This window comes from Tepidicaulis marinus, assembly GCF_000739695.1.
In the GTDB taxonomy this organism is placed as follows: domain Bacteria; phylum Pseudomonadota; class Alphaproteobacteria; order Parvibaculales; family Parvibaculaceae; genus Tepidicaulis; species Tepidicaulis marinus.
On the sequence record NZ_BBIO01000009.1, the window covers coordinates 1 to 115,343 of the forward strand.

At 61.3% G+C, this 115,343-nt stretch carries 98 protein-coding genes, 1 tRNA gene and 1 rRNA gene (1 of these 100 running past the window's edge); 49 read left to right on the top strand and 51 right to left on the bottom strand.

Features of this window, described 5'->3' with window-relative positions; all coding sequences use genetic code 11:
- Positions 1-319 (bottom strand): 16S ribosomal RNA (locus M2A_RS09390); the annotation flags it as partial.
- A 288-nt stretch (positions 320-607) separates the two neighbouring features.
- Positions 608-1,183 (bottom strand): hypothetical protein, encoded by a 576-nt coding sequence (locus tag M2A_RS17995; protein ID WP_156101718.1) that lies wholly within the window; start codon positions 1,181-1,183, stop codon positions 608-610.
- Between the two features lie 270 nt (positions 1,184-1,453).
- On the opposite strand from M2A_RS17995, the gene M2A_RS09395 reads away from it, so the two are divergent.
- Positions 1,454-3,034, top strand: a complete 1,581-nt coding sequence (locus M2A_RS09395; RefSeq protein WP_052379365.1) for a M23 family metallopeptidase — start codon at positions 1,454-1,456, stop codon at positions 3,032-3,034.
- A 66-nt stretch (positions 3,035-3,100) separates the two neighbouring features.
- On the opposite strand, the gene M2A_RS09400 is transcribed toward M2A_RS09395, so the two are convergent.
- The 9 genes from M2A_RS09400 to M2A_RS09440 all read right to left on the bottom strand — a co-directional run bounded on the left by M2A_RS09400 (position 3,101) and on the right by M2A_RS09440 (position 16,588).
- Entirely contained in the window at positions 3,101-3,955 is an 855-nt protein-coding gene (locus M2A_RS09400) for an alpha/beta fold hydrolase (RefSeq protein WP_045446341.1), read from the bottom strand.
- 129 nt (positions 3,956-4,084) lie between these two features.
- Complete coding sequence (gene clpB / locus M2A_RS09405; protein ID WP_045446344.1) at positions 4,085-6,691, bottom strand: ATP-dependent chaperone ClpB; 2,607 nt, start codon at positions 6,689-6,691, stop codon at positions 4,085-4,087.
- A gap of 220 nt (positions 6,692-6,911) precedes the next feature.
- Positions 6,912-7,637 carry a DUF4167 domain-containing protein gene (locus M2A_RS09410; protein ID WP_081875531.1) on the bottom strand — a complete coding sequence of 242 codons (726 nt, stop codon included), beginning with the start codon at positions 7,635-7,637 and terminating at the stop codon, positions 6,912-6,914.
- Between the two features lie 439 nt (positions 7,638-8,076).
- Entirely contained in the window at positions 8,077-8,955 is an 879-nt protein-coding gene (prmC, locus tag M2A_RS09415; RefSeq protein WP_244444414.1) for a peptide chain release factor N(5)-glutamine methyltransferase, read from the bottom strand.
- A complete protein-coding gene (gene prfA / locus M2A_RS09420) occupies positions 8,952-10,019 on the bottom strand; it encodes a peptide chain release factor 1 (RefSeq protein WP_045446353.1) in 1,068 nt (355 codons plus the stop codon). The genes prmC and prfA overlap by 4 nt, the downstream gene beginning before the upstream one ends.
- 45 nt (positions 10,020-10,064) lie before the next feature.
- A complete protein-coding gene (ispG, locus tag M2A_RS09425) occupies positions 10,065-11,216 on the bottom strand; it encodes a flavodoxin-dependent (E)-4-hydroxy-3-methylbut-2-enyl-diphosphate synthase (protein ID WP_045446356.1) in 1,152 nt (383 codons plus the stop codon).
- Positions 11,217-11,401: 185 nt separating this feature from the next.
- Complete coding sequence (locus tag M2A_RS09430) at positions 11,402-12,601, bottom strand: helix-turn-helix domain-containing protein (RefSeq protein WP_045446361.1); 1,200 nt, start codon at positions 12,599-12,601, stop codon at positions 11,402-11,404.
- A 378-nt stretch (positions 12,602-12,979) separates the two neighbouring features.
- A complete protein-coding gene (gene ptsP / locus M2A_RS09435) occupies positions 12,980-15,247 on the bottom strand; it encodes a phosphoenolpyruvate--protein phosphotransferase (protein ID WP_045446364.1) in 2,268 nt (755 codons plus the stop codon).
- A 78-nt stretch (positions 15,248-15,325) separates the two neighbouring features.
- Complete coding sequence (locus M2A_RS09440) at positions 15,326-16,588, bottom strand: aspartate kinase (protein WP_045446595.1); 1,263 nt, start codon at positions 16,586-16,588, stop codon at positions 15,326-15,328.
- A gap of 347 nt (positions 16,589-16,935) precedes the next feature.
- Here M2A_RS09440 and ubiG point away from each other — a divergent pair, with 347 nt between their 5' ends.
- The 5 genes from ubiG (at position 16,936) to M2A_RS09465 (ending at position 21,601) form a co-directional block, all read left to right on the top strand.
- Positions 16,936-17,625 (top strand): bifunctional 2-polyprenyl-6-hydroxyphenol methylase/3-demethylubiquinol 3-O-methyltransferase UbiG, encoded by a 690-nt coding sequence (ubiG, locus tag M2A_RS09445; RefSeq protein ID WP_045446598.1) that lies wholly within the window; start codon positions 16,936-16,938, stop codon positions 17,623-17,625.
- A gap of 50 nt (positions 17,626-17,675) precedes the next feature.
- On the top strand, positions 17,676-18,329 hold the full coding sequence (locus tag M2A_RS09450; protein ID WP_045446367.1) for a TetR/AcrR family transcriptional regulator: 654 nt from the start codon (positions 17,676-17,678) through the stop codon (positions 18,327-18,329).
- A gap of 67 nt (positions 18,330-18,396) precedes the next feature.
- A complete protein-coding gene (locus M2A_RS09455) occupies positions 18,397-18,864 on the top strand; it encodes a c-type cytochrome (protein WP_197052894.1) in 468 nt (155 codons plus the stop codon).
- Positions 18,865-18,901: 37 nt separating this feature from the next.
- On the top strand, positions 18,902-20,284 hold the full coding sequence (locus tag M2A_RS09460) for a D-arabinono-1,4-lactone oxidase (protein ID WP_045446370.1): 1,383 nt from the start codon (positions 18,902-18,904) through the stop codon (positions 20,282-20,284).
- 3 nt (positions 20,285-20,287) lie between these two features.
- Positions 20,288-21,601 carry a DSD1 family PLP-dependent enzyme gene (locus M2A_RS09465; RefSeq protein ID WP_156101719.1) on the top strand — a complete coding sequence of 438 codons (1,314 nt, stop codon included), beginning with the start codon at positions 20,288-20,290 and terminating at the stop codon, positions 21,599-21,601.
- Between the two features lie 13 nt (positions 21,602-21,614).
- Here the strand turns inward: M2A_RS09465 and M2A_RS09470 are convergent, their stop codons facing one another.
- From M2A_RS09470 to M2A_RS09485, 4 genes are read right to left on the bottom strand one after another with little or no spacing between them, the layout of a single operon-like run.
- A complete protein-coding gene (locus tag M2A_RS09470; protein WP_045446372.1) occupies positions 21,615-22,055 on the bottom strand; it encodes a DUF1178 family protein in 441 nt (146 codons plus the stop codon).
- 2 nt (positions 22,056-22,057) lie between these two features.
- The gene (locus tag M2A_RS09475) at positions 22,058-22,915 is read right to left on the bottom strand and encodes a carbon-nitrogen hydrolase family protein (protein ID WP_045446608.1); all 858 of its coding nucleotides are present in this window, start codon (positions 22,913-22,915) and stop codon (positions 22,058-22,060) included.
- A gap of 23 nt (positions 22,916-22,938) precedes the next feature.
- Entirely contained in the window at positions 22,939-23,196 is a 258-nt protein-coding gene (gene grxC, locus M2A_RS09480; protein WP_156101720.1) for a glutaredoxin 3, read from the bottom strand.
- Between the two features lie 35 nt (positions 23,197-23,231).
- Positions 23,232-24,014 (bottom strand): ComF family protein, encoded by a 783-nt coding sequence (locus M2A_RS09485; protein WP_081875534.1) that lies wholly within the window; start codon positions 24,012-24,014, stop codon positions 23,232-23,234.
- A gap of 116 nt (positions 24,015-24,130) precedes the next feature.
- Here M2A_RS09485 and M2A_RS09490 point away from each other — a divergent pair, with 116 nt between their 5' ends.
- On the top strand, positions 24,131-25,057 hold the full coding sequence (locus tag M2A_RS09490) for a methyltransferase domain-containing protein (RefSeq protein WP_045446377.1): 927 nt from the start codon (positions 24,131-24,133) through the stop codon (positions 25,055-25,057).
- 7 nt (positions 25,058-25,064) lie between these two features.
- Here the strand turns inward: M2A_RS09490 and M2A_RS09495 are convergent, their stop codons facing one another.
- The 4 genes from M2A_RS09495 to M2A_RS09510 all read right to left on the bottom strand — a co-directional run bounded on the left by M2A_RS09495 (position 25,065) and on the right by M2A_RS09510 (position 28,097).
- A complete protein-coding gene (locus M2A_RS09495; protein WP_045446380.1) occupies positions 25,065-25,292 on the bottom strand; it encodes a Flp family type IVb pilin in 228 nt (75 codons plus the stop codon).
- Positions 25,292-25,699 carry an 8-oxo-dGTP diphosphatase MutT gene (mutT, locus tag M2A_RS09500; RefSeq protein WP_045446383.1) on the bottom strand — a complete coding sequence of 136 codons (408 nt, stop codon included), beginning with the start codon at positions 25,697-25,699 and terminating at the stop codon, positions 25,292-25,294. The genes M2A_RS09495 and mutT overlap by 1 nt, the downstream gene beginning before the upstream one ends.
- A 14-nt stretch (positions 25,700-25,713) precedes the next feature.
- The gene (gene argJ, locus M2A_RS09505; protein WP_045446612.1) at positions 25,714-26,931 is read right to left on the bottom strand and encodes a bifunctional glutamate N-acetyltransferase/amino-acid acetyltransferase ArgJ; all 1,218 of its coding nucleotides are present in this window, start codon (positions 26,929-26,931) and stop codon (positions 25,714-25,716) included.
- A gap of 290 nt (positions 26,932-27,221) precedes the next feature.
- Positions 27,222-28,097 (bottom strand): peptidylprolyl isomerase, encoded by an 876-nt coding sequence (locus tag M2A_RS09510; protein ID WP_081875537.1) that lies wholly within the window; start codon positions 28,095-28,097, stop codon positions 27,222-27,224.
- 269 nt (positions 28,098-28,366) lie between these two features.
- On the opposite strand from M2A_RS09510, the gene secA reads away from it, so the two are divergent.
- Positions 28,367-31,087, top strand: a complete 2,721-nt coding sequence (secA, locus tag M2A_RS09515) for a preprotein translocase subunit SecA (protein WP_045446390.1) — start codon at positions 28,367-28,369, stop codon at positions 31,085-31,087.
- Positions 31,088-31,098: 11 nt separating this feature from the next.
- On the opposite strand, the gene M2A_RS09520 is transcribed toward secA, so the two are convergent.
- Positions 31,099-31,752, bottom strand: coding sequence for a glutathione S-transferase family protein (locus tag M2A_RS09520; RefSeq protein ID WP_045446393.1), 654 nt, complete (start codon positions 31,750-31,752; stop codon positions 31,099-31,101).
- The gene (locus tag M2A_RS09525) at positions 31,749-33,104 is read right to left on the bottom strand and encodes a spinster family MFS transporter (RefSeq protein WP_045446396.1); all 1,356 of its coding nucleotides are present in this window, start codon (positions 33,102-33,104) and stop codon (positions 31,749-31,751) included. Before M2A_RS09525 ends, M2A_RS09520 begins: the two co-directional genes overlap by 4 nt.
- Before the next feature lie 192 nt (positions 33,105-33,296).
- Here M2A_RS09525 and M2A_RS09530 point away from each other — a divergent pair, with 192 nt between their 5' ends.
- From M2A_RS09530 to M2A_RS09540, 3 genes are read left to right on the top strand one after another with little or no spacing between them, the layout of a single operon-like run.
- On the top strand, positions 33,297-34,481 hold the full coding sequence (locus M2A_RS09530) for an epoxide hydrolase family protein (protein WP_045446399.1): 1,185 nt from the start codon (positions 33,297-33,299) through the stop codon (positions 34,479-34,481).
- A 59-nt stretch (positions 34,482-34,540) separates the two neighbouring features.
- Complete coding sequence (locus tag M2A_RS09535; RefSeq protein WP_045446401.1) at positions 34,541-35,734, top strand: epoxide hydrolase family protein; 1,194 nt, start codon at positions 34,541-34,543, stop codon at positions 35,732-35,734.
- 12 nt (positions 35,735-35,746) lie between these two features.
- Positions 35,747-37,534 carry an SLC13 family permease gene (locus tag M2A_RS09540; protein WP_045446403.1) on the top strand — a complete coding sequence of 596 codons (1,788 nt, stop codon included), beginning with the start codon at positions 35,747-35,749 and terminating at the stop codon, positions 37,532-37,534.
- 24 nt (positions 37,535-37,558) lie between these two features.
- Here the strand turns inward: M2A_RS09540 and M2A_RS09545 are convergent, their stop codons facing one another.
- The gene (locus tag M2A_RS09545; protein WP_045446405.1) at positions 37,559-38,518 is read right to left on the bottom strand and encodes an acetyl-CoA carboxylase carboxyltransferase subunit alpha; all 960 of its coding nucleotides are present in this window, start codon (positions 38,516-38,518) and stop codon (positions 37,559-37,561) included.
- A gap of 251 nt (positions 38,519-38,769) precedes the next feature.
- Here M2A_RS09545 and M2A_RS09550 point away from each other — a divergent pair, with 251 nt between their 5' ends.
- Complete coding sequence (locus M2A_RS09550) at positions 38,770-39,198, top strand: DUF4345 family protein (protein ID WP_052379368.1); 429 nt, start codon at positions 38,770-38,772, stop codon at positions 39,196-39,198.
- 4 nt (positions 39,199-39,202) lie between these two features.
- Entirely contained in the window at positions 39,203-40,186 is a 984-nt protein-coding gene (locus M2A_RS09555) for a sigma-70 family RNA polymerase sigma factor (protein WP_045446407.1), read from the top strand.
- A gap of 21 nt (positions 40,187-40,207) precedes the next feature.
- Here the strand turns inward: M2A_RS09555 and M2A_RS09560 are convergent, their stop codons facing one another.
- Genes M2A_RS09560 through M2A_RS18000 form a run of 3 tightly spaced genes read right to left on the bottom strand, consistent with a single transcriptional unit; the run spans position 40,208 to position 43,239 of the window.
- The gene (locus M2A_RS09560; RefSeq protein ID WP_439645669.1) at positions 40,208-41,158 is read right to left on the bottom strand and encodes a site-specific tyrosine recombinase XerD; all 951 of its coding nucleotides are present in this window, start codon (positions 41,156-41,158) and stop codon (positions 40,208-40,210) included.
- 46 nt (positions 41,159-41,204) lie between these two features.
- Positions 41,205-43,115, bottom strand: coding sequence for a hypothetical protein (locus tag M2A_RS09565; RefSeq protein ID WP_045446412.1), 1,911 nt, complete (start codon positions 43,113-43,115; stop codon positions 41,205-41,207).
- A complete protein-coding gene (locus M2A_RS18000; protein WP_156101721.1) occupies positions 43,096-43,239 on the bottom strand; it encodes a hypothetical protein in 144 nt (47 codons plus the stop codon). Before M2A_RS18000 ends, M2A_RS09565 begins: the two co-directional genes overlap by 20 nt.
- A 418-nt stretch (positions 43,240-43,657) precedes the next feature.
- Between M2A_RS18000 and M2A_RS09570 the strand changes: the two genes are divergently transcribed.
- The 3 genes from M2A_RS09570 to M2A_RS09580 are packed head-to-tail and all read left to right on the top strand — an operon-like array spanning position 43,658 to position 46,700.
- A complete protein-coding gene (locus tag M2A_RS09570) occupies positions 43,658-44,290 on the top strand; it encodes a shikimate kinase (RefSeq protein WP_081875540.1) in 633 nt (210 codons plus the stop codon).
- Positions 44,287-45,420 (top strand): 3-dehydroquinate synthase, encoded by a 1,134-nt coding sequence (gene aroB / locus M2A_RS09575; RefSeq protein ID WP_045446619.1) that lies wholly within the window; start codon positions 44,287-44,289, stop codon positions 45,418-45,420. The genes M2A_RS09570 and aroB overlap by 4 nt, the downstream gene beginning before the upstream one ends.
- Positions 45,420-46,700 carry an HlyC/CorC family transporter gene (locus tag M2A_RS09580; RefSeq protein ID WP_156101722.1) on the top strand — a complete coding sequence of 427 codons (1,281 nt, stop codon included), beginning with the start codon at positions 45,420-45,422 and terminating at the stop codon, positions 46,698-46,700. Before aroB ends, M2A_RS09580 begins: the two co-directional genes overlap by 1 nt.
- A gap of 22 nt (positions 46,701-46,722) precedes the next feature.
- Here M2A_RS09580 and M2A_RS09585 read toward each other — a convergent pair whose 3' ends face one another.
- Positions 46,723-47,001 (bottom strand): BolA family protein, encoded by a 279-nt coding sequence (locus M2A_RS09585; protein ID WP_045446415.1) that lies wholly within the window; start codon positions 46,999-47,001, stop codon positions 46,723-46,725.
- A gap of 194 nt (positions 47,002-47,195) precedes the next feature.
- On the opposite strand from M2A_RS09585, the gene M2A_RS09590 reads away from it, so the two are divergent.
- From M2A_RS09590 to cobT, 3 genes are all read left to right on the top strand, one after another.
- Positions 47,196-47,798, top strand: a complete 603-nt coding sequence (locus M2A_RS09590) for a J domain-containing protein (RefSeq protein WP_439645670.1) — start codon at positions 47,196-47,198, stop codon at positions 47,796-47,798.
- A 180-nt stretch (positions 47,799-47,978) separates the two neighbouring features.
- The gene (cobS, locus tag M2A_RS09595; RefSeq protein WP_045446625.1) at positions 47,979-48,938 is read left to right on the top strand and encodes a cobaltochelatase subunit CobS; all 960 of its coding nucleotides are present in this window, start codon (positions 47,979-47,981) and stop codon (positions 48,936-48,938) included.
- Positions 48,939-48,973: 35 nt separating this feature from the next.
- Positions 48,974-50,893, top strand: coding sequence for a cobaltochelatase subunit CobT (cobT, locus tag M2A_RS09600; RefSeq protein WP_045446421.1), 1,920 nt, complete (start codon positions 48,974-48,976; stop codon positions 50,891-50,893).
- 10 nt (positions 50,894-50,903) lie between these two features.
- Here the strand turns inward: cobT and M2A_RS09605 are convergent, their stop codons facing one another.
- Positions 50,904-51,527 carry a helix-turn-helix transcriptional regulator gene (locus tag M2A_RS09605; RefSeq protein WP_045446424.1) on the bottom strand — a complete coding sequence of 208 codons (624 nt, stop codon included), beginning with the start codon at positions 51,525-51,527 and terminating at the stop codon, positions 50,904-50,906.
- A 133-nt stretch (positions 51,528-51,660) separates the two neighbouring features.
- On the opposite strand from M2A_RS09605, the gene M2A_RS09610 reads away from it, so the two are divergent.
- Positions 51,661-52,905 (top strand): MFS transporter, encoded by a 1,245-nt coding sequence (locus tag M2A_RS09610; RefSeq protein ID WP_045446427.1) that lies wholly within the window; start codon positions 51,661-51,663, stop codon positions 52,903-52,905.
- A gap of 115 nt (positions 52,906-53,020) precedes the next feature.
- Positions 53,021-54,067: an esterase-like activity of phytase family protein gene (locus M2A_RS09615; RefSeq protein ID WP_052379369.1), complete on the top strand. Its 1,047-nt coding sequence runs from the start codon at positions 53,021-53,023 to the stop codon at positions 54,065-54,067.
- Positions 54,068-54,149: 82 nt separating this feature from the next.
- Here the strand turns inward: M2A_RS09615 and M2A_RS09620 are convergent, their stop codons facing one another.
- From M2A_RS09620 to ptcA, 7 genes are all read right to left on the bottom strand, one after another.
- Complete coding sequence (locus M2A_RS09620) at positions 54,150-55,265, bottom strand: ABC transporter permease (RefSeq protein WP_045446430.1); 1,116 nt, start codon at positions 55,263-55,265, stop codon at positions 54,150-54,152.
- Position 55,266: 1 nt separating this feature from the next.
- On the bottom strand, positions 55,267-58,002 hold the full coding sequence (rbbA, locus tag M2A_RS09625; RefSeq protein ID WP_045446434.1) for a ribosome-associated ATPase/putative transporter RbbA: 2,736 nt from the start codon (positions 58,000-58,002) through the stop codon (positions 55,267-55,269).
- A 13-nt stretch (positions 58,003-58,015) separates the two neighbouring features.
- Positions 58,016-59,014: an HlyD family secretion protein gene (locus M2A_RS09630; RefSeq protein ID WP_045446436.1), complete on the bottom strand. Its 999-nt coding sequence runs from the start codon at positions 59,012-59,014 to the stop codon at positions 58,016-58,018.
- A 27-nt stretch (positions 59,015-59,041) separates the two neighbouring features.
- Positions 59,042-59,944 carry a carbamate kinase gene (gene arcC, locus M2A_RS09635; RefSeq protein WP_045446439.1) on the bottom strand — a complete coding sequence of 301 codons (903 nt, stop codon included), beginning with the start codon at positions 59,942-59,944 and terminating at the stop codon, positions 59,042-59,044.
- Positions 59,941-61,041: an agmatine deiminase gene (gene aguA / locus M2A_RS09640; protein ID WP_045446442.1), complete on the bottom strand. Its 1,101-nt coding sequence runs from the start codon at positions 61,039-61,041 to the stop codon at positions 59,941-59,943. The genes arcC and aguA overlap by 4 nt, the downstream gene beginning before the upstream one ends.
- Positions 61,042-61,119: 78 nt before the next feature.
- Positions 61,120-62,532 (bottom strand): APC family permease, encoded by a 1,413-nt coding sequence (locus M2A_RS09645; protein WP_081875543.1) that lies wholly within the window; start codon positions 62,530-62,532, stop codon positions 61,120-61,122.
- Between the two features lie 60 nt (positions 62,533-62,592).
- On the bottom strand, positions 62,593-63,603 hold the full coding sequence (gene ptcA, locus M2A_RS09650) for a putrescine carbamoyltransferase (RefSeq protein WP_045446445.1): 1,011 nt from the start codon (positions 63,601-63,603) through the stop codon (positions 62,593-62,595).
- Positions 63,604-63,829: 226 nt separating this feature from the next.
- On the opposite strand from ptcA, the gene M2A_RS18005 reads away from it, so the two are divergent.
- Positions 63,830-64,000, top strand: coding sequence for a hypothetical protein (locus tag M2A_RS18005; RefSeq protein WP_156101723.1), 171 nt, complete (start codon positions 63,830-63,832; stop codon positions 63,998-64,000).
- Positions 64,001-64,091: 91 nt separating this feature from the next.
- Here M2A_RS18005 and M2A_RS17365 read toward each other — a convergent pair whose 3' ends face one another.
- The 3 genes from M2A_RS17365 to meaB all read right to left on the bottom strand — a co-directional run bounded on the left by M2A_RS17365 (position 64,092) and on the right by meaB (position 66,453).
- Positions 64,092-64,775 (bottom strand): hypothetical protein, encoded by a 684-nt coding sequence (locus M2A_RS17365; RefSeq protein ID WP_052379370.1) that lies wholly within the window; start codon positions 64,773-64,775, stop codon positions 64,092-64,094.
- A gap of 116 nt (positions 64,776-64,891) precedes the next feature.
- Positions 64,892-65,188, bottom strand: coding sequence for a 50S ribosomal protein L28 (gene rpmB / locus M2A_RS09660; RefSeq protein WP_045446448.1), 297 nt, complete (start codon positions 65,186-65,188; stop codon positions 64,892-64,894).
- A 248-nt stretch (positions 65,189-65,436) separates the two neighbouring features.
- Positions 65,437-66,453, bottom strand: a complete 1,017-nt coding sequence (meaB, locus tag M2A_RS09665) for a methylmalonyl Co-A mutase-associated GTPase MeaB (protein WP_244444415.1) — start codon at positions 66,451-66,453, stop codon at positions 65,437-65,439.
- Positions 66,454-66,821: 368 nt separating this feature from the next.
- Between meaB and M2A_RS09670 the strand changes: the two genes are divergently transcribed.
- Entirely contained in the window at positions 66,822-67,754 is a 933-nt protein-coding gene (locus tag M2A_RS09670) for a DUF3108 domain-containing protein (protein WP_197052895.1), read from the top strand.
- Between the two features lie 22 nt (positions 67,755-67,776).
- Here M2A_RS09670 and scpA read toward each other — a convergent pair whose 3' ends face one another.
- The gene (gene scpA, locus M2A_RS09675; RefSeq protein ID WP_045446454.1) at positions 67,777-69,933 is read right to left on the bottom strand and encodes a methylmalonyl-CoA mutase; all 2,157 of its coding nucleotides are present in this window, start codon (positions 69,931-69,933) and stop codon (positions 67,777-67,779) included.
- Between the two features lie 374 nt (positions 69,934-70,307).
- On the opposite strand from scpA, the gene M2A_RS17370 reads away from it, so the two are divergent.
- Positions 70,308-72,677 carry a sensor histidine kinase gene (locus M2A_RS17370; RefSeq protein ID WP_197052896.1) on the top strand — a complete coding sequence of 790 codons (2,370 nt, stop codon included), beginning with the start codon at positions 70,308-70,310 and terminating at the stop codon, positions 72,675-72,677.
- A 59-nt stretch (positions 72,678-72,736) separates the two neighbouring features.
- On the opposite strand, the gene M2A_RS09685 is transcribed toward M2A_RS17370, so the two are convergent.
- Positions 72,737-74,032: an acyl-CoA dehydrogenase family protein gene (locus M2A_RS09685; RefSeq protein ID WP_045446457.1), complete on the bottom strand. Its 1,296-nt coding sequence runs from the start codon at positions 74,030-74,032 to the stop codon at positions 72,737-72,739.
- Between the two features lie 424 nt (positions 74,033-74,456).
- Between M2A_RS09685 and M2A_RS09690 the strand changes: the two genes are divergently transcribed.
- From M2A_RS09690 to fdxA, 4 genes are all read left to right on the top strand, one after another.
- Positions 74,457-77,588: a helicase-related protein gene (locus tag M2A_RS09690; protein ID WP_369384780.1), complete on the top strand. Its 3,132-nt coding sequence runs from the start codon at positions 74,457-74,459 to the stop codon at positions 77,586-77,588.
- On the top strand, positions 77,585-77,998 hold the full coding sequence (locus M2A_RS09695) for an RNA-binding S4 domain-containing protein (RefSeq protein ID WP_045446460.1): 414 nt from the start codon (positions 77,585-77,587) through the stop codon (positions 77,996-77,998). The genes M2A_RS09690 and M2A_RS09695 overlap by 4 nt, the downstream gene beginning before the upstream one ends.
- Positions 77,999-78,098: 100 nt before the next feature.
- On the top strand, positions 78,099-78,560 hold the full coding sequence (locus M2A_RS09700) for a tellurite resistance TerB family protein (RefSeq protein WP_045446463.1): 462 nt from the start codon (positions 78,099-78,101) through the stop codon (positions 78,558-78,560).
- Positions 78,561-78,625: 65 nt separating this feature from the next.
- Positions 78,626-78,964, top strand: coding sequence for a ferredoxin FdxA (fdxA, locus tag M2A_RS09705; RefSeq protein WP_045446466.1), 339 nt, complete (start codon positions 78,626-78,628; stop codon positions 78,962-78,964).
- 525 nt (positions 78,965-79,489) lie between these two features.
- Here fdxA and M2A_RS18360 read toward each other — a convergent pair.
- Entirely contained in the window at positions 79,490-80,143 is a 654-nt protein-coding gene (locus tag M2A_RS18360; protein WP_244444416.1) for a hypothetical protein, read from the bottom strand.
- Between M2A_RS18360 and M2A_RS18365 the strand changes: the two genes are divergently transcribed.
- Positions 80,115-80,633 (top strand): CarD family transcriptional regulator, encoded by a 519-nt coding sequence (locus M2A_RS18365; RefSeq protein WP_244444417.1) that lies wholly within the window; start codon positions 80,115-80,117, stop codon positions 80,631-80,633. The two genes, M2A_RS18360 and M2A_RS18365, sit on opposite strands and share 29 nt — an antisense overlap.
- A 246-nt stretch (positions 80,634-80,879) precedes the next feature.
- Positions 80,880-81,776, top strand: coding sequence for an RNA polymerase factor sigma-32 (locus M2A_RS17775; RefSeq protein ID WP_045446469.1), 897 nt, complete (start codon positions 80,880-80,882; stop codon positions 81,774-81,776).
- Here the strand turns inward: M2A_RS17775 and M2A_RS09720 are convergent.
- Positions 81,669-83,309, bottom strand: a complete 1,641-nt coding sequence (locus M2A_RS09720; protein WP_197052897.1) for a M48 family metalloprotease — start codon at positions 83,307-83,309, stop codon at positions 81,669-81,671. The two genes, M2A_RS17775 and M2A_RS09720, sit on opposite strands and share 108 nt — an antisense overlap.
- Before the next feature lie 503 nt (positions 83,310-83,812).
- On the opposite strand from M2A_RS09720, the gene M2A_RS09730 reads away from it, so the two are divergent.
- Positions 83,813-84,544: a DUF6969 family protein gene (locus M2A_RS09730; RefSeq protein WP_156101725.1), complete on the top strand. Its 732-nt coding sequence runs from the start codon at positions 83,813-83,815 to the stop codon at positions 84,542-84,544.
- Between the two features lie 11 nt (positions 84,545-84,555).
- On the opposite strand, the gene M2A_RS09735 is transcribed toward M2A_RS09730, so the two are convergent.
- Together M2A_RS09735 and M2A_RS18190 are read right to left on the bottom strand one after the other, a co-directional pair.
- The gene (locus tag M2A_RS09735; protein ID WP_197052898.1) at positions 84,556-85,347 is read right to left on the bottom strand and encodes a thermonuclease family protein; all 792 of its coding nucleotides are present in this window, start codon (positions 85,345-85,347) and stop codon (positions 84,556-84,558) included.
- A gap of 226 nt (positions 85,348-85,573) precedes the next feature.
- Positions 85,574-86,302, bottom strand: coding sequence for a response regulator transcription factor (locus M2A_RS18190; RefSeq protein WP_197052899.1), 729 nt, complete (start codon positions 86,300-86,302; stop codon positions 85,574-85,576).
- A 576-nt stretch (positions 86,303-86,878) separates the two neighbouring features.
- On the opposite strand from M2A_RS18190, the gene M2A_RS17390 reads away from it, so the two are divergent.
- Positions 86,879-88,270 (top strand): methyl-accepting chemotaxis protein, encoded by a 1,392-nt coding sequence (locus M2A_RS17390; RefSeq protein WP_052379377.1) that lies wholly within the window; start codon positions 86,879-86,881, stop codon positions 88,268-88,270.
- 95 nt (positions 88,271-88,365) lie between these two features.
- Here the strand turns inward: M2A_RS17390 and M2A_RS09750 are convergent.
- Positions 88,366-88,442 (bottom strand) — tRNA-Arg (locus M2A_RS09750).
- Between the two features lie 98 nt (positions 88,443-88,540).
- A complete protein-coding gene (locus tag M2A_RS09755; protein WP_052379378.1) occupies positions 88,541-89,551 on the bottom strand; it encodes a GGDEF domain-containing protein in 1,011 nt (336 codons plus the stop codon).
- A 246-nt stretch (positions 89,552-89,797) separates the two neighbouring features.
- On the opposite strand from M2A_RS09755, the gene M2A_RS09760 reads away from it, so the two are divergent.
- The 6 genes from M2A_RS09760 to M2A_RS09785 all read left to right on the top strand — a co-directional run bounded on the left by M2A_RS09760 (position 89,798) and on the right by M2A_RS09785 (position 97,655).
- A complete protein-coding gene (locus M2A_RS09760) occupies positions 89,798-90,745 on the top strand; it encodes a hypothetical protein (RefSeq protein WP_045446481.1) in 948 nt (315 codons plus the stop codon).
- Positions 90,746-90,880: 135 nt separating this feature from the next.
- Entirely contained in the window at positions 90,881-92,110 is a 1,230-nt protein-coding gene (locus tag M2A_RS09765; RefSeq protein ID WP_045446484.1) for a GNAT family N-acetyltransferase, read from the top strand.
- 103 nt (positions 92,111-92,213) lie between these two features.
- Positions 92,214-94,277, top strand: coding sequence for a TonB-dependent receptor (locus M2A_RS09770; protein WP_052379379.1), 2,064 nt, complete (start codon positions 92,214-92,216; stop codon positions 94,275-94,277).
- Positions 94,278-94,414: 137 nt separating this feature from the next.
- Positions 94,415-95,668 (top strand): O-antigen ligase family protein, encoded by a 1,254-nt coding sequence (locus M2A_RS09775; protein WP_045446487.1) that lies wholly within the window; start codon positions 94,415-94,417, stop codon positions 95,666-95,668.
- Complete coding sequence (locus M2A_RS09780; RefSeq protein ID WP_045446490.1) at positions 95,665-96,696, top strand: glycosyltransferase; 1,032 nt, start codon at positions 95,665-95,667, stop codon at positions 96,694-96,696. Before M2A_RS09775 ends, M2A_RS09780 begins: the two co-directional genes overlap by 4 nt.
- Positions 96,697-96,707: 11 nt before the next feature.
- Entirely contained in the window at positions 96,708-97,655 is a 948-nt protein-coding gene (locus M2A_RS09785; RefSeq protein ID WP_045446493.1) for a glycosyltransferase family 9 protein, read from the top strand.
- A gap of 168 nt (positions 97,656-97,823) precedes the next feature.
- Here M2A_RS09785 and M2A_RS09790 read toward each other — a convergent pair whose 3' ends face one another.
- On the bottom strand, positions 97,824-98,237 hold the full coding sequence (locus M2A_RS09790; RefSeq protein ID WP_045446496.1) for a DUF6165 family protein: 414 nt from the start codon (positions 98,235-98,237) through the stop codon (positions 97,824-97,826).
- Between the two features lie 95 nt (positions 98,238-98,332).
- Between M2A_RS09790 and M2A_RS09795 the strand changes: the two genes are divergently transcribed.
- The 6 genes from M2A_RS09795 (at position 98,333) to M2A_RS09820 (ending at position 104,185) form a co-directional block, all read left to right on the top strand.
- A complete protein-coding gene (locus M2A_RS09795; RefSeq protein WP_045446499.1) occupies positions 98,333-98,713 on the top strand; it encodes a PilZ domain-containing protein in 381 nt (126 codons plus the stop codon).
- 122 nt (positions 98,714-98,835) lie between these two features.
- Positions 98,836-99,654 (top strand): enoyl-CoA hydratase/isomerase family protein, encoded by an 819-nt coding sequence (locus M2A_RS09800; RefSeq protein WP_045446502.1) that lies wholly within the window; start codon positions 98,836-98,838, stop codon positions 99,652-99,654.
- A gap of 176 nt (positions 99,655-99,830) precedes the next feature.
- On the top strand, positions 99,831-101,687 hold the full coding sequence (locus tag M2A_RS09805; protein ID WP_045446505.1) for an acyl-CoA dehydrogenase C-terminal domain-containing protein: 1,857 nt from the start codon (positions 99,831-99,833) through the stop codon (positions 101,685-101,687).
- Positions 101,688-101,842: 155 nt separating this feature from the next.
- Positions 101,843-102,811: an agmatinase gene (gene speB / locus M2A_RS09810; protein ID WP_045446508.1), complete on the top strand. Its 969-nt coding sequence runs from the start codon at positions 101,843-101,845 to the stop codon at positions 102,809-102,811.
- 18 nt (positions 102,812-102,829) lie between these two features.
- Complete coding sequence (locus M2A_RS09815; RefSeq protein ID WP_045446511.1) at positions 102,830-103,282, top strand: GNAT family N-acetyltransferase; 453 nt, start codon at positions 102,830-102,832, stop codon at positions 103,280-103,282.
- A 135-nt stretch (positions 103,283-103,417) separates the two neighbouring features.
- Complete coding sequence (locus M2A_RS09820) at positions 103,418-104,185, top strand: SDR family oxidoreductase (RefSeq protein WP_045446513.1); 768 nt, start codon at positions 103,418-103,420, stop codon at positions 104,183-104,185.
- A gap of 81 nt (positions 104,186-104,266) precedes the next feature.
- On the opposite strand, the gene M2A_RS09825 is transcribed toward M2A_RS09820, so the two are convergent.
- Positions 104,267-105,172, bottom strand: a complete 906-nt coding sequence (locus tag M2A_RS09825; protein ID WP_045446516.1) for an alpha/beta fold hydrolase — start codon at positions 105,170-105,172, stop codon at positions 104,267-104,269.
- Positions 105,173-105,177: 5 nt separating this feature from the next.
- Entirely contained in the window at positions 105,178-106,086 is a 909-nt protein-coding gene (locus tag M2A_RS09830) for an alpha/beta fold hydrolase (RefSeq protein WP_045446518.1), read from the bottom strand.
- 146 nt (positions 106,087-106,232) lie between these two features.
- On the opposite strand from M2A_RS09830, the gene M2A_RS09835 reads away from it, so the two are divergent.
- The 4 genes from M2A_RS09835 (at position 106,233) to M2A_RS09850 (ending at position 111,274) form a co-directional block, all read left to right on the top strand.
- Positions 106,233-106,883 (top strand): 2-hydroxychromene-2-carboxylate isomerase, encoded by a 651-nt coding sequence (locus M2A_RS09835; protein WP_045446522.1) that lies wholly within the window; start codon positions 106,233-106,235, stop codon positions 106,881-106,883.
- A 73-nt stretch (positions 106,884-106,956) separates the two neighbouring features.
- Positions 106,957-108,624: a glycerol-3-phosphate dehydrogenase/oxidase gene (locus M2A_RS09840; RefSeq protein ID WP_045446525.1), complete on the top strand. Its 1,668-nt coding sequence runs from the start codon at positions 106,957-106,959 to the stop codon at positions 108,622-108,624.
- Positions 108,621-109,574 (top strand): diacylglycerol/lipid kinase family protein, encoded by a 954-nt coding sequence (locus M2A_RS09845; RefSeq protein WP_045446528.1) that lies wholly within the window; start codon positions 108,621-108,623, stop codon positions 109,572-109,574. The genes M2A_RS09840 and M2A_RS09845 overlap by 4 nt, the downstream gene beginning before the upstream one ends.
- A gap of 32 nt (positions 109,575-109,606) precedes the next feature.
- Positions 109,607-111,274 (top strand): FAD-binding oxidoreductase, encoded by a 1,668-nt coding sequence (locus M2A_RS09850; protein WP_045446531.1) that lies wholly within the window; start codon positions 109,607-109,609, stop codon positions 111,272-111,274.
- An 8-nt stretch (positions 111,275-111,282) separates the two neighbouring features.
- Here M2A_RS09850 and M2A_RS09855 read toward each other — a convergent pair whose 3' ends face one another.
- From M2A_RS09855 to M2A_RS09865, 3 genes are all read right to left on the bottom strand, one after another.
- Positions 111,283-112,872 carry an AMP-binding protein gene (locus M2A_RS09855; RefSeq protein ID WP_045446534.1) on the bottom strand — a complete coding sequence of 530 codons (1,590 nt, stop codon included), beginning with the start codon at positions 112,870-112,872 and terminating at the stop codon, positions 111,283-111,285.
- Positions 112,873-112,921: 49 nt separating this feature from the next.
- On the bottom strand, positions 112,922-113,857 hold the full coding sequence (lipP1, locus tag M2A_RS09860) for a LipP1 family hormone-sensitive lipase (RefSeq protein ID WP_045446537.1): 936 nt from the start codon (positions 113,855-113,857) through the stop codon (positions 112,922-112,924).
- Between the two features lie 117 nt (positions 113,858-113,974).
- The gene (locus tag M2A_RS09865) at positions 113,975-114,181 is read right to left on the bottom strand and encodes a hypothetical protein (protein ID WP_147446365.1); all 207 of its coding nucleotides are present in this window, start codon (positions 114,179-114,181) and stop codon (positions 113,975-113,977) included.
- A gap of 267 nt (positions 114,182-114,448) precedes the next feature.
- On the opposite strand from M2A_RS09865, the gene M2A_RS09870 reads away from it, so the two are divergent.
- Positions 114,449-115,343: the 5' portion of a methyl-accepting chemotaxis protein gene (locus M2A_RS09870; protein WP_045446543.1), read on the top strand. Its footprint extends 1,250 nt past the window's final position; the window shows 895 of its 2,145 coding nt (coding positions 1-895); it begins with the start codon at positions 114,449-114,451; its stop codon lies off the right edge, out of view.

The following is a 115,343-nucleotide window of genomic DNA, read 5'->3' on the forward strand; positions in this document are numbered from 1 at the left end:
AGTCTGGGCCGTGTCTCAGTCCCAGTGTGGCTGATCATCCTCTCAGACCAGCTATGGATCGTAGCCTTGGTGAGCCATTACCTCACCAACAAGCTAATCCAACGCGGGCCCATCTAGGGGCGATAAATCTTTCTCCCGAAGGACGTATACGGTATTAGCACAAGTTTCCCTGCGTTATTCCGTACCCCTAGGTAGGTTCCCACGCGTTACTCACCCGTCTGCCACTCTACTAACACCCGAAGGTGCGTTCGCGTTCGACTTGCATGTGTTAAGCCTGCCGCCAGCGTTCGTTCTGAGCCAGGATCAAACTCTCAAATTGAGCTGATCCGACTGTTACCCCGGTGAAACTACCGAGGCCGACGCAAAACACTCAAAATTGTCTTTTGACCAAAAGGTCAAATGACAGGGTGTTTTGAAACGTCAGACAGTCAGTGTCTTGTGCGCTCAAGCGTTTCTCTCAAGTTGCCCCGAGAGACGTTCCTGAGCTCGCCAGGACCCGCCGTCCACGTTTCTCTTTCTCAAAACCACAATGTCAAAGAGCAAGTGTGCTTTAAGCCGCAAGGCGTCCCAAAACACGTCAGTCTGTTTCCAGACCGAAGAAGCTGATTCACCTCATTAACTTAACGAGGCGGCCAGCCTTTGTACGAAGCGTTGGATCTTCGATTTGGCCACAAAAACCGCTCAAACGCAAGACCTTGCGAAGGAACCGTCTTTCCACCGGGAAGTGGAGCGCCGAAGCGCCGTGGCCCGGTGAGCGCGGTTTATATGGGGACTCTCCGGGGGTGTCAAACACCTTTTTGAAGGATTTCTGAATTTTTTCACCGGCATACGCTAACCCCCTGAAAAATATGAAAATATTCTCCCGGATGAGGCGAAAAAACTTCCCCGGCCCACCACCTTCTTCCGCCAGAAACCAATTAAACCGGCTCCGGAATTGACTCAGTTTTCCGCCCTTGCCGGTACTTGGCCGGGAACCAAGCGGTGAATCGCCCGGCGATTCACGGTTTATTGGACCTTTTGTGACAAACTCAAAACCATGCTTGGGAAAAGACGAGCAATTGGAAGGCGTTAGCAGGCGATCTTCCTGTACGGTCGAACAAAAAGGGCTAACTTGCGGAAAACCGAGGGAAATATTGGCCCGAATACTGCGTGGCCAATTGACACTTGTTCCATAGCGGGTCATCGTTCGGATCACCGTTATGGGGATAGCGGAAACGGTCACTGTTTGAGCGAGGCAAGCTCCTTGCGTGAAGCAGGCGCCTCGCGTGAAGCAGGCAGGCTACCTGGGGAATTGGGGGTATCTTTGTTCGATTCGGGGACTCGCGTGGACGATTCATCGAGAAACGGCAACGCCGCGTATTGGCGGGCGGCAGAAGACACTGCTTGGCCGCAGCACACACCCAAATGGCAGCGATCTCTTAAAGAGCGCCTTCACACCTTCAAGGAACGTCTTATGGCATCGGCCGGGTATCTGGCCGTGCCCGGCACCGCCTCGGCCAGCGAGCGCAGCAGGTATCTGAAAGCTGCCGCCGGCATGGCGGGCTTGTCCCTTGCCCTGCTCGGCATCGGCCTTGGCGTCTTGCTCGCCCCGCATGCCGGCACCGAACCTGCCATTCTGGCGGCCGATGCCACGCCCAAGCTGCTGGTGGAAGATATGCGCCCGCATGAAGAAGGCCGCGCGCAGGTTGCCGCCTCTTCTGTCGCGCCGGTAACGCTGCGGCTGGAAGAGCCGCGGACAACCACACAGGAAGAACTTGGCGAGACGGCGGATGAAACCGAGCTGAGCGCCAAAGATCAGATTACGGAAGAACTTCTGAGCGCCGACGCGCCCGCCCAAAAGGCGCAAGCGGCAGCGCCGGTCACGCCGGAACGCATTACCCGCACGGTCTCCGTCGGCCGCGGCGACACGCTGATGGGCGTGCTTGTGGGCAAAGGCGCCGTGCGCGAGGACGCGCATATGGCGATCGCAGCCATGCGCTCTCATTATGACCCGCGCAAGCTGCGTGCCGGCCAGGAACTGGAACTGACTTTCGAGGAATGGCCGCGCGAGGCCGATGCGACAGCGAACGCGGATGAAGAGGCGCCCGCCAACACGCTGCTCTCCATGGCGATCAAGACCGATGTCGACCGCCAGGTTGCCGTGCACCGCATGGCCGACGGCACGTATAAAGGCGAGGAGATCGTCACGGAGCTGAAGACCGGCTACGTGCAAGCCAAAGCCACCATCGATTCCAGCCTTTTTCTCGCCGCCAATGATGCAGGCATTCCCCCTGCCATCACGGTCGAGCTGATCCGGATGTATTCCTACGACATCGACTTCCAGCGCGAGATCCGCGTCGGCGACAGTTTCGAGGTATTCTTCGCCCGCGATTATGACGAGAACGGCGTTGCGGTGCGCGAAGGCCAGGTTCTTTACGCGGCCATGACCGTCGGCGGCAAGAAACGCCAGCTTTGGCGCTTCGATCCGGGTGACGGCAATTGGGACTATTTCGACCAGAACGGCCAGAGCATGAAGAAATTCCTGATGAAGACGCCGATCGACGGCGCCCGCATCTCATCGAATTTCGGCCGCCGCAAGCACCCGATCCTGGGCTACACGAAACTTCATTCGGGTACGGACTTCGCCGCGCCCACCGGCACGCCGATTTATGCGGCAGGCGACGGCACGGTGGAAATGGCCCGCCGCTATGGCGGCTACGGCAACTATATCCGGCTGCGCCATGCCAATGGCTACAAGACGGCCTATGCGCATATGAACGGCTTCGCCCGCGGCATCAAGGAAGGCCGGCGCGTGCGCCAGGGCCAGGTGATCGGCTATGTCGGCACCACCGGCCGCTCCACGGGCCCGCACTTGCATTATGAAGTCATGGTCAATGGCAAGAAGACCAATCCGCTTAAAATCCGCGTGCCGACCGGGCGCAAACTGGCGAAAGCGGAGCTCAAAAAATTCGCCGCCATTCAACAAGACATCAATTTGAAGATGGCTGCCGCGCCCGAGCTGACGAAAGTCGCCAAGGCGGATATCACCGAATAAGCCGCGCAAGGCACACATAAAAAGGCCGGAGACTTCTCCGGCCTTTTCTTTGCGCAAGGCCCAAGCTTATTCCGCCAGGAACGCCAAAACAGCAGCGTTCACAGCCTCCGGTTTTTCCAGCGGGATGAAGTGGCTCCCGCCGGGCACGATATGGAGCTGGCCGTTCGGCAAAAGCGCCGCCATTTTTTCCGTATGTGCCGGTTTCGTGGAATCGAACTCCCCCGCCATAACAAGAACGGGCGCCGATACGCCTTGCAGTTCAGCCTCGGTGATGGAGGGCTCCGTCTGCCACATGGTCATGATCTTCCCAAAGAAGACAGGCCAGTGTGCAGGGTCCTCCGCCAGACGCTCATACATGCCGCGCGCCGCTGCAAAGGCCTCATCATCCGCACTGAGCGAAGAAAAATCCCCCTCGATTCCGCTGACATCGTAATTCGCACCGATCGCCACGACTTTGCCGACACGCTCCGGCGCATGGACGGCGAGCAGCAGGCCGATAATGCCGCCATCGCTCCAGCCCACGACATCGGCTTTGGCAATGCCCAGATGATCCATCAGCGCCGTGACATCGCCGGCCATGTCGCGGTAATGCAGCGCGCCTGCCGGCTCGCTCGAGCGGCCATGCCCGCGGCTGTCCACCGCGATAACCCGGTGCGCGTCGCTCAGGGCCCTGATCTGATAATGCATGCTTTCAATGAAGCCCGTGCCGCCATGCAGCACGATCACCGGCGGCCCCTCACCGTAAACCTCGTAGTAAAGCTCGATGCCGTTGACCGGCACCTTGTCAGCCGCATGAGGCGCGCCTGTCACCGCCTTCCAGGCATAAAAGCCCGGAATGCCGCTTGCCGACTGATTGATCCAGTAAGCCCCCGCTGCAGCTAGCAGCAAGAGGACGGCGAGTCCTGCCCAAACCTTCCTCATGAAATCTCTCCCCTGTTGCGCCCCAACTTAAAAGCAGGAGACGGCAAAAGAACAGAGGCAAGAGCGGGAAACAAGAACCAAAGAAAAGGCCGGGCAGGGCCCGGCCTTCTCAAACACGTTTCATCAGACTTATTCCGCCGCCGCCTGCTCGGCTGCCTTCTCATTGAAGAGCAACCCGTCTTCGCCCAGCGTCACCTTGACGGTTTCCCCGTCCTTGATTTCGCCTTCCAGCAAGAGCTCGGCAAGCGGGTCCTGCACATTGCGCTGAATGACCCGCTTCAAAGGCCGGGCGCCATAGACAGGGTCATAGCCTTTCTCGGCCAGCCAGTGCCGGGCCGCGCCGTCCAGTTCCAGCGTGATGTGCCGCCCTGCCAGAAGCTCCAGCAAACGGGCAAGCTGGATATCGACAATGGCGTCCATCTGGCTGCGGTCCAGCCGGTGGAAGAGCAGGATCTCATCGAGCCGGTTGAGGAATTCGGGCCGGAAGCGGGCACGGACCACATCCATCACCTGTTCGCGCACGGCCTCCGTGTCCTCGCCTTCGCTTTGTGCGGCCAGGAACTCGGCGCCCAAGTTCGATGTCATGATGATAATGACATTCTTGAAGTCGACCGTGCGGCCCTGTCCGTCCGTCAGGCGCCCGTCATCGAGCACCTGAAGAAGCACGTTGAAGACATCCGGATGGGCTTTTTCGATCTCGTCGAAAAGCACGACCTGATAGGGCCGCCGGCGCACCGCCTCGGTCAGCGCCCCGCCTTCTTCATAACCCACATAGCCGGGCGGCGCCCCGATCAGCCGGGCAACCGAATGTTTCTCCATATATTCGGACATATCGAGCCGGCAGATCGCCTGATCGTCATCGAAGAGGAACCCGGCGAGCGCCTTCGTCAGTTCCGTCTTACCGACGCCCGTCGGCCCGAGGAAGAGGAAGGAACCGATCGGCCGGTTGGGATCCTGCAAGCCCGCGCGCGCGCGGCGCACGGCGCGGGAGACGGCGGCAACCGCCTCTTCCTGCCCGATCACCCGTCCGCGCAGCGCCGTTTCCATTTGAAGGAGCTTTTCGCGCTCGCCCTCGAGCATCTTGTCGACGGGAATCCCCGTCCAGCGGGAGACGACCTGCGCCACATCTTCGTTCGTGACGGCCTCATCCACCAGCGTCTCGCTTTCTTCCTCGGCCTGCTCAAGTTCCTGCAACCGCTTTTCCAGCGCCGGAATGATGCCGTAGGAAAGCTCGCTGGCCCGCTCCAGATTGCCCTTGCGCTGCGCCTGCACGAGTTCGTTGCGCGCGCCGTCCAGCTCTTCCTTGAGCTTTTGCGCATCGCCCAGGCGCTGTTTTTCCGCTTGCCAGGCAGCAGTCAGCGCCGCCGACTTCGAATCGAGTTCGGCCAGTTCTTGCTCAATGCGATCGAGGCGCTCTTTGGAGGCGCTGTCGGTTTCCTTTTTCAGCGCTTCGCGTTCGATCTTGAGCTGAATGATCCGCCGGTCGAGCTCGTCCAGTTCTTCCGGCTTGGAATCGACCTGCATGCGCAGCCGGCTTGCCGCCTCATCCACAAGGTCAATAGCCTTGTCGGGCAAAAACCGGTCGGTGATATAGCGGTCCGACAGCGTCGCCGCCGAAACGATGGCACTGTCGGTAATCCGCACCCCGTGATGCAGCTCGTACTTCTCTTTCAGCCCGCGCAGGATCGAGATCGTGTCTTCCACCGTCGGCTCGGCAACGAAGACCGGCTGGAAGCGGCGGGCAAGAGCGGCATCCTTTTCCACATATTTGCGGTACTCGTTGAGCGTCGTTGCGCCCACACAGTGCAGTTCCCCGCGCGCCAGGGCGGGTTTGAGCAAGTTCGAGGCATCCATCGCCCCGTCCGTCTTGCCCGCGCCGACAAGCGTGTGCATTTCGTCGATGAAAAGAATGATCTGCCCGTCCGCCGAGCCGACTTCCGAGAGCACCGCTTTCAGCCGCTCCTCGAACTCGCCCCGGTATTTCGCCCCGGCGATGAGCGAGCCCATATCGAGCGAAAGCAGCGACTTGTTGCGAAGACTTTCGGGCACATCGCCATTGACGATGCGCAGCGCCAGCCCTTCCACGATGGCCGTCTTACCGACGCCGGGCTCGCCGATCAGCACCGGGTTGTTTTTCGTACGCCGCGAGAGCACCTGGATTGAGCGGCGGATTTCCTCGTCGCGCCCGATCACCGGGTCGAGTTTGCCGTTGCGCGCCTCTTCGGTCAGATCGCGCGCATATTTCTTCAAGGCGTCATAGGCCTCTTCCGCCGAGGCGCTGTCGGCGGTGCGCCCTTTACGTATTTCATTGATCGCGGCATTGAGATTTTGCGGATTGGCCCCGGCAGCCGAAAGCGCTTTTTGCGCGCCCGTGCCCGGCTCGATGGCCAGCGCCAAAAGCAGCCGTTCGACGGTGACGAAACTGTCGCCCGCCTTTTTCATCAATTGTTCGGCCTGCTCGAAAACTTTTGCGGTTTCAGGCGCGAGATAAAGCTGCCCGGCGCCGCCCCCTTCAACCTTGGGGATGGCGGCAAGCGCTGCTTCCACCGCGCTTAAAGCCGCGGCCGGATCGCCGCCTGCATTGCGGATGAGGCCGGCGGCAAGCCCTTCTTCATCGTCCAGAATGACTTTGAGCAGATGTTCCGGCGTCAGGCGCTGATGGCCTTCACGCAGCGCCAAACCCTGGGCGGATTGAATGAACCCGCGCGCACGGTCCGTATATTTTTCCAGATCCATGACGGTCCTCTTGTCAGCACATCAAGGTTACCCGATCAAATCAGCATAGCCCGAGATGTCTATTGTGGCATTGATCTGCCGCATGCCGCAGCTTCCCTTGAAGCCCAGACAAACAGCAGAAGATGACGCGGCCCTTAAAGGCGCCGCGCTTCATCTATATGGGTGTGCCCCATCTGCCACACAAGAAGAGTGGGATTGAAAATCTGCGCGCGGCAGCGCGTTACTGGGCCGCTTCCGCCGGCGTGCCGTCCGAACCGGTTCCCGACGGGCCTTCATCGCCGCCCTCACTGGAGGCATCGCTGCGCGGCGCGCGGCGCCGGCGTGTGGTGCGGCGCTTGGGCTGCGCCTCGGCGTCGCCGTTTTCTTCGGCTGCCGGCCCGTTGTCGCGGCCATTGCCTGAAGCCGTTTCCCCGGTGTCCTGCGCGCCGTTTGCCCGCTCATCGGACGGAGCTTGATCCTGCCCCGCCTGGTTCCGCTGGTCTTGGTCCCGTGACGGCTGACGGTTCTGAGTCCGGCCGCCGCGTGTGCGCGCTTGCCGGGGCTGGCCATCTGCCTGTGCTCCGGCCCCTTGTGCTCCGGCCCCTTGTGCTCCAGCCCCTTGCGCTGCAGCGCCGTCGCCGCCTTCCTCGTACTCGCCCTCCTCGCCATTATCCTGGCTCTCGGAGCGCCGGGCATCGCCGTTCTGGCGCGCCTCGTCGTTCGAATAGCTTTGATGCTGGAGAATCAGCCGGTAGTAATGCTCCGCATGCTGAAGATAGTTCTCCGCCGCAATCCGGTCGCCCGAAGATTGCGCGTCGCGGGCGAGCGCCTGATATTTCTCACAAATATGCTGAACGGTGCCGCGGATTTTTACATCCGGCCCGCTGCTGTCCATGGTCCGTCCAAGCGGATTTTGCGGACGGCGGCCACGGCCGCGGGCTCTTTTTGGGTTTTGACCCTGCCTCATTGTTTTTCGACTCTCGTAACAGTCCAAAAAAATGGATTTATCTACTGGCTATACGCCCATTCGATAATGTGATCGGCATATCTCGCCGCTAGAGCGGAGCGAAAGAACGTATTCTTTTTCCGCCGTGAAATTTCTGCTCATACGCTCATCGCACAATTCCGCCGGTAGAAGCCGTCAGGCGCGAACTGCTTAGGCAATGATGCGTAGAAGTTTGGCGAAGGTGCCCAATCACGGCACCCGTTACCATTATGCTTTGATTGCCTGAGATCAAGTTTGTCTGAAACCAAGCCTTGCCGCCCGTCGAAAAACTTCCTCCGAATGAAAGATCGAAGAAGGATCCATGGGCGGGACGGCAACTCAAAGCGCCAACCCTCACTCGCAACCTAGCCGCTGGGCCCGGTCTTTCCAAGTCTTTTTTACGCGGCTTTTTTGCCCGTTTTTATCGCCTGCGAACGGCCATAACGCGGGGTTTTCCGGCCAAATCCTCGGCCACTTCGATCACATCGAGCGCCGCGCGCTCGGCCAGATCGAGCAAGGCCGTTTCCTGCCCCGCACCGAACTCGAAAACGCCGATACCACCATCAAGCGCCAGCGCACCGAACTGCCGGAAAAGAACACGGTAAGGATCGAGCCCGTCCTCACCGCCATTAAGCGCGGCATGCGGATCGTAGTCTCTAACCTCGCGCTGCAAGGCGCCGATATCCGCATAAGGAATATAAGGCGGATTGCTTACCACAAGGTGAAAACGCCCGCAAAACGCCCCGCCCCAATCGGCACAGGCAAAGGCCGCGCGGCGCTCGAGGCCCAGCGCCGCTGCATTCTGCCGGGCCATGCGCAGCGCTTTTTCAGAGCGGTCGGTGCCGAGCCCCCAAGCACCGTCAAGCGCATGAAGCAGCGCCAGCAGCAGGCAGCCCGTGCCCGTTCCGAGATCGAGCACCCGCGGGCTTTCACCCTCCGGCGCGTTAAAATGACGGAGCGCCGTTTCCACCAATGTTTCGCTATCGGGGCGCGGGTCGAGCGTTGCGTCATTGAGGCCGAACGAAAGCCCCCAAAACTCCCGCCGCCCCAGAATGCGCGAGACGGGCTCACCCGCAAGCCGCCGCTCAAGAAAGGCCTGTGCGGCATCCCGCTCTTCAATGCTCAGTTTTTCTTCCGGGGCTAAGATCAGCGCGATCTCTTCCACGCCGAGCGCGGCGCATAGAAGAAGGCGCGCATCGAGCGCCGGAGTCTCGATACCGCTCCGGGTGAGCTCTACCGCCATCTGGCGGCGCATGTCTTCCCGGCTCGGCAAAGCTCCGGAGGGCGGCGCCTTACTCACGCGACATCGCCCATGGCGGCAAGCTGGGCGGCCTGGTCTTCGGCGATCAGCGCCGAGATAAGTTCCTCCAGCGCTTCGCCTTCCAGCACCTTGTCGAGCTTGTGCAAAGTCAAATTGATGCGGTGATCGGTCACGCGCCCTTGCGGGAAATTATAGGTACGGATGCGCTCCGAGCGGTCGCCGGAGCCCACTTGGCCCTTGCGCGTTGCCGCCCGCTCTTCCGCCTGGCGCTCGCGCTCGGCTTCAAAGAGCCTGGCCCGCAGCACCTGCAAAGCGCGGGCGCGGTTCTTGTGCTGGGATTTTTCATCCTGCTGCGTCACCACGATGCCCGTCGGAATATGCGTAATACGCACCGCGCTGTCGGTCGTGTTGACATGCTGGCCGCCCGCCCCGCTCGAGCGGTAAACGTCGATGCGCAAATCCTTGTCTTCGATCTTCACATCGACCTCCTCGGGCTGCGGCAAAACCGCAACCGTTGCAGCGGAGGTATGAATGCGCCCGCCCGATTCCGTTGCCGGCACGCGCTGCACCCGGTGAACCCCGCTTTCGAATTTCAGCCGCGCGAAAACCCCCTCGCCCGAAACGGCAAGAATGATTTCCTTATAGCCGCCCACCTCGCCTTCCGACACGGAGATGAGTTCGATCTTCCAGCCGCGCGCGGCGGCATAACGCTCATACATGCGGAAAAGATCGCCTGCGAAAAGCGCCGCTTCATCGCCGCCCGTCCCGGCGCGGATTTCCACGATAGCGTTGCAATTATCGGCAGCATCTTTCGGCAGCAGCATCAGCTCGACGCCGCGCTCAAGCTCGGGCAATCGCTCTTCCAGCTCTTCGGCTTCCTCGCGCGCCATCTCCGCCATTTCAGGATCGGCCTGCATTTCGCGGGCCTCCTTAAGCGCCGCCACGGCATCGCGGTACTCCATGACCGCTGCGGCAATGGGCTGGAGCTCGGAAAATTCCTTGGAGAGTTTGACGAAGCGGTCCGGCGCCAGATCGGAATTCATTTCCGATTGAATGGCATCGAACCGGTCGAGAACGCGCTGCAGCTTTTCCTGGGGTATCATGGGTCCGGTCTTGCAAAGAAAAAGGAAAGGGCGACGGACCCCGCGCTAATCGCCCGCCGCCGCATGGGGCAGCTCTTTCTTTGCCGCTTCTTCTTCGGCCCGTGCCTTATCGATTTCGGCGGCCTTTTCCTCAACCAGCGAGACAAGATGATCGATCATCTTGTCATTCGCCATTTTATGGTCCGGCAGCCCGGCAAGATAGACCATGCCCGAGCCCGCGCCGCCGCCGGTAAAACCGATATCGGTATGCGTCGCCTCGCCCGGCCCGTTCACCACGCAGCCGATGACGGAGAGCGTCATAGGCGTGGAGATATGCGCAAGCCTGTCTTCCAGCACCTTGACAGTCTCGATGACATTAAAGCCCTGACGCGCGCAGGAGGGACAGGAAATGATATTGACGCCCCGGTGCCGGAGGCCAAGCGATTTCAGGATATCGAAACCGACGCGGATCTCTTCCACGGGATCGGCGGAAAGGGAGACGCGGATCGTATCGCCGATGCCCGCCCAAAGCAGCGAGCCGAGACCGATGGAAGACTTCACCGTCCCGCTCATCAGCCCGCCCGCCTCCGTAATCCCAAGATGCAAGGGGCAATCCACCGCTTCGGCCAGCGCCTGATAAGCGGCAACGGTCAGGAAAATATCCGACGCCTTGACGGAAATCTTGTACTCGCGGAAATCGTTATCTTCGAGCACACGCACATGATCGAGCGCGCTTTCCACCATCGCTTCGGGGCAAGGCTCTCCGTATTTTTCCAGAAGATGTTTTTCCAGCGAGCCGGCATTCACGCCGATGCGGATCGAGCAGCCATGATCTTTCGCCGCCTGCACCACCTCGCGCACGCGCGCGGGTGAACCGATATTGCCCGGATTGATGCGCAGGCATGCCGCCCCCGCCTCCGCCGCTTCGATGGCACGCTTATAATGGAAGTGGATATCCGCCACGATGGGAACGGAAACCTCGGCGGTAATTTCTTTAAGCGCCCGCGCGGAAGGTTCATCCGGGCAGGAGACGCGCACGATATCGGCGCCAGCTTCCTCCAGCTGATGGATCTGCGCCACCGTCGCCGCCACGTCATGAGTGAGCGTATTGGTCATGGACTGCACGGTGATCGGCGCATCGCCGCCCACCGGCACGTTGCCGACAAAAATCTGGCGGCTTTTGCGCCGCTCGATATCGCGCCAAGGACGAATGCTCATGAACCAACTGCCTTCCGCAGGCTTGACCGGGCCAGCCGCAAGGGCCGCTGCCGTCTTTTAGAACCGTTTCGCGTTCTATAGCAAAATGGACGCGCGCTTGCAGCTATCAAGGCCGCGAGGCGTCCTGCCGGGCGAATTAAAGGCGCAAAAGGCGCAAAAGGCGCAAAAGCCGCATAAACCCCTGATCAGCGCAGATCGCCCGGATTGAGCGACTTGCCGGTCAGGACCAAACCCGCAGGGCCCGCATAGCCGACCGACTGATCGTCCACCAGAATTTCAAAGGCACCCGCGTCCCGGGCCACCAGAATAAGCCCGTCGATATTGGGCGTGCGGTAAACATCGCCGGATTTCAGCGTCTGATTGATCAGCACGTTGCCGGCCTGATCTTCCACCCGCATCCAGGCATCTTTAAGGGCGCGGATGATGACCCGGCCTGCGGCCGCCCCTTCCGCGCCATAAACGGCCCCGCCATCGAGCGGTGTGGCGGTCGCCTCGCCTCCATCCGGGGTTTCATAATCTTCCGGCCGCCCAGCGCGCGTGTCGAGCGTCTGGGCGGGGCTCGGCCCGGTCTCGCTGCCGGGCGCAGGGGTGAGCGCGGCCATCTGCTCTTCGCCCGCCGTTTCTTCACCCGCGCTGCCTTCAAGAGCGGGGGCGGCAGGCTCGGGAACCGAATTTTCAAGCGGCCCAGCTTCGAGCGGCAGCGCGTCATCGAGCAGCGCTTGGCGCTGCAAGGCAGGGCTCCGGCTCATCGGCGCCGCCGTTGCCCGGTCGCCCGCAAAAGAGCGGATTTCAGGCTCATCGCCGGAAGGGGCGGGCGCGGCACTGCTTTCCCCGCTCTGCGCGGGAAGCGGCGGCACACGCTCGCTCACCATCTTGTCGGCGGAAATCGACAGATACCAGCCGCCATAAATTGCGCCGGCCAAAAGGAAGAAAAGAATGATCAGCGAGCCGCGCGGCAGCCGCGCTTCCTCGATGACTTCAGGAAAGGAAAACGCATCGTTGCCGGCCTGCGGACCGCCTTGTCCGGCACGTTCGCCCGTTTCATCGGGCGGCGCGGTTTCCTGCTTATAGGCATCGGCCATCGCCGCCCCGTCGAGCCCCAGATAAGCGGCATAGGAGCGGATGAAACCCAGCGCGTAGGGCCGGCCGGGAAGCGCCGTATGACGCCCGTCTTCCAGCGCCTCAAGATAGGCGCGGCGGATGCGCAGGCTTTCGGAAATCTGCGCCAGATCCTCGCCGCGTTTCAGCCGGGCCGCGCGCAGCTTGTCGCCCACCCGCTCCACCGCGGGGCTGCCCGTCTCGGGCACATCGTCGCGAATGTCGCGAAGCTGGAGCCGGCGGCGGCCAGCTTCCTGCTCAGCATCTGAACCTTCTTGATCCACCATAAGTCCCGCTCGCGGAATCTCTCGTTTCGCCAAAACCCCAATTGGACCCTGCAGGCCGCTTCCCCGCGCCCGCCAGGCTCCCAGCGCCCTGCCTTCATCCCGCAAGGACCTGGCAAGGACCCGGCAAGGACAAAGGACCGCCTCTTGCCGTTTTCATCAACTCTTGCAGCCTAAACGCCCCAGCCCGCATCCCCAAATGCGAACCGGACGCAAGAACTGGACATCAAGGCCGTCCGCTACCCAAGCTGCCAGGATCGTAACGCTGTTTGGTTAACTAAATCAAAAGACGAAGCCCGGCGCAATGACCGATCTATCTGAAATCAAAGGCAAAATAGGTCAATGCGGAGTGCCGGTGCCCTGTGGATGCTTTCCTGCCCTCTAGAGCTGGATATCGTTTTCTTCGGCAAAACGCAAAAGGTCGCCCCGCACGCTGGCATCGGGACGTGCGTAAAGCGCCTCCATGAAAGCGGCCAATTTGCCGGTATCGAGCGACCGGACCATCATTTTCACCGGGCCGACGGCGGCCGGGGACATGGAAATCCGCCGGAAACCGATCCCTATCAGCGCCATGGCCTCCAAGGGCTTGCCCGCAACTTCCCCGCATAACGTCAGCGGCACGCCGTGCTTCTGGCAGGCAAGCACCACATGGCGCAGGAAATTCAGCGCGGAGGGCGATAGCAAATCATAGCGCTGGGCAACCCGTGCGTTGCCTCTGTCGCTAGCAAAGAAAAACTGCAAGAGATCGTTCGAGCCGACGGAGACGAAATCCACCAGCGGTAAAAGCGTATCGAACTGCCAGGCAAGCGAGGGCACTTCCAGCATCGTGCCCACTTGCAACCCGGTCGGGCGCGGCTTGTCGAATTTCTCGAGCCGCCGCAGCTCTTTATCGACGAGCGCGCGGGCACGCACGAATTCGGAAACTTCCGTCACCATCGGGAACATGAGCCTGAGCTCGCGCCCTGCCGCCGCCGCCAGAAGCGCGCGCAGCTGATGACGCAACAGCGCGGGCCGGTCGAGCGCGATGCGGATCGCGCGCCAGCCGAGCGCCGGGTTTTCTTCGTTCGCCACCTTCATGTAAGGCAGCACCTTGTCGCCGCCGATATCGAGCGTGCGGAAGACGACGGGCTTATCGCCCGCCGCATCGAGCACCGCCTGATAAAGTTCCTGCTGATCCTTCTGGCTCGGCAGCGTCGAGGCGATCATGAATTGCAGCTCGGTTCTGAAAAGACCGATCCCATCCGCCCCCGATTCTTCCATATGCGGCAGATCGACAAGCAGGCCCGCGTTCACATTGAGATCGACCCGCACGCCGTCCAGCGTCCGGGGTTCTTCATGGCGGATGGCTTTATATTGTTCCTGGCGCCGCGCCCGGAAGCGCGCTTTTTCCGAATAGGCTTCGACGACTTCCTGCGAGGGGCGGATGTAAAGCTCGCCCGTATCCCCGTCGACGATGATCGCATCGCCGTCTTCGATATGATCGAGCACGCCGTCCGCGCGCCCCACCGCCGAAAGTCCGAGCGCGCGCGCCACGATGGCGACATGAGCATTCGCCGCGCCTTCTTCGAGCACCAGCCCGCGCAATTTCGACTTGTCGTAATCGAGCAGTTCCGCCGGGCCCATATTGCGCGCAATGACGATCGCATCCTCCGGCAGCATGGCGCTGACGGAGGAAAGCCCGACCCCGGTCAGAACCCGCAAGAGCCGGTTGGCAAGATCGTCGAGATCGTGCAGCCGGTCGCGCAAATAAGGATCGGTCTGGCGCAGCATGCGCGCACGCGTGTCGTTCTGCACCCGCTCGACCGCCGCTTCTGCCGTGAGCCCCGTGCGCACCACATCGACCATGCGCTTCAGCCAGCCGCGGTCATTGGCGAACATGCGGTAGGCTTGCAGCACCTCGCGGTGCTCGCCCGCATGGGAGAGATCGGAGGTGGAAAGCATCCGGTCGATGGAAGAGCGAAGCTCATAGACCGAGCTTTCAAGCCGCGCGATTTCCTGATCCACATCTTCCGCGATGAGATGGGTGACATGAACGCGCGGCTCATGCAGCACCGCATGGCCAAGCGCAATGCCTTCGGAAAGCGAGGTGCCGGCAAGATAATGCGGCTGGCCGGGCTGGCTCGCCGCCACTTCGGAAAACTCGTCCGCATCGAGAAGATCCGCCGCACCGATCAGCTCGGCCAGCACCATGGCGACGGTTTCCAGCGCCTCGACTTCCTCTTCGGAATAGTGACGCATCGTGCGGTTCTGCACGACAAGCACGCCGATCACCCGCCCCCCGCGCAAGATGGGCACGCCCATCAGGGACTTGTAAATTTCTTCGCCTGTTTCCGGCCGGTAGGCGAAGGCGGGATGCGCCTGCGCATCCGTCAGATTGAGCGGGCGGGCATGCTGGGCGATGTCGCCGACAAGACCTTCGCCCACCCGCAGCCGTGTCTGGTGCACGGCGGAAGGGTTCAGACCTTGCGTGGCGAACAGCTCGAGCAGATTGCCTTTGCGCAAGAGGTAAAGCGAGCACACCTCTGTGACCATGTTCTGCGCGATCAGAACCACGGTCTTGTCGAGGCGTTTTTGCGGGCTGCCCGGTTCGGCCATCGCCTCCCGGAGCCGCCGCAGCAAAACGCGCGGATTGCCGACATCGCGCCGCATCAGCCCGTCACCTTTCCGGCTCAAATGAGAACGTTGACACCCGGTTTCCGCACAAAGCCGTTATGGGCCCGGTGCCGCTCACGCGGCATCGAGCTCATAGGCCGAATGCAGGGCACGCAGCGCAAGTTCGGTGTACTCAGCATCGATCAGAACGGAAACCTTGATTTCCGACGTAGAGATCACATGGATGTTGATGCCCTTGTCGGCAAGCGTCTGAAACATCTTTTGCGCGACACCGGCATGCGAGCGCATGCCCACGCCGATGATCGACAGTTTCACGACATCCGTATCGCTTTTCAGTTCCTCAAAACCGATATCGGCCTGCGCTTTGCGCAACACGTCTTCGGCGCGGGCCAGATCGCTCGCCGGCACCGTGAAGGTCACATCCGTGCGCTTGTCTTCTTCGGAGACGTCCTGAACGATCATATCCACATTGATCGAGGCATCGGCGAGCGGTCCGAAAATTTTCGCGGCGACGCCGGGCTGATCCTGGACTTTCTGGACCGTGATTTTCGCTTCGTCTTTCGTATAGGCAATACCGCTGACGACTTCCTGTTCCACAATCTCATCCTCACCGCAAACTAGGGTACCTGGGCCATTGTAATTTGCCCCCTCGCCGCCGCCTTGCGGCGCGTCGGGCGCATCGAAACTGGAACGCACCTGCAGGCGCACACCGTGCACCATGGCAAGTTCCACCGACCGCGTTTGAAGAACCTTGGCACCGAGCGATGCCATTTCCAGCATTTCTTCGTAACTGATCTTATCAAGGCGCCGGGCCTTCGCAACGATACGCGGATCTGTCGTGTAAACACCGTCCACATCCGTATAGATGTCGCAGCGCTCCGCCTTGATGGCGGCGGCAATGGCAACGGCGCTCGTATCCGAGCCGCCCCGGCCAAGGGTCGTGATTCGGTTGTCCGGGCCGATGCCCTGAAAACCGGCAATCACCGCCACTTGTCCCTGTTCGAGACGTTCGATCAGGTTGGTGCCGTCGATCTCCGTGATACGGGCGGTCGAGTGCGCGCCGTTCGTGCGGATCGGCACTTGCCAGCCGAGCCAGGAGCGGGCCGCAACGCCCATTTCCTGCAGCGCAATCGATAAAAGACCGACCGTTACCTGTTCGCCGGAGGCGACGACGGTGTCATATTCGCGCGCGTCATGCAGGCGCGCCGCTTCGTTCACCCAGCCGACGAGTTCGTTGGTTTTGCCCGACATGGCCGAGACCACCACCGCAACCTGGTTGCCGGCGTCCACCTCACGTTTCACGTGGGCAGCGACATTCTTGATACGCTCCACATCGGCTACCGATGTGCCGCCGAATTTCATGACCAAACGGGCCATCATTTCTCCTCTTTGATGCGGGCGTCTGGACCGCAGCCGCTCTTGGCTCATATACAAGGACTGGATGAAAGTGATGAAACATCCGAAACTTTACGGCCCCGCACCGGCGGGCTCATACATACTGGCTTGCCCGGCAAGTCGCAACCGCCCCTGAAAAGGCGCCCCCCACGGGCCCCGGAAGCCCCAGAAGGTCCTGAATGAACCCGAAACGCGAACCCCCTGCCTCTTCCCCCGCCTCTGCCAAGGCTCCGTCCGGGAAGCGCCCGCGCCCAAAAACCCCGCAAGACCCCTCCCAAGGGCCGCAAGGGGTCACGGTGGATGCCGGAGAAATCGCCCGTTTCAGCGCCATGGCCGCGGAATGGTGGGACCCGCGGGGGAAATTCCGCCCGCTCCATAAATTCAATCCCGTCCGCCTCGGCTATATCCGCAGCCAGGTCTGTGCCCATTTCGGCCTGGATGAGAGCGCACGCCAGCCGCTGAAAGGCCTGCGCCTGCTCGATATCGGCTGCGGCGGCGGGCTTTTGAGCGAGCCCATGACACGGCTGGGGGCTGAGGTCGTGGGCGCGGATGCGGGGGAGGCGAACATCAAGACCGCCAGCGTCCATGCCGCCGAGCAGGACCTTGCCATCGATTACCGCGCCACCACCGCCGAGGCGCTGGCGGAAGCGGGCGAAAAATTCGATGTCATTTTGAACATGGAAGTCATCGAGCATGTCGCCGATGTCGATGCGTTTTTGGCCGCCTGCGCCGCCATGCTGAAGCCGGAGGGTATGATGATCTGCGCCACACTCAACCGGACGTTGAAAGCGCTCGGCCTTGCCGTCATCGGCGCGGAATATGTGCTGGGCTGGCTGCCGCGAGGTACCCATGACTGGCGCAAATTCATTACCCCGCAGGAGTTTGAGAGGCATTTGCAGCGCCAGAAGCTGAAAGTGAACCACTTGACCGGTGTGTCGTATAATCCCTTGCAAGATAGGTGGTTTCTCAGCGGCGATAGAGACGTAAACTACATGCTCGTTGCCGTGCCTGTCCGTTAATTGACGGATAGGAAACCGGAGAGTCTCCGGAAAGGGGGAGGGCAACCGGTATGGATCATAGCGTAAACCTGGAACCGAAAATTCAGCCGCGCCAAAAACGGGCGAAAGCCACCTATGAGCGCCTGCTGGATGTTGCCGCCCGCCTTTTGGAAGAAGAAGGCGTGGAGCGTATCTCCACGAATATGATCGCCGAACATGCGGGCGTGACCGTGCCCGCGCTCTACCGCTACTTCCCGAATAAATATGCCGTACTGCGCGCGCTGGGCGACCGGCTGATGGAGCGCCAGAACGAAGTGGCGATGGCGTGGCTTTCCGAGCAAGGCGAGCCTGACCCGGTCGGCCTTTTCGAAAGCGCGGAAGATTTCATGCTGCGCACCATCACCGTTACGGTGGAACAGCCGGGAGGCCTTGCCATCATGCGCGCTCTGCGCGCCGTGCCCACATTGCAGGATGTGCGCCTTGCCTCCCACCGGCAGGTCACTGATCTCATCGTCGAATATCTGGCCACGATCACGCCGATGGAATCGCGCGAGAAAGCTTGGAAACAGGCGCGTTTTTCCGTCGAGATGGGCTATGCCGCGGTGGAAATGGCGCTGGAGGAAGACCGGCTCTCCTATGAGGACATCGTCAAGGAGGCCTCGCGTCAGCTCAGGGCCTATTGGGCGCCCTGGCTGGAGAAATTCCGCAAAGATAGCGATAACTAATTTATTGTTGATCGGCCCGGCCGTTTCCGCCATTGTCTTCAGAACAGCACATCAAGGGGGAATGATCGTGCCCGGTTCTGTAAACCCAAGCGCGGCATATGCCGCGGACCATTCTTCAAGAAAAACCGCGCCGCCGCTTAAACCGAGCCGGTCCGTTCTGGCGCTCGGCCTCGGCGCCGCGCTTATGGGCCTTGCCGCCTGCGCGCCCGATGAGCCGCAAGATACCCGCAGCCCGGAGGAAATCGCCGAGGACGCGCGCGCGCGGCTGCCGGATGATCCCGTTCTTGCCGAAAAATATGCCCGCTCCTGCAAGACCTGCCATGGCGACCCGATGAACGGCGCGCCGCTCTCGGGCGACATCAAAGCCTGGGCAAAGCGGCTGGAATGGCGCGGCAGGGACGGCCTGCTGCAAAGCACGTTGAACGGCTTCGGCGCCATGCCGCCGCTCGGCCTCTGCCCCGACTGCTCTGTGGAAGAGTTCGAAAAGCTCATCGCTTTTCTCGCCAATCAGCCCCAGCCTGAAGGCGCGCCTTAATCCCGTTTCAAATAAGCCGAAGCCCAGGAGCCGGACCATGGACCTTACCCGCCGCAAAATCTTGACCCTTGGGGCCAGTGCCGCCGTGAGCGCCGCCGCCCTTGCCGCCGGCACGCCGCTTAAAGCGCTGGCGCAGTCCGCTCGGCGCATCAAATGGCAGAACTGGTCGGGCGGGCAAAGCTGTCTGCCCGAAGCCCGCCTTGCGCCGGGCACGGCCGGCGAGCTCGCCGCGCTCCTTAAAGAAGCCCCGCGTCCCATCCGCCCGGTGGGGGCCGGCCATTCCTTCACCGCGCTCGTGCCGACAGAGGGCACAGTGCTCTCCCTCGACCGCCTCTCCGGTGTCCTCGATGCGGATGCTGAGAACATGACCGCCACTTTCGGCGCAGGCACAAGGCTCGGCAATATCGGCAAGGCACTCGAAGAAAAAGGCCAAGCGCTGATCAATATGCCCGACATCAACAAGCAGACCCTGGCCGGGTCCGTCTCCACCTCCACCCATGGGACGGGCGCAGAGTTCGGTTCGCTGTCGAGCTATATCACCCAGCTTGAACTCGTCACTGCGAGCGGCGAAGTGCTGACCTGCTCGCCGTCACAGAATACGGAAGTGTTCGAAGCGGCCCGCGTCTCGCTCGGCGCGCTCGGCGTTCTCACCAAAATCACGCTGCAAAACCGCACGCCCTACAAACTGACGCGGCGCATCTGGTCCCTGCCCTTCGATCAGATGATGGAGGAGGCCGAGAGCCTCGCCGCGCAGCACCGCAATTTCGAATTCTATTACATTCCCTATTCGGGTATGTGCCTTGCCATCACCCATGACGAGACGGATGAAGACATCCGTCCGCGCGTCAGCACCGATGACGATGATGCCGTGATGACCTTGAAGGCGCTGCAGGAGTGGCTGGGCTGGGCGCCGTCACTGCGCGAATATCTCATCCGCTCCGAGCTCGAAGACCTGCCCGAAGAAGTCTATGTCGATACCTCCTGGCGCATCTATCCGAGCGAGCGCGGCGTGCGCTTCAACGAGATGGAATATCACCTGCCGCGCGAAAAGGCGCTCGATGCCTTGAAGGAAGTGCGCCGCACGATCGAGGAAAACAATATCGAAGTGTTCTTCCCCATCGAGTTCCGCTTCGTGAAGGGCGATGATCTCTGGCTTTCGCCCTTTACGGGCCGCGAGAGCTGCTCCATCGCCGTCCACCGCTATCACGAAGAAGAATACGAACCTTACTTCCAGGCGATGGAACCGATTTTCCGCGCTCATGATGGCCGGCCCCATTGGGGCAAGCTTCACACGCTGGGCGCAGACGATTTCGCCGCGCTTTATCCGCGCTGGAACGATTTCCTGAAAGTGCGCCGCGCGCTCGACCCGGAAGGCATCTTCCTCAACGATCATTTGCGCCACGTTTTCGGAGAAGCCTGAGCCATGGCCGATTTCAAGAAACAGCTTGCCTCCATCGACCGGCGCCTTCTCATCGGCGGCGGCGCGGCGCTCGGGCTCACCGCCGGTTTCTTCGGCCTGCGCCCTTCGAATAACGGTGCGGAGGCTACCCCCTATTTCAATGCCATGACGGGCGCGCTCAAACGCGAAAAGCTGGAACGGCCCACCCTTGTCATCGACCGCGCCGCGCTCGACCGGAATATCGACCTGTTAAAAGCCGATCTTAGCCCCGGCATGGGCTACAGGATCGTGGCGAAATCCCTGCCCGCGCTCGGCCTTGTCAAACGCATCATGGAACGGGCGGGCACGGACAAGCTCATGGTCTTCCATCAGCCCTTCCTCAATTACGTCGCCGCCAATGTACCCGGCGCAAACGTCCTCCTCGGCAAACCGATGCCGGTGGCAGCGGCGGCGCGGTTCTACGATCATGCCGCCCCCGGCTCTTTCGATCCGGCCCGGCAAGTAGAATGGCTGATCGACACGCCCCAGCGCCTTGCGCAATACGCAGACCTTGCCAAGGCGCTGGGGGTTGCCATGCGCGTCAATATCGAAATCGATGTCGGCCTGCACAGGGGCGGCGTGCGCGACAAAGCCACACTCAAAACCATGCTGGAGGCGATCGATGCCGCGCCCGGGCTCAGCTTTTCCGGCTTCATGGGCTACGACCCGCACCTTGCCAGCGTGCCCGGCCTTCTCGGCTGGCAGGAAAGCGCCATCGAAAACTCGAAAGCCGTCTATCGGGGGTTCGTGGAGACCGCCCGCGCCCATTATGGCGAGGCCTGGAACAGAGACGCGCTGACGCTGAACACAGCAGGCAGCCCGACTTACCGCTTTCACACGGAAAGCAAAATCGCCAATGAAGTGGCGGTGGGTTCGGCCCTCGTCAAACCGACCGATTTCGACATTCCGACGCTGGAAGGCCATGAACCGGCGGCCTTCATCTCGACCCCGGTTCTCAAAACCGCCGAGCGCACGGAAATTCCGGGCCTCGAATTTCTCTACGGCCTCACCTCGGCCTGGGACCGCAACAGCGCCAAAACCGCCTTCATCTATGGCGGCAAATGGCTCGCCAAACCCGTCGCCCCGCAAGGCCTGCAGCTCAATTCCCTGTTCGGACGCTCGACCAATCAGGAAATGCTGAACCATTCGGACCACATCTCCTTGAAGCCGGGCGATCACGTTACCTTCCGCCCGACACAGAGCGAATTCGTTTTCCTCCAATTCGGGGATATTGCCGTTTACGACCCGGCGGAAGAGCGCATCGTGGAAAGCTGGCCGGTCTTCCAGCAAGGCGCATGAGGCGCGCGAAACGCTAATTCGTTTTGCGCTTTTCGAGGCCGGGCAGCGGCGCCACTTCCACACCCTCCTCGATCAGCTCGCACGCTTCGGCAAGTGTGGTCTCGCCGTAAATATCCCGGCGCGGGGTTTCTTCGTAATGCATGCGGCGGGCTTCTTCGGCAAACCTGTCGCCGACATAATCGTAATGCGTTTCCACATGGCGGCGCAGCTCGCTCATCATGAGCGTGACTTTCTCGGCGATCTCGGCGCCCGCGCGCGTCTTGCCGGGCGCCTCGGGCTTCGTGTTCCCCTTGCGCGGAATGGAGGGCGCCATCAGCCCTTTGCGCACCCTGGCGCTGGCGCATTGCGGGCAAATTACATCGCCCGCTGCCGCCTGTTCATCGAAATCAGATGAAGAGCGGAACCAGCCGTCGAATTCATGGTCCTTATCGCAGATCAGCCGGTAGCGGATCATGCCTATGCCTCTCCTGAAGCCTTAAAAGCGCCGGAAGGTGCCAAAACTGCCCTATCGTGGTCAAGCGCGGGAATGCGCGAGCGCGCCTCGGCAACCTTGGCCGGATCGATCTCTGCCAGGATAAATGTAGGCTCTTGCGCCGCTTCGGCCAGAATCTCGCCCCAAGGAGAGATGATGAGACTGTGGCCGTAGGTCTGGCGGCCGTTTTCATGGGTGCCCCCTTGCGCGGGCGCGATCACGAAACAGCCCGTCTCGATGGCCCGGGCACGTAAAAGCACATGCCAATGCGCCTCGCCCGTCTTCTGCGTAAAGGCGGAGGGCACGGTGAGGAAAGAGGCCCCGGTTTTTGCAAGCTGGCGGTAAAGATAAGGAAAGCGCAGATCGTAGCAAACGCTGAGCCCGAGGCGGCCCCAGGGCAGATCCGCTATCACCGCTTCCGTGCCCGCGCGGTAATTCTTCGATTCCCGGTAGCTCTCCCCGCCCGGCAGATCGACATCGAACATATGGATCTTGTCATAGCGGGCTTTGAGGCTTCCGTCCGGCCCGATCAGAAGCGAGCGGTTGACGACTTTATCGGGCGCAACACGCAGGGCGAGCGAGCCTACCAGCAGCCAGACGGAAAGCTCCTCCGCCAACTGCCGGAAAGCTAAAAGCGCGGGGTCTTTGGCTTCTTCCACGCAAGTGGCGAACAGCACATCCGCCTTCAATTCCATAAGCGAGGTGGTTTCAGGCGTCGCGATGAACTGCGCGCCCGCACCATGGGCCGCGCGGATGAGCGCGCTCGCCGCCTCTATATTCTCCTGGACATTGCGGCCCGTGCGCAATTGCACGCAGGCCGCTTTGAAAGGCGCCGCGGTCATCCCCATCCCGCTCCTTCTTGAAATCAGGCCGCGAGAAGCGGGTCGAGCTTGCCGGAGGCTTCCAGCGCATAAAGCTCGTCGCAGCCGCCGACATGCGTGTCACCGACGAAAATCTGCGGCACCGTATGCGCGCCGCCCGCCTTTTGCATCATCTGGCGGCGCACATCGGCATCCATGCCCACATCGATTTCGCGGAACGTAACGCCTTTCTTGTCGAGCAGCGCTTTGGCCCGGTAGCAATAGGGGCACATCATGGTGGTGTAGATGGTGACGTTGGCCAAAATAATCCTCAACTCTTCAACAAGGGTGAAGCTTATCATATAGGGGGCGCTTCCTCTCCCGCAACTCGCGCTATCGTGAGCACGCTGACCATTGCCGCGCCTTCCTTAAGGAGCACCCGGGTGCAGGCTTCCACCGTCGCCCCGGTGGTCAGCACATCATCCACCAGCAGCACATGCTTGCCCGCGATCTTGGCGCCTTTGCCCGCTTTCAGCGAAAAAGCCCCGGCGACATTGCGCCGCCGTGCCCCCGCGCTGAGGCCCACCTGCGCCTTTGTCGGGCGGTGGCGAAGGAGAATTTCAGGATCGGCAGGCTTGCCGGAAAGCCGTGCAAGAGCTCTGGAAAGCTCGGCCGCCTGATTGAAGCGCCGCCATAAAAGCCGCCGGGCATGAAGCGGCACCGGGCAAATCAGATCGGCCTCGGCAAGCAGCCCGGCGCCCGCCTGCGCCATCAGCCGGGCAAAGGTTGGGGCAAGCTCCAGCCTATCGCCATATTTCAGCCGGCTGATGAGCCGGGCCGCGGCATCATTGTAAAGCAGCGCCGCGCGCGCCCGCGTGAAAGCGGGAGGCCGGGCAAGGGCTGCCGCCGAAACCGCGCCCTCCCCCGGATCATAAGCAAAGGGCGCGCCGGTGATCCGGCAAAAAGGCTCGCCGATGAAATCGAAGGCGCTCCAGCAAGGCGCGCAAAAGGCATAGTGACGGTCTAGCCCCGCCCCGCAGGAAAGGCAGCGCGGCGGCAGAAGAAAATCCCCGGCCCGGCGCATGAGCGCGCGCAAGGCCGCGCCATCGCTCTTTCCCGCTTCCCCCGCCTCCGCCTGCATCTTGCCCCTCCCGGCTCACCTGAAACGCCCGGCAAATATCCTGCGCCCCTTCATCTTGCCAATAGACGATCCCGTGTCATAGTGCGCGCCTACCGCGCCGAGCGAGATGAGGGCTCATGCAACTTTTCGACCGCACGCTATTGCGCCGCCGCCGGGACCGCGCGGCCCCGGGCTTCAGCGCGCATGATTTTCTTATCCGCCATGCCAGCGAGGACCTCGCCGAACGGCTCATGGCCGTGAACCGCAGCTTCCCGCTGGCACTCGATCTCGGCGCCCATCAAGGCGCACTTTCCTATGCGCCGCTGCCCGAGGATAAGATCGGCGCCATTGTCGAAACCGACCTCTCCCCCGCCATGCTTTCCGGGCCTGAGCAAAAGGTACGGCAAAAGGCGCGGCCCTTGCGCCTGGCCGCGGATGAAGAGGCCTTGCCCTTCGCCGAGGAAAGCGCCGATCTCGTCACCTCGCTTCTCTCGCTGCACCTCGTCAACGATCTGCCGGGTGCGCTCATTCAAATCCGCCGCATCCTGAAACCGGACGGGCTCTTCATCGGCGCGCTTTTCGGCGGGGAAACTTTGTCCGAACTGCGCGAGGCGATGAGCCTTGCCGAAATCGAATGCGAAGGCGGGCTTTCCCCGCGCATCGCCCCTTTCACGGAAATCCGCGATCTCGGGGGCCTCATGCAGCGCGCGGGCTTTGCACTTCCCGTCACGGATGCGGACAAGCTCACCGTGCGCTATGCGACGCCGATGCATCTTTTGAACGAACTGCGCGGCATGGGCGAAACGAACATGCTGAGCGAGCGGCGCAAGACGCCGCTGCGCCGCGCCACGCTGATGCGCATGATGGAAATTTACCGGGAAAAGTTTTCGGACCCGGACGGGCGCATTCGCGCCACGTTCGACATTCATTACGTCACGGGCTGGGCGCCCCATGAAAGCCAGCAAAAGCCGCTGCGCCCCGGCAGCGCGAAAACGCGCCTCGCCGACGCGCTCGGCGTCAGCGAAAAGCCTGCCGGCGAAAAATCGGGGCCCAGCGAAGAATGAGAAAGAATTAGAACTCGAAAGAGCCGAGCTTGGCGGCAATGTCCTGGAAGATCTGGACCACCGCATCGCCCACAAGCGAGGTGGCGCCGAACATGGCAAGGCCGATACCGGCAACGATCAGGGAATATTCCAGCGCCGTCGCCCCGCTTTCATCGCAGAAAAAACGGCGGGTAAAGGACTGGCCATCCAAAATTTGGTGGATGTCACCGCTCACACATACTGCCCGGTCGATCATCACAACAAATCCCTCAACGTTGCCACGAGCGGCTCGTCGGCGGGCGGCATCGGATAGCTCTCCATCCGGTTCGGCGCGACCCATTTCAAGGTCTGCCCTTCCAGAGGCTGGGCAATCCCCTCCCACTTCCGGCAGATGTAAAGTGGCATCAGAAGGTGAAATTTTTCATAAGAGTGACTGGCAAAGGTCAGCGGCGCGAGGCAGGAGGCGCTGGCATCGATCCCCAGCTCTTCCTTCAGCTCGCGGATGAGCGAAACCTCAGGCGTTTCGCCGCTTTCCACCTTGCCGCCGGGAAACTCCCAAAGCCCGGCCATGGATTTGCCTTCCGGGCGCTGTGCCAAAAGGACACGCCCGTCCCCATCGGCAAGCGCGCAGGCAGCCACGAGTATGATCGGCTTGTCACTCATTGCCCGCCTCACGCCTAGCTGCGGTAATCGGCATTGATGGCGATATATTCATGGGTGAGATCGCAGGTCCACACCGTCGCAGAAGCGGTGCCGACACCGACATCCACCTCGATGTCGATCTCGTGCCCCTTCATATGCTTGGCGACCGGCGCTTCGTCATAGCCCGGTACGGCAACGCCGTTCTTGGCAATGTCGATACCGCCCATGCGCACGGCAAGCTTGTCCCTATCCGCTGCCTCGCCCGCCTTGCCGACGGCCATGACGACACGGCCCCAATTCGCGTCCTCGCCCGCGATCGCGGTTTTGACAAGCGGAGAATTGGCGATGGAAAGGGCAATGCGCCGCGCCGCCTGATGGCTGGCAGCGCCATTGACCGTGACGGAGATGAACTTCGTCGCCCCTTCCCCGTCGCGCACCACCTGATGGGCAAGCTCCTGCATGAGATCGTGCAAGGCGGCGCGGAATTCGCGCAGGCGCGGATCGCCCGCCCGCGTAATGGGCGGCCAATCCTGGCCCGTCTCCCTTTCCGCCTCGCGCATCGCCTCGCCCGTCGCGAAAAGCAGCACGCTGTCGGAGGTCGAGGTATCGCTGTCCACGGTAATGGCGTTGAAACTGTCGCGCGTTCCCAGCATCAGCAAGGTCTGCAGGATGGGCGCGGGGATCGCGGCATCGGTGAAAATGAAAACCAGCATGGTTGCCAGATCCGGCGCTATCATGCCCGAACCTTTGGCGATGCCGTTGATGCGCACCGGCACGCCGCCGATCATCACCTGGCGCGTCGTGTACTTGGGAAAGGTATCCGTGGTCATGATGGCCCCGGCCGCTGCTTCCCAATTGTCCCGGCGCAGCACTTTCATCGCCTTGCCGATGCCGTTTTCGATCGGCTCGGGCGGCAGGAACTGGCCGATCACCCCCGTCGAGGCAATGAAGACATCTTTCTGGCGGCAGCCGATTTCCTGCGCTGCCTTTGCAGCCGTCGCGCGCACAGTCGCCATCCCGGCCTTGCCGGTAAAGACGTTGGAATTGCCCGCATTGACGACGAGCGCGCGGGCCACGCCGTTTTCGATATTGGCGCGGCACCAGTCAACCGGCGCGCCCGGCATCTTGGAATTGGTGAAGACCCCGGCAACGCTCGTGCCTTCCGGGAAAACCGCAACCAGCATGTCGTCGCGGTTCTTATACTTGATACCGGCCTGCACGGCGGCAAATTCCACCCCGGCCACTTCGGGCATTCTGGGATAGCTCTTCGGCGCGAGCGGGGAAATTTTCGCGGCGGTCTTGCGCTTGCCGGCCACTTTCGTGCGGCTGGCGGCTTTGGCGACCGGTTTCTTGGCGGCAACTTTCTTGCGCGCGGCGCGTTTCGGTTTGACGGCCGTTTTCTTCTTGGCGATGAGCTGCCGTTTCTTCTTCGGCTTCGCCGCTTTGCTCTTGGCGCGCACGTTTGCCGGTTTTCTTTTCTTACCGCCCGTTTTCGTCATCGCTCGTCCCGTCTTTGCCGCTATCTGCCTCTCATGCGCCGTGCTTATTGCGGCGCGATCGCCGGGCGCGAGGAACCGCCATCCGCACCGACAATCTCGATTGTCGCATCGTTGCGCAACTTTTCTATGAGGGCTTTCCCCTCTTCCTGAAGGAACTGCGCCGTCAGCTCGTCCTTCACCTCTTCAAAGGTGGGCTTGGGCTGCGGACGGCGGTCTTCCAGCTTGATGACATGCCAGCCGAACTGCGTTTCCACCGGCTCGGAAATCTCGCCCGGCTTCAGCTTGAAGGCTGCCTCGGCAAAAGGCTCGACCATGTCGGCCTTGACGAAATAGCCGAGATCGCCGCCATTCTCGCCGCTTGGCCCGGTGGATTTTTCCGCCGCCACCTCTTCGAAGGCTTTGCCGCCTTCAATCTCGGCGATCACCTCGCGCGCTTGCCCCTCGCTTGCCACGAGAATGTGCCGGGCGCGCACTTCGTCTTCAGGTTCCCGGGCCGCGATCTCCTGCTGGTAATACTCTTTCAGCGCCGCGTCCGTCGCCTTGCCGGAAATCAGCTGCGTCCAGTAAACGTCCCGCAGGGCCTTTTCCTTGTAATAGTCCACGCGGCGCTGCACCGAGGGATCGTCCTCCAGGCCTTTTTCCTCGGCCTGTTGGGAGAGGATTTTCCGGTCGATCAGCATGCTCAGAAGATATTGAAAGCGCACATTCTGCGGCAGCTGGTCGAGCACCCCGCCCAGTTCCTCTTCGGCAAGGGCCAGATCGGAGAACATGATCGCCTCGCCGTTAACCTTGGCAACCGCCTGATCGGCGCTTTCCCCGGCTGGGGCGGGCTCCTGAGCCAGTGCCGGCGCGATGAGAGGGGCGTGAACCATGCCCGCCGTGATCCCCGCTGCCAGTGCCGATGCTAGTAAGAGCCGCATGCCGATCCTTCCCGGCGGAAAACCGCCAAAGCCGATAAACTGTTTGATACACCCTGTTACCAGCCTTTCGGGCCGCTGAGAAATGAATCTGCCGTAATTTTAGAGATTTAGAGCCCGAAAGCGCACCTCTGCGGCAGGCGGTGACATTGACAGGTTAAGCCCCCAGCCCTTACATGCTTGCCTACGTAATTCTGCCGTAAAGCGCCTTTAGAAACAGGCGCTCCGGCATCAGGGGGCGCCCGCCCCCGAGAGAATGAGGTTAATACCCAATGGCAAGCTTGGGCGCCCTGGCTCGGCGGTTTTTCGGCACGTCGAATGACCGCAAATTGAAGGCTTACACACGCAACGTAGAGGCGATTAACGCCTTGGAGCCCGCCGCCGAGGCGCTGTCCGATTTTGCCTTGCAGGAAAAAACCAACGAATTCCGCGACCGCCTGGCCGGCGGGGAAAGTCTCGATTCCCTGCTGCCGGAAGCTTTTGCCGTGGTGCGCGAGGCCGCCCGGCGCACCCTCGGCCAGCGCCATTACGATGTGCAGCTGATCGGCGGGATGGTGCTCCATGAAGGCAAAATCGCCGAAATGAAGACGGGTGAAGGCAAGACCCTTGTCTCCACCCTTGCTGCCTATCTCAACGCTCTGCCCGGCAAAGGCGTCCACATCGTTACGGTGAACGATTATCTGGCCAAGCGCGATGCCGCCTGGATGGGCGAGATTTACCGGTTCCTGGGCATGGATGTCGGCGTCATCCTGCACGGGATGAGCGATGAAGAACGGCGCGCCGCCTATGCCGCCGATATCACCTACGGCACGAATAACGAGCTCGGCTTCGATTATCTGCGCGACAACATGAAATACCAGCTGAGCGCCATGGTGCAGCGCGGGCACCATTTCGCCGTGGTCGACGAAGTGGACTCCATCCTGGTCGATGAAGCGCGCACGCCGCTTATCATCTCCGGCCCCGTGGAAGACAAGTCCGAGCTTTATACCAGTGTCGACAAGCTCATTCCCGATCTGCCGGAAGAAGCCTTCGAGCTCGATGAAAAGGCCCGCACCGTCAGCCTGACCGAAGAAGGCAACGAGATCGTCGAGACAATGCTGGCCGAGCGCGAGCTTTTGAACGAAGGCGGGCTTTACGATGTGGAGAACATCTCTCTCGTTCATCACGTCAACAATGCGCTGAAAGCGCACAAGCTCTTCCAGAAGGACAAAGACTACATCGTCAAGGGCGGCAAGGTCGTCATCATCGACGAGTTTACCGGCCGCATGATGGAAGGACGGCGTTATTCGGACGGGCTGCACCAGGCGCTCGAGGCCAAGGAAGAAGTGCAGATCCAGCCGGAAAACCAGACGCTTGCCTCCGTCACCTTCCAGAATTATTTCCGCCTCTATGAAAAGCTTGCCGGCATGACCGGCACAGCGCTCACCGAGGCCGAAGAATTCATGGATATTTACGGGCTCGAAGTGGTGGAGATTCCCACCAACTTGCCCATCTCCCGCAAGGACGAGGATGACGAGGTCTACCGTACCGCGCGCGAGAAATACGAAGCCATCGTGGAAGAGATCGCAGATTGCATGGAGCGGGGCCAGCCCGTTCTCGTCGGCACCACCTCGATCGAGAAATCCGAGCTTCTGTCCGAGTTTCTGAAGAAAAAGCGCATCAAGCACAATGTGCTCAATGCCCGCTACCACGAACAGGAAGCCCATATCATCGCCCAGGCAGGCGTGCCCGGCGGCGTCACCATCGCAACCAACATGGCCGGCCGCGGTACCGACATTCAGCTCGGCGGCAATATCGACATGCGCCTTGAAGAAGAAGCGGCAGGCCTTGAAGGCGAGGCGCTGGAGAAGAAAAAAGCCGAACTCATCAAAGACATCGAGGCAAAAAAGCAGATCGCCCTCGAAGCGGGCGGGCTTTACGTCATCGGCACGGAGCGCCATGAGAGCCGGCGCATCGACAATCAGCTGCGCGGGCGCTCGGGCCGTCAGGGCGATCCCGGCCGCTCGAAATTCTATCTCTCCCTCGAAGACGATCTGATGCGCATCTTCGGCACCGACCGCATGGACGGCATGCTGCAGAAGCTCGGCCTTCAGGAAGGCGAGGCGATCGTCCATCCCTGGATCAACAAGGCGCTGGAAAAAGCCCAGGCCAAGGTCGAGGCGCGCAACTTCGATATCCGTAAGAATCTCTTGAAGTTCGACAACGTCATGAACGATCAGCGCAAGGTGATCTTCGAGCAGCGCATCGAACTCATGCGCATGGACGACGTTTCCGAGACCATTGCCGATATGCGCCATGAAGTGATCGAAGACATGGTGAAGACGCATATCCCCGAGAAGGCCTATGCCGAGCAGTGGGACGTGGACGGGCTTCTGGAAGAAACGAAGAAGGTCCTCAGCCTCGATCTGCCGATCAAGGATTGGGCGGGCGAAGAAGGCATTGCGGATGAGGAAATCCGCGAGCGCATCACCCGCGCCGCCGATTCTCATATGGCCCAGAAAGTGGCGCAAGTCGGCCCGGAAATCATCCGCCAGGTGGAAAAAGCCGTTCTCCTGCAGCTCATCGACACGCGCTGGCGCGAGCATTTACAAATGCTCGACCATCTGCGCCAGGCTGTGGGCCTGCGCGGCTATGCCCAGCGCGATCCTTTGAACGAATACAAGACCGAAGCCTTCGAACTATTCGAAGCCCTTCTCATCCGGCTGCGCCGGGACGTGACCGAGCAGCTGATGAATGTGCAATTCGTTTCCGAAGCCGATGCGCCGAAGCTGGAAGAACAGCCTCTGCCGGAAATGCATGCCCACCATGTGGACCCGCTCACCGGGCGCGATGAAATGGAAGAGGCGGGCGATACCGCAACTTTGACACGCCCCCGCGCCGACGTTCCCATGAACCCGGACGATCCCTCGACCTGGGGCAAGATTTCCCGCAACGCGCCCTGCCCCTGCGGCTCGGGCAAGAAATACAAGCATTGCCACGGGGCCGTTGCCTAACGGCACAGACCTCACGCGCCGGACTTGGCGGCAAAAGGATAGGCTTCAAGAGAAAACGCGGTGGCCGCAAGGCTATCGCGTTTTTTCATGCGCGCCCACCAGGCGGCAAGCGCGCGCCGCTCTTCCATCAAGGCAAGGCCTTGGCGGGTCTGCATCAGATAATCCATCATCGGCGCGAAGTGGCAATCGGCGAGGCTGAAACGATCCCCCACAAGCCAATCACCGCCCCCATAATGGCCGGCAAAAGCGCTGAGCGATTTGGCAAGCCGCGCTTCCATGCGCTCGCTCAGCATGTCGTCCGGCCAGCCGCCCGCAAGCGGCGCGAAGACCTGCTGCGTCACAAGCTCACGGATATCGGGCCAGATGTAATGATCGAGCATGGCGATGGCAGCGCGCACCTGGGCGCGGCCCGCCGCATCGTCCGGCAGAAGCGCCGGCCCGCCCGCCGCCTCTTCAAGATAAAGGCAGATGGGCCCGGTCTCGAAAAACCGCTGGCCGTTATGGGCAAGCACCGGCACCTTGGCGAAAGGATGGGCGCTTTGGCCCATCCCCTCTGAGATAAAGTCGATCTCCTCGAACTCATAGGCGAGCGCCTTTTCCTCCAGCACCAGCCGCACGATCCGCGTATAGGCGCTATAGGCGGCGCCGTGCAGCGTCAGGCTCATGCGCCTGCCTGCTGCTCGAATTTCAGCCGCTGGCCCGCCGCCCAATAATGATAGGCCGCCCAGATGTTGAGCATCGCCGTGCCGAAAAGCGCCCAGCGCAACGAGTCCACGCCAAGGCCGTAATCGGCGCGCAACACATCGGAAATAATGCCCACAACCTGCGGCCCAAGGCCGAGGCCGATCAGATTGAGGATAAAGAGCATCACGGCGGAGGCGAGCGCGCGCTGGCGCAGCGGTGTCAGCGTTTGGATCATCGCGAAGGATGGGCCGAGATAGAAGGCGCCGAGCAGCGCGATCGGCACATAGAGCACCCAAAGAATGGAAACATCGATCCCGCCGATGCTGAAAGCGGCGAAATTGTCGATGAGATAGAAAACCGCGATGAAAGGCACGGCAGCAAGCTTGGCAATGGCCACGACCCAGGTGTTCCAGCGCACATCCTTCTTGGCAAGATGGTCGGTCAGCTTGCCGCCGATCAGCGCGCCGAGCCCGCCCACAACGCCGACAAGCGGGGCAAGCCAGGTGCCCACTTCCGCCGGTGACATGCCGTGCGTGCGGATCAGGAAGGCCGGCCCCCAGGCAATGCCGCCATAGCCGACGAACGAGGTGAGCGTGACCCCGATCACCACATGGCGCGCGGCAATCTTGCTCCAAAGATGATGAAAGCCCGCCTTGATCATGCCGGTGAAAAGAGTGAGCGTCATCGGCGGATGGGCTTCCTGCTCGCCCGCCCCTTCCGAATGGCCGCGCGGCGGCTCGACCAGCGTGTAGCGCACGAGCAGCGCGATAAGAACGCCGGGCAGGCCGACCACGAAGAACGCCATGCGCCAGCCGTAAAGCTCCGTCACCCAGCCGCCGACGAAAAGCCCGATCATCACGCCGAGATAAACCCCGAGCGAATAGATCGCCATGGCCCCCGCCCGTTCGGTAGGTCCGTAAAGATCGGCAATCATGGAATGGGAAGGCGGGCTCGAGCCTGCCTCGCCGATCCCAACCCCGATACGGGCAAGAGCGAGCGTCCAAAAATTATTGGCCAGGCCGCACAGCGCCGTCATCACAGACCAGATGGCAATGGCCCCGGAAATAATGTTGCGCCTGTTGCTGCGGTCCGCCCAGATGGCGATGGGAATACCGAGCGTGGCGTAGAAAAGCGCAAAGGCGATGCCGCTCAAAAACCCGATTTGCGTATCGGAGAGCAGGAGGTCCGCTTTCAGCGGCTCGACCAGGATGCCGACAATATTGCGGTCCACATGGCTCGATGTGTAGCCGAGCACCAGAATGCCGAGCGCATAAGACCGGTATCCCGGCGTAATCTTGTCGGCCGGTGACACCGGCGCCGTTTCTTGAGCCATCTCCTACCCCGCCTCGATTTTTCAAATTCTTGTTGCGGGCAATCTATCTGCTTGTTGCCGCGGCGACAATCGGCCATTCGCCTTTTGCCGGGCCGGACGATGCGGAAAACCGCTCTCTGGCTTTGTTTGCACCGCGCGGCACGGCTGTCATAATGCGCGCCAACAAACAATAAGGTCAGCAGGAGAGCGCTCATGACATCCCCCGTTCCCTTCAAGGTCGATATTCCGCAAAACGTCATTGACGGCATCCTGGCCAAGGTCCGCCAATATGAGTGGCATGAAATGCCAATTATCGAAGATGGCGGCGACCGCTGGGCCTATGGCACGGACATGGCCTATATGAAAGAGCTGTGCGAGTACTGGACGCACCGCTATGACTGGCGCGCCTTCGAAACGAAGCTCAATGCCTTTCCCCAGTTCAAAACCGAAATCGACGGCCAGGAAATTCACTTCCTGCATGTCAAAGGCTCGGGCGCCAATCCGCAGCCCGTTCTTCTCACCCATGGCTGGCCGGGCTCGGTGCTGGAATTTTACGATGTGATCGAACCTTTGGCGCATCCGGAAAAATTCGGCGGCAAGGCCGAAGAAGGGCTCACGCTGATCGTGCCGTCCCTTCCCGGCTACGGCTTTTCCGGCAAACCGAAAAAACCCGTCGGGCCGAAATTCACCGCCGCGCTCTGGGATAAGCTCATGCGCGATGTCTTGGGCTATGACACTTATATCGCCCAGGGCGGCGACTGGGGCTCTGTCGTCACCGGCTGGCTGGGCTATGAGCACGGGGTGAACAAAGGCGGCGGCTGCAAGGCCATTCACCTCAACATGTACGGCGTGCGCGCGCCCGCCTTGCCCGAAACGGACGAAGAAAAGAAATGGGCCGAAGGGGCGGCCTTCATGTTCGAAATGGAAGGGGCCTATTTGCGTTTGCAAATGACCAAACCCCAATCGCTTTCTTACGCGATGATGGACAGCCCCGTCGGGGCGGCCGCCTGGATCGTGGAAAAATTCGCGACCTGGGGCGACACGCGCGGACCGGACGGCACAGTCCATATCGAGCATGCTTTTTCAAAAGACACGCTCCTCACCAACATCATGATCTATCTCGTCACCCGCACCTTCAACACGGCAACCTGGTATTACCGCGGCATGTTCGAGGAAGGCGGCACGAACATGGCGCCGGGCACCTCTGTGGCCGTGCCCACCGGCATTGCCAATTACCCGAAGGAACTTTTCACCTTCCCGCCCCGTTCGATGGTGGAGAAGGGATATAATGTCGTTCACTGGTCCGAGTTCGAAAAAGGCGGCCACTTCGCGGCACTGGAGGAAGGCAAAACCTTCACCCAGGACTTGCAGGCATTCATCGCCAAGCTCGCAGACTGAGCCGCCGAGCCTGCGCCTATCTGATATGGAAACAGCTGGACCGCCAAAGGAAGAGCGTCATGACCCATCCCGTCATTCCCGCCGACCCCTTCACCATTCACGTCTCGGACGGGGAAATCGCGGACCTGAAAGCGCGGCTCGCCCAGACCCGCTTGCCGAACGAGCCGGATGGGAACGAGAATTGGGACTACGGCACCAATCTTAGCTACATGGAGCGGCTGCTGACCTATTGGCGCGATGACTTCGATTGGCGCAAACAGGAAGCCTGGCTCAATACCTTCAAGCAGTACCGCGCGACGATCACGGATGAGGACGGGGCCGATCATGAAATCCATTTCATCTATGAGCGTTCCTCGCAGCCGGGCGCCATTCCGCTGATCATGACCCATGGCTGGCCCTCCACCTTCCGCGAATTTCTGGATGTCGTGGACCGGCTTGCCCATCCGCAAACCTACGGTGCGGAGGGTCCCGCCTTCGACGTGATCGTGCCCTCGCTCATCGGCTACGGCTTTTCCTCAAAGCCGGCGCAGCCCATCGGCCCCGCCGCCATTGCCGAGCTTTGGCACAAGCTCATGACCGACGTGCTGGGTTATGACAAATATGCCGCCCAGGCCGGTGACTGGGGCAGCTTCGTCACCTCGCGCCTTGCCCTGCAACATGCCGAAAGCCTGCTCGCCATTCACCTGACCATGTTGCCGCTGCGCCCGGATGTGAAAGACAAACCCGTGACGGAAGAAGAAGCGGCCTGGATCAAGGAAATGCAGGCCTGGTGGCGCCAGGAGGAAGGTTACCGTTCCATCCAATCCACCAAACCCATGGCGCTTGCTTTCGGCCTCCACGATTCGCCCGCCGGTCTTGCCGGCTGGCTCGCGGATAAATATTACCGCCTCGGCGATATCGACAAATCCCACCCTTGGGAGGGTATGGAAGCACGCTTTCCCATGGACACGATCCTGACCCAGTTTTCCATCTACTGGTTCACCGGCACCATCAATTCCGCCAACACGCTTTATAAGGCGGGACCGGCGGAAAATTCCAACCGCTTGAAGCGGGGTGAAAAGGTCACCGTGCCCACCGCCTATAGCGAATATCCGATGGACACGCTCCCCCTTACCCCGCAAAGCTGGGCCGAGCGCGGCTATAATCTGAAGCGCTTTAAAATCATGGAGCGCGGCGGCCACTTTGCCGCGATGGAAGAACCGGAACTTTTTGCAGACGACGTGCGCGCTGCCTTCAAAGAATTACTCGGGTAGATCGGGGCACACATGACAATCGAGCAGATGATCGCGCTGGGGCTGCTCATTCTGGCGCTGACCCTCTTCATTTGGGGCAAGCTGCGCCATGATATCGTGGCGCTGATCGTCATGATCGGCACGGGCTTGAGCGGCCTTGTGCCGCCCGATGCGCTGGTGGAAGGCTTCGGCCATCCCGCCGTGATCACCGTCGCCGCCGTGCTTGTCGTCAGCCGGGCCCTCAAGAACGCAGGCACGGTCGACATCATCGCCCGCTATATCGGCCCTTTCACGAAAACCTCGTTCAGCCAAATGGCGGTGCTGACAGGGGTTTGCGCGCTGGCCTCGGCCTTCATGAACAATGTCGGCGCGCTCGCCGTCCTCTTGCCCGTCGCCCTTGCCAGCGCCGAGGAACGCGGCCGCCCGCCTGCCCTGCTGCTGATGCCGCTCGCCTTCGGCTCGATCTTAGGCGGCATGATGACGCTGATCGGCACGCCGCCCAATATCATCATCTCCTCCTTCCGCGCCGAGGCAATGGGCGCGCCATACACCATGTTCGATTTTTCTTACGTAGGCGCTCCCGTCGCATTGGTCGGCCTTTTCTTCATCACGCTGATCGGCTGGCGGCTTATTCCGAAGGAGCGCAAAGGCGGCGTCTTCGGCGATGCGCTGTTTCATATCGACGATTATGTCGTTGAAGCGCGCGTGCGCGAAAAAAGCAAGCTCATCGGCAAACGCATGGTGCATCTGGAAAGCATGACGGGCGAGGAAATTTCCGCCACCGGCAAGGTGGGCCCGGACGGGCAGATCGAAACGCCAGATCCCTGGCGCACCATCAATCACAACGACATTCTCATCCTGCGCGCCGACCCGAAGGATCTGGAACCCTGGATCGACGAGCTGGGCCTCGAGCTCATCACCGACCGCTCGAAAAGCGCCATCCAAAGCGAAAAGGAGCGGGGCGAAGCGCTGCATCTGAGCGAGGCGATCGTCTCACCCGATTCCATGCTGCTCGGGCGCAGCGCCGCCTCCATCGAACGGCGCTCCGGTTACCAGCTCTCGCTGATCGCGCTGGCGCGCAAAAGCGAGCCGGTGCGCCGGCGCCTGCATAATGTGCGCTTTCAGGCAGGTGACGTATTGCTGCTGCAGCAGCGCGGCGAACAGCAGCTCGATCTCATTCAGGAAATGGGCCTCTTGCCGCTGCCCGAACGCGGGCTGAGCCTCGGCCAGCCGCGCAAGGCGCTGACCGCCGTGCTGATTTTCGCCGGCTGCATCGCGCTTTCCATGCTCGGCATCCTGCCCATCGCCGTCGCCTTCATCACCGCCATCGTCGCCTATTTGCTGCTCGATATTCTCAATCTGCGCGAGCTTTATTCTTACATCGACTGGCCCGTCATCGTGCTTTTGGGCGGCATGATCCCGCTCGGCACGGCGCTGGAGGCCTCGGGCACCACCGCGCTTCTTGCCGGCAGCCTGCTCGAGCTGACGGGAAATCTGCCGGCCTGGTGCATCATCGCACTTTTGATGGTGGTGACGATGTTCCTCTCCGATTTGATGAACAACGCCGCCACCGCCCTGATCATGGCCCCGCTTGCCATCGCCATTGCCGGCGGCATGGGCGTCAATCCCGATCCCTTGTTGATGAGCGTCGCCATCGGCGCAAGCTGCGCGTTCCTGACGCCCATCGGCCACCAGTCCAACACGCTCGTCATGGCGCCGGGGGGATATCGCTTCGGGGATTATTGGCGGCTCGGCCTGCCGCTGGAGGTGCTGATCGTCGCCGTCGCCGTGCCGCTGCTCATGGTATTCTGGCCGCTTTAGGCAGCCCGTAAGGCGCGCATAAACTCAGGAAATGCCGAGCCGGCCCATGGCCATGAACTTCTCGCGGCGCTGGCGGCGGAGCGCGTCGGCATCGAGCCCGTCAAGGCCGCGCAGTTCTTCTTCGATGGCATCGCCCGTCTCGCGGATCATTTGCGCCCGCTCCCGGTGCGCCCCGCCCACGGGCTCGGGCAAGATGCGGTCGATGATACCAAGCTCCTCAAGGCTCTGGGCCGTCACCTTCATGGCGGTTGCCGCTTCCTTGGTCTTGTCGGAAGAGCGCCACAGGATGGAGCTGCATCCTTCCGGCGAGATCACCGCATAAATGGAATGTTCGAGCATCAGCACCCGGTTGCCCGCGGCGATCGCAATGGCGCCGCCCGACATGCCCTCGCCGATCACCACCGAGATCAGGGGCACGGAAAGGCCGAGGCAGCGGTCCATGGAGCGGGCAATGGCTTCGGCCACGCCGCGCTCCTCCGAGCCGATGCCGGGATAGGCACCCGCCGTATCCACCAGCGTGATCACCGGCATGTCGAAACGCTCGGCCATATCCAGGAGGCGGATGCCCTTGCGGTAGCCTTCCGGGCGCGCCATGCCGAAATTGTGGCGCATGCGCGTTTCCATATCCGAGCCTTTTTCATGGCCCATGACAACCACGGAGCGGCCGCGGAACCGGCCAAGCCCGCCGATGATCGCCGCGTCCTCCGCAAACAGGCGGTCGCCGGCAAGCGGGGTAAAGTCCTGGATGAGGTTTTTGACGTAATCGACGAAATGCGGGCGGTTCGGATGGCGGGCGACCTGGGTCTTCTGCCAGGGGTCGAGACGGCTATAAGTGTCTTTCAGCAGCTGCGCCGCTTTGGTTTCGAGCTTGGCCACTTCATCGGAAATGCTGACCGACGGGTCCTCCTGAGCCAGGGTTTTCAGCTCTTGAACCTTGCCTTCCAGTTCAGCAATCGGCTTTTCAAACTCAAGATAACTCAGCATCGCTCCCCGCTCGCGCCATCCCGTTCCAACTGTGACAAGAGAGCCACAAATTTGCGGCACACTGGCCCGGCTTCCCCCCCTTGTCAACTGCGTTGACGCGCCGCCCTGCCCCTGCCCGTTGCCGGATTGGCCCTGCCAAAAGCCGAGCGAATAGAAGACGTTAGGGAAGGGCGTCACAAACCTGGCAGACGCCCCGTCAACAGGAGTGCCGGCGGCTGGCGCTGGCCATGACCGATCTGGGGAGATGAGGAATGCAAGAGGCCGCAACAGGAGAGCGCAGCACGCTCATGAAACGGGGGCTGATCGCGCTTTTCGCACTCGCCGCCGCCGCAAACGGGATTTACATGCTCGCCGCCCCGCTTGCCTGGTACGGCGATATTGCCGGGGTGCCGAATACCGGCCCCTTCAACCCTCATTTTGTGCGCGATATCGGCGTTGCCTATCTCACTCAGGGCCTGCTGCTCTTCTGGGCGGCGCGCCGTCTTGCGCTTGCAACGCCTTTTCTCATCGCCGTTGCCATCTTCCTCGGCCTTCATGCCCTCCTGCATCTTTGGGATGTGGCAGCAGAGCGCCTGCCGATGGATCATCTGATCATCGACCTGCCCGGCGTCTTCCTGCCGGTCTTTATCGCCCTCGGCCTTGCCTATTGGTGCAGAGGCGAGCGCGCGGGAGTAAGCTAAGGAAATGAGCCCGGAGGAAACATTCGAAAACCTGCGCCCCCACGCCATGCGCGTCGCCTACCGCCTGCTCGGCACGCTGGCGGAAGCTGAAGACGTGGTGCAGGAGGCCTGGCTGCGCTGGTCGCGCGTGCAGGCAAGCGAAATCCGCTCGCCCAAAGCCTGGCTCACCACCACGGTCACGCGCCTTGCCATCGACCAATTGCGCGCGCAAAAGGCCCGCCGGGAAACCTATCCCGGCCCCTGGCTGCCCGCCCCGCTCATCGAATTCGACCTCGACCATCTGCCGGACGAAAAGACGCCTTCGCCTGAAGACAGGATCGCCCTTGCCGATGATGTCTCCCTGGCACTCATGATGGTGCTGGAACAGCTCGGGCCGGAAGAGCGCGCCGCCTTCATCCTGCGCGAGGCTTTCGACACGGAGTATGGCGAGATCGCCCGCATCCTCGGCAAGTCGGAGGCCGCCTGCCGCCAGATCGTCAGCCGCGCCCATAAACATATCCGCGCCGGCAAACCGCGTTTCGAGCAAACGAAAGACCAGCACAGCTCCCTGCACACGGCCTTCCTGCAAGCTCTGCAATCGGGCGATGTGGAAGCCTTCGGCAGGCTCTGCGCACAAGATGCGGTGCTGCTTTCGGATGGCGGGGGCAAGGTGCAGGCCGCGCTCAACCCGCTATACGGGCGCGACCGGGTGACCCGCTTCATCCTCGGTCTCGCGCGCAAATGGGTGCGCTGGGTGGAAAGCGGCCGGCTGCCCGGCCAGACGCTGGAATTTTACAGCGCCCGGATCAACGGCCTGCCCGGTTTCGTCACTTTTACCGGCGAAGAAATCTATATGAGCGTTGCCCTCGATACGGATGATGAAGGCCGCATCTCCCATGTCTATATGATGCGCAATCCCGACAAGCTGAAACATGTGCACCGCCCACCCGGCCCGCCCACGCTCAGCTTCGACTTGCGCGCGGGAACCATCCCCGGCGGCACCTCTTAGAACATCCTGCGAAAACGCCCTTCAGAAACGCTTGGCAAGCGGGTGATGGGTTTCCACCAGCGTGCGCAAGCGCTCTTCAAGCACATGGGTATAAATCTGCGTCGTGGAAATATCCGCATGGCCGAGCAATTTCTGCAAGGAACGCAGATCCGCGCCGTTCGCCAGCAAGTGGCTGGCAAATGCATGGCGCAGCACATGCGGGGAAACCTGGCGCGCATCGATGCCCGCCTCGCGGGCCACGTCTTTCAGGATTTGCGCAAAGCGGTGCCGGGTTAAATGCGGTTCCTTGCCGCGCGAGGGAAAGAGCCAGGGGTTGCCCTCACCCGCTTTCTCCGCCCGCAGCGGCAAATAAAGATAAACCGCATCGCGCGCCGCCTCGGTCAGCGGCACGGTGCGCTCTTTATTGCCCTTGCCTTTAACGAGGATCAGCCGCGCCTCTCCCGTCACCGCCCGCAAGGGAAGGCTCACAAGCTCGCTGACGCGCAGGCCCGTTGCATAAAGAAGCTCGAGCAGACAGACCGTGCGCGCATTCTTATAGGCAAGGCGCAGCTCCGCCTCCGCCGCGCCGCTTGCGCTTCTGCCCGCGCAGAGCCGGGCCGCTTCCAAAAGCCGGTCCACTTCTTCCACGCTTAACGTGCGCGGCAAGCTGCGCGGGCGTTTCGGCCCTTCGATCGCCGCGCTCGGATCATCGGGGCGCAGCCCTTCGGCAAAGAGAAACTGATGAAGCTGGCGAAGCGAGGAAAGCCGCCGCGCCGCTGTCGTTTCCGCCAGCCCCTCGCTGGCGATCAGGCCGAGATATTTGCGGATATCGGCGGCGGCGGCAGTTTCAAGCGAGCGCTGGCGGGTACGCAAAAAGGCGGTGTAATCCCGCAAGTCCCGGAAATAAGCATCAATGGTGTTTTTCGAGGCGCCGCGCTCGGCCTGCATCATCTCGAAAAACATCTCGACGAGACGGGCATCCGCCCCGCCGATGGTTTTTCCCTCCGATGCTTTTTGCCGCCCCATCCGATTTTTCCCTTTAGGCAGGCGGCACGCGCCCCGCCTCGCTTGCCGCCAGCAGCGCATCGAGCGCCAGGCGGAAAGCCTCCTCGCGCAGCCCGACTTTCAGCAGCGCCGACACCATATTGGCAAGCGCCTGCGGGTGAAGATCGTCAATGCCGGTCTTGCCCGGCAGCGCCAGAGTGAGGAGCACCGTCTCCCCGCGCCGACCGGCAGTGCTTGCCTCATCCAGGGCGCGCAGCAGCTGCGGGCCGGGCATCAGCCCGTCCGGCAGCTCGCCGCTATCGAGCAGCGCCGTCCAAAGATCGGGGCTGAGCTGATAGCCGAGCGCATCGAGAAGCAGCGCCTCGCGCGCCGCCACCGCCCGCACGCGCCCGCCTTCGCCGATACGCAGTTTGAGCTCGGCGCTTGCCGCCGCAAGATCGGGCTCCACCCCGCGCTTGCCGGTCAAAAGCCGCACCATGCCTTTCAGCTCATCGAGCTGCGGCGTGCGGTGGCCTGCCTCGCTGAGCGCTGCAAGCCACATGGAGGCGCGCACCCGCTCTTCATTGACGATAAGCGCGCGCACGAAATGCCCGCCCAGCACCGGATCGCCCCCGCGCGGGGGAATGGAGGCGATGATGGGACCGAGCACGCGGGCAAGCATCCGGAAATCTTCGGAAGTTTCCGCCGCCGCAAGCCCGCCGCTGACAAGCACCGCCTTATCGCCCGGCACGTTTTCATCCGACAGGGTCTTGTAAAGCGCGGCGCGGGCCTGCCAGGCCTCATCCGTCTTTTTAGGAAGCGTTGCGCCGGCATAAAGCGCGGCAAGCTCATGCGGGGCGGCAAGATAAGCGGCGACGGCTTTCTCGCCTGCCTGAATGCGCAGGCCCATATCGAGACCTTCCCGGCGCATCATGTCTGCGAGCAGGGAAGGCTCGGCAAGGGAGACGGCATCGGCAGGCAGCGCCCGGCCCGCGGCAAGATAAAGCGCATAACGAAGCGGACCGAGCCGGCCCGGCGCCGGGGCATCGAGTTTCAGGCCGTCCGTCTTTTGCGCGAGAAGCGAATAGAAAAGCGCGTCTTCCATACCCTGCTCGCGGGCAAGGTCGGCGGTCAGATTGGCGGCCACCGTCTCACCGGCCTCCGCCTGGCAAAGCGCCGTCAGTTTTAAGCTGAAAGCGGCAAGCGGATCGCCCAGCGGGTCGCTGCCCACCGGAAGAAGGTCGAGCGAGCGGCAGGCTTCTTTCACATCACCGGCGGCAAGAAAGGCTTCGGCGCGCAGCTTCGCCGAGCCCGCATCCATCTTGACCCGCTCACGCCCGGCAAAGAGCCGGCGCACCGCCTCGCTTTCACCGGCCGCCATCAGCCGCTCGAGACGCAAATAAAGGATGGACTGGCCCGCCGTTGCGCCCGAAGGGGGCGCGGCGCTCGACAGCAAAAGCCGGTACTGCAAATCATGCAGCGAGGGCTGAAAGAGCGGCGCAGAAAGCTCGGGCAACAGGCGCTCGGCATCGCGCCGGTTCGTGCCCTGCCACATGCGCGCGCCGAGCCCGCCTTGATCCTCCGTCAAAAGCCCGATGCTCGCCTCACCCACATCGCCAAGCACACCCACCTCGATGCCCGCCTCCAGCGCACCGGGGCGGGGGGAAATCTGGCGCGGCGGCAGGTCCGGCGCTTGCGGTGCCTGGCCGCCCGGATAAAGCAGCAAAGGCCCCGCACCGCCCGGCGCTTCTTCAGGCAGCGTGTGTTCGCCTTCGGGAAGGTCCGGCAGATTTTGCGGGACAAGCTGCACCGGTCCGCGCGGCACCTGGCGGTCCGGCTGCGGGCTTTCCGGCGCCTCCTGGGCGAACGAGCGCGGCAGCGCAATGACAGTCAGCGCTGCAAGGACATAAAGGGAAACCGCCAGCCGGGCGGATCGCCGGGCGGCTTTATTTGGGGAACGCGTCATTTTCCATGACTTTCTGAACGGGCTGCACCTGCGGCGGATCGGACTGCGCAAGAAAGATCAGACCTGCAAAAACGGCACCGGCCAAAACGGCCACGACAACCAACATGCGCACAACGCCCGCCATTCTTATCCCCTTTGACTTGATGCCGCCCGCCCGGCCACAACCGGCCTCATGGCTCAAACGGCACATTCCGCGCAGCTTGCCCGCAGGCTGAGGCGAAATTTTGGCAGCCTCTCGTTTTATCCATACTGGGCAAACCTGGCCGATTAAGGCATAAGTCCTTGTTAAAACACGGCCCTGCAGCCCCTTGACGGGTCCCGCCCAGCTAGACCCTCCGAGCCAATCTTGTAGGATGCCCCTGGATGCAGGATATCGCGGTCTTCACCGTTCTATCCGGCTTTACCGCATCCTGCCAGATGTGATGCCGGATGTGATGGAAGGCGAGGATAGGCAGGGGTAAAGCGGAATTCAACTTGCGGAGCCACCCTTTGGCGCCGGGCCGCAAGCGGCGTTCGAACCGACGAGCAGGAAAAAGAGCAAGATGACGCGCAGCGGCAAATCGGCAAAACCGGTCCCAAAACCCGGCACGGGTGAGGCAAGCACCGCCTTGCCCGAGGAAGCCCATGGCGCGCTACGCGAAAAAATCGGCGCACGCTCCCTGGTGCTGGTCGGCCTTATGGGCGCCGGCAAAACCACCGTCGGCAAACGGCTCGCCCACCGGCTTGGCCTTTCCTTCGTCGACGCCGATGCCGCGATCGAGGAAGCGGCGGGAGAAAGTGTCAGCGAAATCTTCGAAAATCACGGCGAACAATATTTCCGCGAGGGCGAGCGGCGCGTCATTGCCCGTCTGCTCGATGAAGGGCCTTACGTGCTGGCAACGGGAGGCGGCGCCTTCATGGATGAAGGCACGCGGGAGAATGTTGCGGCCAAGGGCATTTCCATCTGGCTGCATGCCGATCTTGATATTCTGGTGGAGCGGGTCTCCCGGCGGGGCGGGCGTCCCTTATTGCGCAAGAAAGACCCTGTTCAAGTCATGAAAGACTTGATGGATACGCGCTACCCCATATATGCGCAGGCTGACATCCGCGTGGAAAGCGGTGAAAGCAGCCATGACGCCGTCGTCGAGGCGATCTTGCACGCCTTGAAAGATTATTTCGAAGGACAAAACCAATGAGCAAGGGTCAATCCGCGGCCCCTGAAAAAGTAAACGTGGCGCTGGGCGAGCGGGCTTATGACATTTTTGTCGGCCCCGGCCTGATCGCCCGCGCCGCAGACTATCTGGAACCTGTCCTGCGCCGCCCGCGCACCGCCATCATTACCGATGAAACCGTGGCCGGCCTCCACCTGCCCGCCCTCACGCAAAGCCTCGATGCCGCCGGCATCCGCCATGCGCATCTGGCGCTGAAACCGGGCGAGCAGACGAAATGCTTTGCCGAACTGGAGCGCGTTACCGCCTTTCTTCTGGAACAAGGCATCGAGCGCTCGGACATGGTGATTGCCCTTGGCGGCGGCGTTATCGGCGACCTGACGGGTTTTGCCGCCTCGGTCCTGCGCCGGGGTACCGATTTCGTGCAGATCCCGACGACGCTTCTCTCCCAAGTCGACAGTTCCGTCGGCGGCAAGACCGGCATCAACACGCCCCATGGCAAGAACCTGATCGGAGCCTTCCATCAGCCCCGCCTGGTGCTTGCCGATACCGGCGCACTCGCCACCTTGAGCGAGCGGGAGTTTCTGGCCGGCTATGCCGAAGTCGTCAAATACGGGCTGATCAACGACCGGGATTTCTTCGATTGGCTGGAGGCCAATCTGGACGCCATAAAACAAGGCGACGCAGCCGCCCGCACCCATGCCATCGTCAAAAGCTGCCAGGCGAAAGCTGCCGTCGTCGCCGAGGATGAGCGCGAGGGCGGCGTGCGCGCCCTGCTCAATCTCGGTCACACATTCGGCCATGCGCTCGAAGCGGCAACCTCTTACGATGCGCGCCGTCTCGTACACGGCGAGGCCGTTGCCATCGGCATGGTTATGGCGTTCGAATTTTCCGCCATGCTGGGGCTTTGCCCGGGCCAGGACGCAGGCCGCGTCAAAGCCCATCTGAAACGGGCGGGCCTGCCCACTGCGCTTGGCGACATTCCCGGCACTCTGCCCGGCGCCGAAGCGCTGGTCGGCCTCATGGCGCAGGACAAAAAAGTCGTGGACGGCAAGCTTACCTTCATTCTGGCCCGCGGCATCGGCAAGAGCTTCATCACCCGCGATATCGACACCGGCGATCTGCAGCGCTTCTTGAGCGAGCGGGAGGCCGCCTGATGGAATATCTCGGGCTCTTCTGGACCGTCCTCGTCGTCTTCGTCCTGCTCGGCCTTTCGGGGTTCTTTTCCGGCTCCGAAACCGCGCTGACCGCCGCCTCGCGCGCGCGCATCCACCGCATGGCCGAAGAAGGCGACAAGCGCGCCAAACTCGTCAACCGGCTGATCGGCGATCCTGAACGGTTGATCGGCGCCATTCTGCTCGGCAACAATCTCGTCAACATTCTGGCCTCGGCGCTTGCCACGACCGTGCTGCTGACGGTGTTCGGTGAGGCGGGCGTCGTCTATGCGACGCTGATCATGACGGCCCTCATCGTCATTTTCTCCGAGGTGCTGCCCAAGACCTATGCCATCACCAATGCCGACCGCATGGCGCTCACCGTTGCACCCGTGCTGCGCTGGGTGGTGCTGGTCTTCGCGCCCATCACAAGAGGCGTGCAATTCATCGTCCGCCGCACGCTGTCGCTCTTCAACATCAACACGGACGACACGATGCATGTGCTCTCCGCCCATGACGAGCTGCGCGGCGCAATCGACCTGCACCACCGCGAAGGGGCGGTGGTCAAGCGCGACCGGGACATGCTGGGCGGCATTCTGGACCTCGCCGATCTTGAAGTCGGCGAAATCATGGTGCACCGGAAGAACATCGTCATGATCGACGCCAATCTGCCGGTTGAGGAAATCGTCGCGGAAGTCCTGGCAAGCCCCCATACGCGCGTGCCGCTCTGGCAGGACGAGCCGGAAAACATTATCGGCGTCATTCACGCCAAGGACCTTGCCCGCGCGCTTGCCCATGCGCGCGGCGATGTTTCGCAAATCTCCGTCACCCAGCTTGCAAGCGAGCCCTGGTTCGTGCCGGACACGACAAGCGTGCAGGCGCAGCTCAATGCCTTTCTGCGCCGCAAGAACCACTTCGCCCTCGTCGTCGATGAATATGGCGCGCTGATGGGCCTCGTGACGCTGGAAGACATTCTGGAAGAGATCGTCGGGGAAATTTCCGACGAGCACGATGTCGACCGGCTCGACATCCGCCCGAAGCCCGATGGCACCGTGGTGGTCAACGGCTCGGTGACGCTGCGCGATCTCAACCGAGCCATGGACTGGTCATTGCCCGATGACGAGGCAACCACCATTGCCGGGCTTGTCATCCATGAAGCCCAGACGATCCCTGAGGTCGGGCAGATCTTTTCTTTTCACGGCTTCCGCTTCGAGATCGTGCGCCGCCAGCGCAACCAGGTAACGGCCCTGCGCATCACGCCGCTGCCGCCGTCCGATTCTTAAAAAAGCGGGCAGAGCGGCGCGCTTAGCCCTTCGCCGCCTCTTCCGGCGTCTGCGCTTTCACGGCCAGCGCGTGCACGGGATTATCCATCAGCTCGGCCACGGCCTTGTTCACCATCCGGTGACGCTCGATCCGGGACTTGCCATCGAAGGCCGGGGAAACAATATAGACATTGAAATGCGTTTCCCCTTCCGGCCGGGCGCCGGCATGGCCTTTGTGTTTGGCGGATTGGTCCGAAATTTCCAGAACCTCTGGCGCAAGCGCCGTTTCCAGCATGCCGCGCATCGTCTCTGCCACGCCCATCTCGCATCTCCTTCAAATGACGCCCAGGTTTACTGACGTCTAACGCGTTTTGTGCTTTTCTATCGGGCTCGGCAGGCGGGCGGCAAGCCGTCCGCGCGCCGAAGCCCCGAAAACCGGGCGAAAGCCTAAAACCCGTGTAACCTTATGGACACTAGAACCTGACCGCCGTGAAGCTGAACTCGAAATATTTCGATATGATCCGCATCGCCCCGCGCAAGGCCAAGAATGCCGAGCCGGAGGTGCGCCAGTGCCAGCATCCCGGCTGCGAGGCACCGGGCCCTCACCGGGCACCCAAAGGCCGCTTGCCGGACGAAAAACCGCCCGTCGAGGACTTCTATTATTGGTTCTGCGCCGATCACATTCGCGAGTACAACCGGGCGTTCAACTATTTCGAGGGCATGTCGGAGGCCGAGCAGACCGCCTACCGGGAGCAAATGGCCACCGGCTACCGGCCGACCTGGAAAATGGGCGTCAACTCCTGGGCAGGGCAGGCAGCCAAGGGGGACGCGACGTTTTTCGACGATCCGCTGGGGCTCTTCAAATACCGCAATACCGGCCCCGGCGAGCGGCCCCAAGAAGAAGGCCCGCGCCGCCGCCCGCCCCGCAATGCGGAGCGCAAGGCATTGGAGGCATTGGGCCTTGACGAGACCGCGGCCTTGAACGACATCAAGGCAAGGTATAAGGAACTGGTCAAAAGGTTTCACCCCGACGCAAACGGGGGCAACAGGGCTGCTGAAGACCAGTTACGCAAGGTCATCCAAGCGTATGACTATCTTAAAAAAAGCGGCTTCTGCTAATCTTCCCTGCATTTTGCATATTTGCAGGGAAAATAATGGGGCGGAAGGGCAGTAAACTCCCCGATCAAGGGTGCCCGGCAATGCGGCGTCGCCGCACCATCCGCCTGAGTTTGATGTAACGGACGTAGTGGACGGACCATGAGCGAATCTATCGAAATCACGGGATCAATCTCCAAAGAGATGCCTGAAAAGAAAATCAGCGTCCGCGACACGTTCGGCATCGATGTCGATATGCAAGTGCCCGCATTCGCCGAAGCGAACGAATATGTCCCGGATTTCGATCCCGACTATTTGTTCGACCGCGACACGACGCTGGCGCTTTTGGCCGGTTTCGCCTTCAACCGCCGCGTCATGGTTCAAGGCTATCACGGCACGGGCAAGTCCACCCATATCGAGCAGGTGGCAGCCCGCCTCAACTGGCCCTGCATCCGCATCAATCTCGACAGCCACATTTCCCGTATCGACCTGATCGGCAAGGACGCCATCGTCCTGAAAGACGGCAAACAGGTCACCGAATTCCGCGAAGGCATTCTGCCCTGGGCGCTGCAGCACCCGGTGGCCCTGGTCTTCGACGAATATGACGCCGGCCGCCCGGACGTGATGTTCGTCATTCAGCGCATTCTGGAACTGCAGGGCAAGCTGACCCTGCTCGACCAGAACAAGGTGATCCGCCCGCATGGCGCCTTCCGCCTCTTCTCCACGGCCAATACGATCGGCCTTGGGGACACGAGCGGGCTCTATCACGGCACGCAGCAGATCAACCAGGGCCAGATGGACCGCTGGAACATCGTCACCACGCTCAACTATCTGCCCCATGATGCCGAAATGAACATCATTCTCGCCAAGGCCAAGAGCTACAATGAAAGCCAGGAAGGCAAGGACAAGGTCTCTGCCATGGTGCGTGTGGCGGACCTGACGCGCTCGGCCTTCATCAATGGCGATATTTCCACCGTCATGAGCCCGCGCACGGTGCTGACCTGGGCGGAGAATGCCGAGATTTTCGGCGATATCGGCTTCGCCTTCCGCGTCACCTTCCTCAACAAGTGCGATGAGCTGGAACGGGCGACCGTTGCCGAGTTCTATCAGCGCTGCTTCGGGGAAGACCTGCCGGATTCGGCCAGCCAGGTCATGGTGGCCTGAGCCAGAAGTGAAGGCGGTTCGGAAGCGAAAAAGCCATGCCTGACGAAAAAAGCCCGGTCGAACCGTTCAAGCGCGCGCTGGTTTCCACCATGCGCACCATCGCGGAAACGGAAGAGCTGACGGTGACGTTCGGCACCGAACCCCCGGGCCTGCGCGGTTTGCGCGCCCGCCTGCCCTTGCCGAGCCGCGAGCTCAATGCAGGGGAGGTCGCCGAACTGCGCGGCTTTTCAGATGCCTACGCGCTCCACCTTGCCCATCATGACGACAAGATCGGCAATGCCTATGAGCCGCAAGGAGGCAATGCGCGCGCTATCTATGACGCCATGGAACAGGCCCGCTGCGAGGCGATCGGCGCCAACCAGATGTCGGGCATGGCCTCCAACCTGACCGCGGCGCTGGAAAAACGCATCAAGACCCGCGGCTACGACAAGATCACCAATAAGGACGAAGCCCCGCTCGCCGAAGCGGTGGCGCTGATGGTGCGCGAAAAGCTGACGGGCGCCGCCGTGCCGGAAGGGGCGCGCGCGCTGGTCGATTTCTGGCGCGGATGGGTCGATGAAAAAGCCGGCAAAGACATGGCCCGCCTTGCCGAGGCCGCCGAGGATCAGCGCGCCTTTGCCCGTGTCACCCGCGATATTCTGACCGATCTCGACATGGCCGATGAACTGGGCGAAAACCCGGACCAGTCGAACGAAAACGAAGAAGGCCAGGAAGAGGGCGAGGAGCAGCAATCCGACCAGTCCCAGGCCGGCGAGGCCGAGCAGCCTGAAGGCATGAGCGCGGAGGAGATGGAAATCTCCGAAGGCGAAGGCGAGGAAGGCGAAGGGGAGATGGTCGAGATCGACGCGGACGATGTGCCCGTCGATGGCGAGGAATCGGATGAGACCGCCGAGGGCAATCAACCTTGGCGCCCCGACAACGCGCCCTCTCAGGCCCGCGAGCCCGATTACAAAATTTTCACCGCGCAATATGACGAAGTGATCGCCGCCGAAGATCTGTGCGATCAGGAAGAGCTGGCGCGGCTGCGCCAATATCTCGATCAGCAATTGCAGCAATTGCACGGCGTCGTCTCGCGCCTTGCCAACCGCTTGCAGCGCCGCTTGATGGCGAAGCAGAACCGGACCTGGGAATTCGATCTGGAGGAAGGCATTCTCGATGCCGCGCGCCTGACCCGCGTCGTCATCGACCCCATGCATTCGCTTTCCTACAAGATGGAACACGACATGGATTTCCGGGACACGGTGGTCACGCTGCTCCTGGACAATTCCGGCTCCATGCGCGGGCGGCCCATCACGGTCGCCGCGCTTTGCGCCGACATTCTGGCCCGCACGCTGGAGCGCTGCGGCGTGAAGGTGGAGATCCTCGGCTTTACGACCCGCGCCTGGAAAGGCGGGCAGTCGCGCGAGCGCTGGCTCTCGGAAGGCAAGCCTTCCAATCCGGGCCGCCTCAACGATCTGCGCCACATCGTCTATAAATCCGCCGACAGCCCCTGGCGCCGGGCCCGGCGCAATCTCGGCCTGATGATGCGCGAGGGTCTTCTGAAAGAGAATATCGACGGCGAAGCGCTGATCTGGGCGCATAACCGCCTCCTCGCCCGGCCCGAACAGCGCCGCATCATGATGGTGATTTCGGACGGTGCGCCGGTGGATGATTCCACGCTGTCGGTAAACGCGGGCAATTATCTCGAGCGCCATTTGCGCCGGGTGATCGAGGAAATCGAAAGCCACTCGCCGGTCGAGCTTTTGGCCATCGGTATCGGCCATGATGTGACGCGCTACTACCGCCGCGCCGTCACTATCGTGGATGCCGAACAGCTGGGCGGCGCGATGACCGACAAATTGGCCGAGCTTTTCGATGAGGAAACGGGGCCCGCCGCACGCGGCACAGGCCGCAGCGCCGTGCTCAACCCGAGAGCAGCGGGCGGGGCAAAAGCCAGCGCCGGCGCACGGCGCTAACGCGCCTCACTCAATCCGGCATGATCCGATAAGCGCAGCGCCGCCCGCCTTCGAGCAGATAGTCGGTGCGGGCAACCGTGACGCCCTCGCCCAGCACTTCTTCGAAAAGATGCAATTCCGCCCGGCAAAAGCCCTGGCAGATCGCGGCCGCCGCACAGATCGGGCAATGATCCTCGATCAGAAGAAAACTGCCGTCAGCGGCTTTTTCCACCCGCGCCATATAGCCTTCCGCAGCCCGGAGCGCCGCCAACTTTTCCACCCGCGCCTCCAGCGTCTTGCACGCGCGGAGCGCGGTGTCATAGACCTCCTTGGCACTTTTCTCGCGCTTATCGATGAGCCGGGTCAGCCCCTCTTCCCCGTAAAGCTCGCGCACCGAGGAAATCAGCTCCAGCGTCAGGTCCGAATGGCGGTCGGGAAAGCGGCCATGGCCTTTATCGGTGAGCCGCCAGGCCTGTTTCGGCCGGCCCACGCCCGCGCGCCGCTCGAAGGAGGCAACGAGCCCCTCCTCTTCCAGCTTCTTTAAATGCTGACGCGCGCCCATGCCCGTCATGCCGAGCGCCGCGCCGAGGGTCTGCGCGTTCTGCGGCCCCCGCGTCTTGAGCAGATAGAGAAGATCGTCAGCACGCAGGCTCATGCGAATGTTTTCTCCAATTTGGAAAGCGCGTCCGGAGAATTTATCCGTTCAAAATTAGTAGCTTGGATAAATGAGGTTGACAATCATTTTTTATAAACATATTTCTTTATAAAAGAACGAAGGACGGCCCGTCATGCACCTTTCCCACGAAGAAGAACCGGCTCCCGTCCTTGCAGCCCCCTTGGCCGATCCCCAAGCCAGCCCCCAGGCCGACCCCCTGTCTGCCCGCCAGCGCTTCTTCAGCCTGGCCGCCGTCATCTGGGCCATGGCCATGGTGACCTTCATCATCGGCCTGACCTTTCCTTTTCTCGCCCTGCTGCTGGAGCGCCAGGGCGTCAGCACGGCCATGATCGGTTATTCCACCGCCGTGCAAGGCATGGCGATTCTCTTCATCGCGCCTTTCGCGCCCCGCCTTATCGCTTTCATGGGGCCGAACTGGAGCATGGCGGTCGGCATGGGCGGCTCGGCGCTATGCATCGCGCTTTTGCCGCTTTGGCCGAATGTCTGGGCCTGGTTCCCGCTGCGCTTTGCCCTTGGCGCCGTCTCGAGCCTCTTGTGGATCGCAAGCGAAGCCTGGATCAATTCCGTGGCACGGGAGGAAACCCGCGGCCGCGTCGTCTCCGTCTATTCCATCGCCGGCGCGGCGGGCTTCACGATGGGCCCCGCCATCCTCACGCTTATCGGCACGCAAACGAACCTGCCCTTCCTCATCGCGGTCACCGCGCTTGTCCTTCCCTGCCTGCCGCTGCTGCTGGCGCCGACAGCCGGGATCACCTTCGAGAAAACCGAGAAAGGCGGCTGGGGCCGCGTCCTGGCGCTAGCCCCTGCCCCCATTCTCATCACCTTCATTTTCGCAGGTTCCGAAGAAGCGCTGCATACGTTCTTTGCGATTTTCACCATGGAGCTGGGGGAAGGGGAAACGCTGGCGCTGCGCCTCATCGCGGCGCTCGGCTTCGGCGGCATCGTCCTCGGCTATCCCATCGGCTGGCTTGCCGATCACGTCAACCGGCTTAACCTGCTCATCCTCCTGACGCTGACGATCTTTGCGGCGATCCTTGCCGTGCCGCAAATCTTCAACGTCTACCCGCTGAATTACATCTACTTTCTCGTCCTCGGCGGGATCATGGGCGGCACCTATACGGTCGGCATGACCCTGCTCGGCGAGCGCTTCGAAGGAGCGGACCTCGTCACAGCCAGCACCATGACCACCACGTTCTGGGGCGTCGGCGCCGTGGCAGGGCCCAGCCTTGCCGGCCAAAGCATGGGGATGATGGGACCCAACGGGCTTATCTTCGCCATTTGCTTCGTCATTCTTCTTTATCTGCCTTTTCCGCTCTGGGAACGGTGGCGCCTTTTGCGCCCCCGCGCCCGGACATGACGGGGCGGGCACACTGCACCCCCCTGCCGCAGCACTCCCGCCCCGTCATAAAACCACGCTTGTTCATTTGCTCTGCATGACTATTATGCCCGTCTCACCATTCAGGGAGGATGAGATGGGGGAGCGCGTGCCGGAAAAGGCCGGGCGGCAGTTTTGGCGTGCCGGGTTTTTCTTCGTAGGTCTCGGCCTTGCCGCTGCCTTTTATGGCGGCTTCACGCTTTTCGCGGGCAACATGCCTGAAGAAGAAGCCGCTGCGCTATCCGTCACGGCATCGCCAGTGCTTTGGAACCCGGATGACTGGGAGGAGAAGCAGACCGGCAAGTTGCGCTTCATTGCCGGGCTCGAGCTTTCCTCGGACAACCCGGATTTCGGCGGTCTGTCCGGCCTTTGGATTTCCCCCGATGGAACGGCGCTGCTTGCCGTTACCGATCAGGGCAACTGGCTGAGCGCGCGGCCCGTGCACACGGGTATCGCCCTCTCCGCGCTTGAAGCGGTGCATCTTGCCCCCTTGCGCGGGCCGGACGGCCAGCCGCTTGACGGTAAAGCCATGCAGGACGCAGAAAGCCTTGCCCTTGGCGGCGGCCTTGCCTGTGTGAGCTTTGAACGCGTGCACCGCATTTCCTGTTACACGCACGAGGAAGGAACGATCGGGCCTTACGCGGCCGATATCGGCCTCGGCGCGCTGAAAGAGGCGTTGCCCTCCAATGGCGGGATTGAAGCATTGGCCGTCCTGCCAGGCAAAGAAACGCCGCCTGCCCTTCTTGCCATTGGCGAGAAAGCGGGTGAAGACGGGTTGATGCCCGCCGCCTTTCTTTCTGCTGCCGGCGTAAAAACCGCCGCTATCAGGGGAAAAGACCCCTTCTCCATTACCGATGCCGCCTTCACCGCAAAAGGCGACCTCATTCTTGTCGAACGCCGCTACAGCCCGCTTTCCGGCGTCGGCTTGCGCCTGCGCCGGATAAAAGCAAGCACGCTGAATGAAGAAGGACCGCTCACGGGCGAGGAGCTTCTCAATGCGGGCCAGTCCTACACGATCGACAATATGGAAGGCCTCGCCATCCGCGAGACGGCGCAAGGGCGCACCTTTCTCTATTTGATCTCCGACGACAATTTCAGCGCCGCCCAGCGCACCTTGCTCTTGCAGTTCGAGCTGATCGAATGAAAGCAGCCCTTTACGGCGCTCAAACGCAAGTTGCGTCAATCGAAACCCGCCAACAAGTACAACGGGTCTAAACTAACACCCCTTAGACTACCGCCCTTCGAAAGCGGATGACGCTGACCGAGAAGAAGGCAAGGCCCAGCGCGGCAATGGCGGCGAATTCCGGCCAGACGATATCGAAACCCGCCCCCCGGAAAAGGATCGCCTGCGCGATGCTCACGAAATGGCGTGAGGCCAGAAGAAGTGTCATCGGCTGAAGCCACTCGGGCTGGCTTTCGATGGGAGAGAAACTGCCGGAGAGCATGTTCATCGGCAGGATGATCAGAATGATCAAGAGCCCGAGCTGCGGCATGGAGCGGGTGAAAGTGCCAAGAAACACCCCGAAGGACGCCGCAAAAAAAATGTAAAGGGCGGTGCCCGCGAGAAAGAGCGGCATGGACCCGGAAAACGGCACGCCCAGCACGCCTCCGACCAGCAGGAAAAGCGACAAGGTGGCCGCCACAAAAATAACGAGCCCATTCGCCCAGATTTTTGCTGAGAGAATTTCAAGCGGCGTGAGCGGCATGACAAGAAGATGCTCGACGGTGCCGTGCTCACGCTCGCGGATGAGCGCCGAGCCGGTCAGAATGATCGTAAGCATCGTCAACATGTCGATGATACCCGCGATAGCGGCAAACCATTCCGATGTAAGGTTTGGATTAAAGGCGTAGCGCGTTTCAAGCCGCACCGGCAGGACGCTTTCGGCCGGCGGCTGCTTCAAGAAGCGGCGTATCTCATCCCTTATGATGTTCTGAATATAAGCCGCGCCGATCTGCGCCTGCATGACGGCGGTCGCGTCGATATTCACCTGCACGGCAGGCCGCCGCCCGGCAATGATATCGGCTTCGAAATTGGGCGGAATATCGATGACGAACATGTAGCGCCCGCTATCCATATGCTCATCGATATCGGTAACGGCGATCGGCTGCGGCTCCTTGAAATAAGGCGGAAAGAACGCTTCACCGATACGCGCGGAAAGCACGGACCTGTCCTCATCGGCAATGGCAATCGCCGCATTGTGGACATCGGCGGATATGCCCGTCGCCATGGAGTAAATGGCAAAACTGAAGGCATAGATCACAAAGAAGAACAGCACCTTGTCATGGAAAAGCGAGCGCAATTCCTTAAGACCAAGCCGGTAGATGTTTTGCAGGCGCTCCATTTCACCGCCCCTGCTTTTTAAGGAAAAAGAGGCTGAGCGCGGTCAGCACCGGCACGAAGAGACTAAGAAGCGCGGTGTGAGGGAGAAGCTGCCCGAAACCGAGCGCCTTGGTAAAAGCGCCCACGCTCACCTTGACGAAATAGCTCGCCGGCCAAAGATCGCCGATCACCCGCCCCGCGCCCTCGAGCGTTGCCACCGGTTGCAGCATGCCGGAAAAATGCAGCGTCGGTGTCATGGTCAACACCCCTACCGCAACAAGCGCGGCGATCTGCGTGCGGGTGAAAGAGGAAACAAGAAAGCCGATACCCGTCGTCGCGGTTACGTAAACGAGGGCGCTGAGCGCAAGGCCGGTAAAGCTCCCTTTCATGGGAATGGCGAAGATGAAAACCGCCATTAAAAAGAGAATGACGAAATTGATCATCGAAATGGCGATGTAAACCACCTGCTTGCCTGCCAGAAACTCCATGCGCGTTACCGGCGTCACGTAGAAATTCGTGATCGTGCCGAGCTCTTTTTCCCGCACCACACTGAGCGCCATGAGAATGGCGGGAATGAAAAGCAGAAGAAACGGCACCATGGCGGGCACCATGGCGTAAACGCTCCGGAAATCCTGATTGTAGCGGTAGCGCATCTCGATATCGGCCGCCCCGAAGCGCAGTTCCTGCCCATAGATTCGCCAAGACATGTCGGCGAGATAGGCCAGATGCAGCCCCTGCACATAGCCGCCGATCGTCTCCCCCCGGAACGGCATGGCCCCGTCCACCCAGACGGAAACTTCCGTCTGATGACCGCGCCGCAAGTCTTTCCCAAAGCCCGGCGGGATTTCGACGGCCAGCGCAATGTCGTTGCTCTTCAGGCGCGCATCGAGCTCCGCATGGCTTGCAAGCGGCGCTTGTTCGAGGAAATAGCGCGAACCGCTATACCCTTCGAGATAGGTACGGCTTTCGGGCGTTCGGTCGTTATCCAGCACCGCATAGCGCAGATCCTCCACATCCGTGGAAATGCCGTAAGCCAGCACCACCATCAAAATGGCCGTGCCGAGAAAGGCAACCGCCAGGCGGATGGGATCGCGCCAAAGCTCCATCGCCTCCCGGTAGGCATAGGCGGTGAACCGCCGCCTGCTCCGTGTAAAAGCGCTCTCGCGGCCAGCGGCTTGCCTTTTCTCCCCGGCGGAGGCGCCATGCTGCAACTGGCCATCTCCCTCGCTCAAACTGGGGCGCACTTCCTTCAGATATCCGATAAAGGCTTCTTCAAGGCTCGTAGCCCCTTGCCGCTTCATGAGGGCCGCCGGTGTTTCAACCGCAAGCACGCGGCCCGCATCCATGAAGGAAAGCCGGTCGCAGCGCTCCGCCTCGTTCATGAAATGAGTGGAAATGAAAATCGTCACGCCTTCATTGCGCGACAGATCGACCAGGATTTCCCAGAACCCGTTCCGGGCAACAGGATCGACCCCGGATGTCGGCTCATCGAGAATGAGAATTTCCGGCGCATGTACAACGGCCACCGCGAGTGAAAGACGCTGGCGCACGCCGAGCGGCAATTTCTCCGCCAGTTCCTCTGCATAATGTTCAAGATCGAAGCGGTGAATGAGCTCGGCAATGCGCGCCTCCATCCTCTCCCGCGGCAGATGAAAGAGCCGGGCGTGAAGATCGAGGTTCTGCCGCACCGTCAGCTCCGTATAGAGCGAAAAGGACTGCGACATGAAGCCCACGCGCTTGCGGTTCTCCAGATTGCGGCCGTTCACCGCCTCGCCGAAAAGCCGGGCGCTGCCTTCGCTGGGCGGCAAAAGGCCCGTCAGCATTTTCATCGTCGTCGTCTTGCCGCAGCCATTCGGCCCCACGAACCCGAAAATCTCTCCCCGCTCGATGCGGAAATCGGCATGATCAACCGCCGTGAAATCTCCGAAACGGCGGGTGAGCCCCCGCGCCTCGATGGCGATCTCGCCTTCCCCTTCCGGGCGGGGCGGCACATTAAGCGCCTCATGCCCGCGCCGCACAGCCTCAGGCAGAAGCGCAACGAAAGCCTGCTCAAGATCTTCCGCGCCCGTCTGCCTCTTGATCTCATCGGGCGTGCCTTCAGCCAGCACCTTGCCGTCGTTCATGGCAAAGAGCCGGTCGAAATCTTCGGCTTCTTCCATATAGGCCGTTGCGACCAGCACGCTCATTTCCGGGCGCTGGCGGCGAATCCGCGCAATAAGGTCCCAGAACTGGAGCCGGGAAAGCGGATCGACCCCCGTCGTCGGTTCATCGAGAATGAGAAGATCGGGATCGTGGATAAGCGCGCAGCAGAGACCGAGCTTCTGCTTCATGCCGCCGGAAAGCTTGCCCGCCGGCCGGTCCGGAAAAGGATCAAGCCCCGTGGCTTTAAGAAGATCTTCGATGCGTCGCGCCCGCTCCGCCCTTGGCAGCCCAAAGAGCCGGCCGAAGAAATCCAGATTCTCGAAGACGGAGAGGCTCGCATAAAGATTCTTACCGAGCCCCTGCGGCATATAGGCGATCCGGGGCATGACCTTGCGCCGGTGCCGCGCCCGCGCCATGTCGCCGCCGAGCACCTGCACCGTGCCGCTCTGAAGCTTGGTCGCGCCCGCCACAAGTCCGAGCAGGGTCGATTTGCCGACCCCGTCGGGTCCGATCACCCCGATCATGCAGCCCGCAGGAAATTCGAGCGTAATGCCGTCAAGCGCCGCCGTGCCGTTATAGGCATGGTGGACACCGGAAAGCCGCACGACACTGCTCATGGCTTGCCCCGCGCTATTCGGGCAGGCGGACGGTAAGACTGTCCGGCCAGGCCATCGTGCGGTCGAGTTTCACATAGGCCACACCAGGCAGGCCCGTTTTCACCTGCGTCATATATTGTGTGAGAAGTTCACGCGGTATCCGCACTTTAACGCGGAACATCAGTTTCTCGCGCTCGGAACGCGTTTCGACTTCCTTCGGCGTGAACTGCGCCTGAGCGGAGACGAAAGAGACATGCGCCGGCACCACGTAATCGGGGGCGGCATCGAGAATGATGCGCGCTTCCCCGCCGATCGCCACGCGCCCCGCCTCCGATGTCGGCAAAAAGATGGTCATATAGACATCCGTCACATCGAGCAGCGTCAACACTTTGCCGCCGCCTGCCAGCACCTCCCCCGGCTCCGCCAGCCGGTAAAGCACCCGGCCCGAAGTAGGCGCAGTGAGCGCGGCTTCCTTCAATTGCGCGTTCAGCCTGTCCAGATTGGCCATGGCGGAAAGAACGGCCTCCTGCGCATTACCAAGCCCTGCCTTGCCTTGATCCAGCGCCGCCTTCGCGCCATCGCGCGCGGTGCGGCGCTGATCGACCCGCTCCTCGGAGACATGCCCTTTGCCGAACAGAATGAGCGCACGCTCAAGTTCCCTCTCAGCCAGACTCAGCTCGCTTTCCAATCTGGCGATCTGCGCTTCCGCTTCGCTGCGCACTTGCCGCAAACGCCGGATTTCCGCTTCCGCTTGCCGGATTTGCGCCTGCAGCTCCTCGGTATCCATGCGGGCCAGAAGCTGGCCGGCCTCGACCATATCCCCTTCATCGACCAATATCTCGGCGACACGGCCGGCATATTTCGTGGCGATATCGGTCTCATCCGCTTCGATGCGGCCATTGCCCCAGGCGATGCCTTCGGGCACGCTGTTCCGGCTTTCAAGCCACCAGTAAATGCCGGCACCGCCCACTATCACGGCGCAAAGAAGCGCCGCGATGAGCCACTTGTTCAACCCGTCCGTCAACCTACTCAACCTTCCCGTCTTAAATGCCGGTCCGCCTCACGGCAGAATTTGCGTGCCTGCCGTGCCATCCGCCACCGATGCAGCTTCCTTCAAACTGCCGATCGCGGCAGGCCGTCCCGTCTCTTCCACGAACCGGCACACCGCATCGACCTTAGGCCCCATGGAGCCTTTGGCAAAGGACATGGTTCGCAATTGGGCGGACCTAGCCTCCCCGATCTTGCGCGCCCTTGCCGTTCCCCAATCCTCGTAAACGGCATCGACATCGGTCAGAATGATCAGCCGGTCCGCCCCGAGCTTTCTGGCAAGAAGGGAGGCTGCAAGGTCTTTGTCGATCACCGCTTCCACCCCGCGGGTCTGCCCGCGCGCACCCACAATCACAGGCACGCCGCCGCCGCCCGCGCAAATCACCACCGTGCCTTCGCCCGCCAGCAAGCGGATGGTCTGAAACTCCAAAATGCCCGCAGGCTGCGGTGAAGGCACCACCCGGCGGAAATAATCGCCGTCCGCTGCCACCTGCCAGCCCCGCTCATCGGCAAGTGCCCGCGCCTCGGCTTCGCTATAGACGGGGCCGATCGGTTTACTGGGCGCACCGAATGCCGGATCATCGGGGTCCACCTGCGTCTGCGTAATCAGCGTCGCGATCTGCCGGTGCGGCATCACATTGCGCAATTCCTGCGCAATCACATAACCGATCATGCCCTGGGATTCCGCCCCCAGCACATCGAGCGGAAAAGGCGGCGCTTCCTTGAAAGCTTCTCCTTCAAGCGCCAGCAAGCCCACCTGCGGCCCGTTGCCATGTACAAGCACCATCTCGTTGCCATCGGCAAGCTGGGCAAGGGCGCCCGCGGCGCGCGCCATGTTGCGCTGCTGCGTCTCGGCGCTTAAGACCTCGCCCCGCTCCAGAAGCGCGTTCCCGCCTATGGCCACGACCACTCTCATGTGCGGCGCGCCGGTTGCTGCTGGGTGATGCAGTGAATATTACCGCCGCCCAGAAGAATCTCGCGCGCAGGCACCGGGATGATCCGGCGGTCCGGAAATAGCGCGGCGAGCGCCTGTGCCGCCGGGCCGTCCTGCGGATCATCGAAAGAAGGCATTACCACCACACCGTTACCGATATAAAAGTTGATATAGGAAGCGGCCATGCGGTTTCCGGGCTGGCGCGGCAAAGTCCCCTCGATGGCATCGACACCGGAAGCCTCTTCCTCGGTCATGATCACCGGGGAGGGCTGATGGATCTTGTGAATGTCGAGCCTGCGGCCTTTCGCATCCCGCGCGGCGGAGAGCCGCTCAAAGGCATCGCGGCTGATCTCATATTGCGGATCGGAGGTGTCATCGGTCCAGGTCAGGGCTACGCAGCCGGGCTTGATGAAACAGCATAAGTTATCGACATGCCCGCTCGTCTCATCATTGAAAACACCGTCGCCGAGCCAGATGAACGTGCCGACATTCAGATAATCGGAGAGGATTTTTTCGATATCTTCTCTTGAAAGGCCGGGATTGCGGTTGGGGTTGAGCAGGCATTGCTCGGTCGTCAGCAACGTGCCCTCTCCGTCCACATGGATCGACCCGCCTTCCAGCGTGAGGGGTGCCCGGTACCGGTCCACGCGTTCGATCTCGGCAATCTTCTGCGGCACGATGTCGTCCTGATCCCAGGGAAAATAAAGCCCGCCCCTTATGCCGCCCCAGGCATTGAACTTCCAATTGATGAGCCGCATGTCGCCCTTCCCGTTGACCAGGAATGTCGGCCCGCAATCGCGCATCCAGGAGTCGTTATAGGTCATCTCCACGACGCGGATATGCGGCGGCAGCATGGAACGGGCATTCTGAAACTGGCCGGGAGAAACGCCCATCGTCACAGGCTCGCCTTCGGCAATGGCGCAGGCCACGGCGGCAAAGGCATGCTGCGCCGGTTTCGCGCCAAGGCGCCAATTGTCGGGCCGCTCCGGCCAGAGCATCCAGCAGCCCTCATGCGGTTCGAATTCCCCCGGCATACGGAACCCGTCCGCCCTGGGGGTACTTTCCAGTCTCCTGGTCATGAAGCTTACCTCTCCGCAGCATTGCCGCATGAACAAGGGGAGGCTGCGGGCGGATACCCCGCAGCCTCCGCAACGCTCTCAGGTGCGGGCGGCACCGGCCCTCGAGCGCGAGATCAGCCATTCCCCAACAAGGACGGTGACGATCACGCCCCCGACGATGGACCCGGCATAAGTCATATCGAACTCGCCCGGCACGTAGATGAAGAAGACGATCGCCTGCACGATGAAGGAAAGGCAGAGCAGCGTAAGCACCCAGGCCCCGACTGTGCCGCCCGGCACCCGGTAAGGGCGCGGCCGGTCGGCATCGATCTTCCGCAACCGCAGGAACGCAGCGAACATGAAAAGATAGCAGAGCAGGAAAACAACGGAGGAGAACGCAAAGAGCGTCCAGAAGAGATCTTCCGCATCCGCCGCCATGAAGCCGTAAACCACGATGACAACCGTCGTCACCACACCCGTTATGATCGCCGCATTTGCCGGCGTTTTATGGGCGGGGTGGAGCTTGGCGAAAGCCGGGTTGAGATCGCCGGCATGAGCCGCTTCCGCCGCCGAGCGGTTGGCGCCCATCGTCCAAGTGACCATGTTGGCCAGGAACGTATAAAGCGCCATGATCCCGAGAAGCATCACGGCGGCCCCGCCAAGCCCTTCGGTTCCCAGAAGCTGATAGAGCGTGTCGATAATACCTTCGATGAGGCTCACCTCTTCCAGCGGCAGCGCAATGAGAATGCCGACCGTGCCCAGAAGATAGAAAGCTGCGATCAGCAGACCCGAAACGACGATCGCCTTGGGGACGTCTTTTGCCGGGTCGGTCATTTCCTCACTCGCCCCGGACATCAGCTCGAAGCCCATGAAGTTATAGACAATGACCGGCAGGAAGGCGAGCGAAACGCCCCAGCTCGGGCTCAGCGTTTCCAGAGTGATCGGATTGGCGACACCGTGATTGAAGGCGTAGAAGAAACCGCCGAAGCCGATCACACCCATGATCACCGCTTTGAAAATGGCGCCTATATTCGGCACCCATTTACCGACATCAAGCGTGATGACATTGACATAAACCGTCACCCAGGTCAGGCCGATGGCAATGGCGATCTGCGGCCAAAGGCCGAGATCGGGCATGAAAAGCTGCGAGAAGATGCCCGCGAAGATCAGATAGACCGAGGGCTGCCAGAGCGCCACATTGATCCACCAGAGCCAGGCGGTCCGCCCGCCCCAGCGCCCGCCAAAAGCGCGCTGCACCCAGGCATAGATGCCGCCCTGATCCGGATAGGTACTCCCCAGCTCCGCCGTGATCAGACCATAGGGAATGAAAAAGAAGATCAGGGTAAAGATCCACCAGAAGATCGACTGCACACCGATCGAGGCCGATGCGGCGAGCTGGTCAATCACCAGGATCGCGCAAACCGTGAAGAGGGTCATATCGAGCCCCTTCAGAACACGCTTGAACCCTTTCCTCGAGCCCGCCGGCGCGGCGGCCACATTTTCCTGTGACATGATTGCCTCCTTTATGGCCGTGACGGCCGTTCAGCGGCGATACGCCTCGCGCTCGGAGCTTTAAGAACCCGACGCCAGAAACGCCTCGATTTCGCCCTTGTGATGCGCAACAAGCTCGGGCGAGGGATGCTTCAAACGGGGGTAGACCAGCCAGACGAGAATACCTTTCTCCGTGTGCAGCCGGTTTTCCGCCTGATCGAAAATAATGGATTGCGGCCCGTCCAGCACCTCGTCGGTGGCTTCCACCCCGCGCGAGGCGGGCAGGCAATGCATCACCTTTGCCGAGGGCGGCGCCTTGGCGAGAAGCGCGCTATTGACCTGATAGGCCGGCATGAAGGCCGCGCGCCGGTCCGGAATCTCGTCTTCCTGACCGACCCACCACCAAAGGTCCGTATAAATGAAATCCGCCTTAGCAACTGCCGCCGCCGGATCGTCCGTCACGGTGAGCGTACCGCCCGAGGTTTCGCAGTTTTTGCGGGCGATCGCCTGCCAATCTTCCGGCGCCTGATAGGCCTTGGGCGCGGCATGGGTGAAGTGCATGCCCATCCGCGTGCAAATCCACATCAAGGAAGAGCAGACATTCGTGGCGTCGCCCACAAAGGTGACATGCAGGTCTTCGAGCTTCTTGCCCTTGGGCGCATGCTCCATCATCGTGAAGACGTCGCACAGAACCTGGGTGGGATGATTGTAATCCGTCAGCCCGTTGATGACGGGCACCGTCGCATCTTTCGCCAGCGCCACAACCGTTTCGTGTTTGAGCGTGCGTGCCTCGATCACATCGACCATGCGCGAGATCACCCGCGCCGTATCGCTGAGCGATTCCCGCGCGCCAAGATGGATTTCGCCGGGCTTGAGATAGAGCGCGTGCCCGCCAAGCTTCGTCATCGCCACTTCGAAGGAAATGCGGGTGCGTGTCGAAGGTTCCTCGAAGAGCATACCGAGAGAAGCACCCTGCAGCAGCTTCGGGCATGCCCCTTCCTTGTCGGCCACCTTGAGAAGCCGCACAAGCTCGATGATCTCGAGCAGCTTCTCCTTCGAGAAATCCTGTGTTGCAATGAAATGCTGCACCATAATCCGTCTCCGGCCTGACTTGCGTTACCCACCCCGACCCCAGTAGGGAACACCTGCCGGGCCAGGCATGCATTGATGCAGGTCAGTTCACGCCCGCCCTGCGCCCTTCCTGTCGCATGGCTTCGTGACATCCCGGTTATGCCCGGGATGAAGCGGCGTTCTGCCGTTAACGGATTGGGAGAATCGTCCTCTTGAGGAAGGTCAGTAGCTCAGCGTCACGGACACCGTGACGATTCCGGCTATTGTGGAAATGACCGATTATCTGGGCGTCGTCGGCAAAAGCTTTCTCCGGTGCCACCAGCGCGACCATGCGATTGCCGAACTGAAACTTCCCTTTACCTTCCCGCAGATCAAAGCCGAGGGCATTCTGCATAGTGCCGTAAGGGTGGGAGATTAGAAGCCGCTCTATCGCGCCCCCGCGATCAAGCCACCGCCCTCTCCTTCGTCATGCTCGGGTCAAGCCCGAGGGTGACGAAGCAAGACTAACCTCACGCCCCGCCATAGCCCGGCAGCGGGCGGATGAGGCGGCGGAAGAGCTGGTAGATGAAGAGGCCGAGAAAGGCCCAGCCCACATGAATGGCCAGAATGACGGCGGTGCGGTTGGCGACCGGCGCGTCCGACTGCATCAGAAGCTGCACATAGAAGAGCCCGGCATAAAGCACCCCGCCCCAGAGAATCGCGTAGAAGGGCGCCCGCCACCAGGGAATGCCGCGCAGCCGGTCGAAAAGATAAACGCAGAGGATTTGCCCGGCAAAAAGCGCCCCGGCAAAGGTCGCCATGACGGGCAGCGTCGCCAGTTCCCCTTGCACCGCCTGCAACCCGTAGGTGCTGACCGCCCAGATGAAAATCCCCGCCACGATGATCCAGGAGACGAGCACCGCGCTCATGGTCAGCCCCGGCCCATAGCGCCGGTTCGTCAGGCAAAGCACGAGAAAGATGCCCGGCAACGCCAAATGGCCGTAATTCAGCCAATAGCCGGGATTGAGATACCATTGCTCGGGCGGAAACATATCGAATGTCGTGACATAGCGGTTGCGCCCGCCATAGCTCAGCGCCAGAACCCCGATCAGCCCCCCGACCGGCAAGAGCAGCGTCGCGCAAACCCCGAAGGCGCGCGAGACAAGGCCCGGCCCGGCGTTTTTACGGCGTGTTTCGATGGATTGATCGCTCATCCTCTTTCCCCCAATCGCCTCACTCTAGCGGCTTCGGGCGCGCGGGCGAAGGGGGCAGGCATGAAAAAGGCGGCCCCGTTGCGGGACCGCCTCGAAAAACCGTATTAACGGTTAATTCAGGCTGCGGCCTGGACCTGTGCCTTCTTCTGCACCGCGCGCTTCAGCTTGAGGGCGCGCGAGGAAAGCTGGCCGTCATGGGATTTGAGCAGGAACACATCGAGCCCGCCCACATGTTCGACCGAGCGCAGCGCATGGGCGCTGACACGCAGGCGGAACTGGCTGCCCAGGGCTTCGCTCTGCAGCGTCACATTGCACAGGTTCGGCATGAAACGGCGGCGGGTCTTGCGGTGGGCGTGGCTGACATTGTTGCCAGACATCACTGCTTTACCGGTCAATTCGCAACGGCGGGCCATTGCACGTTCCTCGTCTGCTCAGGCACTCTGGATTGCTCCCGAAAGCCGGGAAGGGCCGGGTTAGGGCCGCAAATCGCAAAGGCGGGTTATTCAAATAAAAGGAGCGCGCGAAAGCGACCGCTCCTGAGGGCCGCACATATATCCGCCGCATCCGGACCCGTCAAGCCTGAAGGACCGGGAAAGGCCCGGATTCCCGCCAAAAGCCGGATTCTCGCCCAAAGCGCGTGAAATCGCCCTTTAATCGCCCGCTAATCACGCAGAAGCAGGGCCAAAAGGCTGCGGGCCGCCGCCGTCGGCGTGGTTTTGCCGGCCGCCACCTCCCCTTCCAGGGCTTTCAGACGGCTTTTCGTTCCCTGATGGGTGCGCAACGTCTCCATCATCCCTTCGCGCAGCTCGTTCCACATCCAGGCAAGCGCCTGATCGGCCCGCTGGGCCTCGAGCGTGCCCGTCTCTTTCATGATCTCTTCATAGCGGCAGACGGTGTCCCAGATTTCCGCGAGCCCCTCCCCCTTCAGCGCCGAAGCAAGGCGCACTTCCGGCAGCCAGTGCTGGCTTTTCGGCCGCATCAGATGCAGCGCCGTCTTATATTCGATGGCCGCGCGCTTTGCTGCGGGCAAAAGGTCGCCATCCGCCTTGTTCACCACCACAAGATCGGCCAGTTCCATGATCCCGCGCTTGATGCCCTGAAGCTCGTCCCCGCCGCCCGGCGAGAGCAAAAGCACGAACATATCCACCATATCGGCGACCGCCGTTTCCGACTGGCCGACGCCCACGGTCTCGATCAGCACCACATCGAAGCCCGCCGCCTCGCAAAGCAGCATCGCCTCGCGCGTGCGCCGCGCCACACCGCCCAGTGTGCCGCTGGAGGGCGAGGGACGGATAAAGGCATTGGGATCGCGCGCAAGCTCTTCCATACGCGTCTTATCGCCCAGAATGGAGCCGCCGGTGCGCGCCGAGGAAGGATCGATCGCTAGGACAGCGATTTTCAGCCCCTGGCCCGTCAGATAAGACCCGAGGGCTTCGGTGAAGGTGGATTTACCCACGCCCGGCGCGCCGGAAAGACCGATGCGCACCGCCTTGCCCGTCTTCTCCAGAAGCACGGCCAAGAGCGCTTGAGCCTGTTCCTGATGGTCGGGCCGGGTCGATTCGATCAGCGTGATGCCGCGCGCCAGCGCCGTGCGGTTGCCCGCGCGGATCGCTGCCGCCATTTCCTCGATATTGACCGGACCGCGGCCACCGCGGCTCTTTTCTGCGGTTTTTTCCATGCCTGTTGCATACTCGGGAAAGACGCTGGCGTCCATATCGAGCTTGCCCCGCCCGCCCGTTCAGCAACCGTTCACCCGCCAAAATCCAAGGTGCCTTCAGGGAACGCGGCGGCATTTCACTGAAAGCCTGGACCCCCCAATTTCGTGGCTCGAAGCTGCCGTGTTCCCCTCATCTCCAATTTGTTTGCGGATTTTAGCGCAAGACCCGGCGGCGATCTTGCCGAATGCCCCGCCGCGCTCCATCATAATAAGAGTGTCGCCTGAAAGGACGAGCGTAAGCGCTCGCCTCCAAGGGCGTCTGGGGCCGAATGCAGGATTGCACGATACACGATTGCACGATGCAGGATTGCCCAATGCAGGACCGGCGCATGCCCGACGAAACGAAAAGCGTCAAAAGAACCGCCCGCTTTGCCGCCGCCCTGGGCGCGGCCGCGCTGCTTTTGCTGCCCGCCGGGCAGAGCCTTGGCGAGGGCACTCCCGCCCCCACGCTCACCCGCACGATCACGCTCACCCCGCAAACCTCCGCGATGACCGCCGTGGATCTCAGCTATAAGTTTTATGGCGGGGGGTTCCACGTTCTCTCCCTCGACACCCAGGCCGTGATCACCCCGCAAAGCTACGAGATCGCCTCACAGGTTCAGACCGAAGGCATCGCCGATACGTTTTTCAACGGCCATATGGAAAGCCAGGCGCGCGGCGTCATGACCCCGCAGGGCCCGCGGCTTCTTTCCTATAGCCAAGACTATGAAGGCACGTTCGGCGAGCGCTCGGTCTACATGTCCCGCACGAAGGGCGGCGGCTATGACGTCACCGCCGTGCCCGAGGACGGGGTGCATGCCCAAGGCGGGCTTTCCGACCGGGTGCTGGAAAAAACCGTCGATCCGCTTTCCGCCAGCATCTTCACCGCGCTCAACAAGGGCGGCGCGCCCTGCCGGCAGGTGATCCCAGTGTTCGATGGGCGGCGCGTTTTCAATCTGCGCTTCGAGCCGGACGGCGAGGATATATTGGAGCCGAGCGTGGAAGAGGCCTATGCGGGCCCCGCCCTGCGCTGCAAGATTTCTTATGAGGCCGTGGCCGGCTACAGCCAGAAATGGAAAATCGACGAGGCAAAGAACCCGCTCAAACCCTTCACGGTCTGGATCGCCAGATTTCCTTATGAGGGCAAAGAAAAAGGCGCCGGGGAAACACTTTATGTCCCCGTGCGCCTTTTGATCGAAACCCGTTATATCAACGCCACCGCCCATCTAAGCCGGGTCGTTATCGACGGGATGGAACGCGTTGCGGCCCAGCACACGCCTTAAGCCTAAGCCTTAGGCTTGAGCCTTAAGCCAGCGCGCGGCGGCGCTCGCCGATCAGCCGCAGCACGTCCTGCGCGCAATCGATGATATTGCTGCCCGGCCCGAAGATCGCCGCGACACCGGCCTGCATCAGGAAGTCATAATCCTGACGCGGCACCACGCCGCCCACGGTGACGAGAATATCTTCCGCGCCTTCTTTTTTCAGCGCTTCGATAAGCTGGGGCACCAGCGTCTTGTGCCCGGCGGCAAGGCTCGAAATCCCCACCACATGCACATCGTTTTCCACCGCATCGCGGGCCGCTTCTTCCGGCGTCTGGAAAAGCGGGCCGACATCGACGTCGAAGCCGAGATCGGCAAAGGCGGTCGCCACGACCTTCGCGCCGCGGTCATGCCCGTCCTGGCCCATCTTCACCACCAGCATGCGCGGGCGGCGGCCTTCGGTTTCGGCAAAGGCTTCGATATCGGCGGAGAGTTTCTTGAACTGCTCATCGCCTTCATAGGCTTGGCTGTAAACACCGGACACGGATTTCACCTCCGCTTTGTGACGGCCGAACACTTTTTCCATGGCATCGGAAATTTCGCCGACGGTTGCCCGCGCGCGCGCCGCATCGACGGCGAGCGCCAGCATGTTGCCATTGCCTTCCGCACCCTTGGTGATCGCCTCGAGCGCGGCTTTCACCTTGGCATCGTCACGGCTGGCGCGCAGCTTTTTCAGATGCTCGACCTGGGACTTGAGAACCTTTGCATTGTCGATATCGAGAATCTCGATCGGCTCTTCCTTGTCGGTCTTGTATTTGTTGACGCCGACCACGACTTCCTCGCCCCGGTCGATCCGGGCCTGCTTGCGGGCGGCCGCTTCCTCGATCTTCAGCTTCGGCATGCCGGATTCGACCGCCTTCGTCATGCCGCCCAGCTCCTCGACTTCCTGAATGAGCTTCCAGGCTTCGCTTGCCAGCGAATGGGTGAGCGTTTCCACATAGTAAGAACCGCCCAAGGGGTCGATCACATTGGTGATGCCGCTTTCTTCCTGAATGACGAGCTGCGTGTTGCGCGCGATACGGGCGGAAAAATCCGTCGGCAGCGCGATGGCTTCATCGAGCGCATTGGTATGGAGGCTCTGCGTGCCGCCAAGCACGGCGGCCAGCGCTTCCAGCGTCGTGCGGATGACATTGTTGTAGGGGTCTTTTTCCGTCAGAGAAACGCCCGAGGTCTGGCAGTGCGTGCGCAGCATCAAAGACTTTTGGTCCTTGGCGCCGAACTCGCTCATGATGCGGTGCCAGAGAAGACGCGCGGCGCGCAGCTTCGCCACTTCCATGAAGAAATTCATGCCGATGGCAAAGAAGAAGGAAAGGCGCGGCGCGAACGCATCGACATCGAGCCCGCCTTCGCGGGCCGCGCGCACATATTCCATCCCGTCGGCCAGCGTGAAGGCCAGTTCCTGCACCTGTGTCGCGCCCGCTTCCTGCATGTGATAGCCGGAAATCGAGATCGTGTTGAAGCGCGGCATGTTCTTCGAACAATAAGCGATGATGTCGGAGATGATGCGCATGGAAGGGGCGGGCGGATAAATATAGGTGTTGCGCACCATGAACTCTTTGAGAATGTCGTTCTGAATGGTGCCTGAGAGCTTGTCCGGCGAGACGCCCTGCTCTTCCGCCGCGACGATGTAATTGGCCATGATCGGAATGACCGCACCGTTCATCGTCATGGAGACGGACATTTCATCGAGCGGGATGCCGTCGAAGAGCACTTTCATGTCTTCAACGGAATCGATCGCCACCCCGGCCTTGCCGACATCGCCGACGACGCGCGGATGGTCGCTGTCATAGCCGCGGTGCGTGGCAAGATCGAAAGCGACCGAGAGACCCTTCTGCCCGGCGGCGAGATTGCGCCGGTAAAAGGCATTGGATTCTTCGGCGGTCGAAAAGCCCGCATATTGCCGGATGGTCCAGGGGCGGCCCGCATACATCGTCGCCTGCGGCCCGCGCGTGAAAGGGGCAAAGCCCGGCAGGGTGTTGGCGTCATAGCCTTCTTCGGCAATCCGCTCCAGGTCCTCGGCGGTATAAAGCGCCTTGACGTCGATCCCCTCGGGCGTTTTCCAGACGAGATCGTCCACGCTGCGCGATTTGAGCTGCTTATTCGCCTGCGCTTCCCAATCCTTGACGGTTTTCTTATCGGCCATAACGCGGCTTCCCTGTTCTGTCGCTGGTCCCGGCAGGCTCTTTTACCCATGCCCGCCGCTAGTTGGCGCGGAGTATCTGCAAACAAAAAGGGCCGGTCAACGCATCACGCCCGCCTGCCGCCTCGCCCCGCACCCTGCCGTAGGGGCTTGCGGGAAAAATCCGGGCACAAGAGAGCCGAAAGCCGCGCGCCGGCCCCGGCAGCGGATGCGGGAAGTTTAACACTTCCTGAAAATCGGCGCCGCTCTGGTCCATTTTCGCACAAAACCGGCGAGAAAACACCGCCCCCGCCTTGCCGAATTCTTCCGGATTTAGAGGAAACTTTACGTATCGGGCCCATAAAAGAACGAGCGAGAATGGGGTTGAGAGGTCAGGGTTGTCTGAAGGGACGGATCCATTGCGCGTCCAGAACGGACCAGAGGACGGAGGAGCGTCAGCGCTCGAGGTTCCGGCCGACACCTATCGGCGCATCCGCTTCGACCAGATCAAACGCCTGGTGAACGGTCATATAGCCGTGCTGCCGGCGCTGCCGCTTCTCTCCTTGTTTTTCGCCTTTTTCCTTGAAAGCACTTATCCCCCGTTCGTCCCCGCGCTGTGGGTCGGCGCCATGTGCCTGCATGCCGCCCTTGTCTGGGGGGTGCGCTGGATGATGCAAAAGGATATGGCAGCCGTTGCCGCCGATCCGGAAAAATGGGCGCGCCTTTACGGCTGGACCTGCCTTTTCGGCTCTTTCGCCTGGAGCGCGATCGTGCCGGTCTTCTGGAACCCCGCCGTGCCCGAGCAATCGCTCTACACGCTGCTCGTCCTGATCTGCACGTCCTTCTTCACCGTGACCAGCATGACGACGATCCCGCGCGTCTTCGTCATGAGCAATCTGCCTTATCTCATCGTGATGGCGGCGGGCGCCTTTGCATTGCCGCAGATCGTCAATCCGGTGATCTTTCCGATCAATGTCATTGTGCTCTGCGTCAATTATTTCATCGCGCTGCGTTCGGCAAAGCGGGATTTCGACAACAATCTCATTCACATCGCAAATGAAGAGCTGATCGGCGATCTGGAGCGCGCCCGCGACATTTCCGAAGACGCGCTGGCCAGCGCCAAGCGCGCGAATGCCGACCTGTCGAGCCAGGAAGAACTTTTCCGCGCGCTGGTGGAAAACGCCAAGGAAGGCATCATTCTGACCGACCAGGCGGGCAATATCCGTTACATGTCGCCCTCCATCAAACATCTGGGCTACGATGCGACAACGTTCCTGGGCGTGCCGTTGCCGGACCTCATTCCGCCCGACACCCGCCGCAAAGCCATCGAACATTTTTCGCTGCAAACCGATGCGCCCTATACCCCGCTGCTGCTGACCGACCAGATCTTGACCCCCACCGGGCGGCGTATCTGGATCGAAGCGCGGATCACCGATATGCGCCACGACCCGAATGTGGGCGGCTTCATCGCCAACGTCAGGGATGTGACGGAGCGCAAGCACATCGATGACGAGCTGAGCGAGCATCTGGAAATCCTGAATGCGCTCGCCCAGGACGCGCCGCTCGACACCATTTTGCGCCGGCTCACTTACGATATCGAAAAGACGAACCCGGCCTTGCGCGCGCTTCTGGTCACGGTCGAAGAGGGCCTGCCGCAAAGCGTCGTCGCGCCGTCTCTGCCCCGCGCGATCCGCGATAAACTGGAAAGCGGAGAGATTTCCCACGATACGCTTTTGCACAAACGCGACATGCGCCTGGGGCAAGGCGCCATCGTGCCGGATATCGGCGCCGGCAAGGTGGACGCGCAGCTCGCAGGGTGCTTGAAACAGATCGGCCTGCGCGCGTTCTGGTCCCAGCCCATCGTGTCGCGCAAGGGCCGCCTGCTCGGCGTCCTTGCGGTTTTCCACATCCAGCCCCATACCCCCAGCACCAAGGAACTGAGCAAGACGGACGGCGCGGCCCATCTTGCCGGCCTTGCCATCGAGCGGCGCCAGAGCGAGGGGGAACTGCGCGAGGCGATGGAGCGGGCCGAACTTGCCAACCGCGCCAAGTCCCGCTTCCTTGCCACCATGAGCCATGAGCTCAGAACCCCGCTCAACGCCATTATCGGGTTTTCCGAAATCATGCATACGCAGCTTTTCGGCCCGCTCGGCGACCGGCACTATACCGATTATGCGAAAGATATTCTGACCAGCGGCCGGCACCTTCTCAGCGTGATCGACGACATTCTCGACATTTCGAAAATCGAGGCCGGGCGCTACGAGCTTGAAGCGCGCGAAATCGCCATCGGCGACGCCGTCGAATGGTCGGTGCTGCTCACCCAGCCCAAAGCGAACGAAAAACACATCACCATCATGATGGAACTGGCGCCGGACCTGCCGCCGATCCTCGCAGACCTGCGCGCCATCCGGCAGATCCTGCTGAACCTGCTTTCCAATGCCGTCAAATTCACACCCGAGCATGGCACCATCACCATCGCCGCCGAGCGGGCGGCGAATGGCGGGCTCAATTTCTCCGTCACCGATAACGGGCTCGGCATTCCCGCAGACAAGATCGACTATGTGATGCAGCCTTTCGGTCAGGCCACCAATCACACGAGCGAGTATCAATCAGGCACCGGCCTCGGTCTGCCCATCTGTAAATCGCTCATCGAAATGCATAATGGCCGCTTCACGCTGGAAAGCGAGGAAGGCAAAGGCACGCGCGTCACGCTCTGGCTGCCGCCCGAAAGGCTGTGCCTGGAAGACGAACCCGTCGCCGCTTCCTGAACCTCCCCAAAAGAAAAGGCGCCCTGAGGCGCCTTTTGTACATTTGGTAAAGCCTTGGCCTATTCGGCAGCGGCTTTCTTCGCCGCCGGCTTGTCGATAAAGCCGAAAAGATGCCCGCCTACTTTGCGGATCTGAATTTCCTCCGAGCCTTCCGTGATCCGGTAGCGCCGGTGGTGGCGGTAGATATGCTCGAAGGGCTTGTGGCGCGAATAGCCGATGGCGCCATGTACCTGGATCGCCAAATCCGCCGCCTGGCAAACGAGACGGTTCGCGCGGTAATTGCACATCGAGACTTTATCTGAGAGATAGCGCGCCACATCCGGTTTCGACATGCGGTCCATCTGCCAGGCTGTCTTGTAAACCAGATTGCGGATCATCTCGCATTCCGTATGCGCCTCGACCAGCGGAAACTGGATCGCCTGGTTGGAGGCAAGCGGCTTGCCGAAGGGCGCGCGCTCCTTGGCATATTGCACGCTTTCATTGATGCAATATTGCGCCGCGCCCACGCCCGAAGCCGCCTGGCGGATGCGGTTTTCATGCACGAAATGCTGCGCCAGCGCGAGCCCGCTTTCCGGCTCGCCGAGGATCGCCGTCTCCGGCACCCAGACATCCTTGAAGGAAACGCGCGGATGGTCCGTCGGCATGTTGAAAGTCCAAAGATATTCCTCGACCTTCACCCCCGGCAGATCCGTCGGCACGATGAAGCAGGTAATGCCGCGCGCCGAGCCGTCCTTGCCGGAGGTGCGGGCAAACAGAAGATCGTGGGTTGCGACATGCATGCCGGTGTTCCACATCTTCTCGCCATTGATCAGCCAGCCATCGACCCCGTCGCGTTTTTCCGGCACCGCGCGGGTTTCCATCCAGGTCGCGTCCGAACCGTGATTGGGCTCGGTAAGGCCGAAGGCCATGCGCACCTTGCCGGCGATCGAGCCTTCGATCAGCTCTTTCTTCTGCGCTTCGGTGCCGAAATCGCGCAGCATCAGCACGGTCGGGAAATTGCCGACGATCGAACTTTCATTTTGCAGATCGTTGTGGAGCCCGAGCCCCTTGGCCGCCAGATGCTCGCGGATCACCGCCATGCCGAGATTGGTGCCGTTCTGCCCGCCATATTCTTCCGGCAGCGCATAGCGCAGATGCCCGGCCGCATCCGCCCGGCGGCGCATCTCGGACAAAAGCTCTTCCCAATCGTGGCGCGGCAGCCCGCCATTGTCCCAATCGGTGCGCGCATGTTCGCGCCGGTGATCGAAGAAACGGATATTGTCGTCCTGCTCCTCGAGCGGCTTGATTTCCTTTTCGATGAAATCGTCGAGGATCAGAAGATAATCGCGCAGGTCTTGCGGGATATCGAAATCCATGAATTCCCTCCCTTAAGCGTCATTCGCTTTGTTGTATTGTGTTCGCGTTTCAATGACTGATGGGAGAACTATATCCTGTGTGCCGCGCGCGAAAAGCGCTGTCGCGCCAGCCACCCGCCTGACGTCGCGTCCCCGCCGAAAGAGGGTCTTCTCAATCGTTAAGAAAGAAGAGCGGCGCGGCCCGCCTATTAACGCTTTCTATGTGCAAGTACCTGCCCCACCACAATATTTAGCCGTGAACGGAACACGAAAACGGGCATGTCAGTGATTCGGACGCGCTTTGTTTCCCTATTGATCCATTTCTTAACCGGCCCACTTTTAACCTTTTGAAAACAGCGCCAGCGCCCCTTTTTGCCCCTTGCCACCCGGCCGCTTTGACCCGATTGTGCCCCTTGTGATGACCCGACCCTCCCCACAGCATCTTGTGTATGCCGATAGCCGCCTCGGCGCCGTTCTGGGCCCGACCAATACCGGCAAAACGCATCTGGCGATCGAGCGCATGCTCGGCCACAGGACCGGCATGATCGGCTTGCCGCTCCGGCTTCTGGCGCGTGAGGTCTATGAACGGGTCTGCCGCAAAATCGGCGCGCCCTCCGTCGCGCTTTTGACGGGCGAGGAAAAGATCGTGCCCGCCCGCGCGCGCTATTGGGTGTGCACGGTCGAGGCGATGCCGGTCAGCCAGCCCGTGGATTTTCTAGCCGTCGATGAAGTGCAGCTTGCCGCCGATGCCGAGCGCGGCCATGTCTTTACCGACCGGATATTGCGCGCCCGGGGCATCGAGGAAACGCTGTTTCTGGGCTCTGAAACCGCCCGCCCCCTCATCTCGAAATTGCTGCCCGCCGCCCATATCGAAACCCGTCCGCGCTTTTCCGAACTCACATTTATGGGCCCGCGCAAACTGACGCGCCTGCCGCGCCGCTCCGCCGTCGTCGCCTTTTCCGCCGAGCAGGTCTATGCCATTGCCGAGCTGATCCGCCGCCACAGAGGCGGGGCCGCCGTCGTCATGGGCGCGCTTTCCCCGCGCACCCGCAATGCCCAGGTCGAGCTTTACCAGAACGGGGACGTGGATTTTCTCGTCGCAACGGATGCCATCGGCATGGGGCTCAACATGGATATCGACCATGTGGCCTTCGCCCAGACCGAGAAATTCGACGGGCGCCAGCACCGGCCCTTGCGTATCAGCGAGCTTGCCCAGATCGCCGGGCGCGCGGGGCGCTATGCCAATGACGGCACCTTCGGCACGACGGGGGATGCCGCCCCGCTCGACAATGAAACCGCCGAGCGCATCGAGGAACATTATTTCGAGCCCGACCGGCAGTTTCAGTGGCGCAATACCGATCTCGATTTTTCCTCCATCGACCGGCTGATCGCGAGCCTGGAAGCCCCGCCCCGCCGCGAGGGGCTGGTGCGCGCACCCGTCACCAGCGATCTGGAAACCCTCTCTTTGATGTCGAGGGACCGTGAGATCCGCGGCAAGGCGGAAAAAAAAGAGGCCTTGAAACTGCTCTGGGAAGTGGCGCAAGTGCCCGACTTCCGTAAGATCATGGCGTCCGATCACGCCGCACTTTTGTCACGTCTTTACTTTTTCCTTATGGAAGACGGTATCATTTCCGAGGATTGGCTTGCCAAACAGGTTGCGCTGACGGACAAAACAGACGGCGATATCGATACGCTCTCGACACGCATTGCGCATATGCGGACTTGGGCCTTCGTCGCCAACCGGAACGGGTGGCTGAAAGACCCGGACCATTGGCAAAAGCGCACCCGCGCGATAGAGGATAAGCTTTCCGATGCGCTTCATGAGCGTCTGACACAACGCTTTATCGACCGGCGAACAAGTGTGCTCATGAAACGTTTGCGTCAAAACGAGGAACTGATGGCGTCTATTACTGCTGACGGAGAAGTGCTGGTAGAGGGCGAATATGTCGGCCGGCTGCAAGGGTTCGTTTTCGTGGCCGACCCGCGCGCCGAGGGCGTGCATGACAAAGTCCTGCGCACGGCCTCGCTGAAGGCGCTTGCAAGCGAAATCGAAAGCCGCGCCGCGCGCATCGCCGCTGCCGAAGACGGCGCCATTTCGCTGAGCGAGCATGGCCGTCTTCTCTGGGAAGGCCAGGCCGTTGCCAAATTGCACAAAGGCGAAAGCGCGCTGCGCCCGAAAGTCGAGCTCATCGCTTCCGATCAATTGACGGGCCCGGCCCGCGAACAGGTTCAGGCGCGGCTTGAAAAATGGCTGAGCGGCCATATCGCCCACATCCTCGAACCGCTCGTCAAACTGAACGCCGCCGAAGACATTGCAGGCCTTGCCCGCGGCATCGCCTTCCAGCTTTATGAAAATCTCGGCCATCTGCGCCGCGAGACCGTGGCAAACGAGTTGAAAGAGCTCGACCAACCCGCCCGCAGCCAACTGCGCAAATATGGTGTGCGCTTCGGCGCGTATTCCGTCTTCATGCCCGCGCTTTTGAAACCCGCGCCCGCCCGGCTTTTGCTGACGCTCTGGTCCTTGCAGCGCGAGACGGAAGCGGCCGATCCTTTTGCCGATCTGCCCAATCCGCCGGCGCCCGGCCTCACCTCCGCGCCCGCCGAGCAGAGCGCGCCGCAAGGTTTCTATGAAGCGCTGGGCTTCCGCGTCTGCGGCACGCGCGCCGTGCGCCTCGACATGCTCGAGCGCCTGGCCGACCTCATTCGCCCGGTCATTGCCGAGCGGCGCTATAAAGGCGGCTTCCGCGTCACCCCCGACATGATGTCGCTGGTGGGCTGCTCGGGGGAAGAATTCGCGGGCCTTCTGCGCGGGCTCGGCTACCGCATGCAGCTTGAAAAAGTGCCCCAATCGGTAATCGAGGCGGAAAAGCAGCCGCCCGCCCCGGCAGCAAAGACCGAAAGCAAAGAAGAAGCCAAAGCGGCCGAAACCGCACCAGCCCCGGTCCCGCCAGCATCGCTGGAAGAGGCAGGCCCCGCCGCCTCCGAAACCGCTTTGCCGGGGGAAGTTGCCGCAGAGACAGCCGCATCCGAAGAGCCTGCCGCCGATGCCGTAACCGAAACGGCGGCGCTGCCCCAGACCACCGAGGAAGACACGCCCACCGCCGCGCCCGAAACACCGGCGCCTGCCGCCCAGAATGAAGATCTGGAAGGCGGCGAGGCGGCACCCGCAGCACCCGCCGCCGAGACCGCATCTGCCGATGCCGGCACCGATGCAGCAAAGACCGATGAAGCAAAGACCGGCGATGAGCTCGTCGAAGTGGAAATCTGGCGCCCGCAGCGCAAGAACCCGCGCGGCCGCCAGCCCGGTCATCGCGGTCAATCCAGGGACAAAGCCAAAGACGGTGCCGAGAACGCCGAGGACGGCGGCAAAAAGCCCAAGGGCAAATTCCAGGGCAAACGTAAAGGCGCGCCCGGCAAGGGCGGCGGCCCAGGCGGCAAACAGGGCGGCAATCAGGGCGGCAGGCCGAAATCGGGCCCGCAGCGCTTTTCAGCCAGCCCCGCGCGTAAAGACAAGATCGATCCCGACTCTCCTTTTGCCGCGCTCGCCGTGCTGAAAGAAAAATCCGGCAAGGAATGACGCCGCCGCCAGAAGACCCCGCTGCAGACCCGGCTGCGGAGACAGCCGCCAATCAGCGCCTTGACCGCTGGCTCTGGTTCGCCCGTTTCTTCAAAAGCCGCACCCTGGCCGCCAAACTGGTAACGAGCGGCAAAATCCGCGTGAACAGCGAACGGGCATCCAAAGCCAGCCGCCTTGTGCGCGCCGGGGACGTGCTTACGTTCCCCTTGGGGCCGCATATCCGCGTGATCAAAATTCTGGCGCCCGGTACAAGGCGGGGCCCGGCCAGCGAAGCGCAATTGCTTTATGAGGATCTGTCGCCGCCGGCGCCCATCGCCCCCGCGCCCGGGACAGGGGAACGGGAGAAAGGGGCCGGACGTCCCACCAAAGCCGACAGGCGGCAAATAGACCGCCTGAAACGGCCACAATGAGCGGGGATAAGGCCTTTGGCACTAATCCCCATAAAAGATTTGTAGTTGTTATTAATATCCTATTCGGATATGGAAAATAAAACTCAAGGACAAATCTTCCATGTTGAACCGGATCAAGGCGCTCTTTGCCGAGGCGCCGGAAAAAGGCGAGGAAAAGAGCTTCGATGAAGGGCTCGTGGCCGCAGCGGCGCTTTTGGTGCGCGCGGCCTTGATGGATTCGGACTTCGGCGCGGTCGAGCGCGATGTCATTTCCTCGGCCTTGCGCCAGTCATTCGGCCTGAGCGAGGAAGAAGCCGCCTTGCTTCTTGCCGAAGCGGAAGCGGAAAACGCGGAAGCGACGGACCTTTTCCGCTGGACCTCGAAGCTGCGCGAGGAGTTCGATCACGCGCGCCGGGTTCAGCTCATCGAACGGCTCTGGGAAGTGGTCTATGCCGATGGCCGGCTCGACGACTTCGAGGCCAACCTGTTGCGGCGCGTTGCCGGGCTGATATACGTTCCGGACCGCGAATCCGGCGCTGCAAGGCAAAGGGCGCGACAGAAACTGGGATTGGACGGCAACTAGCTTGCAGTCAGTAAAAGCCCTGGCGCACCAAGGACAAGCCAGGAGCTGGAGGACCGGAGAGCACGATGACCTATGTGGTGACCGAAAACTGCATCAAGTGCAAATACATGGACTGCGTGGAAGTTTGCCCCGTGGATTGTTTCTACGAGGGCGAGAACATGCTGGTCATTCACCCCGATGAATGTATCGACTGCGGCGTTTGCGAACCTGAATGCCCGGCCGAAGCCATCAAGGCCGATACCGAGACGGGTCTGGAAAAATGGCTGGAGCTGAACACCGAATATGCCAATAAATGGCCGAACATCACCATGAAGCGCGATGCGCCGGAAGATGCGGCCGAGCATGACGGCGAGGAAGGCAAGCTGGAGAAATATTTCTCCGCCGAGCCGGGCGAAGGCGATTGAGCTCCCACAGAAAGACCCCGGCAAGCGCCTGCTTTCCGGGTCCAAGAAAAGGCGCCCTGCAAATGGCGCCTTTTTTATTGGGTTAAGGAAAAACTCGACAAAACCGCCCTATCCTTCTGTTTTCAGGAGGGTTTTACCACCCCGCGCTTCCTTTTTAGGAAAATATGTGGTATGCAGATGAACAAATGGGCTCGTACAAATCGACAACAGCGCCGGAAAACGGCGCTTTTGCTTTGACAGATGGCCGTGCCAGGCACCCGTTCCTCGCGGCGTTGCGCCCGTGGGAACCTCGAAACTGCGTGTATCAGATATTTTACACACGGCAAACGAGCAAACTGAACGCGGGAGATGGGCTCACCGCACTGGAACCTGACAGGCTTGCCTCATAACTGAACCGGCCAGGCCAGCGCGAAAACGCGGGGCGAAACGGGACAGGTACGGCAAAACCTGAATGGCTGGATTTTTTCGTGAACTGGAAGCCGGCGGCCCCTCAGGGGCGCGAAAACCGGCGAGATTGGAACGAAGCTATGGCGACAAAAGCAAAAAAATCCCCGAAAGCCGCTGCCAAGAAAACGGCGGCGAAAAAGAAGCCGGCGCCCAAGAGTGCTGCGGCCAAAACCAGCGCGAAAAAAACCACAGCCAAAAAAGCCCCCGCAAAAAAACAACAACCTCTAAGACCGGAACAAAACCCAACGTGAAAGCCGCACCGAAAAAATCCGCCGCCCAAAAACCCGCTGCGAAGAAAGCGGCGGCAAAGAAACCTGCCGCCAAAAAGGCGGCTGTGAAGAAGACCACCGCCAAGAAAGCGGCCGCTTCCACCGCCAAAACCAGCGCCAAGAAGACCTGCGCCAGCAAGCCGGCCGCTAAAACCGCCGCCAAGAAGCCGGCAGTAAAGGCTGCGGCCAAGAGCGCCGTGAAGACCGCGCCGAAGAAGAAGGCGGCGGCAAAATCGGCGGAGCCCAAGAAAACCGCGGCCAAGGCTGAAAAGCCGGCGGCAAAAGCGGCAAGCCCGGCCAAAAAGGCCAAAGCCGCCCCGCAGACGGACGAAAAAGCGGCCAAGCCCGCCGCCAAGGCGCCCGCGAAAGCCGAAGCGCCCAAGGCCGAGGCCCCGAAGGCGGCGCCCAAACCGAAGCCTGCGCCGAAAAAAGTGGTGATCAACTTCAAGCCGAACGAATCCATCGTCTATCCGGCGCATGGGGTGGGCAAGATTCTGGAGATCGAGGAACAGGAAGTGGCCGGCCACAAGCTGGAGCTCTTCGTCATCACCTTCGAGCAGGACAAAATGACGCTGCGCGTCCCCACCAACAAAGTGGACTCGGTCGGCATGCGCAAACTCTCCGACAAGTCCGTCGTCGAGGACGCGCTTGCCACCTTGAAGGGCCGGGCCCGGGTCAAACGCACCATGTGGAGCCGCCGCGCCCAGGAATACGAGCAGAAGATCAATTCAGGTGATCTTATTTCCATCGCCGAAGTGGTGCGCGATCTGTTCCGCTCCGAGCGCCAGCCCGAGCAGTCTTATTCCGAGCGCCAGCTCTATGAAGCCGCCCTCGACCGGATGGCCCGCGAAATCGCCGCCGTCGAGGAAACGAGCACGGAAGCGGCCAGCGCCAAGATCGAGGACATTCTGCAAAAGGCCGCCGCAAAGGCGAAACCGACCGAAGCGGCTTAGGCTTTTAGGCTCAGGCTTCAGGCCATCCAGCTTTCAATGGCCCCGCGGCTTGCCGCCGGGGCCATTTTTCTTGGGCCGGTCAGCCCTCCCGGCAGGCACATAACCGGAAAATGCCGAAAAACCCTAGTGATAACAAGGGCATAACCGGTTTGTGACTTTGGAATTAATCCAAACTGTGATGGAGTACGTAGGAGGAGATGACAACGGCGGAAAGCGCCTTGCCCCGACAAACCCGGGAGAGCGAGAATGGCGGCAACAGAAGTTGGACAATCTCAAACGGCCCAGCGCCGCTTTGCAAAAAACGCGCTGAGCAAACCTCTTTTAACTCTCGAACGCGAGCAGGAACTGGCCCGGGCCTGGGCCGATGATCAGGACACCCGCGCCCTGCATGAGCTAACCCAGGCGCATATGCGTCTCGTGATCGCCATGGCCTACCGCTTCCGCCATTACGGATTGCCGGTGGGCGATCTCATCCAGGAAGGCAATGTCGGCCTCATGCATGCCGCCCAGCGTTTCGATGCGGACCGGGGCGTGCGCTTTTCCACTTACGCGGGCTGGTGGATCCGCTCCCAGATCCAGGATTACATTTTGCGCAACTGGTCGATCGTGCGCACCGGCACGACCTCCGCGCATAAATCCCTGTTCTTCAATCTGCGCCGCCTGCGCTCGAAAATCGCCAATGGCACGAAAGAAGCGCTGACCCACACCGACCATCAGCTTATCGGCCAGATGCTCCACGTTTCCCCCGACGACGTGGCTTATATGGAAGGGCGCCTCTCAGGCTCCGACCGCTCGCTCAACGCGCCAGCAGGCGGGGCGGGCGAGGAAGATGCCCCGCAATGGCAGGACCTTTTGGTGGGGGAAGAAGAAAGCCCGGACGATCAGGCGATCTGCGCGCGCGACACCGAACTTCTGCGCCAGCATATCGCCCGCGCACTGGAGGAGCTGAGCGAGCGGGAACAGAAAATCGTCGAAACGCGGCAACTGCGTGAAGACCCGCTGACCCTTGAAATGCTGGGCAAGCAGCTCGGTATTTCAAAGGAACGCGTGCGCCAGATCGAGCAGCAGGCACTTAAAAAAATGAAAGAGGCACTCGTCGCCTCGCTCGGCCAGAACGCCGAGGCCGCGCTTCACGGCTATTGAGGTTCCGCAAGCCCATCGCCTCCCTCTCCCGCATCCGCCCTCTTGCGGGAAAGCCGCCTCACTCGGCGATGAGTTTGACCGTGCTGGACGGTTTGGGCTCCCCCCCTCGCCCAGGCCGTTCAGCACCCGGAAGCGTTCAAGCGCATAAGCCTCCACTTTCATGCGCGCGGCAAGCGCGGCGGCGCTTTCGCCCGGCCGCACCTTCACCGTGCGGATGCGCAGCGGCTTGATGCGCGCGGCTTCGGCTTTCGAAAGCAGCCGGAAACTTTCCACCATCGCGCCGATTGCCGCGTCATGAACCGTGCCGGCCTGCGGCACGGTACCGGCGAGGAAACGGTAAACCCGCCCGTCCCCTCCTTCGATCGCGACAATGCGCGTGCGCATGTTCTGCAGGCGCGTCCAGGCCTCGGCGGCGGCAAGGCCGCCGATCTCCAACCGGCGCAGTTCCGTCAGGCGCAGCTGCCGCGCCCAATCGTTCACCAGATAACCAGCAATGTCCTGGCCGGACGCCTTCTTATCCGTATCGAATTTCACGATGCTTTTATCCGGGCCGAAAGCCCAAACGGCCTGCGGGGTGTTTTGCAGATGAAAATCTTCCGGCGCTTTAAACCGGAAGCCGAGGCCGGAATGCAAAAACTCCCTGCCTCTGATCACGCCTTCTTCGGGCCTATCCCCGTAAAGCAGCCCGTCAACGGCCTGCAAATGCGCAGCCGCATTTACCTCGCCTGCACCTTGCGGCATACCGGTCTCGGCGGCAAGGCGGGCAGCTTCTCTTACCCGCGCATCGTTTGCCGGATGGGTTGCCAGCCAATCGACTTGCACGGCGCCGGCCCCGCGGCCAGAAAGTTTGGCGGCGAGCGCCGTTTCCGCGGCAAGCTGTTTCAAAAAACTTGCCTGCGCATAAGGATCGTATCCGGCCCGCGCCAGATAGCGCACGCCAAGACTGTCCGCCTCAAACTCCTGCTCGCGCGAATAGCTGGCAAGCAGGCCCTGGCTGCCCAGATTGAAAAGCTGATTGACCGCCGAGCTTCCCACCACCGCGCCGAGCAGCGTGCCGAAAATTTGCGAGCCGACGGCGGCGGTCTGACGCTGGGCACTGTGACGGGCGGCGACATGGCCGATCTCGTGGGCAAGCACCCCGGCAAGTTCGGCTTCGCTATTGGCAAGCGCGAGCAGCCCGCGTGTCACGTAAACATAGCCGCCGGGCAGCGCGAAGGCGTTGACGACGGGACTGTCGAGCACACTGACCGTATAGGGAATATCGGGCAGGTCGGAGGCACGCGCCACGCGCAGCGCCACTTTGGCGACATAAGCGCCGACGCGCGCGTCCTCATAAACGCCGCCATAGGCTTTGAGGATTTGCGGATGCGCCTCGGCCCCAATCCGCGCTTCTTCCTGGGGCGACATGAAGGGTGTGAAGTCTTCCTCGCCCGTAGCCGGATTGGTGGTGCAGGCGCCAAGCCCGGCAAAGATCCCTGCCATAAGCGCCGCAAGAAACATCTTGCGCATACCTGCACCCGCCGGCCGTTTCATCGTTCCACCTTGCGCCATCCGCGCTTCCCCCCTTACGCCGCTGCCTGCTTTTCAGGCACAATTTAAGCAGACCGTCTGAACGCGGACTGAACACACGCATATGTGATTTTAGTTATATTGATACACAAAAGCGCCTCTCACTAGAGTACTCACGTTAATCCACGATGAGAGGTGGGAAATGGACTCCCAGAAGAAAAGCTTTAAGAAAACCGCTCTCGTGCTCGGTACGGCCATGGCCATGTCGAGCGCGGTAGCCGCAGGCCCCGCATTCGCATCCTGCTCGCCCTGCAACCCTTGCAAGGCAGCATCCTGCAGCGCATGCAATCCCTGCAACCCGTGCAAAGCAGGCGGCTGCAGCCCCTGCAATCCGTGCAACCCCTGCAATCCTTGCGGCGCGCACTAAGCACGTGATTTAAAAAAACCCGGCGCATCAGGGCCTTTCGGGGCTGTGTTGCGCCGGGTTTGTCGTTTATAGAGGGGTGGTCAACCTCAGGAATACCGCCGTGAGTGAACAGGACCCTTACCGCCCTCCGATCTGCGCGATAGCGCCCGACTTGCGCAGCCGTATGGAAAAGGCTGCCGACGAGATCGTGGAAATCGCCAACGAACTGGCCGGCGCAAACCGCAATGTCGTCAGCGCGCTGCTCGATCCGGAAACGCCTTTCTACGAGTGGCAGCATTATCCAAAGGGCGATGTCTTCGACCCCTTAACCCATGCGCAGTTCTATTATCACTCCCATAACGGCGAATGGGAGGAGCATGGGCACTTCCACACTTTCCTGCGCGCCGGCGGCATGCCTGAAACCGCAACCCCGGTTCCCCATGAGGGTGACGACAAGCAGGACTGGCCGGAAGGAAGCGACGCGCTGAGCCACCTGATCGCGTTTTCCATCGACCATCACGGCCTGCCTGCCCGCCTTTTCACCACCAATCGCTGGGTCACGGGCGAAACTTTCTATCCCGCCGAAGACGTGATCGCCATGCTGGACCGGTTCGACATGAATGTTGCCGGACCTTACGAGATGACGGGCCGCTGGCTCTCATCCATGTGCCTGCTCTTCCGCCCGCAGATCGAGGCGCTCTTGCGCGAGCGCGACGAGACCGTGGCGGCGCGCGCCAAAATCTATGCGCCCACCGGCAAGGACATTTACGAGGACCGGGCGCTGGAAGTCACCTCGGCCTGTGAAATCTCGATCATGGATCAGCTGCAATGGCTGGGTCTTTTGGACGAGTGAACGTTTAAGCGCTAACGGTTTTCCGCGCCCTCTTCTCCAGGCTGCGCTTCTTCCACCCGCATTTGCCCGGCGCCGGGCAGCATCAGGATTTCGATCTGCTCGGGATGGGTGAGAACGATTTCCGGCCCGTTCCTGTCCCGCAGCCAGCCGCGCACACGGACCACCCCGCCTTTCAGCGCCTTCAGCATTTCCGGGACAGGTCTACCCGGCCCGAAACGGCGCAAATCGCGCTTGGTAATCGTAACGGTAAAATCACGCCGCCAATTGCGGGAAAAATTCAAATAGAGCTTCGATTTGACCAGGGAAACATCGGCAACCGCCCCTTCCACCAATTGAAACGAGCCGGTAAGCCCTTCCAGCTTCTTCAGATCATCCGCGCTGCGCACCGCGTAAAATGGATGCGCCCAGATACCGCGCAGCGCCCGGCGGGCCGCCTCTTCCGCCTCCAAAAGCTCGAGGGTGCAGCCGTGATTGTCGGCAAAACTGTAAACCCGCGCCCAGCCTTGCCCGACAAGCGCCCGCTGCGCCCAGATTTTTTCCTCGCCTGCGAAAATATGGGCTAGCACCCGGCCATGCCGGTCCACCGAGCGCCCGTCCACCCGCAGCGCGACCTCCTTGCCGAGCAGCAAATCCGCTGCCGCCGCGCGGGCTTCTTCGGCCAGCGGCCAGGGCATAAACCCTTTGCGGCCAAGGGCGAGTTTCGGAGCCTGGATCCCGACGAAACGGATTTCACGCCCATCGGCAAGGCGGGCCGTATCCCCGTCGATCACCTCCTCGACCGTGCCGCCGGGCAACTCACGCATGGCGCAAGGTTCCGCGCGGGCCGCGCCCGGCAAACCCGCCATCCAGAAGAAGGCGCCCAGGAGCAAGGAAGCCGCGAGCGGGAAAGAAACTGAGGGCATGAACCGCAAAAGCTCGAAACGTCAAAGGAACACCGGATGGGCCGGCACTGCCGGCAGCTGGAAATATGAAGGCGCCAGAAGAGATGACCGGCACGCACATTCGCTCACGCCCGTGCGCAAGCTTCGCTCAGAGCCCCGCCCCTTCCGGCAGCCCGTCCGCATCATTATCCCGCATACCGGCCCGGTGAGCAATGATCGCCGCTTCCGTGCGATTGCGCACATTCAGCGCTGCCAGAATGGCGTTTACATGCAGCTTGACCGTGGCGAGCGCGATGCCCAGCCTTTCGGCGATTTCCTGATTGGAGCGACCGGCGGCAAGATGGTGCAGCACTTCATGCTGGCGCGGCGTCAAGCCCGACAATGCGCCGGAACCGGGAATGCCCGTGCCCGCTGCCCCCTCGAAATCATAAACGGCCCCTTCGTCAAAACCGCCCGGCCCGCTCTCAAGACCGCGCTCCTGGCCTGTGCTCTCGCCCTTGCCATAATCGGGCACATAAGGCCCCCCTTTGGCAAAGGCCCGCAGCGCCCGTTCAAGCTCGCGTATATCGCCATGTTTGGGCAGAAAAACATTCACCCCCAGCGCCATGAATTCGGGAATAAGGAAAAAATCATCCCGGTCCAGAAAAAGCGCCAGCGCGAGCGAAGGCCGGGTCCGCAAGAGCGCGCCCAGCAAAGAGGCAGGCTCCGTGCCCACGCGGGAGGGCACATCCAAAAGCGCCGCGCCAAAGGGCTCGCCCCGCCCCAAAACACCGCGCGCTTCACCAAGAGAGCCGGCTTCGCCAATATGCGCAGGCTCCAGCACCCGGCCCGCCAGCCCGGCAAGCCCATGCCGCAGCAAGGGCTGCTTGCCGATCACCAAAAGCCCGCCCTGGATGGCGCGGCTTTGAGGGCGGCTTGGAGACCCCTCCGCCCGGTGCCCGCCCGGCGCGGGCCCGCGCGGCGCCCCGCGCCTTTCGTCTGAAATCTGCCCTTGCACCGCGCCTAAGCTCCACTGCCAATCACTTGACCAACACAAACAGTCCGGCCCAAGCCCCCGCCAAAAAGACAAAACCCCCGAAGGGGCGCCAGCGTCCGGCAACGCGTCACAACGTGTCTTAATGGCGGCGCCTTGCGCCTTGGTGAAATAGAAGCGGCAGCATGTCTTTAAATTCTAAGAAAACCCCTTCCAATAAGGGTGCAATTCTTTCTTAAATTGAGAGAAATACTTCAAACCGGCATAGAATAATGGTGCGCGGGGGGCACCGCCAGAACAGCCGCTGGCGAAAAAGTGAGCGTCCATAAAGGCAAAGGAGCCGCAATACAGGCGCCCGGCAGGGCTCATCTTACCTTTTTGATAAGATTTTTCTGAATTACTGGACGGATAAGGCAAAGGGCGCGCCTGAGGAGGGGATCCGGCGCGCGCATAAGCCATTGAAAGGGTGGGGAAGTATTTATGTCCGCAAACTCGGCAACCAAAGATTCGTCTCTTTTCGGCTCTATCGCCGGCCTTGGCCGCGGTAAGGGGCAAGGCGCGGCCAAAGCCGGCAAAGTATCGCTCGCCGATGCGGTGCAAATGCTTGCCGCGCAGGAGTTCGTGGAGTTTCCGGAAGGGGCCGAAGACGGCAAGGCCGGGCCCGTCTGGCAGGCCATGGCCGCCATTGCCCATGAATTGTCGAACGGACGGCGCCTGCAGCAAATGGTGGATCAGATCCCCGTTTCCGTCGCCACCGTCGACCCCAAGACCTTGACCGTCAATTACGTCAATGAAACGGGCACCGAAACGCTGCGCATGGTCGAAGACGCCCTGCCGGTGAAAGCGGAGAACATTGCCGGGCAAAGCATCGACATCTTTTTCAAAAACCGCGAGGAAGAGGGCAAGCGGGCCGCCCAGCCCGCGGGCCTGCCCTTCAGCACCGTGGTCGAAATCGGCGATGAACGCCTCGATCTGACGCTGAGCCCGCTTACGAACCGCGAGGGAAAATACCGCGCGGCGATGATGAGCTGGCGCGTGGTGACGGACGAATTGCGCATGGCCGAACAGGTCAAAGCCGTGGTCGGCTCGGTCAGTTCCGCCACCTCGGACGTGGAAAACAGCGTGCGCTCCATGACCGAGCTTGCGCAAACCGCGGCCGAAAAGACCGCGCTTGTCGTCGATGCCTCGGGCCGCGCCTCTTCCAATGTGCAGACCGTGGCCGGCGCCGCCGAAGAGCTTTCCGCCTCCGTGCGCGAAATCGGCCAGCAGGTCATGAAGAGCTCCGACATTGCCTCGCGCGCCGTCGATCAGGCCCGCTCGACCAACGCCACCGTGCAGAGCCTGACGGAAGCGGCGAACCGCATCGGCGAAGTGGTCAATCTCATTACCGATATCGCAAGCCAGACCAATCTTCTGGCGCTCAACGCGACGATCGAAGCGGCGCGCGCGGGGGAAGCGGGCAAAGGCTTTGCCGTCGTCGCCTCCGAAGTGAAGGCGCTCGCCAATCAGACGTCCAACGCGACGGAAGAGATTTCGAGCCAGATCGCGGCCATTCAGTCCGTTACGGCGGATTCGGTGACGGCCATCGCCTCCATTCAGGAAACGATCGACGAGATCAGCACCATCGCAACGGCGATTGCAAGCTCGGTGGAAGAACAGGATGCCGCCACTTCCGAAATCGCCCGCAATGTCACGGAAGCGGCCGAAGGCACGAGCCATGTGACGGAAAATGTCGGCGGCGTGGAAGACACGGTCCGCCAGACGAGCGAAGCGGCCAGTCAGATGTCGGGCTCCGTCGCCAGCCTTGCCGAGCAGGCCGGGGGCTTGCGCGAACAGATGGACCAGTTCCTGGCCAAGATCATGAAGCACTGAGCAGCGCGAGCTGCCCAAGCAGACAAAAAAAAGCGCGGAGGCTTTCCCCCGCGCTTTTTTTATTCACGCCCGATACTGCCCTATTAAAGAGAAAATGGTGATCCCGGCAGGATTCGAACCTGCGACCCTCAGATTAGGAATCTGATGCTCTATCCTACTGAGCTACGGGACCCTGTTCTCCGCCCGCAGCGCGGGCGAAGACAGCTATAGCAGAGAGAAAATCGGGAAGGTAGCCCTCAAAACCCCGCAGAAACGCGCGCCTAACGGGCGTCAGGCGACCTTGTGCTGCTTTTCGCAGATCACGATCTTGTCGCGGCCGGAGCCTTTGGCTTCATAAAGCGCCTGGTCGGCGCGCTTATACATGGCAGCGAGATTGTCGTTGGGTTTGAGGCCCGTCAGGCCCATGCTCACCCGGTAGGTAAGCACCTCATCGGGCAGCACCACCTGCTGCCGGCGGATCTGCGCCATGAGCCGGTTCAGCACCAAAAGCGCGCCGTCTATATCGACACCCGGCATGACGATGGCGAATTCTTCCCCGCCCAGCCGGTAGAAACGGTCCTCACCGCGGATGCTTGTCATGCAAAGATCCGCCATGGCTTTGAGCACCAGATCGCCCGCCACATGGCCGTAGCGGTCGTTGATCGTTTTGAAATGATCGATATCGATGACCGCCATATGCATGGGCGCGCCGGTGAGCACTGCCCGGCCGATCGTCTCGGGCACTTCCTTGTCATAACCGCGCCGGTTGAGCGCGCCGGTCAGCGCATCGCGCACGCTCAGCGCCTCGAAGGCTTTGGCCTGGGCTTCTTTTTCCTTCAGCGCGATTTCCGTCATCACCGCATGCGCCAGATCCTTGAGCAAGAGCCTGTCGGCCTGAGAGAAATCGCGCGGCCTCGTGTCGATAACGCAAAGCGTGCCGAGCACAAAGCCGTCTTCGGTGATGAGCGGCGCGCCGGCATAAAAGCGGATATTGGGATTACCGGTGACGAGCGGGTTGTCGGTGAAGCGCTCATCGGTATGGGCATCTTCCACGACGAAAACGTCCTCGCCCATAATCGCATGCGCACAGAACGCATGCTCGCGCTTACCTTCCATATCGCAAATGCCGACACGGGATTTCCACCATTGCCGGTCCCGGTCGATGATCGAGACAAGGGCGATCGGCATCTGGAAAACCGCAGCGGCCAGACGCGTGATCCGGTCGAAATTTTCATCCTGAATGTCATCGAAAATGTCATAGCGCTCCACGGCGCTTTGACGCTCGATTTCATTCTTCGGCAAGGGACAAGACATGGGTTCCAACCGCTCCACTCAACCTATGGTCTAGTGTCGGGCAGAGAGCTTGAAAAAATGTATAAGTGTTCACTCAGATTTGAGATCCATGCTTAACGCGAAGTTAAGACTTTACCGGCCCCTCCCGCGCCCATCCCGCGCACCTTCCTGGCACGGAACGTGCTCCCTCACAGGAAAAGACAAAAGGCTTTTCTCAAAATGGGCCACCGGCCCGGGATAAAAGGATGGTGTGAAATGGCTTGGATCACCGACACGGCACAGAAAGACGGCGCCAAATTCGGCACGGACTTGGTTAACATCCCCCACCGCATGGGCGAGAGCGGCCTCTTCACCGACGAAGCGCTGGCCGAATTGATCGATTCCTATCCGCGCGAATATTACATGCTCACCACCATGACGCCGCAGGGCGAGCGCCAGGTCTGGCGCAATGGCGACAAGGGCGACTTAAGCGGCGCGGAAGTGCTGCAGGCCATCAAGGACGGCCAGCTTTGGCTGTGCCTGCGCCGCTTCGACATTGTGGCGCCCATGTATCACCAGATGGTGCAGGACGCGTTTGGCGAGCTGGAAGCCTCCAATCCGGGCCTCAAGACCTTCAAACACGAATCGAGCCTGCTCATTTCCTCTCCCGGCGCGCGGGTTTTCTACCATATGGATATTCCCATGATCGCGCTCTGGCACCTGCGCGGGCGCAAGCGCGTCTGGGTCTATGATGCGGAAAACAAGACGCACCTGCCCGATATTTCCGTCGAAGGTATCGTCATGCGCGAGACGGAAGAGGAAATCGCCTATGACCCGGAATGGGACAAGGAGGCGCTCGCCATCGATCTCGAACCGGGACAGGTCGTCTCCTGGCCGCTCAATGCGCCGCACCGGGTGGATAATTTCGACGGGCTGAATGTCTCGATCACGACCGAATTCTTCACCCCCGCCGCCCGGCGCAAATACGGCGTTTACTATGCCAACGGCTTTGCCCGCCGGCATCTGGGCTATACGCCGAAATCCGCCGCCTATGACGGTCCCATGGCCTATGCCAAATGCGCCGCCGCCCTCGCCATCAAGAAGCTCGGCCTCACCAAGGCCCGCGAGAGGGCGATGCAATGCTCGTTCAAGCTGGAAAAGGCGCGTTTCGGCGAGATCGTCGATCTGGCGCCGAAAGAGCGCTGGAACATCCAGCAAGCCTGACCGGATAAGGGCCTGCAGGAAAACCTGCGGGCCTTTCCCCTCTTCCGGCCGCTTGCCCGGTTTTCTTTGCAAAACCGAAAGGAAAAGCTGCCAGTTTGCTGGAGAAGAAGGACCGCAAGTCAGGGGACCTGAAGGATGCGCGCGCTCCCATTCGACACAGGCGTAAAAAGCGACGGGACAGCGGCACGGCCCGCTGCGCCGCCAAGCGCGCCCGCCGCCGCCTCTGCCCGTCTGACGCTTTTCACATCGCTTGAAGAGGCCGAGCCTTTCTGGACGGCTTTCGAGAAAGAAGCGGCCCTCCACGTCTTTCAAACTTATGCTTGGGCGAAGACCTTTCAGGAGACCGTGGGCAAAGCCGAAGGGCTGCGCCCGCTCATCATTGCCGTCGAGACCCCGCGCGGCGCGCCGCTCATGCTCTTTCCTCTCGCGCTTGATGAAAAAGGCGCGCTCACAAAGCTCATCTGGCTGGGGGGCGACACCGCCGATTATCACGCCCCGCTTCTTGCGCCGGATTGGCGCGCGGCGCTTGCGCCCCAAAGCTTCAACGCGCTTTGGAAAGAAATCCGCGCCGCCCTGCCCGCCCATGACCTCATCGATCTCGGCAAGCAGCCAGCGGACATCCAAGGCACGGACAATCCTTTCATGGCGCTCGGCCTCGATCTTCATCCCGCCGGCACGCATATGACGAAGCTCGGGGAAGATTGGGAGAGCTATTACAAATCCAAACGGTCTTCGAGCACCCGCAAGCGCGACCGCAACCGGCGCAACAATCTGAGACGCCTTGGCGAGCTTGCCTACGAGGTACCGCAAAGCGCCGATGAGATCGACGCCTCGCTCGATGCGCTGTTCGAACAGAAGAACGCCTTCTTTGCCGAATGCGGCATTACGAGCTTCTTGAAAAAACCGGGCTATACGGATTTCTACCGGCAAATGGCAAAAGCCCATGCGCAAAGCGGGCTTATCGATGTCAGTCATTTGCGCGTCGGCGGGGAGATCGCCGCAACGAATTGGGGCGCCCGTTTCCGCGGTCATTATTATTATGTGCTGGGCGGCTTCACCACGTCGGAAAGCGGCAAATATTCGCCGGGGAGCCTCTTTCTTCTCGACCTTCTGGAAAAGGAAACGAGAGAAGGCAACATCCACACCTTCGATTTTTCCATCGGCGATGAGGCCTATAAGGACGATTGGTGCGAGCTGCATTTCCCGCTTTTTGACTACAAGGCAGCTTCCAGCCTGAAGGGCCTTTTGGCGCTTTTACCGCTGCGCCTTGCCACGCGCATCAAGCGTTTTCTGAAACAGTCCCCGCGCGCCTGGGCTCTCGCCCAGACCATCCGCAAGAGACTTGGGCAGCTGCGCCGGGGCTAAAGCCCCCCTTTTTCGTGCCCGTCCGAGCGTTCTTCAAAGAGGCCTTTTCATGCCGCGGCTTGAATGTTATGTAATAACATAACATTAAAAAGAGGGGACTGTCATGCCACTGCCCATCAGCTTGGCGTGCAAAAATGCACGCCGTTCCACCCTGCTTGCCGGCGCCAGCCTGCTGGCACTTAGCGCGCAGGCCATCACCGCACCCGCTTTCGCCCAGGAAACGGCAGAGATCGCCGCCCGCGACATTGTCGTAACCGCAAGCCCGCTTGCCAAAGCGCCGGAGGATCTCGCCCTGCCGGTGGAACGGCTCAGCCGGGACGATATTCTCAGCGGCAACAACGCCTCGCTCGGCGAGCTGTTGCAGCATGAGCCCGGTATTTCCGCTTCTTCCTTTGCGCGGGGCGCGAGCCGCCCGGTGATCCGGGGGCTCGATAATTTCCGGGTGCGCATTCAGGAAAACGGGCTCGGCCTTAACGGCGCCTCCGCCCTTTCCGAAGACCACGGCGTGCCCATCGACCCGCTTTCGGCCGAGCGCATCGAGGTGATCCGCGGACCTGCCGTACTGCGCTATGGCAGCGAGGCGATCGGCGGCGCCGTCAATATTCTCAACAACCGCATCCCCAAAACCCTGCCGGAAAAAACCGTGACGGGCGAAGCCTCGGGCCGCCTTTCCTCCGTCGATGACGGCCATCAGGAATCGCTGCTTCTGGATGGCGGGGCCGGAAACATTGCCGTCCATGCCGATGCCTTTAGCCGCCACACGCAGGATTACGACACGCCGCAGGGCGAGCAGCGTTTTACCGAAACGGAATCGAACGGCCAGGCCGTTGGCGCCTCTTACATTGCGGGTTGGGGCTATTTCGGTGCGTCCGTTTCCAAATTCGACAGCGAATACGGCATCCCGGCGCCGGAAAATCCGGCAAGCCCCATCACCATCGAGATGGAGCAGATCAAATACGCCGCCGAAAGCGAGATCGACAATCTGACGGGCTGGGGCGAGACGCTGCGCCTTTCCGGCAGCTATTCCGATTACACCCATGACGAGGTGTCCGGCGGCGCCATCGGCTCGCGCTTTAACAATGAAGAAACCGAGCTGCGCGCCGAATTGCTTCATCCCAAAGTCGGCCCCTTCGAGGGAGCGATCGGACTGCAATGGTATGACCGCGACCTTTCGGCAGCCGGTGAAGGGGGCGAGCTCATTGCGCCCAGCACCACCCGCCGCACGGCGCTCTTCCTCTTTGAAGAAACACCGCTCACCTCGAACCTGACGCTGGAACTTGGCGGGCGCATCGAGGAAACGGAAGTGGACGGCACCGCGCTCGATACCGCGACGGACACCGAGTTCGCTGCCTCCCGCGACTTCACCACGCTAAGCGGCTCGGCCGGGCTTGTCGCGAAACTCGATGGCGGCCTTGTTCTGGGCGGCACGGTGCAGGCCGTCGAGCGCGCGCCCGATGCGCTGGAGCTTTTCTCCAAAGGCCCGCATGAGGCAACCGAAACTTTCGAGATCGGCGATCCCAATCTCGGTGAGGAACGGGCCTATTCGGCGGAAATCTCTCTGCGCAAAACGGACGGCCCCTTTCGCTTCGAAACCGCCGCCTATTACACCGATTATGACGACTTCATCTTCAAGCGGCTGACGGGCGAAACCTGCGATGATGATTTTGCCAGCTGCACCCCGCTCGGCGCGGGCAGCGAGCTCGATCAAGTTCTCTTTTCTCAGGAAGATGCGCGCTTCACCGGCCTGGAGCTGAGCGCGGAATGGGACGCCTTCACGCTCGGCCACGGCATTTTGGGCTTTGACGGTCAGGCCGATTATGTCCGCGCGAAACTCGACACGGGCGGTAACGTGCCCCGTATCCCGCCCATGCGCTATGGTGCGGGAGTCTATTACAAGACCGATGCGATCTTCACGCGCCTCGGTTTCCTGCGGGCCGAAGAACAGGACGATCTGGGCGCCGGGGAAACGGAAACGGCGGGCTATACGCTTCTCAATGCCGATGCCCGTTACAATCTCGACCTGCCGGACAGCGCGCTTCAGCTGAACCTTGCCCTTGAAGGGCGCAACCTTCTGGATGACGACGTGCGCAATCACACCTCCTTCAAGAAGAACGATGTGCTGCAGCCCGACCGCGATGTGCGCCTGGTGGCAACGTTAAGGTTCTAAGCCTCCCCCGGGGGCGTCCCAGCCCTCCCGGGCCTGGAGCCGGGGGCAGCCTGAGCGATGCTGAGGCCGCCTCCGGCTCTAGTTTATCCGGCAGATGGTGATATGGTGGCGCGCCGATAATCATCCCCGGGGACAGAATGACCGCGCCGACCCAAAAGCAAAGCTCCATAGCAGCCGCACCTGCCTCTTTTTCCGACTTTCTGAAAACCGATCCGGCCGGTGCAGGCTTTGCGCTTCTGGCTTTTCTCTGCCCCTGGCTCGCCTTTCTTTCCCCGCGCGGCACCGGCGCCCTCATCCCGGTCATGGCCGTCCTCATTCTAGGCGCGCATTTTTGGAAGAACCGGGAGCTCGGCCCGCTGCGCTCTGCGAGCTGGCTCTTCGTCATTGCCGCCCTTCTTCTGACCGGCGCAAGCAGCCTTTGGGCGCCCAATGCCGACTTCGCGCTGGAGCGGCTTTCCAAGCTGGCGCTTTTCATTCCGCTCGGCACCGCGCTGGTGCTGATCGCCAGCCCGGATAAGGCACGCAACTCCTGGATCGCCAAGGCACTTACCACGGGCACGCTCATTGCTCTTCTTCTCCTCGCCCTCCATGTGGCAACCCGGGGCGGGATTTATGCCCTCCTTAACCCAGACGAGATTGCGGCAATCAAACTCAACGCTTCCAATAAACCGGCCACCGTCATGTTGCTTTTGACGGGCGCGGTTTTTCTTGCTTGGCGCGGCTTCAATCTGACTCGCACCGCCTGGCTCTATATCGGTGTGCTTTTCGTCATCTTCGCGCTGTCGCCCAGCCAGTCGACGGCGGCGGGCGTATTGGTTTGGCTTGTGGCTTACGGCATTGCCGCTACGCTCCCGCGATTTGCGCTTCACCTCACGAGCTTTGGGGGCGCGCTTCTTATTCTGGCTATGCCGTTTCTCTTCGTTGGCCTATCCATACTCGATGCCAATAGAAGCCTCGATTGGGACGCAGCCTCCGTCGGTGCACGGCTCGATATCTGGTATGCGGTGAGCTACAAAATTCTGGGCTCGCCGCTTTACGGCTATGGCGTGGAAGCGGCGCGCTTTATCACCGACTGGTCAACGGACTTAGCCTATCTGACCCGCGCAAAATTCCACCATCCCCATAACGGCATCCTGCAGATCTGGCTCGAATTCGGGCTCATCGGCGCGGGCCTTGCCGCGGGCGCCTGGGCGCTGCTGACACGGAAGATCGCCAGCTTCAAAGCCCGCCACCGCCCCGCCATGATCGCAAGTTTTGCTGCCTTCTTCTTCGTGCTCTGCATCACCTATGGGCTCTGGCAGAGCTGGTGGGTCTGCATCATGGCAGGCGCCGTCGCGCTGACCCGGCTGGTGGCAACAAACGGCAGCGCGCAAGAAGGAGAAGCGGAATGAGTATCCGTTCCTTGCAGCTCATGGCCGGCTCACCCGCCGGCGGAGCCGAGACTTTTTATGTGACACTGGGCGTTGCGCTTAAAAAGGCGGGCTTCGATGTGCATTTCGGCCTGCGCGCGCATGAAGACCGCGAGGAGGCGCTGAAAGCGGTTGGCGCGCCGCTTCAGACCTTTCCCTTCGGCAGATGGGATATCGGGACCGCCCTTGGCCTGCGCCGCTATATCCGGGAAGTGGAACCCGATCTCGTCATGACCTGGATGAACCGCGCCGCCGAACGCTGCCCGAACGGCGATTTCGTCAAGGTCGCCCGCTTCGGCGGTTATTACGACATGAAATATTATAAGCACCACGATCATGTGATCGGCATCGTGCCCGGTATCGTCAAATACCTGAAAGATTGCGGCTGGCCGGAAGACAGGGTGCATTATGTGCCGAACTTCTCCCGCGTCGAAGATATGGCCCCGGCGGACCGCTCAGCGCTTAATACGCCTGAAGACGCGCCGCTCCTCGTCGCACTTGGCCGCCTGCATCAGGCCAAGGGCCTCGACGTCCTTCTGCAAGCCATGACGGACGTTCCCGGCGCTTATCTTTGGATTGCCGGCGACGGGCCGCTCGAAGGCGAGCTTAAAGCGCAATGCACCCGGCTCGGGCTCGACGGACGGGTGCGCTTTCTCGGCTGGCGCAACGACCGCACGGCGCTCCTCAATGCCGCCGATATGTGCGTCTTTCCCTCCCGCTATGAGCCGAACGGAACGGTGACGGTGGAAGCCTGGGCCCACCGCAAACCGCTGGTTGCCGCGGCAAGCTCGGGCCCAGCCGAAATGATCAACCATGGCAAGGACGGGATGCTCGTACCCATCGACGATGCCAAAGGCTTGGCACAGGCGATCAATCAGGTACTCACCGATAAAACGCTCGCCGCTGAGATCGTCGGCAATGGCTATGAACGCTTCGAAGCGCAGTTCACCGAAAAGGCCGTGGTGGAAACCTACCGGCATCTTTACGAACACATCGTGCGCACACGCTAAGCGGAAAGATCATGCAGCGCCCCGAGGCCAAAAACATTCTGATCATCAAGCATGGCGCCTTCGGCGACATCATTCAGGTAGAAGGGGCGGTGCATGATGTGCGGCTGAATTACCCCGCCGCCCGCATCACCGTCATGACCTCGCCGCCCTTTCACAAGATTTTCGCGCGCTGCCCCTGGATCGACGATATTTTTCTCGATGCCCGCCCGCCCCGCTGGCGGCTGGACCGGATGTGGGCGCTGCGCCGCCGGCTGCGCGCGCAGCCTTTCGATTTCGTGGTCGACTTTCAGAACAATGAGCGCACCGCCTTTTACTTCAACCACCTCTTCCCGCCCGTTGCCTGGTCGGGAAAGGTGAAAGGCGCAAGCCACCGCCGCTACACAGAGGACCCGAAGCAAATTCAGGGCCTTCCCCGTTTTGCCACCCAATTGCGCGATGCGGGCCTTGAGGTGCGCCATGCCGGTGCGCCCGACGTCTCCTGGATGGCCGAAGATGTGAGCGCCATACTGGACCGGGCAGGGGTGCGGCCCGGCTATATCGTCCTTATTCCCGGCTGCTCGGCCAAGCACCCGCAAAAGCGCTGGCCGTATTATGCCGAGCTCGCCGGAAACCTGCACGCTGCAGGCCATCAGACCGTCACCGTGCCGGGGCCGGACGAGCTGGAACTTTGCCGGGCACTCCCCTCGATCATGCTGACGGGCGAGCATTATCTCGACTGGTTCAAACTTGCAGGGGTTTTAAAGGGCGCTGCTTTCGTCATCGGCAACGATACCGGCCCCTCACACCTTGCCGCCCATCTCGGCGCGCGCGGCTTCGGCCTCTTCGGCTCTCATCTGGGTGCCGAGCGCACCGGTATCGTCACCGGGCGTTTCGGTGCACTGCAGGCGGAAAAGCTTGCGGACCTGTCGGCGGAGGAGGTTTTCACGCAGGTGATGCGGAAGCTGGAGCAAGCGGGCTAACTTCCTGCAATACCGTCACCCCGGGCTTGCCCGGGGTCCAAGCAACTTCGCGAAAAGTGGAAACGTCCATATGGACCCCGGCATAAAGCCGGGGTGACAATCGTGCCTGAAGGACAATCGGAATATGGGACCGCCTTCAGCACTATGCACGAGGCCAATGCAGCGCCCTTACTCGAATTCCGTATAGGATTTTTCTTCGACGATGGAAGCGCCGGTCAGAAGGTTGATGTCCTTCTTCACCGCGGCGCGTTTGTCGTTCGTTTTATAAACGGCGCGGGCAAGCTCGATGAAAGTGTCACCGAAATCCTTGCGCGCTTCGCACTCGCGAATGTCGTCCTCGATCACCCAAAGCGCTTCGTTGATCTTTTTCAGTTCGGCCTCGAGCTTGCGCAGCTCTTGCGTATCGTCCAGATTTTCCGAGCGGGCTTTGGAAAGGACGTCGAGCTCGTGGCGCACATTCTTCAGCTTGGCCTCATCGCTCATCCGTTCGGACTTGATGCGCAGGATCGTGATTTTGTCGATCAGCTCACCCGCTCCGACTTCGATGAAAATGGGTTTGGCCTCTGAACTGCCTTGCGCCATGGTAACTGCCCTTCCCGATCAGCAACTGTTAGTATGCCCGCCGGTTATAACGGACACTGACGGGCTTTTCAGCCCCAAAAGGACACGACATCCCGATGCCGTCATTTCCCGCCAGATGGTTTGCCCGCACGAAGCAGAAGGCCGAGCGCTCCGTGGCGATCGTGGAGAACCGGCGCTACCGGCGCACCTCCTTTCCCTGGCTCGAAGTGCAAATTCGCGGTTTCACGGCAACCGCCAAAGACTGGTCGGCGGGTGGCGTGGCGCTCGAAGCCGAAGGGCTCGACCTGCGGGTCGGCACCATCGTCAAAGGAGAAGCCGGCTGGGCCGCCGCAACAAAGCGCACACCCTTTTATGCCGATCTCGTACGGCGCATGCCGGACGGGCAGCTCGCCTTTCGCTGGCTCGATCTCGACCCGGCGTTCCTGCGCGAACTCGATGAGGCAGCCCATGCGGGCGAGCCTGCCGGGCGGCCTTAAGGACTTCCCAAGCCACCGCAGCGACGCTGCGTCAAAGCGCTAGGCCACCCGCAAAGCCTGACAGATAGAGGCATGCCGCCTAAACTTCCCTCAACACCATCATTCAAAAAGAGGGAAACGTCATGGCAAGCTACAGCACTCTGAAAATCGAAAAAGAAGGCAGCGTCGACTGGGTCACCTTCAACCGCCCGGATCAGCTGAACGCGCTCGACACGCAAATGGTCGACGATCTTCTGGATTATTTCGGCGCGGTTTACATGAACCATGACGTGCGCGCCGTGGTGCTGAAAGGGGCGGGCCGCGCCTATTGTGCCGGGCTCGACCTCAAAGAACGGCCGAACCGCGCCGATAGCGGGGTGGAAAGCGCCTCGGCTTCCCCCCAACCGGGCCTTGTCAGCCAGCGCCGGATTTCCGAAATCGTCATGCGCATGCGCCGCTGCCCGCAAGCCATCATCTCACTCATCCATGGGCCGGCCTGCGGCGGCGGCTTTGCCATGGCGCTTGCCTCCGACATCCGCATTGCAGGCGAAAGCGCGAAAATGAACGCTGCCTTCATCCGCATCGGCCTTTCGGCCTGCGATATCGGGGTGAGCTATTTCCTGCCCCGCCTCGTCGGCGTCTCCGTTGCCTCCGAACTGATGATGACGGGCCGCTTCATCCATGCCGAGCGCGCGCTTGCAACGGGCCTTGTCAGCGAAATCGTACCCGATGACAAGCTGGTGGAGGCCGCGCGTCCCTATATCGAGGAGATGCTCACCACCTCCCCGCTCGGCCTGCGTCTCACCAAGGAATGCCTCAACATGAGCATCGATGCAGGCTCGCTGGAGGCGGCCATTGCCATGGAAGACCGCAACCAAATCCTTTGCGCCCAGACCCGCGATTTCAAGGAAGGGGTGAGCGCCTTTCTGGAAAAACGTGCCCCGGCCTATACCAATAGCTGAGCGGCGGGGGTAGAGTGGGCGCCCATTAACGCAAGGGCGGCAAGGCAGATTTCCGGGAAAGTGTGCCCGGATCAGCCGGATTTGACCCGGTTCCGGCGGTTTTGGGGCTCGACTCGCGGGCCGTTTTCGGTACACTCCGCGCGTTTTACTGACAACTTTGAAAATAGAGGGTTGCCATGCCGACTTACAAGGCACCGGTTGAGGATTTCAAATTCCTGTTCCACGAGTTTCTTCAGATCGACAAACGCACCGATCTGCCGGGGTTTGAAGACCTGACCCCCGATATGACGACGGCCATTTTGGAAGGCGGCGCGAAATTCTGCGAAGAAGTGCTCCAGCCGCTCAATCAGGTCGGCGACGAGGAAGGCTGCGTGCTGGAAAACGGCGTGGTCCGCACCCCGAAAGGCTTCAAGGAAGCTTTCCAGCAATATTGCGAAGCCGGCTGGAACCGCCTCGGCGCGCCGGAAGAGTTCGGCGGCGCCGGCCTTCCCTCCGTCATCACCTTTGCCTTTTCGGAAATCGGCTCTTCGGCCAACCAGGCCTTCACCATGTATCCGGGCCTGACGAACGCGGCTTATTCCGCGCTTGCCGCCACGGGCGAGCCCTGGATGAAAGAACACATCGTACCGAAAATGGTGTCGGGCGAATGGTGCGGCACCATGTGCCTGACCGAGCCCCATTGTGGCACCGACCTGAAGCTCATGAAGACGAAAGCCGAGCTGCAGGAAGACGGCACCTACAAGATGAACGGCACGAAGATCTTCATCTCCGGCGGCGATCATGACATGACCGACAACATCATCCACATGGTCATCGCCAAGATCCCGGATGAAGAGGGCAAGCTGCATAACGATCTTTCCACCGTGAATTTCTTCATGGTGCCGAAATTCATCGTCGACCCCGAAACCGGCGAAATGACGAAGCGCAACGGCGTGAGCGTCGGCTCCATCGAAAAGAAGATGGGCATCAAAGGCTCGGCTACATGCGTGATGAATTTCGACGATGCCGTGGCCTATAAGCTGGGCGGCGCGCCGCAGAAGAAATCCGCTGAAGGCGGCGAGAAGAAAAAGTCGAAATCGGCCGGCATGGCCGGCATGTTCGGCATGATGAACGGCGCGCGCATGGGCGTCGGCATTCAGGGCATCGCAGTGGGCGAAGTGGCCGTGCAAAACGGCGCCGCTTATGCACTGGAACGCACGGCGGGCCGCGCGCTTACCGGCGCCAAGAACCCGGATGCAAGCGCCGATCCCATCATCGTTTTCCCCGATGTGCGCCGCCTGCTCCTTTCCTCGCGTTCCTTCGTGGAAGGCGCCCGCGCGCTGGCCATGTGGGTTTCCATGCTTTTCAGCGTGCAGCAGCACAGCCCGGATGAAAAAGAGCGTGAAGAAGCTTCCGATCTGGCCCAGCTTCTTACCCCGGTCATCAAAGCCTACTTCACCGACAAGGGCTTTGAAGCGGCGAACAATTCCATGCAGGTCTTCGGCGGGCACGGCTATGTGCGCGACCATGGCATGGAACAGTTCGTGCGCGATGCCCGCATCAATCAGGTCTATGAAGGGGCGAACGGCATTCAGGCCCTCGACCTCGTGGCCCGCAAGATGAGCATGAAGGGCGGCCGCGCGCTGATGACCTATTTCGGCAAGATCGAAGCCTTCATCAAGGAAAACGAGGGCAACGACAAAATGAAGCCCTTCATCGAGCCGCTGAAAACCGGCTATGAGCGCATGACCAAAGGCGCCACGTGGTTGATGGAAAACGCCCCGAAGAATTACGACAATGCCGGGTCGGCTTCCTATGAAATGCTGAACATTTTCGGCGTCGTGACGCTGGGCTGGATGTGGGCGCAGATGGCCAAGCTCGCGCAGGAAAAACTCGAAGCCGGCGAGGGCAATGCCGAGTTCTACAAGCGCAAACTGGTGCTCGCCAAATACTGGCTGGAACGGGAAGTGCCGAACACAGCTGCTTATCTCGAACGCCTGCAGATGGGCGCCGACACGCTGATGGAACTGGACGAAGACGCTTTCGTCGCTTAAATCCGCTTCCACCTTGCGAAGATCAAACCCCGGCCTTTGCGCCGGGGTTTTTTCATTTCCATATGCCATTTGACCGGGCCGCCCGGAAGACGGATAAAATGAGCTTAAGGACAAGGAAACGGACGGGCCCGCCCGTTCCGTAAAGGAGCTTTGGAATGAGCGATTACGACGCCTCGCAAGTCGGCCAGGAAAAGGGCGATGCCGCCTTCATGCGCGAGCGTCCCTACGGCGCGTCCTATGAGCCGACTTATTCCGGCGCGCTTTCTTTCCTGCGCACCCGCTATACCCGCGATCTTACCGGCGCCGACATTGCCGTAACGGGCATTCCCTTCGACCTTGCAACGACGGGCCGCTCCGGCGCGCGCTTCGGGCCGCGCGGCATCCGCGCCGCCTCCACCAATCTTGCCTGGGACTGGCCGCAAGGCTGGGATTTCAACCCGCTGGACAGGCTCGCCGTTGTCGATGCGGGCGACTGCGTCTTCGATCCGGGCCGCCCGGAAAGCTGGCTGGAAAAGATGGAAGAACATGCCCGCGCCATCCTGGCCGAAGACACGGCCATGCTGACCCTGGGCGGGGACCATTTCATCACCTATCCCCTGATCCGCGCCCATGCAGCGAAATACGGGCCCCTGTCGCTCATCCATTTCGATGCCCATTCCGACACCTGGGAGGACGAGGAAGGGCGGATCGACCACGGCACCATGTTCTACCACGCCAAGGAGCAAGGCCTCATCGTGCCCGAACGCTCCATCCAGCTCGGCCTGCGCACCCATAATTCAAAGACCCACGGCTTCAACATGATCCGCGCGCCCGAGTTCTGCCGCATGGAGCCGGATGCCATCGCCAAGGCGGTGAAGGAAAAAGTGGGCGATCATCCCGCTTACCTCACCTTCGATATCGACTGTCTTGATCCCGTCTATGCGCCGGGCACCGGCACGCCTTGCGCGGGCGGGCCGACGACACGGCAGGTGCTCGACGTGCTGCGCGCGCTCGAAGGCGTGAACATTATCGGCATGGATGTGGTGGAAGTTGCCCCCATTTACGATGTGAGTGAAATCACCTCGCTGGCAGCCGCTACCATCGCTTACCAGATGCTGGCGCTCTATGCGGCGAAGCACAAATAACCAGCAACAGAGCACTCCATGCCGCTGACATTCGACCCCCTCCGCTCTTCGGACCGCGCAGTGCTGGAAGAGTTGGTACGCGCCTATTACATCGATGACGGGCATGAGTATGACGAGGCGCTGCATGGGCGGGCGCTGGATGAGCTTTGCGCGGGAAACGAGTTCGCGCTCGGCTGGATCATGCGCGAGGATGGAGAAACGGCGGGCTATGTCGTCATCACGCTCGGCTTTTCCATTCTTTATGGCGGCTTCGATGCCTTTATCGACGAGATCTATGTGACGCCGGAGCGGCGCGGCAAAGGCTTCGGCACCAGGGCGCTGCATTTCGTCGAGGAAGAATGCCTGCGCCGCGGCCTCAGGCGCATGTATCTGGAAGTGACCCATCACAATCCCCGCGCCCGCGCACTTTACGAGCGCCTCGGCTATGAGGATCACGAAAGCTACCTTCTCTCCAAAACGCCCGCTCCTTGAGCCGGTTCAAATCCGCAAAGGTGTGGGCCGGATTTGCGGGTGATTCCGCCCTTCCGGCCCCCTTTTCCCCATGCTAGGGTCCGCCCCATCAAAACTGAAATGACGCCTGCGGCGTCAAGGACTTAAGGGGAAAGCATGAAGAATCTCTTCGATATCAAAGGCAAGGTCGCGGTCGTCACGGGCGGCTCGCGCGGGATCGGCGAAATGATCGCCACGGGCTTCGTGGAAAACGGCGCCAAGGTCTATATCACCGCGCGCAAGGCCGACGCTTGTAACGCCACCGCCGAGCGCCTGTCGGAAAAAGGCACCTGCATCTCGCTGCCTTATGATCTCGGCACCATGGAAGGGGTGGAAGGCTTCGCCAAGGAAATCGCCGCGCGCGAGGAGAAGCTGGACATCCTCGTCAACAATGCCGGCGCCGCCTGGGGTGAGCCGCTCGACCAATATCCGGAAAAAGGTTGGGACAAGGTCTTCGACATCAACCTTAAAGGCCCCTTCTTCCTCATCCAGAAATTGCTGCCGCTCTTGCGCAAGGCTGCGACCTATGAAAACCCGGCCCGTGTCATCAACACCGCCTCGGTCAACGGCATTGTGCCGCCGGTCCTGGAAACCTATGCCTATTCTTCTTCGAAAGCCGGCATGATCATGCTGACCCGGCACCTCGCCGGCCGTCTGGCGCGCGAAAACATTCTCGTCAATGCCATCGCGCCCGGCCCCTTCCCCTCCAACATGATGGCGGCAACGCTGGCGGAAATGGGCGAGGAAATCAAAAAATCGAACCCGCGCGGGCGCATCGGCGAGCCGGAAGATATTGCAGGCGTTGCAATCTTCCTTGCCTCCCGCGCTTCCGCCTACACAACAGGCGCCTGCATCCCCTGCGATGGCGGTTCGGCGGAAGTCTGAGCCTTCAAGGCCTTTACCAAAAGAGAAAGCCCCGGCAGCACTGCCGGGGCTTTTTTCATTTGCAGAAGGCCAGTACCTAATTCATTCCGCCGCCTTGGCGGACAGCGCACGTTTGGCGTGACCCGCAATAAGCTCGACGAAACGCGGGCAAAGCGCTTCGGGCAGATCGTGCCCCATGCCGTCGATGAGCTCCAGCGCGGCGCCTGGAATATGCTTGGCGGTGTCGATGCCGCCTTCCACCCGCACGAGATTGTCGTCCCGCCCATGAATGACAAGCGCGGGCACGCGCACATTTTTCAGCCGCTCCACCCGGCTGCCATCGGCCAGAATGGCGGCATATTGGCGGGCATAACCTTCCGGATAATACATCCGGTCATAGGCCTCGCCGATCAGCACTTCATATTCCGCATCGCTTTTGCGGTAGGCCGGGCTTTCATACGCCCGCCGCCCTTTGATGGAAGTGGCGATGACGTCGGCCCGCGCCGAGCTTGCCGCTTTCTCATTCAGCGCCTTTTGCGCTTCTTCCGTTGCCGGCGGCAAGGCGGGATTGCCGGTCGAGGACATGATGGAGGTCATGGAATAAAGCCGCTCGCCATGTTCGATGGCCATAAGCTGCACGATCATGCCGCCCATGGAAACGCCGGCCACATGCGCTTTCTCGATGCCCAGCGCATCGAGCACGCCGATCCCGTCCGCTGCCATGTCCGAAAGCGTGTAAGGCAGCGCCGGCATCGGCCCCTCGCCGCGCCCGGCTTTAAAAGCCTCCTTGATATCGGGCTGGCCGCCTGCCTCGAATTTCTGCGAAAGGCCGACATCGCGGTTGTCATAACGGATGACGCGGAACCCTTCCGCCACCAGCCCGTCGAGAAGCGGGCGCGGCCAGTTGATGAGCTGGGACGTGTACCCGTTGACGAGAAGTAGGGCGGGCCCGTCCTTCGGGCCCATCTCTTCCACCTCGATGGCAATGCCGTTGGCTGTGATCTGCATCTGCCTTACTCCGCTGCCTGCGCCTGGCCTGCCCGGCGGGCGGCTTTCTCGATCGCATCGGCAAATGTGCCGACCAGCGAGAGCGGGAAATCGTGGCCCATGCCTTTGACCGTCACAAGCTCGGCGCCCTTGATGGACGCTGCCGTGTCCTTGCCGCCTTCGAGCGGAACGAGCGGATCATCTTCCCCGTGCAGAACGACGGTCGGCGCCGTAACGCCGGCGAGCCGCGCGCGCCTGTCGCCATTTGAAAGAATCGCCGCCATCTGCCGCACCATGCCGTCCGGATAGAAAGAGCGGTGAAAGTCCCGCAGGATCCATTCGCGCAATTGCTCATCGGAGGTCGGAAAGGCCGGGCTGCCGATCGTCTTCCAGGTATGCATGCCCCGCTGCACCACCGCTTCAAGATCGCTCGGGTCCGCGGCAGGCGCCGTGAGCGCGGCCATGGCTTCGGGCTTTGCCTGCGGCAGTTCCGGATTGCCCGTCGTCGACATGATGGAGGTAAGGCTGAGCGTGCGCTCGGGGTAAAGCGCGGCAACGAGCTGCGCGATCATGCCGCCCATGGAAGCGCCCACGATATGCGCCTTCTTAATGCCAAGCGCATCGAGCACGCCCACGGCATCCGCCGCCATATCATCGAGCGCATAAGGCGCATCCGGCGTTGCCCCGCTCATCAGCGCGGTGATGAGTGCCGTCATGTCCGGCACGCCCTTATCGTCGAACTTATGGGAAAGGCCGACATCGCGGTTGTCGAACCGCACAACATGATAGCCGCGCGCCACCAGCTCCTCACAAAGCTCCGCCGGCCAGAGTGTCATTTGCGCGCCGACCCCCATGATGAGCAGCACGCAGTCGCGCTCCTCCGGCCCGAAGCGCTCCACCTCGATATCGATCCCGTTCGCCTTGACCTGCGCCATCTCTTTCTCCCTGTTTTGCTAGTGCGGCCCTTATCCCGGGCCGGCATCAATTTTTCTTATGGAAGCTTAGCAGGGCTTGTGCCCATGCGCCAAAACAGGGAATCTGAACCTCAATAAACCGCAAAAACCGGCTGGGAGGCCCTCAAATGACGCTCGAATTCGACCTTTTCTGGTCATTCCGCTCCCCCTATTCCTATCTGGCGACCCCCCGCCTTGCCGCCCTTCAAGAAGAATACGACGTCAAAATCAATGTCCGCCCGGTCTATCCCATTGCCGTGCGCATCAAGGGCTTTTTCAAGCAGGTGAACCCGCTCTGGCCGCCCTATCTCCTGAAAGACACGGTGCGCATCGCCGAGATGGAGGGCCTGCCTTACGCCTGGCCGAGCCCGGACCCCATCGTCATGGACATCAAGTCGGGCGAAGTGCCCGAGGAACAGCCCTATATTTCCCGCCTCACGCGCCTTGGCGTGGCGGCGGCGGAAAAAGGCAAGGGCATGCCTTTCCTTTATGAGGTGAGCCGGATCATTTTCGGCGGCGTCAAAGGCTGGAACGAGGGCACGCACCTCCAGGAAGCTGCCGCCCGCGCCGGGCTCGATCTTGCCGAGCTCGATGCCTTGATCGAAAAAGACCCGGATCACTACGAAAAAACCATTGCCGAGAATGAAGCCGCCCAGAAAGCGGGTGGCCACTGGGGCGTCCCGCTCATGGTCTTCGAGGGCGAGCCTTTTTTCGGCCAGGACCGCATCTCCCACCTCATCTGGCGCATGGAACAAAAAGGCCTAAAGAAGCGCAGCTGAACGCAGCACCCTTGAAAGGAGGCGGGGGGAGCGGCATTCTCCCGCCTTCGATACGCATCAGACAGAGGGATAGATGAAACGCGATTTGGAGGCCATGAGCAGAACCGCCTACGACCTGGTGATCGTGGGCGGGGGAATATCGGGCGCCTCCATCGCCTGGGACGCAGCGCTCCGGGGGCTGAAAGTCGCCCTTCTGGAAAAGGAAGACTTCGCCCACGGCACGACTTCCGGCTCCTCCAAACTCATTCACGGGGGCCTGCGCTATTTGCAGAACGGCGAGCTTGCGCTGGTGCGTGAGAGCCTGCGCGAGCGGCGCATCTGGGAAATGATCGCCCCGCATATGGTCTTCCCCCTGCCCTTCCTGCTTCCGACTTACGGCCAGGGCATGAGCGGCAAGCTCATCATGTCGGTGGGTCTCACCTTCTACGATCTCCTCTCTTATGACCGCAACCGGCTGGACGATCCGGACAAAAAACTGCCGGGCTATAAAACCGTCTCGCGCGAAGAAGCACTGGAGATCATGCCGAGCCTTAAGAAAGAAGGGTTGACCGGCGGCAAGATTTATTACGACTGCCAGATGTTCGCACCCGAACGGCTCTGCCTTGAATTCATTCTAGGGGCAGCCGAACAGGGCGCCGATGCAGCAAACTATGCCGAAGTGACGGGCTTTCTGGAAAGGCCGGGCGGCAATGGCAAGCGCATCGAGGGCGTGCGCGTCAAAGACCGGGAAAACGGCAAGGAACATGAAATCCGCGGCGCGCTCACCGTCAATGCAAGCGGGCCCTGGGCCGACAAGCTGATGGGACTTGCCGAGGAAAATCCGCCCCGCCAGCTCATCCGCTCCAAAGGCATTCACCTCATCACGCGCCAGCTTTCCGGCGAAACGGCGCTGGCGGTCAAATCCGAAATCGGCGGGCACTTCTTCGTCATTCCCTGGCGCGGCCACACGATCATCGGCACGACGGATACGGTCTTTTCTCATGAGCCCGATGCAATGGGCGTGACGGAAGAAGACATCGAAAAATTCCTCCTCGTCGTGAATGACGGCTTGCCGGGCCTCGGTCTCACGCGCGGAGACGTGCAGCATTTTTATGTAGGCCTGCGCCCGCTCATCGACGAGACGCCGGAAGAAGGCACGAAGGATTCTTATAATGCGAGCCGCGAGGCGGAAGTCTTCGACCATGGCGAAAAGCACGGCATTGACGGGCTCCTCTCGGCGCTGGGCGGCAAATGGACGACCTCGCGCAATCTCGCCGAAGAAGTCGTCGACAAGGCGGCGAAAAAACTGGGGCGCAAATTGAAGCCTTGCGCCACAGAAAGCACCCCCCTTTATGGCGGCGCCATCAAGCGCTTCCGCCCCTTCCTCGATGAAGCAAAGCAGCGCCATCAGCGCTATGCGCCGGATATCATCGACAATCTTGGCCATTTTCACGGCGCGCGCATGGACGACATTCTAGAGATTGCGGGAACCGAGCCGAAGCTTGAGGAGAGGCTGGACGATCAAAGCCCCGATATCGGCGCGCAAATCGTCAACGCCGTGCGCAATGAAATGGCGCTTCATCTCGATGACGCGCTGATGCGCCGCTCCGGCATCGGCACGCTGGGCCGCCCCAGCCCGCAATTGATCGGCAAGGCCGCGGGTCTCATGGCCGAAGAACTTGGCTGGGACGGCGCCCGGCGCGAGCAGGAAATCGCCCGCCTTTCCCGTTATTTCAGCACGAAACCGAGCGGCACCGCATGACGCGCAAAATCGCAGCTATCGTCAATCCTTATTCGGGCGGCGGCAAAACGGGCCGGGCCTGGCCGGCGATCGAAAAGAAGCTGACCCGCGCGCTGGGACCCCTTACCGCCTACATGACCGAAGGCGCGGCAACACCGCATCACCTGCCCGCCGCCGGCCCCACCGCCAAAGCGCTGAAAGACGGCGCGGATCTTGTCATCGCCGTGGGCGGGGACGGCACAATCAATGAAGTCGTGAACGGGTTTTTCGAAGGCGGCAAACCGATCAACCCCGAGGCCGCTTTCGCTTTTCTGAACACCGGCACGGGCGGGGATTTCCGCAAGACATTCGGCTATGACGGCACGCTTGATGAGGCCATCGAGAAGCTGGGACAGGCCGAAGCCTCCCCCATCGATATCGGCAGGCTGACCTTCATTGCCGAAGATGGGCGCGAGACGGCGCGCTATTTCGACAATATCGCAAGCTTCGGTCTTTCCGGCGCCGTCGACCGTGCGGTCAACAAAGCCGGAATATCGAAACTCCTGGGCGGCAAGTTCGCCTTTTTCTGGGGCACGCTGAAAACCGTTCTGACTTACCGCCCGCAAGCGGTGCGCGTGACGACGGATAGCGGTTTTGATGAAGTGCGCAATATCAGCACACTTGCCGTTGCCAATGGCCGTTTTTTCGGCGGCGGCATGATGATGGCCCCCCATGCAAAACCCGATGACGGGCTCTTCGACATCGTCATGATGTGCGATACGACTTTCAAAGACATGTTTTCTTCTTCCGGCTCGCTATACGAGGGCACGCATCTTGCCAATCCGAAAGTGACGAGCCTTCAGGCCAAAGTGCTCGAAGCCCGCCCGGCGGACGCAAATGAGATCGTTCTACTCGACATTGACGGGGAGGCGCCGGGGCGCCTGCCCGCACGTTTTGAAATAATGCCTGCTGCCTTAAAACTTTTCCGCTAGACCTGCCACCAGACCCGCCAAAGGACACGCTCATGACCATCGACCGCCAATCATTGCGCTGGAACGGCTGGGGAAAGGCCGATCAGGAAAACCCGCTGCCCGAAGGCGCGGCGCAATGGGAGTTCATCCGCACGGCGCTCGGCATGCGCGCCCTTCCCTCCACCCCCGCCAAACGCTTTACCGATGTAGTACTGCCGAAAAGCCGTCTCAATGCCGATGCCATTTCAAGGCTGAAGGAAATCGTCGGCAACAACCAGGTGCGTGACGATGATTATGAACGCGCCTTTCACGCGCGCGGCAAGAGCTATCACGATCTTCTTTATGTGCGCGCGGGCAAACTGGAAGTCGCGCCCGACGCGGTTGTCTATCCCCGCTCCATCGACGAGGTGGAGCTCGTTATGAAATATTGCCTGAAAAACAATATCGCGCTCGTGCCCTATGGCGGCGGATCGAGTGTCGTGGGCGGTGTCAATGCGCAAAGCGGGGCGCTGGACCGCGCCGTCATCACGCTCGACATGACGCTGATGAACCGGGTTCTGAAGATCGACAAGAAGTCCATGACCGCCACGTTGCAGGCGGGCATTTACGGGCCGGAGCTTGAAAAAGCGCTGAACGAGCATGGCGTGACGCTGAGCCATTTCCCGCAAAGCTTCGAGTTCTCGACGCTGGGCGGCTGGATTGCTGCGCGCGGCGCCGGCCAGCAATCAAACCGCTACGGCAAAGCGGAAAAATGGCTGGTCTCGGCAGTGCTCGTCACACCGAAAGGTATCTGGAAAACCGAAAGCACGCCGGCCTCCGCCGCAGGCCCCAATCTCAACCAGCTTGTCGCAGGCTCAGAAGGCACGCTCGGCATCATTTGCGAGGCGACGGTCAAAATTCACGAAGTCCCGGAAGAAAAAGACTACCGCGGCTATCTCTTCAAAGATTTTGCGAGCGGCGTGAAAGCGGTGCGCGCCATCAATCATGCCGATATCCCCGTCGCCATGGTGCGTCTGTCGGATGCGCCGGAAACCTATTTCTTTCAAGCGGCAAGCGGCGGCTCGGGCAGCGGCCTTAAAGCCAAATTGCAATCGCTCTATCTGAAAGCCAAAGGTCTGACCGCGCCCTGCCTCATGCTGGTGGGTCTTGAGGGAGACAAGGAAAGCGTTGCTTATGCGCGCACGCGTACCGCCGCCATTGCCGAGCGCTATGGCGCCACGGCCATCGGCACCGGCGCGGGCAAGAAATGGTATCAGGGCCGCTTCCACTCGCCCCATATGCGCGATCCGATGATGGATCACGGGCTCGGCATCGATACGCTCGAAACCTCCACAACTTGGGCGAACATGCTCACGCTGCATGAAAAGGTGACGAAAGCCATCGACGAGGCGATCAGCGCCAATACACCGGAGCCCGGCGAGCGCGGCATCGTCATGGCTCATGTCAGCCATTCCTATCCCGATGGCGCGAGCCTTTATTTCACCTTCCTAATCCCGCGCAAACTCGACGACGAGGTCGGCCAGTGGCTGGCGATCAAACGGGCGGCAAGCGATGCCATTCTGGCTGGCGGCGGCACCATTTCGCACCATCACGGTGTCGGCACCGACCATGCGCCCTGGCTTGCCGAGGAAAAGGGGCCGCAGGGCTACCGCCTTCTCAAAACGCTGAAGGCCGAATGCGACCCGGACGGTATCCTCAACCCCGGCAAGCTGCTCACCTAAACAGCCGCTTAGCCATCCGCATCAAGGATCTTTCGCAGCTCCGCCTTGGCGATTTTTTCCAGCGTCGAACGGGGCAGCTCATCCACGATATAGAGTTCGCGCGGCTGCTTGAAATCGGCAAGGCCTTTCTTACAGGCGGCCATGACATCGTTTTTGAGAGAGCCAGGGGCTGCCGCCTCACCGCCCGGTACCAGCAGGAAGGCGACGGGCACTTCGTCCAGCATCGGGTCGGATTTCGCCACTACCGCGCATTCGGCAATGCCGGGTACACTCATGATGACGCGCTCGATCTCGGACGCGGCGACGTTTTCCCCGCCGACCTTCAGCATGTCCTTGTCCCGGTCGGCAAAGGAAATATAACCGTCCTCGCGCAGCGTCACGCGGTCGCCGGTAATGAAGAAACCTTCATCGTCGAAACTTGCCGCCGTCGCTTCCGGATTGTTGAGATATTCCAGAAAGAGCGAGACGCCCCTAATGCCGCGAATGAGGAGATGCCCCGTCTCGCCGGGCGCAACCGGCGTTCCGTCATCGCGGGTGATGGCGATCTCATAGGCGGGCGAGGGCTTGCCGATCACCATGGAAGGCGCGTCGAAATGCGGGTCCGACACGATGCCATGGGTGATCGTCTCGGTCATGCCCCACCAGCCCATGGTCTTGACGCCGAAATGATCGTCGGTGGGCGGGGCCGCAACGCCGTTCCCCCAAAGCCGGTAGGAATGATTGGCCGGCACTTTCTGCTCCACCAGCGCTTTCAGGCAGAACGGCACCATGGAGGTCCAGGTGCAGCGATGTTTCAGCGAGACCGGCCAGAAACGGGAGGCGGAAAACCGCGGCTGCACGACGACGCTCGCCCCCACCCACAGCGCGGCCAGCACCGAATAGGACTGCGCATTCGTATGGAAAAGCGGCAGATAGGTCAGATGCACGTCTTCGGGGCGCAAATCCTCATGCATGGCGCAGACCTTGCCGCCCCACAGCGCATTGGCATGGGTCCAGACCACCCCTTTCGGGCGCGAGGTGGTGCCGGAGGTATATTGAATGCCGACAGGGGCCATGGGATCGGGCATGCGCAGCGGCGCCTCCGCCGCCTCGCCGTATAGCGCCTCGAAGCTTTCCTCCCGCGCAGGCGCGGTACCGGCTTCCGGCGGAGTGCCATTATCGCTTTCCGTCACCGCAAGCCATTTCAGATCCGGGCAAGCCTCTTTGACGAGCGCGGCAAAACGCGGCTGCGTGATGGCGCCCACCGCTTCCGCATGAGAGGCAAAATAAGTCAGATCATCGGCAACCGAGCGCGCATTGGTCGTTACCGCCACAGCGCCCAGATGCGCGCAGGCATACCAGGCAAGGAGGCTCTCCGGGCAATTGTCGAGATGGATGAGCACCCGTTCGCCCGCTTTCACGCCGCGCTTTTTAAGGCCCGCCGCGATCTGCCGTGTAGCATCGGCAAATTCGGCATAAGTCCAGACCCGCCCTTCGCCCTCGAAAGGCTCCCAGATCAAAAACGGATGGGCGGCGCGGTCCCGCGCATGAGCATCGAGAAGATGCGGCACATCGAAATGGGCAAAAGGATGCACGCCCGGCGTACGCAAGACACTCATATTTTCTCCCCAGATAGTGGCTTCAACGCAAAGGCAGGATTGCGCGGGATCAGGCCAGCGCTTTTTCCATCGCCTTCGCCGCTTCCTTGATGGCCGTTTTGGCCGTATCGAGCACGGCCTGCATATTGAAGAAGCCGTGCACCATGCCTTCGTAATTGACATGGGTAACCTCGACGCCCGCTTCGCGCAGCGCATCGGCATAGGCTTTGCCTTCATCGCGCAGCACATCATAGCCCGCCGTCACCACATAGGCAGGCGGCAGGTTTTTCAGGGTTTTGGCGCGCAACGGCGAGAGATAAGGCTGCTCCCTATCAAGCCCTTCGGGCGCATATTGATCGAAGAACCAGGCCATGGTGCGCGCTTCGAGCAAATGCCCCTCGCCGAAGGCGCGGTAGGACCCGGTATCCATACGCGCATCGGTGACGGGATAGATTAAAAGCTGAAAGCCGATCTGCGGCCCTTTTTCGTTGCGCGCTTTGAGCGCCAGAACGGCGGCGAGATTGCCGCCCGCGGAATCGCCTCCCACGGCAATGCGGTTGGCGTCCCCGCCGATCTCGCTTGCATGTTTTTCCGCCCATTCAAGCGCAGCATAGCAATCCTCGACCGCCGCGGGGAAAGGGGCTTCGGGCGCCAGGCGGTAATCGACGGAAACGACGATGCAATGGGCTTCGTTGGCAAGCGCCCGGCAAAGCTTGTCATGGGTGGCAATATTGCCGATCACCCAGCCCCCGCCATGGAAATAAACCAGAATGGGAAGGGCGCCGCCCGTGGCGATCGGCGTATAGACGCGCACGGGAATATCCGAGGCCGGCCCCTTGATTACCTGATCGGAGGTAGCGCCGATGGGAATATCCACCGTGTCGAAGACCTGCGCCATGGCCTCATAGGCCTGGCGGGCCTCTTCCGGCGGCAAGTCATAAAGAGCCGGGCCTTCCGCCGCAGCCAATTGGTCAAGAATGGCCTTCGCCTGGGGATCCAGGGTCATTGCGCCTCCCAAAGCCGGTTGTTGTTATTGCTTTCTTTTTACCGGCGGAAGGAGCCTGGAGCCAGCCCGTATTGCGGCTGCGCGGTTTCAATTCTAGCGTGCCGCGCAGCGCAAACCTTAATGAATGGCGTGGCCGTCGCGGGTAATACGCCCTTCGAGCATATCCCGCACCGCCCGCCCGACCATCCGCCAAGCGTCCGCGCGACGCTCTTCACCCATCAAAAGCAGCTGCGCCATGGCGCTTTCGGCATAATCGAGCGCACGGCTTCCATGCTGGTTGAGCATAAAAGCGGCAAGACGGTTGAGATCTTCCTGATGCAGCATGAGTACCCCCATTTTGAGCATGCTTAACAGAAAGCAAAAGCGGGGCCACTCGCGGTCGCCGCCTAACTTATTGAAAAACAACACGACTTTTTATCTTTACGATGACAGATGCGGCAATTTCTGCCGCTGCCCGCCCGCTTTTTGCCGCGAAATGAAAGAAAAATGACCGACTTAAGTAAATGTTAGACGCTTCGCCCCACTCTTTGGCCCATCTGCCGAGCATGTCAGCACAGGGGAATTCGGCAGTTGAGGAGGAATGAGGCGATTATGAACTGGCTCTCCAACATTCAAATCAGCCGGAAAGTACCGGCGATAATCGTTCTGGCTGCCGCCGTCATGGGCATAGGTATCGGCCTGATGAGCTATATGCAGGCCTCGTCGGCCGTGCATGAACAGATCCAGACGAAATTCTTCGCGGTTCTGGAAGCGCGCAAGGCATCTTTCGAAGCCTATCTTGGTTCGGTGGAAGAGGATATGAATTCTCTGGCCGCCAACCCGCTGGTGATGGAAGCTTCTTACGAATTCAACCGTTCCTCGGAAGAATTCCGGAACGACGTGACCGCCGAGCTGCAACGCCTCTATATCGACGAAAACCCGGAAGCGAACCGCAAAGACCTCGTGACCATCGACGGCAATGAATATTACGGCGTCGTACACGAGCAGTATCACCCCTGGTTCCGCACCTTCCTCGACGAACGCGGCTATCACGATATTTTCCTTATCGATCCGAACGGTATCGTCGTTTACTCCGTCTCCAAGGAGAGCGACTTCGGCACGAACATTCTGAACGGCCCCTGGAAAGACACCGCACTGCGCCGCGTCTATGAAGCGGCCATGGCCGGGGAAAAAGGCGACATCGCCTATCAGGATTTCACCCATTACGCGCCCTCCGCCGACAGCGCCAACAGCTTCATTGCCTCGCCCGTCGTCGACCGCGCAGGCCGCAAGACGGGCGTTCTCGTCTTCCAGCTTCCCGTCGACAAGGTCAACCGGCAGATGAACATCGCGCTCGGCCTTGGCGAGACCGGCGAAACCTTGCTGGTCGGCCAGGACTTTAAGCTGCGCAACGATTCGCGCTTCTCCGACACGCCCACAACATTGCAAGCGGAACTTCCCGCCGATGCGGTCAAGACCGTGCTTGAAGAGGGCAAACCCGCCATGA

Coding starts and splice junctions, on each gene's coding strand:
- M2A_RS09400 (WP_045446341.1), bottom strand. CDS start 3,955: ATGAGGAAGGTTTGGGCAGGACTCGCCGTCCTCTTGCTGCTAGCTGCA.
- M2A_RS09555 (WP_045446407.1), top strand. CDS start 39,203: ATGAGCCCGGAGGAAACATTCGAAAACCTGCGCCCCCACGCCATGCGC.
- lipP1 (WP_045446537.1), bottom strand. CDS start 113,857: ATGACCCTGGATCCCCAGGCGAAGGCCATTCTTGACCAATTGGCTGCG.
- M2A_RS09545 (WP_045446405.1), bottom strand. CDS start 38,518: ATGCTGAGTTATCTTGAGTTTGAAAAGCCGATTGCTGAACTGGAAGGC.
- M2A_RS09805 (WP_045446505.1), top strand. CDS start 99,831: ATGCCGACTTACAAGGCACCGGTTGAGGATTTCAAATTCCTGTTCCAC.
- secA (WP_045446390.1), top strand. CDS start 28,367: ATGGCAAGCTTGGGCGCCCTGGCTCGGCGGTTTTTCGGCACGTCGAAT.
- M2A_RS09790 (WP_045446496.1), bottom strand. CDS start 98,237: ATGGCGCAAGGCAGTTCAGAGGCCAAACCCATTTTCATCGAAGTCGGA.
- M2A_RS09460 (WP_045446370.1), top strand. CDS start 18,902: ATGGACCTTACCCGCCGCAAAATCTTGACCCTTGGGGCCAGTGCCGCC.
- meaB (WP_244444415.1), bottom strand. CDS start 66,453: ATGGAAAAAACCGCAGAAAAGAGCCGCGGTGGCCGCGGTCCGGTCAAT.
- M2A_RS09570 (WP_081875540.1), top strand. CDS start 43,658: ATGACGCGCAGCGGCAAATCGGCAAAACCGGTCCCAAAACCCGGCACG.
- M2A_RS09495 (WP_045446380.1), bottom strand. CDS start 25,292: ATGATCGACCGGGCAGTATGTGTGAGCGGTGACATCCACCAAATTTTG.
- M2A_RS09830 (WP_045446518.1), bottom strand. CDS start 106,086: ATGGCGCAGGTCAAGGCGAACGGGATCGATATCGAGGTGGAGCGCTTC.
- M2A_RS09550 (WP_052379368.1), top strand. CDS start 38,770: ATGCAAGAGGCCGCAACAGGAGAGCGCAGCACGCTCATGAAACGGGGG.
- M2A_RS09645 (WP_081875543.1), bottom strand. CDS start 62,532: ATGTCACAGGAAAATGTGGCCGCCGCGCCGGCGGGCTCGAGGAAAGGG.
- aguA (WP_045446442.1), bottom strand. CDS start 61,041: ATGACCAGGAGACTGGAAAGTACCCCCAGGGCGGACGGGTTCCGTATG.
- M2A_RS09590 (WP_439645670.1), top strand. CDS start 47,196: ATGATCCGCATCGCCCCGCGCAAGGCCAAGAATGCCGAGCCGGAGGTG.
- M2A_RS09765 (WP_045446484.1), top strand. CDS start 90,881: ATGCGCGCGCTCCCATTCGACACAGGCGTAAAAAGCGACGGGACAGCG.
- M2A_RS09815 (WP_045446511.1), top strand. CDS start 102,830: ATGCCGCTGACATTCGACCCCCTCCGCTCTTCGGACCGCGCAGTGCTG.
- ptcA (WP_045446445.1), bottom strand. CDS start 63,603: ATGGTGCAGCATTTCATTGCAACACAGGATTTCTCGAAGGAGAAGCTG.
- M2A_RS09845 (WP_045446528.1), top strand. CDS start 108,621: ATGACGCGCAAAATCGCAGCTATCGTCAATCCTTATTCGGGCGGCGGC.
- cobS (WP_045446625.1), top strand. CDS start 47,979: ATGCCTGAAAAGAAAATCAGCGTCCGCGACACGTTCGGCATCGATGTC.
- M2A_RS09685 (WP_045446457.1), bottom strand. CDS start 74,032: ATGGATTTCGATATCCCGCAAGACCTGCGCGATTATCTTCTGATCCTC.
- M2A_RS09855 (WP_045446534.1), bottom strand. CDS start 112,872: ATGAGTGTCTTGCGTACGCCGGGCGTGCATCCTTTTGCCCATTTCGAT.
- M2A_RS09520 (WP_045446393.1), bottom strand. CDS start 31,752: ATGAGCCTGACGCTGCACGGCGCCGCCTATAGCGCCTATACGCGGATC.
- M2A_RS09605 (WP_045446424.1), bottom strand. CDS start 51,527: ATGAGCCTGCGTGCTGACGATCTTCTCTATCTGCTCAAGACGCGGGGG.
- rbbA (WP_045446434.1), bottom strand. CDS start 58,002: ATGAGCAGTGTCGTGCGGCTTTCCGGTGTCCACCATGCCTATAACGGC.
- M2A_RS09620 (WP_045446430.1), bottom strand. CDS start 55,265: ATGGAGCGCCTGCAAAACATCTACCGGCTTGGTCTTAAGGAATTGCGC.
- M2A_RS09670 (WP_197052895.1), top strand. CDS start 66,822: ATGCCCGACGAAACGAAAAGCGTCAAAAGAACCGCCCGCTTTGCCGCC.
- M2A_RS09410 (WP_081875531.1), bottom strand. CDS start 7,637: ATGAGGCAGGGTCAAAACCCAAAAAGAGCCCGCGGCCGTGGCCGCCGT.
- M2A_RS17390 (WP_052379377.1), top strand. CDS start 86,879: ATGTCCGCAAACTCGGCAACCAAAGATTCGTCTCTTTTCGGCTCTATC.
- M2A_RS09735 (WP_197052898.1), bottom strand. CDS start 85,347: ATGCGTGAGTTGCCCGGCGGCACGGTCGAGGAGGTGATCGACGGGGAT.
- M2A_RS09760 (WP_045446481.1), top strand. CDS start 89,798: ATGGCTTGGATCACCGACACGGCACAGAAAGACGGCGCCAAATTCGGC.
- M2A_RS09775 (WP_045446487.1), top strand. CDS start 94,415: ATGACCGCGCCGACCCAAAAGCAAAGCTCCATAGCAGCCGCACCTGCC.
- M2A_RS09795 (WP_045446499.1), top strand. CDS start 98,333: ATGCCGTCATTTCCCGCCAGATGGTTTGCCCGCACGAAGCAGAAGGCC.
- M2A_RS09610 (WP_045446427.1), top strand. CDS start 51,661: ATGCACCTTTCCCACGAAGAAGAACCGGCTCCCGTCCTTGCAGCCCCC.
- M2A_RS09720 (WP_197052897.1), bottom strand. CDS start 83,309: ATGAAACGGCCGGCGGGTGCAGGTATGCGCAAGATGTTTCTTGCGGCG.
- rpmB (WP_045446448.1), bottom strand. CDS start 65,188: ATGGCCCGCCGTTGCGAATTGACCGGTAAAGCAGTGATGTCTGGCAAC.
- M2A_RS09540 (WP_045446403.1), top strand. CDS start 35,747: ATGACAATCGAGCAGATGATCGCGCTGGGGCTGCTCATTCTGGCGCTG.
- M2A_RS09475 (WP_045446608.1), bottom strand. CDS start 22,915: ATGACCGCGGCGCCTTTCAAAGCGGCCTGCGTGCAATTGCGCACGGGC.
- M2A_RS09430 (WP_045446361.1), bottom strand. CDS start 12,601: ATGGTGGATCAAGAAGGTTCAGATGCTGAGCAGGAAGCTGGCCGCCGC.
- M2A_RS09770 (WP_052379379.1), top strand. CDS start 92,214: ATGCCACTGCCCATCAGCTTGGCGTGCAAAAATGCACGCCGTTCCACC.
- arcC (WP_045446439.1), bottom strand. CDS start 59,944: ATGAGAGTGGTCGTGGCCATAGGCGGGAACGCGCTTCTGGAGCGGGGC.
- M2A_RS09510 (WP_081875537.1), bottom strand. CDS start 28,097: ATGCGGCTCTTACTAGCATCGGCACTGGCAGCGGGGATCACGGCGGGC.
- M2A_RS09465 (WP_156101719.1), top strand. CDS start 20,288: ATGGCCGATTTCAAGAAACAGCTTGCCTCCATCGACCGGCGCCTTCTC.
- prfA (WP_045446353.1), bottom strand. CDS start 10,019: ATGATACCCCAGGAAAAGCTGCAGCGCGTTCTCGACCGGTTCGATGCC.
- M2A_RS09450 (WP_045446367.1), top strand. CDS start 17,676: ATGGATCATAGCGTAAACCTGGAACCGAAAATTCAGCCGCGCCAAAAA.
- scpA (WP_045446454.1), bottom strand. CDS start 69,933: ATGGCCGATAAGAAAACCGTCAAGGATTGGGAAGCGCAGGCGAATAAG.
- M2A_RS09485 (WP_081875534.1), bottom strand. CDS start 24,014: ATGCAGGCGGAGGCGGGGGAAGCGGGAAAGAGCGATGGCGCGGCCTTG.
- cobT (WP_045446421.1), top strand. CDS start 48,974: ATGCCTGACGAAAAAAGCCCGGTCGAACCGTTCAAGCGCGCGCTGGTT.
- ptsP (WP_045446364.1), bottom strand. CDS start 15,247: ATGCGGCGCGATGTCGGCAATCCGCGCGTTTTGCTGCGGCGGCTCCGG.
- M2A_RS09835 (WP_045446522.1), top strand. CDS start 106,233: ATGACGCTCGAATTCGACCTTTTCTGGTCATTCCGCTCCCCCTATTCC.
- M2A_RS09825 (WP_045446516.1), bottom strand. CDS start 105,172: ATGCAGATCACAGCCAACGGCATTGCCATCGAGGTGGAAGAGATGGGC.
- M2A_RS09565 (WP_045446412.1), bottom strand. CDS start 43,115: ATGACGCGTTCCCCAAATAAAGCCGCCCGGCGATCCGCCCGGCTGGCG.
- M2A_RS17365 (WP_052379370.1), bottom strand. CDS start 64,775: ATGAGCGATCAATCCATCGAAACACGCCGTAAAAACGCCGGGCCGGGC.
- M2A_RS09615 (WP_052379369.1), top strand. CDS start 53,021: ATGGGGGAGCGCGTGCCGGAAAAGGCCGGGCGGCAGTTTTGGCGTGCC.
- M2A_RS09525 (WP_045446396.1), bottom strand. CDS start 33,104: ATGGCTCAAGAAACGGCGCCGGTGTCACCGGCCGACAAGATTACGCCG.
- clpB (WP_045446344.1), bottom strand. CDS start 6,691: ATGGATCTGGAAAAATATACGGACCGTGCGCGCGGGTTCATTCAATCC.
- M2A_RS09700 (WP_045446463.1), top strand. CDS start 78,099: ATGTTGAACCGGATCAAGGCGCTCTTTGCCGAGGCGCCGGAAAAAGGC.
- M2A_RS09780 (WP_045446490.1), top strand. CDS start 95,665: ATGAGTATCCGTTCCTTGCAGCTCATGGCCGGCTCACCCGCCGGCGGA.
- M2A_RS09865 (WP_147446365.1), bottom strand. CDS start 114,181: ATGCTGCATCAGGAAGATCTCAACCGTCTTGCCGCTTTTATGCTCAAC.
- M2A_RS09580 (WP_156101722.1), top strand. CDS start 45,420: ATGGAATATCTCGGGCTCTTCTGGACCGTCCTCGTCGTCTTCGTCCTG.
- M2A_RS09820 (WP_045446513.1), top strand. CDS start 103,418: ATGAAGAATCTCTTCGATATCAAAGGCAAGGTCGCGGTCGTCACGGGC.
- M2A_RS09785 (WP_045446493.1), top strand. CDS start 96,708: ATGCAGCGCCCCGAGGCCAAAAACATTCTGATCATCAAGCATGGCGCC.
- M2A_RS09800 (WP_045446502.1), top strand. CDS start 98,836: ATGGCAAGCTACAGCACTCTGAAAATCGAAAAAGAAGGCAGCGTCGAC.
- fdxA (WP_045446466.1), top strand. CDS start 78,626: ATGACCTATGTGGTGACCGAAAACTGCATCAAGTGCAAATACATGGAC.
- M2A_RS17995 (WP_156101718.1), bottom strand. CDS start 1,183: ATGACCCGCTATGGAACAAGTGTCAATTGGCCACGCAGTATTCGGGCC.
- M2A_RS17775 (WP_045446469.1), top strand. CDS start 80,880: ATGGCGGCAACAGAAGTTGGACAATCTCAAACGGCCCAGCGCCGCTTT.
- speB (WP_045446508.1), top strand. CDS start 101,843: ATGAGCGATTACGACGCCTCGCAAGTCGGCCAGGAAAAGGGCGATGCC.
- M2A_RS18000 (WP_156101721.1), bottom strand. CDS start 43,239: ATGGCGGGCGTTGTGCGCATGTTGGTTGTCGTGGCCGTTTTGGCCGGT.
- M2A_RS09440 (WP_045446595.1), bottom strand. CDS start 16,588: ATGGCCCGTTTGGTCATGAAATTCGGCGGCACATCGGTAGCCGATGTG.
- ispG (WP_045446356.1), bottom strand. CDS start 11,216: ATGAGCATTCGTCCTTGGCGCGATATCGAGCGGCGCAAAAGCCGCCAG.
- M2A_RS09470 (WP_045446372.1), bottom strand. CDS start 22,055: ATGATCCGCTACCGGCTGATCTGCGATAAGGACCATGAATTCGACGGC.
- aroB (WP_045446619.1), top strand. CDS start 44,287: ATGAGCAAGGGTCAATCCGCGGCCCCTGAAAAAGTAAACGTGGCGCTG.
- M2A_RS09850 (WP_045446531.1), top strand. CDS start 109,607: ATGACCATCGACCGCCAATCATTGCGCTGGAACGGCTGGGGAAAGGCC.
- M2A_RS18360 (WP_244444416.1), bottom strand. CDS start 80,143: ATGGATTCGTTCGGCTTGAAGTTGATCACCACTTTTTTCGGCGCAGGC.
- M2A_RS09840 (WP_045446525.1), top strand. CDS start 106,957: ATGAAACGCGATTTGGAGGCCATGAGCAGAACCGCCTACGACCTGGTG.
- M2A_RS09490 (WP_045446377.1), top strand. CDS start 24,131: ATGCAACTTTTCGACCGCACGCTATTGCGCCGCCGCCGGGACCGCGCG.
- M2A_RS09585 (WP_045446415.1), bottom strand. CDS start 47,001: ATGGGCGTGGCAGAGACGATGCGCGGCATGCTGGAAACGGCGCTTGCG.
- M2A_RS09530 (WP_045446399.1), top strand. CDS start 33,297: ATGACATCCCCCGTTCCCTTCAAGGTCGATATTCCGCAAAACGTCATT.
- M2A_RS09695 (WP_045446460.1), top strand. CDS start 77,585: ATGACGCCGCCGCCAGAAGACCCCGCTGCAGACCCGGCTGCGGAGACA.
- M2A_RS09535 (WP_045446401.1), top strand. CDS start 34,541: ATGACCCATCCCGTCATTCCCGCCGACCCCTTCACCATTCACGTCTCG.
- ubiG (WP_045446598.1), top strand. CDS start 16,936: ATGGCCGCGGAATGGTGGGACCCGCGGGGGAAATTCCGCCCGCTCCAT.
- argJ (WP_045446612.1), bottom strand. CDS start 26,931: ATGCCCGAAGTGGCCGGGGTGGAATTTGCCGCCGTGCAGGCCGGTATC.
- M2A_RS09395 (WP_052379365.1), top strand. CDS start 1,454: ATGGCATCGGCCGGGTATCTGGCCGTGCCCGGCACCGCCTCGGCCAGC.
- mutT (WP_045446383.1), bottom strand. CDS start 25,699: ATGAGTGACAAGCCGATCATACTCGTGGCTGCCTGCGCGCTTGCCGAT.